Source organism: Geotalea uraniireducens, from assembly GCF_027943965.1.
GTDB classification, from domain to species: Bacteria; Desulfobacterota; Desulfuromonadia; order Geobacterales; family Geobacteraceae; genus Geobacter; species Geobacter uraniireducens.
Genome location: NZ_AP027151.1, coordinates 2,954,462 through 3,067,827 on the forward strand (window position 1 = coordinate 2,954,462; position 113,366 = coordinate 3,067,827).

103 protein-coding genes and 1 riboswitch (2 of these 104 running past the window's edge) are annotated in these 113,366 nt (G+C 62.8%); of the genes, 20 read left to right on the top strand and 83 right to left on the bottom strand.

What is annotated here, in order from left to right; genetic code table 11:
- Nucleotides 1-967, top strand: partial view of a malto-oligosyltrehalose synthase gene (locus QMN23_RS13780; protein ID WP_281999905.1) — the 3' end only. It extends 2,042 nt beyond the left edge of the window; only the last 967 of its 3,009 coding nucleotides appear in the window; its start codon lies off the left edge, out of view; its stop codon occupies nt 965-967.
- Between the two features lie 9 nt (nt 968-976).
- Here QMN23_RS13780 and QMN23_RS13785 read toward each other — a convergent pair whose 3' ends face one another.
- Complete coding sequence (locus QMN23_RS13785; protein ID WP_281999906.1) at nt 977-2,167, bottom strand: amylo-alpha-1,6-glucosidase; 1,191 nt, start codon at nt 2,165-2,167, stop codon at nt 977-979.
- A gap of 110 nt (nt 2,168-2,277) precedes the next feature.
- Between QMN23_RS13785 and QMN23_RS13790 the strand changes: the two genes are divergently transcribed.
- Both QMN23_RS13790 and treS read left to right on the top strand, forming a co-directional pair.
- Nucleotides 2,278-4,293 (top strand): alpha-1,4-glucan--maltose-1-phosphate maltosyltransferase, encoded by a 2,016-nt coding sequence (locus QMN23_RS13790; protein WP_281999907.1) that lies wholly within the window; start codon nt 2,278-2,280, stop codon nt 4,291-4,293.
- A gap of 34 nt (nt 4,294-4,327) precedes the next feature.
- A complete protein-coding gene (treS, locus tag QMN23_RS13795; RefSeq protein ID WP_281999908.1) occupies nt 4,328-7,672 on the top strand; it encodes a maltose alpha-D-glucosyltransferase in 3,345 nt (1,114 codons plus the stop codon).
- 99 nt (nt 7,673-7,771) lie between these two features.
- Here treS and QMN23_RS13800 read toward each other — a convergent pair whose 3' ends face one another.
- The 8 genes from QMN23_RS13800 to QMN23_RS13835 all read right to left on the bottom strand — a co-directional run bounded on the left by QMN23_RS13800 (nt 7,772) and on the right by QMN23_RS13835 (nt 15,083).
- Complete coding sequence (locus QMN23_RS13800) at nt 7,772-8,821, bottom strand: tetratricopeptide repeat protein (protein WP_281999909.1); 1,050 nt, start codon at nt 8,819-8,821, stop codon at nt 7,772-7,774.
- A 316-nt stretch (nt 8,822-9,137) separates the two neighbouring features.
- Nucleotides 9,138-9,707 (bottom strand): peptidoglycan-associated lipoprotein Pal, encoded by a 570-nt coding sequence (gene pal, locus QMN23_RS13805; RefSeq protein ID WP_281999910.1) that lies wholly within the window; start codon nt 9,705-9,707, stop codon nt 9,138-9,140.
- 12 nt (nt 9,708-9,719) lie between these two features.
- Nucleotides 9,720-10,154, bottom strand: coding sequence for a hypothetical protein (locus tag QMN23_RS13810; protein ID WP_281999911.1), 435 nt, complete (start codon nt 10,152-10,154; stop codon nt 9,720-9,722).
- Nucleotides 10,155-10,173: 19 nt separating this feature from the next.
- Nucleotides 10,174-10,695 carry a MarR family winged helix-turn-helix transcriptional regulator gene (locus tag QMN23_RS13815; RefSeq protein WP_281999912.1) on the bottom strand — a complete coding sequence of 174 codons (522 nt, stop codon included), beginning with the start codon at nt 10,693-10,695 and terminating at the stop codon, nt 10,174-10,176.
- A gap of 229 nt (nt 10,696-10,924) precedes the next feature.
- Complete coding sequence (locus tag QMN23_RS13820) at nt 10,925-12,163, bottom strand: glycosyltransferase (RefSeq protein WP_281999913.1); 1,239 nt, start codon at nt 12,161-12,163, stop codon at nt 10,925-10,927.
- Nucleotides 12,160-12,813 (bottom strand): DUF5752 family protein, encoded by a 654-nt coding sequence (locus QMN23_RS13825; RefSeq protein WP_281999914.1) that lies wholly within the window; start codon nt 12,811-12,813, stop codon nt 12,160-12,162. The genes QMN23_RS13820 and QMN23_RS13825 overlap by 4 nt, the downstream gene beginning before the upstream one ends.
- A gap of 36 nt (nt 12,814-12,849) precedes the next feature.
- Nucleotides 12,850-13,596: a trehalose-phosphatase gene (gene otsB / locus QMN23_RS13830; RefSeq protein ID WP_281999915.1), complete on the bottom strand. Its 747-nt coding sequence runs from the start codon at nt 13,594-13,596 to the stop codon at nt 12,850-12,852.
- Nucleotides 13,596-15,083 carry an alpha,alpha-trehalose-phosphate synthase (UDP-forming) gene (locus QMN23_RS13835; RefSeq protein ID WP_281999916.1) on the bottom strand — a complete coding sequence of 496 codons (1,488 nt, stop codon included), beginning with the start codon at nt 15,081-15,083 and terminating at the stop codon, nt 13,596-13,598. The genes otsB and QMN23_RS13835 overlap by 1 nt, the downstream gene beginning before the upstream one ends.
- Before the next feature lie 259 nt (nt 15,084-15,342).
- Between QMN23_RS13835 and QMN23_RS13840 the strand changes: the two genes are divergently transcribed.
- Nucleotides 15,343-17,199: a chloride channel protein gene (locus tag QMN23_RS13840; protein ID WP_281999917.1), complete on the top strand. Its 1,857-nt coding sequence runs from the start codon at nt 15,343-15,345 to the stop codon at nt 17,197-17,199.
- A gap of 136 nt (nt 17,200-17,335) precedes the next feature.
- Here QMN23_RS13840 and QMN23_RS13845 read toward each other — a convergent pair whose 3' ends face one another.
- From QMN23_RS13845 to trpE, 17 genes are all read right to left on the bottom strand, one after another.
- Nucleotides 17,336-17,749 (bottom strand): cupin domain-containing protein, encoded by a 414-nt coding sequence (locus QMN23_RS13845; protein ID WP_281999918.1) that lies wholly within the window; start codon nt 17,747-17,749, stop codon nt 17,336-17,338.
- Nucleotides 17,742-18,587 carry a dTDP-4-dehydrorhamnose reductase gene (gene rfbD / locus QMN23_RS13850; protein ID WP_281999919.1) on the bottom strand — a complete coding sequence of 282 codons (846 nt, stop codon included), beginning with the start codon at nt 18,585-18,587 and terminating at the stop codon, nt 17,742-17,744. Before rfbD ends, QMN23_RS13845 begins: the two co-directional genes overlap by 8 nt.
- 89 nt (nt 18,588-18,676) lie before the next feature.
- Nucleotides 18,677-19,750: a dTDP-glucose 4,6-dehydratase gene (rfbB, locus tag QMN23_RS13855; protein ID WP_281999920.1), complete on the bottom strand. Its 1,074-nt coding sequence runs from the start codon at nt 19,748-19,750 to the stop codon at nt 18,677-18,679.
- A 73-nt stretch (nt 19,751-19,823) separates the two neighbouring features.
- On the bottom strand, nt 19,824-21,893 hold the full coding sequence (locus tag QMN23_RS13860) for an LPS-assembly protein LptD (RefSeq protein ID WP_281999921.1): 2,070 nt from the start codon (nt 21,891-21,893) through the stop codon (nt 19,824-19,826).
- Nucleotides 21,894-21,902: 9 nt separating this feature from the next.
- Nucleotides 21,903-23,180 carry a bifunctional folylpolyglutamate synthase/dihydrofolate synthase gene (locus tag QMN23_RS13865; protein ID WP_281999922.1) on the bottom strand — a complete coding sequence of 426 codons (1,278 nt, stop codon included), beginning with the start codon at nt 23,178-23,180 and terminating at the stop codon, nt 21,903-21,905.
- Nucleotides 23,181-23,267: 87 nt separating this feature from the next.
- Nucleotides 23,268-24,113 carry an acetyl-CoA carboxylase, carboxyltransferase subunit beta gene (accD, locus tag QMN23_RS13870; protein ID WP_281999923.1) on the bottom strand — a complete coding sequence of 282 codons (846 nt, stop codon included), beginning with the start codon at nt 24,111-24,113 and terminating at the stop codon, nt 23,268-23,270.
- An 82-nt stretch (nt 24,114-24,195) separates the two neighbouring features.
- Nucleotides 24,196-24,990, bottom strand: coding sequence for a tryptophan synthase subunit alpha (gene trpA, locus QMN23_RS13875; protein WP_281999924.1), 795 nt, complete (start codon nt 24,988-24,990; stop codon nt 24,196-24,198).
- A gap of 53 nt (nt 24,991-25,043) precedes the next feature.
- Entirely contained in the window at nt 25,044-27,227 is a 2,184-nt protein-coding gene (locus QMN23_RS13880; RefSeq protein ID WP_281999925.1) for a methyl-accepting chemotaxis protein, read from the bottom strand.
- 179 nt (nt 27,228-27,406) lie between these two features.
- Complete coding sequence (locus QMN23_RS13885) at nt 27,407-27,904, bottom strand: LEA type 2 family protein (RefSeq protein ID WP_281999926.1); 498 nt, start codon at nt 27,902-27,904, stop codon at nt 27,407-27,409.
- 164 nt (nt 27,905-28,068) lie between these two features.
- Nucleotides 28,069-28,716 carry a transglycosylase SLT domain-containing protein gene (locus QMN23_RS13890; protein ID WP_281999927.1) on the bottom strand — a complete coding sequence of 216 codons (648 nt, stop codon included), beginning with the start codon at nt 28,714-28,716 and terminating at the stop codon, nt 28,069-28,071.
- A gap of 374 nt (nt 28,717-29,090) precedes the next feature.
- Nucleotides 29,091-30,281, bottom strand: a complete 1,191-nt coding sequence (gene trpB / locus QMN23_RS13895; protein WP_281999928.1) for a tryptophan synthase subunit beta — start codon at nt 30,279-30,281, stop codon at nt 29,091-29,093.
- A gap of 212 nt (nt 30,282-30,493) precedes the next feature.
- Complete coding sequence (locus QMN23_RS13900) at nt 30,494-31,105, bottom strand: phosphoribosylanthranilate isomerase (protein ID WP_281999929.1); 612 nt, start codon at nt 31,103-31,105, stop codon at nt 30,494-30,496.
- A 45-nt stretch (nt 31,106-31,150) separates the two neighbouring features.
- Nucleotides 31,151-32,506: a TrpB-like pyridoxal phosphate-dependent enzyme gene (locus tag QMN23_RS13905; RefSeq protein WP_281999930.1), complete on the bottom strand. Its 1,356-nt coding sequence runs from the start codon at nt 32,504-32,506 to the stop codon at nt 31,151-31,153.
- A 47-nt stretch (nt 32,507-32,553) separates the two neighbouring features.
- Nucleotides 32,554-33,354 carry an indole-3-glycerol phosphate synthase TrpC gene (trpC, locus tag QMN23_RS13910; RefSeq protein ID WP_281999931.1) on the bottom strand — a complete coding sequence of 267 codons (801 nt, stop codon included), beginning with the start codon at nt 33,352-33,354 and terminating at the stop codon, nt 32,554-32,556.
- A gap of 59 nt (nt 33,355-33,413) precedes the next feature.
- Nucleotides 33,414-34,466, bottom strand: a complete 1,053-nt coding sequence (gene trpD / locus QMN23_RS13915) for an anthranilate phosphoribosyltransferase (RefSeq protein WP_281999932.1) — start codon at nt 34,464-34,466, stop codon at nt 33,414-33,416.
- 67 nt (nt 34,467-34,533) lie between these two features.
- A complete protein-coding gene (locus QMN23_RS13920; RefSeq protein ID WP_281999933.1) occupies nt 34,534-35,103 on the bottom strand; it encodes an aminodeoxychorismate/anthranilate synthase component II in 570 nt (189 codons plus the stop codon).
- Nucleotide 35,104: 1 nt separating this feature from the next.
- Nucleotides 35,105-36,583, bottom strand: coding sequence for an anthranilate synthase component I (gene trpE / locus QMN23_RS13925; RefSeq protein ID WP_281999934.1), 1,479 nt, complete (start codon nt 36,581-36,583; stop codon nt 35,105-35,107).
- 217 nt (nt 36,584-36,800) lie between these two features.
- Here trpE and htpG point away from each other — a divergent pair, with 217 nt between their 5' ends.
- The 3 genes from htpG to QMN23_RS13940 all read left to right on the top strand — a co-directional run bounded on the left by htpG (nt 36,801) and on the right by QMN23_RS13940 (nt 40,605).
- The gene (gene htpG / locus QMN23_RS13930; RefSeq protein ID WP_281999935.1) at nt 36,801-38,753 is read left to right on the top strand and encodes a molecular chaperone HtpG; all 1,953 of its coding nucleotides are present in this window, start codon (nt 36,801-36,803) and stop codon (nt 38,751-38,753) included.
- A gap of 166 nt (nt 38,754-38,919) precedes the next feature.
- Nucleotides 38,920-39,183, top strand: a complete 264-nt coding sequence (locus tag QMN23_RS13935) for a hypothetical protein (protein WP_281999936.1) — start codon at nt 38,920-38,922, stop codon at nt 39,181-39,183.
- A 138-nt stretch (nt 39,184-39,321) separates the two neighbouring features.
- Nucleotides 39,322-40,605 carry an O-acetylhomoserine aminocarboxypropyltransferase/cysteine synthase family protein gene (locus QMN23_RS13940; RefSeq protein ID WP_281999937.1) on the top strand — a complete coding sequence of 428 codons (1,284 nt, stop codon included), beginning with the start codon at nt 39,322-39,324 and terminating at the stop codon, nt 40,603-40,605.
- Nucleotides 40,606-40,684: 79 nt separating this feature from the next.
- Here QMN23_RS13940 and QMN23_RS13945 read toward each other — a convergent pair whose 3' ends face one another.
- The 3 genes from QMN23_RS13945 to QMN23_RS13955 all read right to left on the bottom strand — a co-directional run bounded on the left by QMN23_RS13945 (nt 40,685) and on the right by QMN23_RS13955 (nt 42,973).
- Nucleotides 40,685-41,638: a homocysteine S-methyltransferase family protein gene (locus QMN23_RS13945; protein ID WP_281999938.1), complete on the bottom strand. Its 954-nt coding sequence runs from the start codon at nt 41,636-41,638 to the stop codon at nt 40,685-40,687.
- Nucleotides 41,639-41,668: 30 nt separating this feature from the next.
- A complete protein-coding gene (locus QMN23_RS13950; protein WP_281999939.1) occupies nt 41,669-42,451 on the bottom strand; it encodes a SagB/ThcOx family dehydrogenase in 783 nt (260 codons plus the stop codon).
- Between the two features lie 135 nt (nt 42,452-42,586).
- A complete protein-coding gene (locus QMN23_RS13955) occupies nt 42,587-42,973 on the bottom strand; it encodes a hypothetical protein (protein WP_281999940.1) in 387 nt (128 codons plus the stop codon).
- A 302-nt stretch (nt 42,974-43,275) separates the two neighbouring features.
- Here QMN23_RS13955 and QMN23_RS13960 point away from each other — a divergent pair, with 302 nt between their 5' ends.
- Both QMN23_RS13960 and QMN23_RS13965 read left to right on the top strand, forming a co-directional pair.
- Nucleotides 43,276-44,106: a substrate-binding domain-containing protein gene (locus QMN23_RS13960; RefSeq protein ID WP_281999941.1), complete on the top strand. Its 831-nt coding sequence runs from the start codon at nt 43,276-43,278 to the stop codon at nt 44,104-44,106.
- Nucleotides 44,107-44,121: 15 nt separating this feature from the next.
- Entirely contained in the window at nt 44,122-46,221 is a 2,100-nt protein-coding gene (locus QMN23_RS13965; RefSeq protein WP_281999942.1) for a diguanylate cyclase, read from the top strand.
- A 76-nt stretch (nt 46,222-46,297) separates the two neighbouring features.
- On the opposite strand, the gene QMN23_RS13970 is transcribed toward QMN23_RS13965, so the two are convergent.
- The gene (locus QMN23_RS13970; protein ID WP_281999943.1) at nt 46,298-49,744 is read right to left on the bottom strand and encodes a pyruvate carboxylase; all 3,447 of its coding nucleotides are present in this window, start codon (nt 49,742-49,744) and stop codon (nt 46,298-46,300) included.
- A gap of 271 nt (nt 49,745-50,015) precedes the next feature.
- Between QMN23_RS13970 and QMN23_RS13975 the strand changes: the two genes are divergently transcribed.
- Nucleotides 50,016-51,026: a peptidylprolyl isomerase gene (locus QMN23_RS13975; protein WP_281999944.1), complete on the top strand. Its 1,011-nt coding sequence runs from the start codon at nt 50,016-50,018 to the stop codon at nt 51,024-51,026.
- Between the two features lie 107 nt (nt 51,027-51,133).
- On the opposite strand, the gene QMN23_RS13980 is transcribed toward QMN23_RS13975, so the two are convergent.
- The 6 genes from QMN23_RS13980 to QMN23_RS14005 form a co-directional block, all read right to left on the bottom strand.
- Nucleotides 51,134-51,904 (bottom strand): slipin family protein, encoded by a 771-nt coding sequence (locus QMN23_RS13980; RefSeq protein ID WP_281999945.1) that lies wholly within the window; start codon nt 51,902-51,904, stop codon nt 51,134-51,136.
- 72 nt (nt 51,905-51,976) lie between these two features.
- On the bottom strand, nt 51,977-53,278 hold the full coding sequence (locus QMN23_RS13985; RefSeq protein WP_281999946.1) for an NfeD family protein: 1,302 nt from the start codon (nt 53,276-53,278) through the stop codon (nt 51,977-51,979).
- A 69-nt stretch (nt 53,279-53,347) separates the two neighbouring features.
- On the bottom strand, nt 53,348-54,370 hold the full coding sequence (locus tag QMN23_RS13990) for an ADP-ribosylglycohydrolase family protein (RefSeq protein WP_281999947.1): 1,023 nt from the start codon (nt 54,368-54,370) through the stop codon (nt 53,348-53,350).
- A 40-nt stretch (nt 54,371-54,410) separates the two neighbouring features.
- Nucleotides 54,411-55,178: an SDR family NAD(P)-dependent oxidoreductase gene (locus QMN23_RS13995; RefSeq protein WP_281999948.1), complete on the bottom strand. Its 768-nt coding sequence runs from the start codon at nt 55,176-55,178 to the stop codon at nt 54,411-54,413.
- A gap of 99 nt (nt 55,179-55,277) precedes the next feature.
- Nucleotides 55,278-56,021 carry an endonuclease/exonuclease/phosphatase family protein gene (locus QMN23_RS14000; protein WP_281999949.1) on the bottom strand — a complete coding sequence of 248 codons (744 nt, stop codon included), beginning with the start codon at nt 56,019-56,021 and terminating at the stop codon, nt 55,278-55,280.
- Entirely contained in the window at nt 56,018-56,437 is a 420-nt protein-coding gene (locus QMN23_RS14005) for a hypothetical protein (RefSeq protein ID WP_281999950.1), read from the bottom strand. The genes QMN23_RS14000 and QMN23_RS14005 overlap by 4 nt, the downstream gene beginning before the upstream one ends.
- 212 nt (nt 56,438-56,649) lie before the next feature.
- Here QMN23_RS14005 and QMN23_RS14010 point away from each other — a divergent pair, with 212 nt between their 5' ends.
- Nucleotides 56,650-57,105 carry a ferritin family protein gene (locus tag QMN23_RS14010; protein WP_281999951.1) on the top strand — a complete coding sequence of 152 codons (456 nt, stop codon included), beginning with the start codon at nt 56,650-56,652 and terminating at the stop codon, nt 57,103-57,105.
- A gap of 42 nt (nt 57,106-57,147) precedes the next feature.
- Here the strand turns inward: QMN23_RS14010 and QMN23_RS14015 are convergent, their stop codons facing one another.
- From QMN23_RS14015 to QMN23_RS14120, 22 genes are all read right to left on the bottom strand, one after another.
- A complete protein-coding gene (locus QMN23_RS14015; RefSeq protein ID WP_281999952.1) occupies nt 57,148-57,972 on the bottom strand; it encodes a metal-dependent hydrolase in 825 nt (274 codons plus the stop codon).
- 115 nt (nt 57,973-58,087) lie between these two features.
- Entirely contained in the window at nt 58,088-58,405 is a 318-nt protein-coding gene (locus tag QMN23_RS14020) for a c-type cytochrome (RefSeq protein ID WP_281999953.1), read from the bottom strand.
- Nucleotides 58,406-58,424: 19 nt separating this feature from the next.
- Complete coding sequence (locus tag QMN23_RS14025) at nt 58,425-60,878, bottom strand: Lon protease family protein (protein ID WP_281999954.1); 2,454 nt, start codon at nt 60,876-60,878, stop codon at nt 58,425-58,427.
- A gap of 56 nt (nt 60,879-60,934) precedes the next feature.
- On the bottom strand, nt 60,935-61,606 hold the full coding sequence (lipB, locus tag QMN23_RS14030) for a lipoyl(octanoyl) transferase LipB (RefSeq protein WP_281999955.1): 672 nt from the start codon (nt 61,604-61,606) through the stop codon (nt 60,935-60,937).
- A gap of 34 nt (nt 61,607-61,640) precedes the next feature.
- A complete protein-coding gene (locus QMN23_RS14035; protein ID WP_281999956.1) occupies nt 61,641-62,891 on the bottom strand; it encodes a dihydrolipoamide acetyltransferase family protein in 1,251 nt (416 codons plus the stop codon).
- A gap of 27 nt (nt 62,892-62,918) precedes the next feature.
- Nucleotides 62,919-63,905: an alpha-ketoacid dehydrogenase subunit beta gene (locus QMN23_RS14040; RefSeq protein WP_281999957.1), complete on the bottom strand. Its 987-nt coding sequence runs from the start codon at nt 63,903-63,905 to the stop codon at nt 62,919-62,921.
- An 85-nt stretch (nt 63,906-63,990) separates the two neighbouring features.
- Complete coding sequence (gene pdhA / locus QMN23_RS14045) at nt 63,991-64,968, bottom strand: pyruvate dehydrogenase (acetyl-transferring) E1 component subunit alpha (RefSeq protein ID WP_281999958.1); 978 nt, start codon at nt 64,966-64,968, stop codon at nt 63,991-63,993.
- A 4-nt stretch (nt 64,969-64,972) separates the two neighbouring features.
- Complete coding sequence (locus QMN23_RS14050; protein ID WP_281999959.1) at nt 64,973-66,904, bottom strand: aconitate hydratase; 1,932 nt, start codon at nt 66,902-66,904, stop codon at nt 64,973-64,975.
- Between the two features lie 339 nt (nt 66,905-67,243).
- Nucleotides 67,244-68,653, bottom strand: coding sequence for a dihydrolipoyl dehydrogenase (gene lpdA / locus QMN23_RS14055; protein ID WP_281999960.1), 1,410 nt, complete (start codon nt 68,651-68,653; stop codon nt 67,244-67,246).
- A 42-nt stretch (nt 68,654-68,695) separates the two neighbouring features.
- Nucleotides 68,696-69,919 carry a tetratricopeptide repeat protein gene (locus QMN23_RS14060; protein WP_281999961.1) on the bottom strand — a complete coding sequence of 408 codons (1,224 nt, stop codon included), beginning with the start codon at nt 69,917-69,919 and terminating at the stop codon, nt 68,696-68,698.
- Between the two features lie 7 nt (nt 69,920-69,926).
- Complete coding sequence (gene odhB / locus QMN23_RS14065; protein WP_281999962.1) at nt 69,927-71,141, bottom strand: 2-oxoglutarate dehydrogenase complex dihydrolipoyllysine-residue succinyltransferase; 1,215 nt, start codon at nt 71,139-71,141, stop codon at nt 69,927-69,929.
- 39 nt (nt 71,142-71,180) lie between these two features.
- Nucleotides 71,181-73,859, bottom strand: a complete 2,679-nt coding sequence (locus QMN23_RS14070; RefSeq protein WP_281999963.1) for a 2-oxoglutarate dehydrogenase E1 component — start codon at nt 73,857-73,859, stop codon at nt 71,181-71,183.
- A gap of 84 nt (nt 73,860-73,943) precedes the next feature.
- Nucleotides 73,944-74,708, bottom strand: a complete 765-nt coding sequence (locus QMN23_RS14075; RefSeq protein WP_281999964.1) for an alpha/beta hydrolase — start codon at nt 74,706-74,708, stop codon at nt 73,944-73,946.
- Nucleotides 74,705-75,118: a peptide-methionine (R)-S-oxide reductase MsrB gene (gene msrB, locus QMN23_RS14080; RefSeq protein WP_281999965.1), complete on the bottom strand. Its 414-nt coding sequence runs from the start codon at nt 75,116-75,118 to the stop codon at nt 74,705-74,707. Before msrB ends, QMN23_RS14075 begins: the two co-directional genes overlap by 4 nt.
- Before the next feature lie 181 nt (nt 75,119-75,299).
- Nucleotides 75,300-75,866, bottom strand: coding sequence for a flavodoxin family protein (locus tag QMN23_RS14085; protein ID WP_281999966.1), 567 nt, complete (start codon nt 75,864-75,866; stop codon nt 75,300-75,302).
- Nucleotides 75,867-75,882: 16 nt separating this feature from the next.
- The gene (locus QMN23_RS14090) at nt 75,883-76,482 is read right to left on the bottom strand and encodes a YceI family protein (RefSeq protein ID WP_281999967.1); all 600 of its coding nucleotides are present in this window, start codon (nt 76,480-76,482) and stop codon (nt 75,883-75,885) included.
- Nucleotides 76,483-76,675: 193 nt separating this feature from the next.
- Nucleotides 76,676-77,545, bottom strand: coding sequence for a helix-turn-helix domain-containing protein (locus tag QMN23_RS14095; RefSeq protein ID WP_281999968.1), 870 nt, complete (start codon nt 77,543-77,545; stop codon nt 76,676-76,678).
- Between the two features lie 31 nt (nt 77,546-77,576).
- The gene (locus tag QMN23_RS14100; protein WP_281999969.1) at nt 77,577-78,416 is read right to left on the bottom strand and encodes a substrate-binding domain-containing protein; all 840 of its coding nucleotides are present in this window, start codon (nt 78,414-78,416) and stop codon (nt 77,577-77,579) included.
- Complete coding sequence (locus QMN23_RS14105; protein WP_281999970.1) at nt 78,413-79,723, bottom strand: sensor histidine kinase; 1,311 nt, start codon at nt 79,721-79,723, stop codon at nt 78,413-78,415. Before QMN23_RS14105 ends, QMN23_RS14100 begins: the two co-directional genes overlap by 4 nt.
- A gap of 124 nt (nt 79,724-79,847) precedes the next feature.
- Nucleotides 79,848-80,891, bottom strand: a complete 1,044-nt coding sequence (locus tag QMN23_RS14110; protein ID WP_281999971.1) for an AI-2E family transporter — start codon at nt 80,889-80,891, stop codon at nt 79,848-79,850.
- A gap of 4 nt (nt 80,892-80,895) precedes the next feature.
- Nucleotides 80,896-81,939: an AI-2E family transporter gene (locus QMN23_RS14115; protein ID WP_281999972.1), complete on the bottom strand. Its 1,044-nt coding sequence runs from the start codon at nt 81,937-81,939 to the stop codon at nt 80,896-80,898.
- A 118-nt stretch (nt 81,940-82,057) separates the two neighbouring features.
- The gene (locus QMN23_RS14120) at nt 82,058-82,495 is read right to left on the bottom strand and encodes a UPF0158 family protein (protein WP_281999973.1); all 438 of its coding nucleotides are present in this window, start codon (nt 82,493-82,495) and stop codon (nt 82,058-82,060) included.
- A gap of 94 nt (nt 82,496-82,589) precedes the next feature.
- Between QMN23_RS14120 and QMN23_RS14125 the strand changes: the two genes are divergently transcribed.
- On the top strand, nt 82,590-83,342 hold the full coding sequence (locus QMN23_RS14125; protein ID WP_281999974.1) for a UDP-2,3-diacylglucosamine diphosphatase: 753 nt from the start codon (nt 82,590-82,592) through the stop codon (nt 83,340-83,342).
- On the opposite strand, the gene QMN23_RS14130 is transcribed toward QMN23_RS14125, so the two are convergent.
- The 5 genes from QMN23_RS14130 to QMN23_RS14150 all read right to left on the bottom strand — a co-directional run bounded on the left by QMN23_RS14130 (nt 83,294) and on the right by QMN23_RS14150 (nt 87,201).
- The gene (locus QMN23_RS14130; RefSeq protein ID WP_281999975.1) at nt 83,294-83,551 is read right to left on the bottom strand and encodes a YkgJ family cysteine cluster protein; all 258 of its coding nucleotides are present in this window, start codon (nt 83,549-83,551) and stop codon (nt 83,294-83,296) included. The two genes, QMN23_RS14125 and QMN23_RS14130, sit on opposite strands and share 49 nt — an antisense overlap.
- Before the next feature lie 31 nt (nt 83,552-83,582).
- Nucleotides 83,583-84,926, bottom strand: coding sequence for a penicillin-binding transpeptidase domain-containing protein (locus tag QMN23_RS14135; protein WP_281999976.1), 1,344 nt, complete (start codon nt 84,924-84,926; stop codon nt 83,583-83,585).
- A gap of 130 nt (nt 84,927-85,056) precedes the next feature.
- On the bottom strand, nt 85,057-86,418 hold the full coding sequence (locus tag QMN23_RS14140; protein ID WP_281999977.1) for a YhjD/YihY/BrkB family envelope integrity protein: 1,362 nt from the start codon (nt 86,416-86,418) through the stop codon (nt 85,057-85,059).
- 73 nt (nt 86,419-86,491) lie between these two features.
- Nucleotides 86,492-86,806 carry a YtxH domain-containing protein gene (locus tag QMN23_RS14145; RefSeq protein ID WP_281999978.1) on the bottom strand — a complete coding sequence of 105 codons (315 nt, stop codon included), beginning with the start codon at nt 86,804-86,806 and terminating at the stop codon, nt 86,492-86,494.
- Nucleotides 86,807-86,811: 5 nt separating this feature from the next.
- Nucleotides 86,812-87,201: a DUF948 domain-containing protein gene (locus QMN23_RS14150; protein WP_281999979.1), complete on the bottom strand. Its 390-nt coding sequence runs from the start codon at nt 87,199-87,201 to the stop codon at nt 86,812-86,814.
- Between the two features lie 281 nt (nt 87,202-87,482).
- A riboswitch (SAM riboswitch) is annotated at nt 87,483-87,584 on the top strand.
- Nucleotides 87,585-87,684: 100 nt separating this feature from the next.
- Here QMN23_RS14150 and metX point away from each other — a divergent pair.
- From metX to QMN23_RS14170, 4 genes are all read left to right on the top strand, one after another.
- The gene (gene metX / locus QMN23_RS14155; RefSeq protein WP_281999980.1) at nt 87,685-88,788 is read left to right on the top strand and encodes a homoserine O-acetyltransferase MetX; all 1,104 of its coding nucleotides are present in this window, start codon (nt 87,685-87,687) and stop codon (nt 88,786-88,788) included.
- Between the two features lie 61 nt (nt 88,789-88,849).
- The gene (locus QMN23_RS14160) at nt 88,850-89,605 is read left to right on the top strand and encodes a GPMC system MBL fold metallohydrolase (RefSeq protein WP_281999981.1); all 756 of its coding nucleotides are present in this window, start codon (nt 88,850-88,852) and stop codon (nt 89,603-89,605) included.
- A 61-nt stretch (nt 89,606-89,666) separates the two neighbouring features.
- Nucleotides 89,667-91,511 carry a TIGR04442 family protein gene (locus tag QMN23_RS14165; protein ID WP_281999982.1) on the top strand — a complete coding sequence of 615 codons (1,845 nt, stop codon included), beginning with the start codon at nt 89,667-89,669 and terminating at the stop codon, nt 91,509-91,511.
- Between the two features lie 85 nt (nt 91,512-91,596).
- The gene (locus QMN23_RS14170; RefSeq protein WP_281999983.1) at nt 91,597-94,407 is read left to right on the top strand and encodes a GPMC system transcriptional regulator; all 2,811 of its coding nucleotides are present in this window, start codon (nt 91,597-91,599) and stop codon (nt 94,405-94,407) included.
- A gap of 67 nt (nt 94,408-94,474) precedes the next feature.
- On the opposite strand, the gene QMN23_RS14175 is transcribed toward QMN23_RS14170, so the two are convergent.
- Nucleotides 94,475-94,627 carry a hypothetical protein gene (locus QMN23_RS14175; RefSeq protein WP_281999984.1) on the bottom strand — a complete coding sequence of 51 codons (153 nt, stop codon included), beginning with the start codon at nt 94,625-94,627 and terminating at the stop codon, nt 94,475-94,477.
- Nucleotides 94,628-94,845: 218 nt separating this feature from the next.
- Complete coding sequence (locus QMN23_RS14180) at nt 94,846-95,046, bottom strand: cold-shock protein (protein ID WP_281999985.1); 201 nt, start codon at nt 95,044-95,046, stop codon at nt 94,846-94,848.
- Between the two features lie 405 nt (nt 95,047-95,451).
- On the opposite strand from QMN23_RS14180, the gene QMN23_RS14185 reads away from it, so the two are divergent.
- Nucleotides 95,452-95,691: a DUF3553 domain-containing protein gene (locus QMN23_RS14185; RefSeq protein ID WP_281999986.1), complete on the top strand. Its 240-nt coding sequence runs from the start codon at nt 95,452-95,454 to the stop codon at nt 95,689-95,691.
- A 157-nt stretch (nt 95,692-95,848) separates the two neighbouring features.
- Here the strand turns inward: QMN23_RS14185 and QMN23_RS14190 are convergent, their stop codons facing one another.
- Both QMN23_RS14190 and QMN23_RS14195 read right to left on the bottom strand, forming a co-directional pair.
- A complete protein-coding gene (locus QMN23_RS14190) occupies nt 95,849-96,541 on the bottom strand; it encodes a PEP-CTERM sorting domain-containing protein (protein WP_281999987.1) in 693 nt (230 codons plus the stop codon).
- Between the two features lie 241 nt (nt 96,542-96,782).
- Nucleotides 96,783-97,571 carry an acetoacetate decarboxylase family protein gene (locus QMN23_RS14195; protein WP_281999988.1) on the bottom strand — a complete coding sequence of 263 codons (789 nt, stop codon included), beginning with the start codon at nt 97,569-97,571 and terminating at the stop codon, nt 96,783-96,785.
- Nucleotides 97,572-97,710: 139 nt separating this feature from the next.
- Here QMN23_RS14195 and QMN23_RS14200 point away from each other — a divergent pair, with 139 nt between their 5' ends.
- On the top strand, nt 97,711-98,469 hold the full coding sequence (locus QMN23_RS14200; RefSeq protein ID WP_281999989.1) for a COG4705 family protein: 759 nt from the start codon (nt 97,711-97,713) through the stop codon (nt 98,467-98,469).
- A 154-nt stretch (nt 98,470-98,623) separates the two neighbouring features.
- Here QMN23_RS14200 and QMN23_RS14205 read toward each other — a convergent pair whose 3' ends face one another.
- The 11 genes from QMN23_RS14205 to QMN23_RS14255 all read right to left on the bottom strand — a co-directional run bounded on the left by QMN23_RS14205 (nt 98,624) and on the right by QMN23_RS14255 (nt 106,429).
- Nucleotides 98,624-99,490 carry a hypothetical protein gene (locus QMN23_RS14205; RefSeq protein WP_281999990.1) on the bottom strand — a complete coding sequence of 289 codons (867 nt, stop codon included), beginning with the start codon at nt 99,488-99,490 and terminating at the stop codon, nt 98,624-98,626.
- 82 nt (nt 99,491-99,572) lie between these two features.
- Complete coding sequence (locus QMN23_RS14210; protein ID WP_281999991.1) at nt 99,573-100,580, bottom strand: zinc-dependent alcohol dehydrogenase family protein; 1,008 nt, start codon at nt 100,578-100,580, stop codon at nt 99,573-99,575.
- A gap of 73 nt (nt 100,581-100,653) precedes the next feature.
- The gene (locus QMN23_RS14215) at nt 100,654-100,968 is read right to left on the bottom strand and encodes a CcdB family protein (protein WP_281999992.1); all 315 of its coding nucleotides are present in this window, start codon (nt 100,966-100,968) and stop codon (nt 100,654-100,656) included.
- Nucleotides 100,968-101,216, bottom strand: coding sequence for a type II toxin-antitoxin system CcdA family antitoxin (locus QMN23_RS14220; RefSeq protein WP_281999993.1), 249 nt, complete (start codon nt 101,214-101,216; stop codon nt 100,968-100,970). The genes QMN23_RS14215 and QMN23_RS14220 overlap by 1 nt, the downstream gene beginning before the upstream one ends.
- A 345-nt stretch (nt 101,217-101,561) precedes the next feature.
- The gene (locus QMN23_RS14225) at nt 101,562-101,870 is read right to left on the bottom strand and encodes a hypothetical protein (RefSeq protein ID WP_281999994.1); all 309 of its coding nucleotides are present in this window, start codon (nt 101,868-101,870) and stop codon (nt 101,562-101,564) included.
- Between the two features lie 17 nt (nt 101,871-101,887).
- The gene (locus tag QMN23_RS14230) at nt 101,888-102,730 is read right to left on the bottom strand and encodes an HNH endonuclease signature motif containing protein (RefSeq protein ID WP_281999995.1); all 843 of its coding nucleotides are present in this window, start codon (nt 102,728-102,730) and stop codon (nt 101,888-101,890) included.
- Between the two features lie 74 nt (nt 102,731-102,804).
- Nucleotides 102,805-103,740 carry an REP-associated tyrosine transposase gene (locus tag QMN23_RS14235; RefSeq protein ID WP_281999996.1) on the bottom strand — a complete coding sequence of 312 codons (936 nt, stop codon included), beginning with the start codon at nt 103,738-103,740 and terminating at the stop codon, nt 102,805-102,807.
- An 85-nt stretch (nt 103,741-103,825) separates the two neighbouring features.
- The gene (locus tag QMN23_RS14240) at nt 103,826-104,236 is read right to left on the bottom strand and encodes an FRG domain-containing protein (RefSeq protein ID WP_281999997.1); all 411 of its coding nucleotides are present in this window, start codon (nt 104,234-104,236) and stop codon (nt 103,826-103,828) included.
- Nucleotides 104,237-104,308: 72 nt separating this feature from the next.
- Nucleotides 104,309-104,878 (bottom strand): hypothetical protein, encoded by a 570-nt coding sequence (locus QMN23_RS14245; protein WP_281999998.1) that lies wholly within the window; start codon nt 104,876-104,878, stop codon nt 104,309-104,311.
- A gap of 113 nt (nt 104,879-104,991) precedes the next feature.
- A complete protein-coding gene (locus tag QMN23_RS14250; RefSeq protein WP_281999999.1) occupies nt 104,992-106,092 on the bottom strand; it encodes a hypothetical protein in 1,101 nt (366 codons plus the stop codon).
- A 205-nt stretch (nt 106,093-106,297) separates the two neighbouring features.
- A complete protein-coding gene (locus tag QMN23_RS14255) occupies nt 106,298-106,429 on the bottom strand; it encodes a hypothetical protein (protein ID WP_282000000.1) in 132 nt (43 codons plus the stop codon).
- 717 nt (nt 106,430-107,146) lie between these two features.
- On the opposite strand from QMN23_RS14255, the gene QMN23_RS14260 reads away from it, so the two are divergent.
- Nucleotides 107,147-107,500 (top strand): hypothetical protein, encoded by a 354-nt coding sequence (locus QMN23_RS14260; protein ID WP_282000001.1) that lies wholly within the window; start codon nt 107,147-107,149, stop codon nt 107,498-107,500.
- Nucleotides 107,501-107,551: 51 nt separating this feature from the next.
- On the opposite strand, the gene QMN23_RS14265 is transcribed toward QMN23_RS14260, so the two are convergent.
- From QMN23_RS14265 to QMN23_RS14280, 4 genes are all read right to left on the bottom strand, one after another.
- Complete coding sequence (locus QMN23_RS14265; RefSeq protein ID WP_282000002.1) at nt 107,552-109,585, bottom strand: PAS domain-containing hybrid sensor histidine kinase/response regulator; 2,034 nt, start codon at nt 109,583-109,585, stop codon at nt 107,552-107,554.
- Nucleotides 109,575-110,147 (bottom strand): methanogen output domain 1-containing protein, encoded by a 573-nt coding sequence (locus QMN23_RS14270; protein ID WP_282000003.1) that lies wholly within the window; start codon nt 110,145-110,147, stop codon nt 109,575-109,577. Before QMN23_RS14270 ends, QMN23_RS14265 begins: the two co-directional genes overlap by 11 nt.
- A 105-nt stretch (nt 110,148-110,252) precedes the next feature.
- Nucleotides 110,253-110,993 carry a response regulator gene (locus tag QMN23_RS14275; protein WP_282000004.1) on the bottom strand — a complete coding sequence of 247 codons (741 nt, stop codon included), beginning with the start codon at nt 110,991-110,993 and terminating at the stop codon, nt 110,253-110,255.
- The gene (locus QMN23_RS14280) at nt 110,957-111,151 is read right to left on the bottom strand and encodes a hypothetical protein (RefSeq protein ID WP_282000005.1); all 195 of its coding nucleotides are present in this window, start codon (nt 111,149-111,151) and stop codon (nt 110,957-110,959) included. The genes QMN23_RS14275 and QMN23_RS14280 overlap by 37 nt, the downstream gene beginning before the upstream one ends.
- Between QMN23_RS14280 and QMN23_RS14285 the strand changes: the two genes are divergently transcribed.
- Nucleotides 111,150-112,256, top strand: coding sequence for a DUF362 domain-containing protein (locus QMN23_RS14285; protein WP_282000006.1), 1,107 nt, complete (start codon nt 111,150-111,152; stop codon nt 112,254-112,256). The two genes, QMN23_RS14280 and QMN23_RS14285, sit on opposite strands and share 2 nt — an antisense overlap.
- 58 nt (nt 112,257-112,314) lie before the next feature.
- On the opposite strand, the gene QMN23_RS14290 is transcribed toward QMN23_RS14285, so the two are convergent.
- On the bottom strand, nt 112,315-113,366 hold the final stretch of the coding sequence (locus tag QMN23_RS14290) for a CxxxxCH/CxxCH domain c-type cytochrome (RefSeq protein WP_282000007.1). 3,997 nt of this gene lie beyond the right edge of the window; only the last 1,052 of its 5,049 coding nucleotides appear in the window; its start codon lies beyond the right edge, outside the window; it ends in the stop codon at nt 112,315-112,317.

The window sequence follows — 113,366 nt, forward strand, 5'->3', positions numbered from 1 at the left end:
CTGGCTCTCCCGCTGGGGACGGCTGAACCGCCACCGCAAGATCGTCGTCGACGGCAAGCCGGTACCCGACCGCAACGAGGAGTACCTCCTTTACCAGACCCTGCTCGGCGCCTGGCCGCCGGGGCCGCTCTCCGCCGCCGGGCAGCGGGAGTTCGCCGGCCGGATCAAGGAATACATGCTCAAGGCGATGCGCGAGGCCAAGGTCAACACCAGCTGGATCAACCCGGAACCGGTCTACGAGGACGCCGTCTGCCACTTCATCGACCGCATCCTCGAAGAACGGCCGGACAACCAGTTCCGCGCCGACCTGCTACAGCGGCTGCCGCCGCTCGTCCGCTGCGGCATGCTCAACGCCCTCTCCCAGACGCTGCTCAAGATCGCCTCGCCGGGGATTCCCGACTTCTACCAGGGGACTGAACTGTGGGACTTCAGCCTGGTCGATCCGGATAACCGGCGGCCGGTCGATTATGAAAAACGGCGGGCCGCCCTGGCCGCCCTCCGCCGGCAGCTGGCCGAAACCGGGCCACTGGCGGTGGCCAGGCGACTGGCGGACGCGCCGGAAGACGGGCGGATCAAGCTCTACCTGACCTGGCAGGCGTTGCAGTTCCGCCAGCGCCAGCACCGGCTGTTCGAGGAGGGGAAATATATCCCCCTCGAGGTGGAGGGCGAACGGGCGGCCCACCTCTGCGCCTTCGAGCGCTACCTGAACGAAGCGACGGTCCTGGTGGTAGCGCCCTGTTCCTGGATGGAGCTGGCAGGAGAGACGGCCGTCACGCCGCTCGGCGCGGCGGCATGGCGGGAAACGCGGCTGGTGGTCCCGTTCGAGACGGCGGGACGACCGTTCCGCAGCATTTTTACCGGCGAGCGGTTCGCCACCGAGCTGCGGGACGGCCGGTCGACCCTCCCCCTGGCCAGGGTGCTGGGGAATTTTCCGGTGGCGCTTTTGGAGGGGGTGGAACGGGAGTGAACGGCGGGGCTAGCCGAAGAGCCGGAGGCGGTTTTCCAGGGCATGGCGGGCAAGGAGGAAGGTGGCGGCGTTCCACGACTGGCCGGGCATCCCCCGTGGCTCGCCGCTCCGGCCGTGCAGCCATTCATTGAACTCCCAGCCGTTGCAGCGGTTGGCCTCGGCGAGCCGGACCAGCTCCTGGCGGGCCGGCTGCACGAGGCCGAGCTGGGCCAGCAGCAGCACCCAGAAACCGCCGATGAACGGCCAGCTGCCGCCGTTATGGTACTGCCAGGGATGATTCTGCCGATGACGGGCCATATAGAGCCGCCAGAGGGGGCTCTCCTCGGCGATCGGCTCGACGACCGCCCGGACCGGATGGGGATGGTCGACCCCGGCCCGGCGCAGTGTCCGGACGATAGCGAGGCTCCGGGAGGTGTCGGCCAGGCCGCTGAGGCAGGCGAGGATGTTGCCGAAGACGTCCCCCTCCTCCCCCCAGAGTGCGAAATTGACAAAACTGAGGTAGAGGTCGCGGCGCTGGACCCGGTTGCGGACGTAATGCATCAGCAGCCGCGCACGCCGGCGTTCCGGCACCGGGCCGGCAAAGGGGAAGAAGAGCAGGTTGGCGTAGTCACGGGTCACCGCCGCGCCGGGGAGATCATAGAGCCGCTTCACGCCGTACCAGAGGGCGTTGCTGTAGAGAACATAGCCGGAGCGGGGCATGATGTCGGCCCAGTCGCTCGCCTCGTTTTGCTGCACCAGCCCCCAGTCGGGATGTTCCTGACAGGCAAGCCAGGCGAGGGCCCGTTCGGCCTGGGTGGCCAGTTCGGCGGCGCTGCCGATTCCCCGCTCGACGCAGCTGTGGAAAGCGATCAGCCACCAGAGGGTGGCATCGATGCACCCCGAGTACCAGAAGTCGGCCTCGCCGGAGGCAGGCCGGACGTAATTGGGGAGCTGGCCGTTGGCCGCCTGGCGCGATGCGAGGGTGCGGAGACCGGCCCAGGCCGCTTCCCGAAGCTCGGCTGCACCCGAAACCGCCATACCGAGGGCGCAGATCGCCGCGTCGCGGCCAAAGACGGTGGTGTAATCGCGCCGCGCCGCCCGTTCGCCGGGGGTGGCGGCCAGGATGCCGGCCGGGGTAGCGTTGCGGCGCAACAATTCCACGGCGCGGCGGCAACAGTCATCGACAAGGGGGACGGCGGTGCCGTCAGCGGGAGGCGCCATCGCAGCTTCGTTCTCCTCTGGGAATGAGTGATTGATTTTACACCGGTCGCCGGCGGACGGCAAGCTCGGGCCGGCGGTGGCCGGACATTACCGTATCACGGGAGGTAGCCATGACAGCTGAACACGAAGCCGGCGGCACCTTTTCCCTGCCGGACGATGGCCGGTGCCGGGTGGTGATCGAGCAGGTCACCCCGGAGATCGACGGCGGCCGGTTCCCGGCCAAGCGGGTCATCGGCCAGACAGTGACCGTGGCCGCCGACATCTTTGCCGACGGCCACGACGAGCTGGCGGCCGAGCTCCTCTTCCGCCACGATACCGAGGAGAGCTGGCGACGGCTGCCGATGCGTCCGCTCGGCAACGACCGCTGGGAGGCGACCTTCACCGTCGAGCGGCTCGGCAGCTGGTTCTTCACCGTCGAAGGGATCGTCGATCATTTCGCCACCTGGGTCCACGACCTGGAAAAAAGCTACTTGGCCGGCGAAGAGCTGGCGGTGGAATGGCAGATCGGTGCCACACTGGTAAGCGAGGCAATACCCCGGGCGCTGGCTGGCGACCGCCCCCGCCTCGAAAGCCTGGCCGGCCAGTTGCGGCAGGGGGACGACGAGCAGGGACTGGCGATCGCCGGCAGCGCCGAGTTGGCGCGGCTGATGGCCTGCTACCGCGACTGGGGGCTGGCCAGCCGCTACGAGCGGGAGCCGGAGATCCTCGTGGAACGGCGGCCGGCCCTTTTCAGCACCTGGTACGAGCTCTTCCCCCGTTCCGCCCGCGGCGACGGCGATCACGGCACCTTCGCCGACTGCGAGCGGCTGCTGCCGGCGATCGCCCGCATGGGATTCGACGTGGTCTACTTCCCGCCGATCCACCCGATCGGCCTCACCAACCGCAAGGGGAAAAACAACAGTACGATCGCCGAGGCCGAGGATCCCGGCTCGCCGTGGGCCATCGGCGCCGCGGTCGGGGGACACACGGCGGTCCATCGCCAGCTCGGCACTCTCGACGATTTCCGGCATTTCGTCGCCCGGGCACGGGAACTCGGCATCGAAGTCGCCCTCGACATCGCCTTCCAGTGCTCGCCGGACCACCCCTATGTCCGGAGCAACCCCGAATGGTTCCGCTGGCGCCCCGACGGCACGGTCCAGTACGCCGAAAACCCGCCGAAAAAGTACCAGGACGTGATCCCCTTCGACTTCGAGACCGCCGCCTGGCAGCCGCTCTGGGACGAGCTGCTGGCAGTCTTCCGTTTCTGGATCGCCCAGGGGATATCCCTGTTCCGGGTCGACAACCCCCACACCAAGCCGTTCGCCTTCTGGGAGCGGACCATCCGCCACCTGAAGCGCGAGCATCCGGAAGCGATCTTCCTCTCCGAAGCGTTCACCCGTCCCAAGGTGATGTACCGGCTCGCCAAGCTCGGTTTCAGCCAGTCCTACACCTATTTCTCCTGGCGCAACACCCGCCCGGAACTGGAGGAGTACCTGACCGAGCTGACTCGGACCGACCTGCGGGAATACTTCCGCCCCAACTTCTGGCCCAACACCCCCGACATCCTCCCCGAATTCCTCCAGTACGGCGGCCGGCCCGCCTTCGCCATCCGTTATCTCCTGGCGGCCACCCTCTCGGCCAGCTGCGGCATCTACGGCCCCCCCTACGAGCTGTTCGTCAACGACGCCATCCCCGGCCGGGAAGAGTATCTCGATTCGGAAAAGTACGAACTCAAACGCTGGAACTGGGAGGCGGCGGACACCCTGCGCGAGCTGATCGGCCGGATCAACCGGGTGCGCCACGACAACCCGGCCCTGCAGGAGAACGGTCCGATCGCCTTCTGCCGCAGCGATAACGACAACGTCATCGGCTATCTGAAGATGACCGACGACCGGAGCAATATCCTGCTGATGGTGGTGAGCCTCGACCCGTTCACCCCCCAACAGGCGGAAATCGGCATCCCCCTCGATCGACTCGGGGTGGAGGAGGGGCACCCCTTCCTGGTCGAGGGGCTGCTGACCGGGGAGCGGCATATCTGGCACCGACAGCGCAACCAGGTCCGGCTCGACCCGGCCACCGTCCCCGGCAGGATCTTCCGCCTCCGGCCACGGCTGCGCCGGGAACACGATTTCGACTATTTCATGTAGCGCCGCCTGCCCTTACAGGATCAGGGAGGAGACCATGGCTCCGAAAGAACAGTTCCTCGACGACAATCCGCTCTGGTATCGCGACGCCGTCATCTACCAACTCCACATCAAGGCCTTTGCCGATTCGGACGGCGACGGCATCGGCGACTTCCACGGCCTGATGGGGAAACTCGACTATCTCCAGTCCCTCGGCATCACCGCCATCTGGCTCCTTCCCTTCTACCCCTCGCCGCTGCGCGACGATGGCTACGACATCGCCGACTATTTCAACGTCAACCCGAGCTACAACACCCTCCGGGAGTTCCGGGAGTTCCTCCGGGCCGCCCACCGGCGAGGCATCAGGGTGATCACCGAACTGGTGCTCAACCATACTTCCGACCAGCACCCCTGGTTTCAGCGGGCCCGGCGAGCCCGGCCCGGCTCGGCGCACCGCGACTTCTACGTCTGGAGCGACACCCCGGAGAAGTACCGGGAGGCGCGGATCATCTTCCAGGATTTCGAGGCCTCCAACTGGACCTGGGACCCGGTGGCCAAATCCTATTACTGGCACCGCTTCTACTCCCACCAGCCCGACCTGAACTACGACAATCCCCGCGTCCGGGCGGAAATGTTCCGGGTCGTCGATTTCTGGCTCCGCCTGGGGGTCGACGGCGTCCGGCTCGACGCCGTCCCCTACCTCTACGAGCGGGAGGGGACCAACTGCGAGAACCTCAACGAAACCCACGCCTATCTTAAGGAGCTGCGGGCGCATATCGACGCCACCTTCAGCAACCGGATGCTCCTCGGTGAGGCGAACCAGTGGCCGGAAGACGCCGTCGCCTATTTCGGTCGGGGGGACGAGTGCCAGATGCTCTTCCATTTCCCGCTGATGCCGCGGATGTTCATGGCGATCGAAATGGAAGACCGTTTCCCGATCGTCGACATCCTCGACCAGACGCCGGCCGCCCCGGCCGGCTGCCAGTGGGCGATCTTCCTCCGCAACCACGACGAACTGACCCTGGAGATGGTCACCGACGAAGAACGGGACTACATGTACCGGGTCTACGCCACCGATCCGCGGGCCCGGATCAACCTCGGCATCCGTCGGCGGCTGGTGCCGCTGATGGGACGGGACCGGCGGCGGGTTGAGCTGATGAACATCCTCCTCTTCTCCCTTCCCGGCACGCCGATTATCTATTACGGTGACGAGATTGGCATGGGGGACAACTATTACCTCGGCGACCGGGACGGGGTGCGAACGCCGATGCAGTGGAGCCCCGACCGCAACGGCGGCTTTTCCCGGGCGAACCCGCAAAAGCTCTACCTGCCGGTAATCATCGACCCGGAATATCACTACGAGGCGGTCAACGTCGAGACCCAGGAGCGCAACCCCACCTCCCTCCTCTGGTGGATGCGGCGGATCATCGCCCTGCGCAAGCGGTTCCGCGCCTTCAGCTCCGGCACCATGGAAACCCTCTACCCGACCAACCCGCGGATCTTCGCCTTCATCCGCCGGGCCGGCGACGAGATCGTCCTGGCAGTGGTCAACCTGTCGCGCTTCTCCCAGGCGGTGGAACTCGATCTGGCCCCCTTTACCGGCATGATCCCCGAGGAAATCTTCAGCCGCAATCATTTCCCGGCGATCCGCGATACCCCTTACTTTCTCACCCTCGGCGGCCACGACTATTTCTGGTTTCTGCTGCGCCAGCCCGAAGAACCGACCGCGCCGCAGCTCGGCCTCCCCCGCCTCAAGCTCCGCAGTAACCAGTTGTGGTGGGAAGTCCTGGGCGGCAAGAGCGGCACCAGCTTCTTCGAAGAGATTGCCCCGGCCTACCTGCGCCGCTGCCGCTGGTTCCGGGGAAAGGCCCGGGTCCTCGCCCAGCTCGCCCCGGCCGACCAGCTGCAGCTGAAACAGGAGGGACGGGTCTTTGTCCTGCTGCTGATCGAAGCGCGCTACCTGGAAGGCGATCCGGAAACCTACCTGTTGCCCCTCGCCTTCATCGGCGGGGAAAGCGCCCGGGGGATCGCCGACGAATTCCCCCAGGCACCGCTGGCCGTCCTGACCGTTGGCGACGAGGAGGGACTGCTCTGCGATGCCATTTACGACGCCGATTTCCGGGAAGCTCTGCTCCAGCTGTTCGGCGGCCGCCGCCAGGTCAAAAGCGATCACCGGAGCCAGATTGCCCCGCAGCGGGGGACGGGCGGCCGGGGGCGGCCGGTGCCCGCCGAACGCCTCCTTTCCCGGGTGGTGCGGGTGGAACAGAGCAACAGCGCCATCAGCTACGGCAGCCGCTTCTTCCTCAAACTGTACCGGCGGATCGAGGCGGGGATCAATCCGGAAGCGGAGATTTCCCGTTTCCTGAGCGGCGAGGCCGCCTTCGCCCATGTTCCCCGCTTTCTCGGCGCCCTCGAATACCGCCGAGCCGGCACGCCGGCCGGCGCCGTCGGTATTCTCCAGGAGTTCGTCAAACATCACGGCGATGCCTGGCAACTGACTCTCGGCCGGTTGGGCCACTACTTCGAACGGCTGCTGACCCACCGGAGCGAACTGCCGCCGCTGCCGGAGCCGTTGCCGAGCATTCTGGACGGGGCCGCCTGCGCAACCCCGTCAGCGGTTACCGAACTGATCGGCGGCTTTTACCTGGAGATGGCCGCCCTCCTCGGGCGCCGCACCGCCGAACTCCACCTGACGCTGGCCGGCGGCGGCGACGACCCGGCCTGGAGGCTCGAAGAGTTTTCCACCCTCTACCAACGCTCGGTCTACCAATCGATGCGCAACCTGGTGCGGCGCAACTTCGAACTACTCGCCCAGCAGCGGCCGCAACTCGACGCGCCGGATCGGGCACTGGCCGATCGGGTGCTCGGCGCGGAGCGGGAAATCCTTGCCCGGCTCGCCCAATTGGTCGGCAAACGGATTTCGGCAATGAAGTGCCGTATTCACGGGGATTTTCATCTGGGGCAGGTGCTTTTCACCGGCAAGGATTTCGTGATCATCGATTTCGAGGGGGAACCGGCACGCACGGCCAGCGAACGGCGGCTGAAGCGGACACCGTTACGGGATGTGGCGGGAATGATCCGCTCGTTCCACTACGCCGCCATGACCGCCCTCGCCCACCACGTCGCCAGCCACCCGAACGACGCGCCGTTCCTCGAACCGTGGGCGGAGGCGTGGTACGTCTACATCAGCTGCCGTTTTCTCGGCAGCTACCTCGATCGGCTGGCGGCGGCGCCGCTCGTCCCGGCGGACCGGCGCGACCTGGAGATTCTCCTCCGCTGCTTCCTGCTCGACAAGGCGGTGTACGAACTCGGCTACGAGCTGAACAACCGCCCGGCGTGGGTGGCACTGCCGCTTCGCGGCATCGAGATGGCACTCCAGGAGTATCATCACCAACGGGCTTAAATGAAAACAGCGAGAGATACGTGAAACGCCCCGTAGCAAGATGACGGGCCAGCCTGCACGCCCGGGACACGGCAAACCCCGGCCGGCAATGCTGCTGAACTAGCGCTTCGCCTTCTTGGAATTAGCCTTCCGGCCTGTGCAAGTAGTCTTCTTGCGGTGTTTGGGTTTGGCTACTGCTTTCTTGTGGTGTTTGGCCACTGCCTTCTTGTGGTGTTTGGCGGTGGCCTTCTTGCGATGCTTGACCGCTTTATGCCGAATGCCCGTCCCCGCCTTACCCGAAGCGGAGACACTCTGTACCTTCCGATAGACCAGGGGACCGTTGTCGATGGCGGTCAACAGCTTGTGCGGCTCCGGATAGGACGGGTCGGCAATCTGCGCCGCATGGAGCGCTTCCCGGGCCCGGTCATACTCGCCGGTCTTCAGGTAAAGCTTGCCGAGCGCGGTATAGGCCTTGGCATAATCCCCCTTCAGTTCAATCGCTTTCTGGTATGAAGCGATCGCCAGCGGGTACTCCTTGCGAAAATCCTGCACCAAGCCAAGTTTGTAATAGCCGGTCGGATCGTCGGGGTGGCGACAGACATTGTCCGCCAGGAGGCTGGTCAAGTCATCGTATTTCTTGCGTTTGACGTAAATGGCGATCAGGGCGTCCCGGGCCAGGGTATCGTCCTGGTGACTGCCGAGCAGCGACCGGTATTCCGTTTCCGCGTCGTCGAGCCGGCCACGGCGCACCAGCAGGCGGGCCAGCTCGCGATGCGGTTCGGGGTTGCCAGGATCGGCGGCAATGGCGGCCCGATACTCGGCAATCGCCTCCTGATACTTGCGGGTCGCCACCAGGAGCCTGGCCAGCTTGTAATGGTAGAGGGGGTTGGTCGGCCACTGCCGGATCAATTGCCGGTACTGCCTGGCGGCACGCGGATATTTCCCCTGCAGGGCATAAATATCCGCCAGGCGCCGCCGGGCGTCGCTATGATATGGATCGGTCTTCAACGTATCCCGATAGGCGGTTACCGCCTGATCGAGATCGCCCTGCTGTTCCAGCTGCACCCCCTGGTCGTAGTGATCACCCACGTCGCCGGCGGCAGCCATGACGCCCGCCGGCTGGACGAGTAGCAGCAGGAGCAGGATTGCCAGACAGATAGATCGTTGCATAATCCTCCTTTGACAGCGTGCCGGACGCGGCGGGAAGGCCCGACCGGACCGGGGCGACGACTTGTTGGATTAGAGGGGATAATGGCACGCCCCCTCTTTCCCGGCCGCCTGCACAACGGGGCGGCGGGGAAGAACGGCAGGAGTCGGCACGACCGGGGTTACTTCCGGACACGACGAGCCATCGCCAGTTTCAGAGAAGCGGCAGAGACAAGGGAGCGGGGATCAAACGGACGACGGACAGGGAATCGGCACAGTGGGGACGACAACTGCCGGGCGGGAGCGGAGTCGCCTGACTCCGCCGCCCGCCGGAAGGTTTTTACTTGATTACGACAAAATCGTCACGCCGGTTTTTCGCCCAGGCCGCCTCATCATGACCCGGATCGACCGGTTTTTCCTTGCCATAGCTGATTGTCGACAGCCGATCGCCGGTAATCCCCATCGTCTCCAGATACTTTTTCGCCGACTGGGCACGGCGCTCGCCGAGGGCCAGGTTGTATTCGTCGGAGCCCCGCTCGTCGCAATTGCCGGCGATCTGGATTTTCGCCATCGGGTTTGCCTTCAGATAGTCGACGTTTTTCACCAGGGTATTCCGTGCCTGGTCGGAGAGGAGTGACGAATCGAAAGCAAAATAAATCGTCTCAAGGGACTCCTTCAGATCGGCAACCGTTGCCGGCGGCGTGGCGGGAGCCGCCTTGACCGCCTCTTCCTTCACTGGCTGGGCAGAGGGAACTTCACTTTTTTGCGGTGCGGGCGCCGGGGCCGCCTGGGGAGCGGTGGTCGCCGGGATCGGCGTTTCCTGCTTGACCAGATCCTTTTTCGCACAACCGGCCGTCAGGGCCGCCAGACAGAGGGATACCGTTAAATACCGGCAAATACGCTGAATCATTGTCTTATCTCCTTAACTTAACCATAGAATGCCGTGCGACTGAGCGCGACGGGCCATCAAATACGTGATACTGCTTGGGGTGAACATAACCGTTTGCTGCCGGAAGCCGGTTCCGTCACCGGCCGGCGGCCCCCGGGAATTGGTCAGCAGCGGAAATACCGCTTCAACGCCGCGGCTCACCCCGGCGCACGGCAGGCAGCGGCACCACGGGGCAAAGTCGGGCATCTCGAGGCAGACCGGACAAGCCCGCATCTCCGGAGCCTGCGGCAGCATCGGTGAGGGTTTCGCCCGGCTCTCAGTCACCGCCCTGGGACGTGGCGAGGCTTTGGCAGCGATGGAGAGATCGGGAACCCTGGTGCCGAAGAGCACAAAAAAGAACGGCACCAGAAAGACCAGCACCCTCAAGAGCAATCCGCAACCGGAGCTGCGCATTCCTGCAATTGTCATGGGTGGCATGCCTCCCGCACTACTCGCCGGTCTTGCGGCTTCTCCGGGTTACTGCCTTCCCCGTGCGGTTCACTTCCGAAGAGAGAAGCAGCTGGGGAGGGAGATGCTGGGCATCGAGGATCTCCACCATCAACCGCAACCCTTCCGTGATGGTTTCAAGACGGTCGCGGGGAATATTTTCCAATCCTGCCACCAGCAGCCCTTGGGCAACTTCCGGCGCTCTGGTCACCAGCTCTTTCCCCTGGGCCGTCAGCGAAACCATCACCACCCGGCGGTCCTCCTGGGAGCGGACCCGCTGCACCAGCTCCTGGGCCTCCAGGCGGTCAAGGATGCCGACCACTGTGGCATTGTGCAGATAGAGCCGTTGCGCCAGATCGGAAACCCGCAACGGGCCGTGGCCGGCAATGACCTTGATCGCCCACAGCTGGGGACCCGTCAGCCCGGTTTCCCGCATCGCCCGCTTGGAATGACCGTTTACCACTTGGAATATCCGGCGGAGATCATCGGTAATCGTAGCGATGATGTCGGCAGTTGACGTCATGATCCATCCCTTCGGCCCAGGGGTCTGCATCGGGGAGAACGGGCCGGTGACACCGATTCCGGGGATGATCCCCGGCCAGCACAGGCGACACTCCGCTCCGGGCAGATGCCGGAATATGGTTCCAACAAGTTAATAAGTTTAGCGGCGGTCTGAGACAAACACAAGAGGATAAATAATTAAGCATTTATAATTGTCATTCCGCGCGCCTTCCTCCACCTCCCTTTTGTTTTCAGACAAAGATCGTATGCTGTGCCGCCTCGAGCCTGAGCGCCAGGAACAGGGTCAGATACTCCCGCAGATGCCGGGTCAGTAGGTAATGCTCCAGGACGAATTTGCGCCCGGTGTCCCCCATCTCGCCGAGCCGCTGGCGATGATGCAGCAGAAACCTGACCCGGTGCGCCGCCCCCTCGGGGGTATTGACCAGGAAACCGGTCTGGTGGTTGATCACCTGGAGCCGGATACCGCCGACATCGCCGCCGATCACCGGTTTCCCCTTCCAGAGCCCCTCGGTAACCGTCAGGCCGAATCCTTCCCGGGTCGACTTCTGGATGACGATATCGGCAAGCCGCTGCAGGGCATTGATGGTCCGGTGGGCGTCGGACGGCAGACAGAGCACGTGGATGTCCGGGTCGGCGTTGGCCGCTTCCAGCACCTCGTCGAGTACCGCCTGTCCTTCCGGATCGTCGGCGGCGCCGCCGCCGGCCAGCACCAGCTGCACCGGCAGCACCTTGCGCACCATCCGGTAAGCCTGGATCACCCCGACCGGGTCCTTGAAGCGGTCAAAACGGGAAATCTGCACCAGAAGCGGCCGCTGGGAATCGAGGCCGAATTCCGCCCGGACACTCGCCAATTCCGCTGCCGGAAGATCGCAATTCTTCTCGCTGAGCGGATCAATGCTCGGCGGCACCAGGTACTGAGGATGGGGGAGCGCCTGGGCGAACTGGGGCATGTGGAAGATACTCGCATCATATTGCTCGACGGCGGCGCGGAGCATTTTCCAGACCGGCCGGTAGGGATGGCTGACGTCGATGTGAGCCCGCCAGATCCATTTCCCCTTCCGTTGCGGGCAGAGACCGAGCAAGGCCGCCGGCTGGGGATCGTGGATCACGACGATGTCGGCTTCGGAGAGCTGGTCCCGCAGCCGCTCGGCATTGGCGGCGTTGGTCTCCTGATAGACCTGCCAGTCGGCGGGGCCGAGGTGCAGGGGGTTTCCCTGCAGGCCGTTATGGATCGACTTGGTCACCGAGAAGAAGCGGCTGTTCCCTTCGAGCACCTCCCAGGAAGCATCGATGCCGAGATCCCGCATCAGCGGGACCATCCAGTCGAGAATCTCCGCCACCCCACCCCCGGCGCGGGTGGAATTGACGTGGATAACCCGGCAGCCGGCCAGCTTTTCCCCCAGGTGACGCAGCTGGTGGATGACCGCTGCCCCGACGATCCCTTCGTAGGCAGCCAGCGTCCGTTTCATGGCTCCCCCCCCTCGCCGCGGAGAATCCGCACCAGCATGCCGCGCAGGTCCGCCAACGAATAGAAGTAGAAGTCGACGGCCTGCAGCGCCTCGATCATCCACTGCCATTCGGCGCCCCCCTCGGCGAGCCAGGCACTGAAATCGTCGAGGCCGAGCGGAGGCCGGCGTCTCGCTTCCAGGAAATGGAAGTAAATGCTGCTGCTGGTCATCCGTTCCACCGCGGCCGCCAGTTGCGCCGGCTCTGCCACCTGCAGCCCGGTATCGAAGACCACGGTGGTGGCCTGCTTGAGGTAAAACTCGTCTCCCGGCGCCACCGACGGCACCGTCTGCAGCTCGCTCAACCGCTCGTCGAGCAGGTCGAGCAGCATGCCGCGAAGCGCCTCCATGGATGTGCACTCGTAAGGATCGATGATGCCGAGCCGTTCCGCCAAGACCCGGTCGCCCAGTTGCAGCTTCGACCAGACAGCGAAATCGTTACGGTAATCCGGATTGTCGAACAGCGGCACCAAGGGCGTTTCACAGAAATGATGGTAGAGGACGTCCTCGCTGCAGACAACAACCCGCTCTCGCAACTCCCGCAGGTTGATTGCCGGCGGCAGGCCGCTCATCCGGGTGAGCAGGGTACAATCGTTGATCGTAAAAGGGTTCATCGGTCACCTCTCCGGTTGCGCCGCAAAGAAATGTCCTCAGCGGACCGGCACCGCGCCGCCGACGGTCTGGGCAAGGGCAAGCGGTCCGTCCAGCAGATAGGCTCCCGCCACCGGCGATGCAGTGCCGATGGCGAAGACCGTCCCCCCTTCGCCGACGACCCAGGCCATCGCCCGGGCATCATTTTCGTCATCCCCGGCGTAGAAAAGCCGGTCAGTGCCCCGCCGGTAGCCGACATAATCGCACAGCCGCCTGACGCCGTATTCCTTGTTCAACCGCTCCAGAAACTGCACTTCCAGGACCTCGGGCCCGCGGAACAGCTGGAGATCGTTCATCCGGCACCACTTGTCGAGGCAGAGGGCAAGCATCTCCTTGACGGCTGGCGAGAGTCGCCGGGTATGGACCGCCACCGACCAGTACTTGTCTTCCACCTCGCCGCCGGATAGGACGACGAGCTCGGTGAGCCGGCGCAGATGATTGTGCCGCAGCGTTTCGATCTGCCGCGCCTCCTCCGGCGGGGCACCGAGCCGCTCCCCCCCCGGCACCCGCCATTCGATGCCGCTCCCCCCGCCGAGAAACACCCCGGAGACCGGCACCCGGGCAATCAGGTCGTCAAGCGACCGGCTCGACAGGATGGCGACGATGTTTTCCGGCTTGATCACCAGGTCCCGTAACAGTTGCCGGCAGGCCGGATGGAGGCGGGCCGCCTGGCGATCAGCAACGATGGTGGCTAGGGTGCCGTCGAAGTCGAAGCAAAAAATAGTGCGTGCCCGGCCGTCATTCATCACCCGTTCTCCTCCTGGCCGAGCAGACGTTCCAGCTCGGCGAAGACGTTCAACCCCCAATCGTAGACCGTATTGCGCTCGACCTGGCTACGCAGCCGCTCCATCCGCTCCCGGCGTTCCGCTTCCGGCATCACACAGGCGCGGTACATGGCATCGGCAAGGCCATCGCCATCGAAGGGGTTGATCAGCAGCGCATCGCCCAATTCGCGGGCCGCGCCGGTGTAGCGCGACAGCAGTAGCACGCCGTCGCCGTCATTGCGGGCGGCAACAAACTCTTTGGCCACCAGATTCATGCCGTCATGCAGCGACGAAACCACCACCGCTTGGGCCATCCGGTAAGCAGCCAGGACGGCGTAATAATCGTGGTGCGCCCGGAGGAAGAAGACCGGCGTCCAGTCATCGGTCTGGTGCCGCCAGTTGATCTCGTCCACCAGGGCGTCGATCTGCTCGTTGAGGTGACGGTAGGCCTCGACATGGGTCCGGCTTGGTGCCGCCAGCTGCACGAAGCACACTTTACCCACCAGCTCGGGATGGCGTTGCAACATCAGATCGAAACCGCGGAGTCGCTCGGGAATCCCCTTGGTATAGTCGATCCGGTCGGCACCGACGAAGAGCGACAGTTTGCCGTGCTCTTCGCCCAGCTCCTTGAGGAATCCGGCCAGGCGGCGGCCCACCGTTTCCCCTTCCGCGTCGCGGCTGATTTGGCTGGCGTCGACGCTGATCGGAAAAGGACGGACCCAGGTCGGCCGGCCGCCGCGGAAGACCCGGAAATGCTCCAGGTCGACCCGCGCCTCGATGAACCGGTCAACGGTATCGAGAAAATTGTTGCAGTGGTACTGGATGTGGAAGCCGAGCAGATCGTTGCCGAGCAGGCCGTCGATGAGCTCTTCGCCCCAGGGGAAGATGCGAAACGCCTCGGGATTGGGCCAGGGGATATGCCAGAAATGGAGGATCTTCAGGTCGGGCCGGACATCCTTGAGCAGCCGCGGTAACAGCGCCAGGTGGTAATCCTGGATAAAGACGATGGCTGCCCCCCCCTCTGCCTCTTCCAGCACCGCATCGCGGAATTTTTCGTTAACTGACCGGTAGGTTTCCCACTCGGCCCGGGAAAAGTACGGCCGGGTGTAGACGGTATGGCAGAGTGGCCAGAGTGCCCGGTTCGCCAGGCCGTAGTAGTAGCCCTCTTCCTCTTTGCGACTCAGCCAGACCCGGCGCAGCGTATAGCGCGGCGCTTCGGGAGGGAGGCCGAGCCGCCCCCGGCGGTCCACCACCAGCCGGTCGGCGGTGCCGGAGCCATGGGCAACCCAGGTTCCCCCTACCGCCTTGATTATCGGCTCGATGGCAGTCACCATGCCGCTGGCGGGACGGACCATCCGGATGCCGTCGGCCACATGTTCGTGCAGGCACGGTTCGCGATTCGAAACGACTATCAGCTTCGCCCCGGCGGTAACCCCGGCGACAAAGGCGGCCAGTTCACTATCCTTCACCCTTGCTCCTTTCTTCCGTTCTTCTCCCGGGCCGAAACCGCCCCTGGCGACCAAAAAAAGGATTGCCCGGTGAGCAAACAGTAGATATAATTTGAATACAAATTATTTTAGCAAAAATCAACCCTCAATTTTTCTTTGACATTGGCAAAGCAGGTGTGGGAAAAGGGAAAGTTAAGACTGCGCCGGCGGCAACAGCCTGAATTAAGGCAGCTTTATCTTCCTGCGGTGATTTAAGACAAGTATACAGGATAACGTACCAATGACACCTACCCCAGCACGGAATCCGGACCGGCGCTCTAAAGCGGCGGTACTGGTCCGCGACCTGCAGCTGCTCCGCCGGTTCGTCTCCATTCGCAGGATCATCTTCAGCCTCCTCTCCCGGCTGAGAATCAGCGAAAATACCCTGATGGTGATCCTCGCCGTCTGCATCGGCCTGCTGGCAGGTCTCTGCAACTTTGCCTTCCGTCGGTGCATCGAGTTTTTCAACTGGCTGATCATCGGCAACGGCGCGGCCATTACCGGCTATGACCCGACCATCTGGAGCTGGCACCGGCTCTGGGCGCTCGCCTTCCCGCTGCTGGGGGCGCTACTGATGATCCCCCTCTTCATTACCTTCCCGGAAGACATGAACTTCGGCTTTCCCCGCTTTCTGGAAGCAGTCAACCTGCGTGGGGGGCGGCTACCGCTCCGGCTGATGTTCACCCGGGGCGTCTCTTCCGCCCTGACCATCGGCTCGGGAGGATCGGCGGGACAGGAAGGACCGATCGCCCAGATCGGCGGCACCGCCGGTTCGGTAATCGGCCACCTGCTCGGCATGTCCGAGGACCGGCTCAAGGTACTGATCGGCTGCGGCGTCTCCGGTGGCGTGGCGGCCACCTTCAACGCGCCGCTGGCCGGGGTTTTTTTCGCCCATGAGATTGTCTTGCTCTCGTCGTTCGACATCTCGTCATTCACCAGCATCGTTATCTCGTCGGGAATGGCGACCGTCGTCTCCCGGGCAATGTTCGGCGACATGCCGGCGTTCGACGTTCCCGCCTATCAGTTGGTCAGCCCGGTCGAGCTGTTCTTCTACGTACTGCTCGGCATCGTCAGCGGCGCCCTAGCCACGATGTTCATCGACTGGTACAGCCGGACCCGCGATTCTTTCAAGAAGCTCAACCTCCATCCGCTGCTCAAGCCATGCCTCGGCGGACTGCTCGTCGGCTGCATCGGCGTTTTCCTCCCCCAGGTCCAGGGAAACGGCTACGAATTCATCGAGCGGGTTGTCACCAACAACACCGGCTGGCTGCTGGTCACCCTACTTATCTTCGGCAAGATCCTCGCCACTTGCGTCACCCTCGGCTCGGGGCTCCCCGGCGGGACTTTTGCTCCTTCGCTTTTCATCGGCTCGGTCACCGGCATGAGTTTCGGCTTTCTGATGAACCAGCTGTTCCCTCTCTACACTTCGACCCCGGGGGCCTACGCCATGGTCGGCATGGGAACGTTCCTGGCCGCCGTAACCCACGCACCGATGACCGGCATCTTCCTTCTCTTCGAAATGACCGGTTCCTACCAGGTCATTGTCCCGATTATGATCTCCTGCGTCATCGGCACCTCCATTGCCCGTCATTTCCGCAAAGACGGCATCGATACCGCCGACCTGGCCGCCCGGGGGATCGACCTGCGGGCCGGGCGGGAGCAAAACGTCCTGGAGACAATCCGGGTAAAGAACGTCATGGTCCGCGATCCGGAGGTGTTGCCCGACAATCTGCTGATCCGCGAATTCCTCAAGCGGGCCCATGCCTCCCGTCACAGCACCTTCCCATTGATGAATCCGGGCGGGGAACTGACCGGCATCGTCACCACCCACGACTTCCTCGGCGTCGCCTTCGACCGGCAACTGCTCGAAACGGTCCAGTTGAGCGAAGTGGCCACCAACGACGTCATCACCGTCAACAGCAGCGACAACCTGGCCGAAGCACTGCGCAAGATCGACTATAGCACCCTCGAAGAGCTGCCGGTCGTCGAGGTGGAGAACCCGCGCAAGGTCATCGGTATCCTCTCCCGGCGAGACATCACCGCCGCCTATAACAAGGCGATGATGAAGCGCTCGTTCAGGGCCAAACAATTTCACTAACGTGGCGTAGGGTGCCCGAAAGGGCTCAGCAGGAAACTGCAGTGGATGCAGTGGAGGACCGCCGGGATAAGCCGCCGGGTGCCAGGCGGAGATTGCCTTGGCAGCCCACCCGGCGGCGAGATGCGGGGGGGCGCCGTTACCGTTGGTCCGGCGGAACGTCCGGCTCGTCGCACCGGTGGTAGTCGTCGTCAAAGCGGACAATGTCGTCTTCACCGAGATACTCGCCGCTCTGCACCTCGATGATCACCAGGGGGATTTTGCCGGGGTTTTCGAGCCTGTGGCAGCGACCGATCGGAATGAACGTCGACTCGTTGACGTTGACCACGTACTCCTCTTCGCCGCAGGTTACCCGGGCGGTACCGGAAACGACGATCCAGTGTTCGCTCCGGTGATGGTGCATCTGCAGCGAGAGCCGCTGCCCTGCGCCCACTTCAATCCGCTTGATCTTGTAATTCCGGCTTTCATCGAGGACCGTATAGGTGCCCCACGGCCGTTCGCCACGTTCCAAGCCTGCCATCTCGGTCGAAATCGTCTCCCCGCCGTCACCCATTGCGTCCCCCCTCCCGTCGCTTTTCCAAGTATGTCCGGAGCGCCTCGTCCCAGCGTTCCAGTTCCAGCCCCGTATCGTGGACCAGCCGACAATTGTCGAGGGCAGAAAAGGCGGGCCGTGGCGCAGGCCGGCCCAGCTCCGCGGTCGTTTGCGGCCGGAGCTGCACTGACACCCCTGCCGCCGTAAAGATCGCCTCGGCAAATGAAAGCCACGAACAGCTGCCGGCGTTGGTCGCATGATAGGTACCGCGACAGCCGCAATCGAGCAGGGTGCTGATTGCCAGGGCCAGATCCACCGTCCAGGTAGGTGAGCCGATCTGGTCGTTCACCACCCGCAGTTCCCGCTTCTCGACCGCCAGGGCGAGCATCGTCTCGACGAAGTTGCGGCCGCCGAGCCCATAAAGCCACTGGGTCCTGACGATCAAATGCTCGGGATTCTCCCGGGCCAGCTCCTCACCGAGAAGTTTCGACCGGCCGTAAACACTCAAAGGGTTTACCGGATCATCTTCCTGATAGGCCCCCCCCTTACGCCCGTCGAAAACGTAATCGGTGCTCAGCTGGACGAGGGTGGCGCCGATCTCGCGGCTGGCGGCAGCCAGGTGCCCCACCCCTTCGCCATTCACCCGCATTGCCAGCGCCTCGTTCGTTTCGCAGCCGTCGACATCGGTATAGGCGGCACAGTTGATAATCACCCGCGGCCTAACGGTGAACAGCACCCGCCGGACCGACGCAGGGAGGGTAATATCGATCTCGTCGACATCCACCCCCCGCACCTCGCCGGGAAGGACCCGCAGCAGATCCTGCCCCAGCATCCCTTTGGCGCCAACAACGAGAATCATCGCTCACCCTCCGGAACATGCATGAGATAAAATAACATGAAAAATCGGCAACTGCTCGCAGTCAGCTCGAATAGCGTCCCGGCTTCCTATCAACGGTCGGCATACTGCCGGACGTAATACTCGCGATAGGCCCCCGAGGTAACCGCGGCGACCCACTCCTGGTTGGCCAGATACCAGTCGATGGTTTCGGCAATCCCCCGTTCGAAGGTGTAGGCCGGCGCCCATCCCAACTCGCGGTGGATCTTGCCGGCGTCGATGGCATAGCGGCGGTCGTGGCCGGGACGATCCGCGACGAAGGTCACCAGTTTCCGACTCTCCCCGACCGGCCGGCCGAGGCGCTCGTCGAGCAGATCGCAGACCAACTGGACGATGGCGATATTCTGCCATTCGTTGTTGCCGCCGATGTTGTAGACCTGGCCGGGGCGCCCCCCTTTCAGCACGGTCTCGATCGCCTGAGAATGGTCCTTGACATGCAGCCAGTCGCGGACATTTTTGCCATCGCCGTAGACCGGCAGCGGCCGGCCAGTCAGCACGTTATGAATCATCAGCGGAATCAGCTTTTCCGGAAACTGGTACGGACCGTAATTATTGGAACAGCGGGTGATCAGCGCAGGAAAACCGTAGGTTTCGTGGTAGGCCCGCACCAGCAGATCGGCCCCCGCCTTGCTTGCCGAGTAGGGAGAATTGGCAGCCAACGGCGTCTCCTCGGTAAAGAAGCCATTGGCCCCAAGGGAACCGTATACCTCGTCGGTGGAGACCTGCAGATAGCGGAACTGTTCTATCGTGCCGGTCGACCAATGCCGGCGACTCTCCTCGAGAAGTACCTGGGTCCCGAGAACGTTGGTCCGGACAAAGAGCTCCGGACCGCTGATCGAACGGTCCACGTGGGATTCGGCGGCAAAATTGACTACTGCCTCGATCCGCTCCTCGACCAGCAACCGGCCGACCAGTGAGGCATCGCCGATATCGCCGTGAACGAACCGGTAGGCGGGATGGTTTTCCACCGCCGTCAGGTTTTTCAGGTTACCGGCATAGGTGAGCAGATCGAGATTGATCACCCGACAGCCCGGATTGGCCGGGAGAAAATAATTAATGAAATTGGCACCGATGAAACCCGCGCCGCCGGTGACGAGGACGGTCCGGGGAATAAATTGGTCGCGCATGGTTCCTCCAAAACTGGTTGCCGGGCGCCGGCGGTCCGGCCGCCGGGTTCCCCATCACATCGGGCGGATTGTCTCAGAACGCCCGGATCGACCCGAGAGAGCCGATCCCTGCCAGGGCGAAGTTGACAAAAAACTCGCGGTTGTCGAGCCGGTCCCGGTAGGAAAAGGTGACACTCCAGCATTGATGCCGGTACTCGAGGGCATAGGAAGATTCCAGGAAGTCTCCCAGATCGGCGGAATAGCGGCCGGTATACGTAAAGGTGAACGGCTTGACGAGGGCGACGACCGCCTTTCCTTCCAGGTAGTTGACCTCCCCCCGGGCAAATCGGTAGCCGAACCCCAGCGCATTGCCGTCGTCGTCGTGGAAGTCGGCGGAAACCCCCGCCGTGGAAAAATGGCTCTGGTACGGATTGTAACGGGCGTCAAGGCCGAGCGAAAGCTGCTTGAGCGGTTGGGCGGCCGCATCGAGCATCACGTCGGTGAAGGGGTGCCGATCATCCACCAGGGTCAGCAGGTCACGGCGGGTGCCGCTGAATTCATATCCCTGGGAGAGGCGGAGATAGAGCAGGTCCCGGTACTCGCTGCTGCCGTCGCTGCCGACAAACTTGCCGGTCAGGTAGTTGGTGAGCGAATAGACGATCCGATTCTCATGGACCACCCGATCGTAGTAATCGAAAAAGGGTACCGTCTCCTGGTTCTTGTCCTGGACGAAATTGTAACGGATCTCCGGAATCAGCACATGGCGCAGCCGGGGCATGGCGGCATTGCCGGTTTCGTAAACCCGGGCCAGGGTCGAGGAAACTGTGCCACCGGCGGTAAAGAGCCCCACCCCGTGGTATCCTTTGCCGATATCGCCGCCATAGGCGTTATACAGCCGTTCCTGGTACCCGGCCCAGGCGCTCAGTTCCAGAGCGTCGACCTTGCCATAGGCCGTCAGCGTCGGCTGCAGAGCGAGGCGTTCCCCTCGAATCCCGTCCTCCCGGTAAAAGTTCGTAAAACTGGAATCATAGGAAAGAAAAAGCGGCAGCGAACCAAGCTGCTGCCGGATGCCGGTAAGAGTGATCGTTGGCAGTTTCTGGAGGGTTTTGCTGTTGTCGGCAATATTGTCCCGCAGGTCTTCCATGTAGCGGAACTCGCCGGAGAGCACCTGGCGATGGAACCGTTTAGTCAGGGAGAGAGTCGACTCCAGGCTGTTCTGGTTATAGACCCCGGTCTGCTCGGCAAAATCGCGGTAAAAATTCCGGTCACTGACCAGATTGATGTCCGACTTGAGATCGAGGGTATCGGAGAAGTTTTGGACGTGCTTCTGGCTCACTTCACCCCGAAAACGCTGTTGGGTGGTATCGTAGATGACGTAGCCGCGGAACGAGCCTTCGCTCCCCCGGGTCAGGAGATAGCGGTAGTCCAGGCCAAGCCCTTCGCCTCGCTTGGTCTGGATGTCGAGAGTGATAGTGGCGTCCTGGCTGGGGGAGATGGCCCAGTAATACCCGAGGTTGAAGGTGAACCCCTTCTTGCTCGAATTGCCGCCGCGGGGGGTGAGAAAGCCCGACTGCCGCTCCCGCTTGACCGGAAAGACCAGGTACGGGAAATAGAACACCGGGACATCGGCAAGATAGAACAGGGCATTGCGGCCGGTCGCATAATCGCCCAGTGTTACGTCCACGTCGGAAGCGGAAAACTTCCAGCTCGGCGTGTCGCCATCACAGGTGGTGAAACTGCCGTGTTCCACATGGTACGATTCCGGACCGGCCTTGATCATCCGGGCGGCCCGGAGATGAAAGTTCCCCTTGCGGATAAAGGCATCGCCACTATCGACCTCTCCCGTTTCATCCTGATAATTGAGCTTGAGCCGTTGCGCCCGGAGCAGGTCGCCGTCGCGCATCAGGATAACGTTCCCGGACGCTTCCGCCTCCTCGCTACCGGTATTCAACCGGGCCTGATCGGAAAGGAGCGTGATCCCGCGGCCGTTGATCCGGACATTACCCGACGCCTCGACCAGATCCCGGGCCGCCTCATGGGTGAGGGTATCGGCTTCGATCCGGATCGGCCCCGTCTCGTCCCCCTGGCCGAAGGCGGCCGAAGCGGCCGAGGTCACCAGAAGGAGCGTTGCCAGCAGGCGTTGAGCTGAGAGAGCGAAATTCATGGTTGTCGTCTATCCGCGGAAAGGTTCGTAACGTTTTGTCAGGAGCACCGCCCGGGCCTCGCCGACCGTGAACAGGGAGCCACAAACCAGGATCAGGTCGTCGTCGGTCGCCCGCTGCCGGGCGAGAGCCAGGCCGGCGGCGACCGATCCACCATCAACCGCCGGACACCCACGGCTGGCGCACTCAGCGGCCAGAAGAGCGGAGGGAAGCGCCCGCTCGACCGTCGGCGTTACCGCCACTACTTCGCCGGCAAGCGGCAACAACGGAGAAAGGATGCCGGCAAGGTCCTTGTCGCCCATCACCCCGAGCACCATGAACAGCCGGCTGCGGGACAGCCCGCCGAGCGAGGCGGCCAGGGCAGCGGCACCGGCGGGGTTGTGGGCGCCATCGAGCAGGATGCGGGGCGGCCCGGGAAACAGTTCCATCCGTCCTGGCCAGCGGGCCGCCGCCAGCCCGTCGCCGAATGCCGTCTCCGGCAGGGGAAAACCGCAGTGGCCGAGCGATTCCGCCGCCGCCAGCGCAGTGGCGGCATTGTCCGCCTGGTAGCGACCGCCGATCCCCGGCCGCAAACCGGACAACGTCCGCGCCAGCCCATGATAAGCGAGAGTACCGTCCTCGTGCCAGGCGGCGGAAAAATCGTTGTCGAGTCGCACCAGGGAATTCCCTCCGCGCCGGCACTGTTCGGCAAGGACCGCGCTGACCGCTTCCGGCTGGCGCGACAGCACCACCGGCGTTCCCGGCTTGATGATCGCCCCTTTTTCCCGGGCAATCGCGGGCAGGCTGGCGCCGAGCCACTCGCAATGATCGAGGGCGATGGGCGTGATCACCGTCATGAGGCCGTTCGCCGCGCTGGTGGCATCGTGACCGCCCCCCATGCCGGCTTCGACGACGGCCACCGCCACCCCGGCTTCGGCAAACCAGAGCAGCGCCAGAGCGGTAACCACTTCGAAAAAGGTGGTGCCCGGTGGGGCAGCGGCGAGTACTCGCTCGGCCAACCGACCGGCCCGCTCTTCAGCGATCTCGGTACCGTCGAGACGGAACCGTTCGGTAAAACTGATCAGATGGGGCGAGGTAAACAGCCCGGTACGATAACCGCCCGCAGTCAGCAGGGAGGCGAGAAAAGCCGCCGTCGACCCTTTGCCGTTGGTCCCGACCACGTGAATGACCGCAAACGATTCCTGGGGATTGCCGAGTTGTTGTAACAGTGCAGAGATCCGTGCCAGACCCGGCCTGATGCCGAAACGCCTCAGGCCGTATATGTGTGCCAGAATCTCTTCATAGGTCATGACAGGCGGGAATTATAGGGGAAGAAGGGGGGAAAGTCCACCGATTTGAGGGAGGGGGCGGCAACCGGCGCCGCCCCGCTATCGCCGTTATTGGGGACGATAGAGCATTCCCAGCACCCGGGCCAGGGTGGCGCGCATATCCTTCCGTTCGACGATCAGGTCGACCATGCCGTGATCGAGGAGGTATTCGGCACGCTGGAACCCCTCGGGAAGTTTCTGGCGGATCGTCTGCTCGATGACCCGGGGGCCGGCGAAGCCAATCAGCGCCTTCGGCTCGGCGATATTAATGTCGCCGAGCATGGCGAAACTGGCGGTAACGCCGCCGGTCGTCGGGTCGGTCAACACCGAAATAAAGGGAAGCCCCTGCTCCCTCAGCTTGGCCAGCGCCGCCGAGGTCTTGGCCATCTGCATCAGCGACAGGATGCTCTCCTGCATCCGGGCGCCGCCGGAAGCGGAAACGACAATTACCGGGGTGTGGGCGGCAACGCCCCGCTCGATCGCCCGGGTGATCTTCTCGCCAACCACGCTCCCCATGCTCCCCCCCATGAAGGAGAAGTCGAAGACCGCCAGTTGTACCGGGATGGCCTCAATAGCCCCGGCGCCACAGATGACCGCATCCTTTGCCCCCCCTTTGGCGAGGGCGGCCTGGATCCGCTCCTGATAACTCTTGGAATCCTTGAACTCAAGGACATCCACCGAAACCATCGTAGCGTCGTATTCCACAAAGCTCCCCGCATCGAGCAGCAAGTCGATCCGCTGCCGGGCCGAGATCCGGTAATGGTGGTTGCACTTGGGACAGACATTGAGATTGCGCTCCAAATCTTTCGTGACGAGCGCTTCCTTGCAGCTCAGGCATTTGGTCCAGAGCCCTTCCGGTACCTTAACCTTTTTGTCTGTCGCCAACGGGGCCTTATCCCTTTTGAACCACGCCATCTGATAGCTCCCTCGGGGCCGCCATCGCCCCGGACTTTTTAGCAAAAATAAAGAAACCTGTTAACAGAAAACCACCGGAAAGTCAATTTGCAATTGCCCGTTTCAGACCGGCGGTGAACTCTCCCACGGCCGACTGAAGGGCCGTATCGCGGTGCTGCTCGAACAGCTTGACAATTGCGCTGCCGACCACTACCCCGTCACCGGCGGCGGCGACTTCCGCCGCCTGTTCGGGAGTGGAGACGCCGAAGCCGACGACCACCGGCACCGCCGTCTGGGCCTTAATGGCCGCCACATTGGCCCCGATCGACCGTTCGACGTCACGCCGCGCCCCGGTAACCCCGGTAACCGAAACGTAATAGATGAAGCCGCGGGCCCGGCGGGTCACCTTCCGGAGGCGGGCAGCATCCGAGGTGGGGGTCAGGAGGAAGATCAGATCGAGACCGTGCCGGTCGGTACAGGACTGCAGCTCGTCTGCTTCCTCGGGCGGCAGGTCGACCACCAGCACGCCGTCGACCCCGGCAGCGGCCGCATCGCTGGTAAAGCGCTCCAGACCGTAGTTGAGCAGCGGATTGTAGTAGCCCATCAGAATAATCGGCACCTGGGTGCGCCGCCGTACCGCTTTTACTGTCGCTAAAATTTTATCGAGTGTTGTGCCGGCCGCCAGCGCCCGCTCCGAGGCGAGCTGGATGGTCGGGCCATCGGCCATCGGATCGGAAAACGGCACCCCCAGTTCGATAATGTCGGCCCCGTTTCGCTCCAGGAGCGGAATCAACTCTTCGGTCGCCGCCAGGTTCGGATCACCGGCGGTAATGAACGTTACCAGGGCCTTGCTTCCCTGGGCCCGACAGCGGGCAAAGGTATCAGAAATCCTGCTCATGAACTCGCTACTCGCTTCCGCCGGTCCCGGTTGATCTGGAACCGGCTAGGGTCTCATTCCTCTTCCGTTTTGAAACTGCTCATCTCGCGCTGCAGGACGTCGAGCTGCCGGGAGAGCCGCGACACCGAATCGTCGAGCATCTTGGCGGCACCGAGGTTGGTCGACGTCGAATCCTGGATGTTTTCCACCGCCCGGATGATCTGCTCGCTCCCCCGGGTCTGTTCGTCGCAGGCCCGCTTGATCTGCAGGATCATGTCGGTGATGTTCTCGGTGGAGCGGGCAATGAAATTACCGACCTTGCTCTGCTCCTTGGTCGAGGTCCGGACCTGGGAGGTAAGCCCTTTCATCCGCTCGGCGGCGGTCATGATCATGTCGCTCCCCTTGCTCTGCTCCCGGGTCGCGCCGGCAATCTGGCCGATCATGTCGGAGACCCGCTCCATGGCATCGCGAATCATGTGGCTCCCCTTCGCCTGCTCCGTAGTCGCCCGGGCGATGCTCTCGACCTGGGCGGTCGCCTGCTGCACCCCGATGACGATCTTGTTGAGCGCTTCGCCGGACTCGTGGGACAGGGTCTCGCCGTCGGCAATGCTCTTCTCTGCCAGATCGATCGCCTCCACCGCCCGGGCCGTTTCATCCTGGACCCCCTTGATCAGCTGGGCGATCTCTCGGGTCGAGCTGGAGGTCCGCTCTGCCAGTTCCTTGATCTCGTCGGCCACCACGGCAAAGCCTTTGCCGTGTTCACCCGCCTGGGCGGCAATAATGGCGGCATTCAGGGCCAGCAGGTTGGTCTGTTCCGCCACCTCGTCGATAACCGAAAGGATGGCGCCGATATCGTTGGCCCGGCCGGAAAGAGTCTCGATCACTTCCGAGGTGATCCGGGAGGAGCGCTTGATTTCGTTGATCCCGGCAATGGTCGCCTCGACCGACGCCTTGCCGAGCTCGGCATCCTTGCGGACCTCTTCCGAAATGCTGGCGGTTTCCAAGGCGTTCTTCTCGACCTGCTTGATCGAACTGTCCATCTCCGCCACCGACGATGCCGTGGTGGTCGAAACTTCCATCAGGCTGACCACGCTGCTGCTGATCTGCTTGATCGACGCCGCCATTTCCATCACCGACGAACTGACCTCTTCCACTGCCTGGGAGAGCGAATCGACGTTCATCGCCACTTCCTCGATGCTGGCGGCCATTTCGAGGATCGAGGAGGAGGTTTCCGACGCCGAGAGGGAGAGGCTGTCGACGCCGTGGGAAACCTCTTTGACGGAGGTATTGATCTCGGTAACCGCCGAGGAGGTCAGGGACACGCCGCCGGCCTGGACTTCCGCGGCCGACATCACCCGGCGCGAAGCTTCGAAGATGTTGGCAGAAATCTGCCCCACTTCGATCAGCGAACGGTTCACCTTGCGGGCCAGTTCGCCGAGCATTTCGAGCATGGTGTTGAAGTCGCTGCTGAGATTGCCCAGCTCGTCGGCGGAATCGATCGCTACCCGGACCGTCAGGTCGCCCTTGGCCCCCAGGTTGGTCGCCCTGATCATCCGGTCCACCCGGCCGATGATGTTGCGGGTGGCGATCCCGCCGAAGAGCATCGCCAGCACGGCAGCACCGATAATGACGACAATGAAAGTAATGCTGACCGAGGCACGGATCTGTCCCGCCTCCTTGCCGACCTCCTGCATCATCACCTTGACGGTTTCCATCAAGTCGTCGATATCACGGGCAACGAAATCGCTGGCCCCCGACAACTCTTCCACCAGCCGCTCTTCCTCAAGGTTCGACGGGGTAGCCTGGCCGCTGACCACCGCCGTCTTGTAAGCGATGATCCGTTGCGCCACCTTCTCGTACTCGCCCCAGGTTTCCATCAACGCCTTGGCATGCTCCGCCATGACGCTGTCCTTTTCGGCCGGCTGGATGCCGAGTGCCTGATCGCCGGTCAACAGTGCCCGGCTGTATCGGCGGAAGATGTCCTGGTTCTTGTAATAGGCGGCAGCATGTTCCTTGACCCCCGCCGCATCGAGATGGGACATCAGGGTTTCAAGGATCGCCACCCGGCTGGTCCGCTCGGCAGCCTGCAGTTGCAGGGCAAGCTTCTGCTGATTGGCTCTGTTTTGCATCATCGTGGTAACACGACTGGTTACCATGCTGATGCTCTTGATACCGATGAAGCCGGTTACCGCGACAATTATCGCCATAATGGCAAACGAGCCGATCAACTTGTAGCCGAGTTTAAAATCATTGAGCATAACAACCTCGGAAGGCATAAATGAGCAACCTGCAATCCGTACTGATATACCAGACAGGTGCCGAACTTATCAAGCGAAAAGAGCCTTTTCACGCCGCTTTCCGCCGGGAAGGCCACCATAGGCCGGGCCTGTTTCACCACCCCGGGGAGAGGCGCCATCCCCCTCCCGGCAACCGGGGCTCAATGCTGCCAGCCGTTTATCAGACCGGCGAGCCCACCCAGCAGGGCGGACGGTCGATAGCGCGCCGGCACGCGAAAATCGCCCTGCGCCCCGACCGGGACCCGGGACGTGCTGAATGGCGTCTCGACCTGCAGGCTGCCGGTCAGGTGATAGGGGATTTTGTCAGGGTCGGGATGCCGTTCCAGGATGGCCAGCAGGTCCCGGTAGCGTACCAGAACCGGCAGGCGGATTTCGGTGGTGACCGCGGCCGGGAATTCCAGCCGCCGCCGCTGCCCCCCGCTGGCCAGCGGCAGGGTCATGACCCGCAGGTCATAAGTGTAGCCATCGAGGGTAAGGCTGAACGAATTGGGATTGGTGACGGCGAGCAGCACATCGAGCTCGACCCCTTCGCTCCCCAGGCCGACAACGGCCAGGTTTTTCACGGCGACCTGCGGCTCGGCAACCAGGAGCGAGCAGGCGGACAAGAGCGCTCCGACCAGCAACAGCATCTTTTTCATCGTTCGACCAATCCTTGCCTCGAAATCCGGATTATCCGGCGACCCACCTTAGCACAAGATCGGCGGCGAGTAAAACCCGACGCCCGGCAAGAACAAAAAAGAGGCGGACCTTGGGAAAAAGTCCGCCTCTCCGGTAGGGGAAGGTGTCATGCGACACCAAAACGTTACGACGCCTGCTCCAGGATGATCCGGGGCTCCTCAGCCTGAACGGGAGCAGGGGCACCCAATTCCCTGAGAATCTCACGCCGGTAGCGGCGCCGCTTGATCTCGTAGGCATCGGCCTCGGGGCCGACGCCGCAATAGAGCTTCTTTGCTCTCACCAGGTTGCCGTTCGCCATGTCGAGCTTGCTGTACAGCTCCCGCACGGCCGCTTCGGCGCACTTGGCATCGTTGCGCATCTCTTCTGGCCGATAACCGTGGCTCTCCGCCCGGGAGGGCATCAACTGCCAGACGCCGATGGCCCCCTTCGGGGAGACGGCGGCGGAGCTGAAGCCGACGGAACCGGTTTCCGCCAGGGCAATTTCCGCCAGGTCAAGGGGCATCAGCCTCGTCCCGAGGGTTTTCTGGTAACAGAGGTAAGCAAGACGGTGAGCCCGTTCAGAGTCGGTCCGGCGGGCAAATACCGCCGCAATGGCCCGAGCCTGCCGTTGCCGCTCGTCCAGTTCAACTCCTTGCTCCATGAGGCGGAGGACTTCCGGGTCGGGGGCAACTGCCGTCTGTGCTGTCGGTTCCGCCTCCTTGCGCAGTCCTGCCGGACTGCAGGAAACTCCGATGAGCATCATGCCTGCCAATAGATAAGTCAATTTTTTCATAAGATTTTTGGGTCGGGTTACGCAGCTTTGCCGGCCGGTCCGCGATGGGGATTGACGATGCGGAGCCTGTTCCGGCTGAAACCTCCTTTCGTGAAATCTCGGGTCCTTGACGAACCCGGGAGCGGAACGGCCTCCTGCCGCTCCGGCAAATATTAACAGCACCGTCGTCTTTAATGAGCCCCTTCTCTTCAAAAACGGCAAAAGGACCCGATGGGGCCCTTTTGCCTGATCCTGTTCTATTAAACAGGTAGTTGAGTTTATACAGTAAAACGTTGAGAAATGTCAAGCAATTATTTAAGTTTCACCTCTACTTTCAACTACTTACACAAGAAAAACCAACTGTCAGCCGCATACCGGTACGAGCCCCCCGCCGCTTACAAACTGACCCCCATCAGTTCGGCCACCGTATGGATATCCTTGTCGCCGCGGCCAGACAGGCAGGCAACGAGCGTCGTCTCTTTGCCGAGAGTGGGGGCCATTTTCAACACCTGGGCGATGGCATGGGAGGATTCGAGAGCCGGCATAATCCCCTCTTCACGGGTCAGGACCGTGAACGCTGCCAGGGCTTCCTCGTCGGTCACCGAGACATATTCGGCCCGGCCGCTTTCCTTGAGCCAGGCATGCTCGGGGCCGACCCCGGGATAGTCGAGGCCGGCGGAGATCGAATGGGCATTGGCAATCTGCCCGGCCTCATCCTGGAGGAGAAAGGTCTTGTTGCCGTGGAGCACCCCGACCCGGCCGGCGCAGAGCGGCGCCGCATGTTCGCCGGTGGCGATCCCCCGCCCCGCCGCCTCGACCCCCACCATCCGCACCGAGCGGTCGTTGAGGAACGGGTAAAAGAGCCCGAGGGCGTTACTGCCGCCGCCAACAGCCGCCACCAGGCAATCGGGCAGCCGCCCTTCGGCCTTCAGGTGCTGGGCGCGGGCCTCGCGGCCGATCACCGACTGGAAGTCGCGCACCATCATCGGATAGGGGTGCGGGCCAGCCACCGTGCCGATGACGTAAAAGGTATTGTCCACATAGGTGACCCAGTTGCGCAACGCTTCGTTCATCGCGTCCTTGAGGGTGGCAGTGCCTGCGGTGACCGGGGTTACCGTCGCGCCGAGCAGCTTCATCCGGAAGACGTTGAGCGACTGGCGGTGGATGTCCTCCTCACCCATGAAGACCTCGCACTCCATGCCGAGGAGCGCCGCAATGGTCGCGGTGGCGACGCCGTGCTGGCCAGCGCCGGTTTCGGCAATGACCCGTTTCTTCCCCATCCGTTTGGCGAGCAGCCCCTGGCCGATAGTATTGTTGACCTTGTGGGCGCCGGTATGGTTCAGGTCTTCACGCTTGAGATAGATTTTCGCCCCGCCGAGCTTTTCCGTCAGTTTCGCGGCGAAGTAGAGCGGATTGGGCCGCCCCACGTACTGACGGAGATAGTAGGTGAATTCTTCCTTGAATTCCCGGTCGTGCCGGTAATGGGCATAGGCTTTCTCCAGTTCCAGCAGCGCCGGCATGAGGGTTTCCGGCACGTAGCGGCCGCCGAACTGGCCGAAGTGGCCTTGTCTGTCGGGTAACTTCATAGGTCCTCCGTTTCTGATTGGTACGATAGCGGGCCGCGGCAACGCCGGGGATTCCCCTGCGCCGGGACCGCCATTGGCGGTTGTAGCAGAGAAAAGCCGGCAAAACAAGGGGGTTTTCGTCGCGCCGGCGCGTGCGCAGAATCGAGAAAAGGGGATGGAATCACTTCCGTCCCCTTTTGCTCACCTCGTCCCGAGTTACGGGTATCGACGCTTCAAAGCCCCTTCGCCCGGCGGATGAACTCCCGCACCTTGGCCGGGTCTTTTTTCCCCGGCCCGCTCTCGACGCCGCTGGAGACATCGACGGCGTAGGGGATAACCGTCTTCACCGCCTCGCGGACATTGTCCGGCGTCAGCCCGCCGGCAAGGATGATCGGCCCGTACGCCTTGGCGACCTTGGCGGCCTCCCAATTGAAGGTCAGGCCGGTGCCGCCGTATGCCTTGGGCGAATAGGCATCGAGAAGAAAGGCGGCGGCCCGGTAATGGCGGATCGGGTCGAGGCTGGAGATATCCTTGACCCGGAACGCCTTGATCACCCGCCGGGCAACCTTGTCGCAAAAAGCAGGGGGTTCGTCGCCATGGAGCTGCACCAGGTCGAGCCGGCAGAAGTCGGCCGTCCGGTTGACGAAGTCGGTGGGACGGTTGACGAACAGGCCGACGGTCTGGACGAAGGGGGGGAGCTGGCCGATGATTCCCGCCGCCCCCTCCGGATCGATACAGCGGGGGGACTCCGGATGGAATACAAAACCGAGGGCATCGGCCCCGGCGTCAATCGCTACCCGGGCATCCTCGATGGTGGTAATGCCGCAGATTTTGACCCGAACCATGGTTCCCCCCGGCGGGACGGCGTGTTACCCGTCCCCAGCCCGTTCCTACACGTTCACCTGCGGCAACCGCTCCAGCGAAGCCCGGATCAGCGCCTCGGGATATTCGTAATCCTCGAGCCCCCCCGACAGGTAGGCGTCATAGGCTCCCATATCGAGCTGACCATGGCCGGAAAGGCCGAAGAGGATGGTCTTCTCCTTTCCCTCCTCCTTGGCCAGCACCGCCTCGTCGATGGCCGCCCGCACCGCGTGGGACGACTCGGGCGCCGGAACGATCCCCTCGCTCCGGGCGAAGAGCAGCGCCCCCTCGAAGCAGGCGGTCTGTTTGTAAGCCTTCGCCTCGATGGCGCCGGCATGGTACAGTTGGGAAACGAGCGGCGACTCGCCATGGTAACGGAGCCCGCCGGCGTGGATTCCCGGCGGCACGAAGTCGTGACCGAGGGTATACATCATGGCGATCGGCGCCATCTGGGCGGTGTCGCCGTAATCGAAGGCGTAGACTCCCTTAGTCAGGGTCGGGCAGGAAGCGGGTTCCACCGCCAGACAGCGGACCTGCTTGCCGGTCGCCCGGTCGGCAATGAAGGGGAACGCCAGGCCGGCGAAGTTGGAACCGCCGCCGCAGCAGGCAATGACCACGTCCGGATAGGTGCCGGCGATCGCCATTTGTTCCTTCGCCTCCAGGCCGATGACCGTCTGGTGGAGACAGACATGGTTGAGGACGCTCCCCAGGGCGTAGTTGGTATCCGGATGGCTGGCGGCATCCTCCACCGCCTCGGAGATGGCGATGCCGAGGCTCCCCGGGCTCTCCGGATCGTGGGCGAGGATCGTCCGGCCGGCGTTGGTGAACTCCGACGGCGACGGGATCACCTCCGCCCCCCAGAGCTGCATCATGCTCCGCCGGTACGGTTTCTGGGTACAGGAAACCTTGACCATGTAGACCGTGCACTCCAGGCCGAACAGCGAGCAGGCCAGTGCCAGCGAACTCCCCCACTGCCCGGCACCGGTCTCGGTGGCCAGCCGGCGGATCCCCGCCTGTTTGTTGTACCAGGCCTGGGGGATGGCCGAGTTCGGCTTGTGGGAGCCGGCGGGGGAAACACCTTCGTACTTGTAGTAAATCTTCGCCGGCGTGCCGAGGGCCTGCTCCAGCCGGTACGCCCGGAACAACGGCGACGGCCGCCAGGAGCGGTAAATGTCGCGGACCTCGTCGGGAATCGGAATCCACCGCTGGGTCGATACCTCCTGTTCGATCAGCGCCATCGGGAAGATCGGCAAGAGATCGTCGGGAGTCACCGGCTGCAGGGTCCGGGGATTGATGACCGGCGCCAATGGGCCCGGCAGATCGGGGATGATGTTGTACCAGGCCTTCGGGATATGGCTCTCGTCGAGCAGGATTTTGGTCTGCACGGTCGGACTCCTTTCGGGATGAATTCAACACTGCCCGGCAGGCCGGGTCAGCCTAGCAATTCCTGCAACTTGGCGCCGATATCACCCTCGCGCATCAGCGACTCGCCGATCAAAAAGCCGCGCGCCCCGGCCCGTTGCAGACGGAGAATGTCGGCCCGGCCGGTCAGGCCGCTCTCGGCCACCACGAAGCGGTCGGCGGGGATCTGCGGCAGGAGCCGCTCGGTAACCGCCAGATCGGTGACGAAGGTCCGCAGGTCGCGGTTGTTGATCCCGAGCAGCCGGCAGTCGGTTTGCAGCGCCGTCGCCAGTTCCCGTTCGTCATGGACCTCCAGGAGCACGTCGAGGGAGAGTTCCCGCGCCAGACCGGCCAGTTCTTCGATCTGGGGGAGTTCCAGCATGGCGGCGATCAGCAGGATCGCGTCGGCGCCCGCCGCCCGGGCTTCGTAAACCTGGTAGGGATCGAAGAGGAAATCCTTGCGCAGGAGCGGTAGCCGCACCTGTTCGCGGATCAGCGCCAGGTAGCGCAGGTGGCCGAGGAAGAAGCGCTCCTCGGTCAGCACCGACAGGCAGGCGGCCCCGTTGGCTTCGTAGATTTCGGCGATGGTCAGCGGATCGAAATCGGGGCGGATCACCCCCTTGCTCGGCGACCCCTTCTTTACCTCGGCGATCAGCGCCGTCCAGCCCGAATCGGCACAGTCGGTCAGCGCCCGGAGAAAGCCGCGGGGCTGGTCCTCCAGGTCGGCGATCCGATTGCGGAGCTCGGCCAGCGGCACCGCGGCAACGGCGGCGGCCAGTTCGTCCCGTTTGTGGGCGACAATTTTTTTCAGAATGTCGGGAGTATCGGTCATTGGGTCTTCCGCGCGGCGCCACTGAAGGGTGCCGAAATGGTGGCGGGGCGGCCGCCGGGTTATTCGTTGGTCAGGGCGATCAGCTTCTCCAGCTGCGCCAGGGCACGGCCCGAATCGATCGCCGCGGCGGCCATGGCAAGGCCAGCAGCCGGCTCCGGCGCCTTGCCGGCGGCCACCAGGGCAAAAGCGGCATTGAGCAGCACCACATCACGTTTCGGCCCGGGTTTGCCGGAGAGCACCTCCCGAACGATCAGCGCATTCCCCGCCGCATCGCCGCCGAGCAGATCCGCCGCCTGGCAGCGGGCAAGGCCCAACTCTTCGGGAGCGACGAGGCGCAGCGTTACCCCTGCCGGAGTCACCTCCGCCACCCGCGTTTCGCTGGTGAGGGTCATCTCGTCCATCCCGTCGAGGCCGTGGACCACGAAACCGCGCCGACAGCCGAGCCGATGGAGGACATGGGCCAGGGTTTCCACCAGATCCTCGCGATAGACGCCGAGGACCTGACAGTCGGCGCCGGCCGGATTGGTCAGCGGACCGAGGATATTGAAGATGGTCCGGATACCGATCTCCTTGCGCGGACCGATGGCATACTTCATCGCCCCGTGCAGGGCGGGGGCGAAGAGAAAACCGACGCCGATCTCCCGGATGCACCGTTCGACGGTCTCCGGGGTCACATCGAGGTTGACGCCGAGGGATTCGAGGACATCGGCGCTACCGCAGGCCGAGGAGACGGAGCGATTGCCGTGCTTGGCGACCATCACCCCACACGCCGAGACGACGAAGGTGACGGTAGTCGAAATATTGAAGGTATTGGTGCCGTCGCCGCCGGTGCCGACGACATCGAGAATCGTCTCCCGGTCGATATTGATATCGTCCCGGTCGAGATCGAGGATGTTCCGCCCGACCCGGATCGGGGTGGCCCGGTCGCGCATCACCCGGGCTGCGCCGGTGATCTCGGTGACCGTCTCCCCTTTCATCCGCAGGGCGGTGATGAACGCCGCGATCTGGGCGGGGGTCGCCCCGCCGGACATGATCTGGTCCATGACCTCGATCATCTCCGCTTCGGTCAGGTCGTGCCGCTCGACGACTTTCGCAATGGCTTTCTTGATCATGAATTTGTCCTGTAGAGACCCCGTGGGTGTCCGTCATCAGGCAGACACAGGGGCCTGCCCTGCACGATCACCGTGTCATGGTGAGGAAATTGCGCAGTAACTCCATCCCCCCCTCGGTAAGGATCGATTCGGGATGGAACTGAACCCCCCAGACCGGCAGTTCCCGGTGGGCGAGCCCCATGATTTCTCCTTCCTCGACCCAGGCGGTGATTTCCAGGCAGGGAGGGAGAGTGGCCCGCTCCACGACCAGCGAATGGTAGCGGGTGGCGTTGAAGGGGTTAGGCAGCCCGCGGAACAGCCCCTGGCCGTTGTGGTGGATTGGCGAGGTCTTGCCGTGCATCAGGGTGCTGCTCCGGGCGACCCGGCCGCCGAAAGCGGTGCCGATCGACTGGTGGCCGAGGCAGACGCCGAGGATCGGCAGTTTGCCGGCGAAGTGGCGGATGGCGGCCACCGAAATTCCCGCCTCCTCGGGGGAGCAGGGCCCGGGGGAGATGACGAGCCGCGCCGGCTGCAGCGCCGCGATCTCCTCCAGGGTGATCCGGTCGTTGCGGTAGACCCGCACCTCCTCGCCGAGTTCGCCGAAATACTGGACGATGTTGAAGGTAAAGGAATCGTAGTTGTCGATCATCAGCAGCATGTCAGTCCAGGCCCCTCTCCGCCGCCTCGATGGCTTTGACGACGGCCATCGCCTTATTGACCGTCTCCTGGTATTCGGCGGCGGGCACCGAATCGGCGACGATCCCCGCCCCCGCCTGGAGATGGACCAGGCCGTCGCGGATCACCAGGGTGCGGATGGCGATCGCCAGGTCCATATTGCCGGAAAAGGAGAAGTAGCCGACCGCCCCACCGTAAATCTCCCGGCGCACCGGCTCCAACTCGTCGATGATCTCCATCGCCCGGACCTTCGGCGCCCCCGAGAGGGTACCGGCGGGGAAGGTGGCCCGGACCACGTCGAAGACGTCCCGCCCCTCTTCCAGTTCTCCCTGGACGTTGGAGACGATGTGCATGACGTGGGAATAGCGCTCCACCACCATCAGTTCGGAAACCCGCACCGTCCCGGTCCGGCAGACCCGGCCCAGGTCGTTTCGCCCCAGGTCGACCAGCATCACGTGCTCGGCCCGCTCCTTGGGATCAGCCAACAGCTCCTCCTCCAGCCGCCGGTCCTCCGCCGCCGAGGCGCTCCGCGGCCGGGTGCCGGCGATGGGACGGAGTTCGACCTTCGTCCCCTCCTTGCGCACCATCACCTCCGGCGAAGCGCCGACCACCAGGGTATCGTCCAGACGGAGGAAAAACATGTAGGGAGAAGGATTGAGGGTCCGGAGCACCCGGTAGATATCGAGGGGGTCCACGGTCAACTGCCCGGAGAAGCGCTGCGACAGCACCACCTGAATGATGTCGCCGGCCCGGACGTACTCCTTGCACTTCTCCACCGCCGTTTCGAAGTCGGCCCGGCTGACGTTGGAAGCGAACGAAACGCTGCCGGTCGCCGGCCGGGGAGCGGCCGGAGCGAGGGGGGTGCGCAGCCGGGCGATGATCGCCTCGATAGTGGCGGTCGCCGCGGCGTAGGCCGCCTCGGGGGTGACGCTGCCGTCCAGGTGGGCGTTGGAGACGACCTTGATCTTCTGCCGGACGTTGTCGAAGATCAGGATGGTATCGGTGATCAGAAAGTAGGAATCCCAGGCGCCGATGGTAGCCGGCTTGTCGCTCGGCAGCCGCTCGAAGTGGCGGACCATGTCGTAGCCGAGATAGCCGACGGCGCCGCCGAAAAAGCGCGGCAGCCCGGGGATCTCCACCGGCTGGTAGCGGGCCAGCTGGTCGCGGACGAAGGCCAGCGGATCGGCCACCGTCTCGCGGTGCACCGTTTCGCCGGCGCTGACGATCTCCACCTCATTCCCCCGGGAGCGGATGACCACCGTCGGGCTGGCGCCGAGGAAGGTATAGCGCCCCCACTTCTCCCCCCCCTCGATACTTTCGAGCAGGAAGGAGAACCGGCCGTCGTCGATCTTGCGGAAGGCGCTGACCGGCGTATCCAGATCGGCCATAATCTCCCGGTAGACGGGGATCAGGTTTCCCCGGGCGGCCAGGGAACAGAACGTTGGGTAATCAGGGAAATACACGGCAGGCTCCACAAAACCGGCTCGGGGTAAAGGAAACGACCGGGTTGGAAATGGTTTAAACTAACACAGCGCCCGGGGGGTGTCAAGCCGCGGAAACAGCCGGTCCGACGCCCCCCGGAATGGTCGCGGAGAAGATTGGCCCTTGAAATTGCCCGCCGGGATGTTTAGGTTGTAGGGGTCTTTCGAATCAACCCACGCAAAGGAGAAGCCCAGTCCCATGAGCAAGACCGTGAAAAAGTTCGAAACGGAGGTCCAGCAGCTGCTCGACCTCGTGATCCACTCCCTCTACTCAAACCGCGATATCTTCCTCCGCGAACTGATCTCCAACAGCTCCGACGCCATCGACAAGGTCCGCTTCGAGTCCCATTCGAACATGGCGGTCCTGGAGGGTGACCCGGAATTCAAGATCAAGCTGATCCCCGACAAGGAGGCCGGCACCCTCACCATCCGCGACAACGGCGTCGGCATGACCGCCGAGGAGGTCGAACGGAACATCGGCACCATTGCCCACTCCGGGACCAAGGCGTTCCTCACCAATCTCAAGGAGCAGAACGTCGCCGAGCATCCGGAGCTGATCGGCCAGTTCGGGGTCGGCTTCTACGCCTCGTTCATGGTCGCCGACCGGGTCATCCTCGTCACCCGCCGGGCCGGTCACGACCGCGATGCCGGGGTCCGCTGGGAGTCGACCGGCGACGGCTCCTATACCATCGAAGCGTGCGACAAGGCCGGACGCGGCACCGAGATCACCCTCCACCTGAAGGAAGACCTCAAAGAGTACCTGGACGAATGGCGAATCCGCTCCATCGTCAAGAAGTATTCGGACTACGTCCAGTACCCGGTGGTGATGGACGTTACCCGGACCGAGGTGCCGAAGGGGGTCAACGGCGAGGAGATCGAGGGGGCCGGCACCATCGAGAAGACCGAGGAGGAGACCCTCAACTCGATGCAGGCGATCTGGACCCGGGCAAAGAGCGAGATCAGCGAAGAGGAATATGTCGAATTCTACAAGCACATCTCCCACGACTTCGACAAGCCGCTCAAGACGATCCACTACGCCGCCGAGGGGACCAGCGAATTCAAGGCGCTCCTCTACATCCCGGCCCACAAGCCGTTCGACCTTTTCTACCCCGACCGGAAGCGGGGGGTGCAGCTCTATGTCCGGCGGGTCTTCATCACCGACAACTGCGAGCATCTCGTCCCCGAATACCTCCGCTTCATGAAGGGGGTGGTCGACTCCAGCGACCTGCCGCTCAACGTTTCCCGGGAGATCCTCCAGGAAGACGTCCAGATCAAGCGGATCCAGAAGAACCTGGTTGGCAAGGTTCTTTCGACCCTTGGCGAAATGAAGGAGAAAGAGCCGGAGGAGTACTGCTCCTTCTACCAGGAATTCGGCCCGGTGCTCAAGGAAGGGGTCCACTTCGATTACGCCAACCGGGACAAGCTTCAGGAGCTGCTCCTTTTCGAAAGCACCACGACCGAGGCCGGCGCCTTCGTCTCGCTCGAGGAGTACACCGAGCGGATGGCCGAAGGACAGCAGGAGATCTATTACATTACCGGGACGAGCCGGGCGGCCCTGGAGCAGTCCCCCCACCTGGAGATCTTCCGCAAGAAAGGGTACGAAGTGCTTTTCCTGACCGATCCGGTGGACGAATGGGTGGTCCAGGGGCTCACCGAGTACGCCGGCAAAAAGCTGAAGGCGGCGGACCGGGGCGACGTCTCGCTGGCAAGCGACGAGGAGAAGAAGGAACAGGAAGCGAAGCAGGAAGAAGCGGCCAAGCAGTATGGCGCGCTGCTCCAGTTCATCAACGGCAAGTTGGCCGACCGGATCAAGGAGGTTCGCCTGTCGAACCGCCTCACCGACAGCGCCTGCTGCCTGGTAGCCGATGAATACGGCATGAACGCCAATATGGAGCGGATTCTCCGGGCGATGAACCAGGAGGTGCCGGACTCGAAACGGATCCTGGAACTGAACCCCGATCATCCGCTGCTGCAGGTGCTCACCGCCATCTACGAGAAAGACCAGGCGAACCCGCGCCTCGCCGACTACTGCGATCTCCTCTACGATCAGGCACTGTTGACCGAGGGTTCGCCGATCAAGGACCCGCTCCGCTTCACCCGGCTCGTCTCCGAACTGATGGTCAGCGACGGCAAGACCCTGACCGGCCGGTAACGGCGAGCACATCACCCGACGCAGGAAAGGGGGCAGCCGCCCCCTTTCCTCTTTCTCCCCCCCGATAACGAGCTAGTATTACTGAAACATTTCGCCACAGTTTAAACTTAAGACATATTCTGTCGTACCCATCCGGTTAACTGGTAAAAAACCGGGGAGGTGCAACATGATCTATCTCACGACCGACAGCATGGACCAGGCAGTCTACTTCGACCTGCGCAAGACCGAACAGCGCCGCCGCCACGGCGACACCGGCCGGACCCTCTACGGGCTGGTCGGCAACGGGATCACCGAAGTACCGGTAACGGTCGAAAACTGGCGCGACTGGACCGGGATCGTTTTCGGCAGCGGCGAACTGTTCTCCTTTGTCGACGAACGCAACATCCGGCGGATGCTCGGCGAAGTGGCCCGGGAGCTGGAGCTCCACTGAGCAGGCCGCTCTCTCCTCGCCCCTACTTTGCTGTTTGCCGGCGGCACGTTATCTGTTATGATGACGTCCCCCGGTGGCCCGCGGCGCCGCCAGCGGGAGCCGCGAGCGCGGCACCTTCAGCACCGAAAGGAGACGGAGATGAGCAGTTCATGGAAAATCGAGACCCAGGCCATCCAGGGGGGGTACGACCCCAAGCCCGGTGACCCGCGGGTCGTCACCATCTGCCAGAGTACTACCTTCAAATACGACAGCGCCGATTACGTTGCCAAGCTTTTCGACCTGGAAGTACCGGGCTTTTTCTACACCCGGCTCGGCAATCCGACCACCGACGCCTTCGAACAGCGGCTGGCGATGATGGAGGGTGGGGTCGGCGCCCTCGGCACCTCGGCGGGCCAGGCGGCGACGACCCTGGCGATCTTCAACATCTGCAAGGCCGGCGAGCATTTCGTCACCGCCAGTACCCTCTACGGCGGCACTTACAACCTCTTTGCCAGCACCCTCCCCAAGATGGGGATCGAGGTAACCTTCGTCGATCCGGAAGCCGACGCCGCCGAGATCCTGGCCGCTTTCCGCCCCAACACCCGGGCGCTGTTCGCCGAAACAATCGGCAACCCGGGACTGAACGTGCTCGACTTCGCCAAGTTCAGCGCCATCGCCCAAGAGAAGCAGGTGCCGCTGATCATCGACAGCACCTTCGCCACCCCGTACCTCTGCCGCCCCTTCGAGCACGGCGCCAACATCGTCGTCCATTCGGCCACCAAGTACATCGACGGGCTGGCCACCAGCGTCGGCGGGGTAATCGTCGACGGCGGCAATTTCAACTGGGACAACGGCCGCTACCCGGAACTGACCGAGCCGGACCCCTCCTACCACGGCCTGCAGTACGCCAAGACCTTCGGCCCGCTGGCCTACATCGTCAAGGCCCGGGTCCAGCTGATGCGCGATCTCGGTGCCGTCCCCAGCCCCTTCAACTCGTTCCTCTTCGCCCAGGGGCTACAGACCCTGCCGCTCCGGATGCAGCGGCACAGCGACAACGCCCTGGCGCTGGCCACCTACCTGGAACGGCACCCCGCCGTCAGCTGGGTCAACTACCCCGGCCTCCCCAGTCATGCCAGTTACGAACTGGCCAGAAAGTACCTGCCGCGAGGGGCCAGCGGGGTTCTGACCTTCGGCATCAAGGGGGGCGCCGCCGCCGGCAAGAAATTCATGGAGGCGTGCAACCTGATCGCCCTGGTGGTCCATGTGGGTGACGCCCGGAGCTGTGTGCTCCATCCGGCCAGTACCACCCACCGGCAGCTGAGCGAGGAGCAGCAGATCGCCTCCGGGGTCACCCCCGACCTGATCCGGCTGTCGGTCGGCATCGAGCATATCGACGACATCACCGCCGACGTGGAACAGGCCCTCGCGGCCAGCCAGCGCTGAACGCGCCGGCATCGTCAGGAAACGAAAAAAGCCCACCGGCAGCGGTGGGCTTTTTTAATGCGGCGCAGAACGCGGGGGATCAGCGGCGGATCAAGGTGGCGAGCCGGTCGGCCAAGGCGGCAATGTGCCGGCCGTCGGTGCCACAGCAGCCGCCGAGGAGCCGCATACCGAATTCCGCATGGAGCGCAGCGACAGCGGCGGCGAAGTCGTCCGGCGGCTCGGTCACCAGCTCCGGATGCTCGTCGAGTTCCTCGGGACTAAGGGCGGCGGTGTTGGCCAACAGCCCGAGCAGCCGGGCCCGGACGGCAGGGAGGTCATTCCCCGGCTGGCAGATCGCCCGGCGGAAAATCGAGGCATGGCTGCAGTTGACCAGATAGCCGAGCGGCCGCGGCCGTACCGCATCGTCGATGATGGCGAGCGCCCGGTGGAGTGGCGTGCCGTCGAGCAGGGTGCCGGTGGGACGGATAACGAAGCTGACGATGTACGGCAACCCGGTGGCCGCCATTGCCTGAGCCAGCCCCGCCGCTTCGGCGCAGCCGGGCAGGGTCGAAGCGAGGAGCAGATCGACACCGGCGGCAGCCAGGGCTTCGGCCTGGAAGCGGTGAAACTCCCGAGCCGCTTCGGTGGACTGCCCTTCCCGAGGGTTGTAGGCGTCGCCCCGGCAGCTCAGCAAGCCGCAGATGAAAATCTGCCCGGCATAGGGCCCATAGCTTCGGCGCAGGGCGTCGAGGAAACGGAAGTTGTCGCCGTTGACATCGCGGTCGGCCAGGCCGGCCCGCGCCAGCCGTTCACGGTTGGCGCGCCAGGTCGGGGTGGAGAGGAGCATCGGCAGCCTGTAGTGCTCCCCGGCAGCCAGATACTGGCGGTAGATCGTCTCCAGCGCCGCCCGCCCCGCCGGTTCATACACGAACGCGGCGTTGACCAGCTCGGGGTGGAGCTCGACGGCAAACTCCCGCCGCAACCGCTCGATGACCGCCCCCTCGCCGAGGATCACCGGCGCCGTTTGCAGTAGCTCGGCAAATGATGCCCCCATGCGGTTACCTCCCTGCCGGTAGTCGTCCGCTCAGTAATCGACCGCCGGAGCGATGGTGAACTTCGGTTTCCCCTCGTTGCCGCCCGACTCCGCAGGAGCTTCCGCAGCCGGCTTCGGCGCCGGTTTCCGAACCGGCGTTGCCACCGGCTTCACCGCCTCGCCACGCGGATAGCCGACCGACTGGGCAAGCACCACCCGCTGCTCGGGCCGCAGTCCCATCGCCTTGGCCAGGGCCTGGCCGTCCAGCGAAGCCCGGGCGACCGTCGCCAGCCCTTCCGCGGCACAGAACAGATAGACATTCTGGCTGATATAACCGGTATCGATGGCGGCATAGAACGGTTTCTCCTCGGCCCGGGCCTCGCCCATCCGGCCGTAATCGGCCACGAAGACGAGATTAAGCGGCGCCTCGGCCACGAACGGCTGCTGGCCGGTCAGCGCCCGGATGTCCCGGTCGGCTACCTGCTCCAGTTGCTGCTCGGCCGGCCGGTAGAGGAACAGACCGTCGGCGGTGGCCAGGTAGATGTCGATCTCCTGCCAGTTCATCGCCGACGGGACGGTCCGGCCGCCGCTTTCCGGCCGGTTGATCCCGGCGGCAGCCCAGAGCAGATTAGAAACGAGCTGCGGCGACAGCTTGGTCGGAGCAAACTCCCGGCTGCTGTGACGCTGGGCCAGTGCCTCCATGAGCGGCGCCCCGCCGCCCCGCAGCGGCGCCGGCAGTTGAATCGGCGCCCCGGCCCAGGCGGCGGCCGGCGGCAACGTCAGCAGCAACGCCAGCGCAACACGGGACAGCCGTCCCGTTAACCTCTTCTTCATCGCAGTTCCTCCTCTCGCCGTTCTCCGCCCCCGCACTGGGAACCAGCCAACGGAATGAAAAAAAGTACCAAGCCGGCGGATCGCTACCGCGATGACCGCCGGCCTGGAAAGGACCGTTTCCGGGCGGGAAACAGCCTAATGGGAAGTCCCCTGCCCTTCGCCCTGGGCTGCCGCCGTGCGCATCGCCATCTTGGCCTGCTCGATCGCCTCCAGCTCCTTGAGCTTTTCCCCGAGCCAATTGTGAAAATCGCGGGCGGTCTGGTAGTTGAGCACCACCCCGGCCGGGACGAACCGGACGAGGCTCTGGCCGAGATCGTCGGGCTCGACGGCGGTTTCGGGACCGATCGTGCCGTTGGGGTTGATCTGGTGGGTAATCTCGTTGGGGAGCGGCGGCCGTTCGAGATAGAAGTTGACGACCAGTTCGCCGCGGGGCGAAACGCCGCCATGGGCGCCATTGACATAGATGGGATTGTAATCGTAGGTAAAGATGTACTTGAAAGTCACTTCCGGTTTGTTCGCCACGTGCAGATCTCCTTTGTGCAAATTGCCCGGCACCGCCCGCCGTCCGGCAGCATGGCCGGTGCGCCCGCCGGGGACGGCAGGGTGTCGGTTTCCCCCTCTTTTACCACGTTCCGGCGCCGGATTCGAGATTTTTTCGGCACCGGACCGGCGGAGTTTCCTCCGCGGCGTCCGTTGCCGACGCCGGCAAGGCCGCCGGCCGCCATTCCTCTCCCCACCGTGCGGGAAATACCTTGAAATAAAAGATTAAATAATGCAAATTAAAGTAACCACAGAAAGCAAATCCCGTGGGGAGCGATTAGCCTATGAAACGATTACCGGACGGAATACTCGCCCGGACGGTGTTGCTGGCCGTGGCACTCGGACTGCTGCTGGCGATGGAGAGCCGGGCGGAAACTCTGGTTGTGGCCGGTTCGGGCTCCAATCTCTCGGCGACGCGGATCCTGATCAGGGAATTTCTCCGGCAGCACCCGGAAATCGATCTTGCCGAACCGACCAACGTCGGCTCCAGTGGCGCGGTCAGGGCGGTAGCCGAAGGGGCGATCTCCCTCGGCCTCATCTCGCGGCCGTTGCGCGACGCCGAACGACAGTTGCCGCTAACCGTCGTCCCTTTCGCCCGGACGGCGCTGGTGATCGGCGCCCACCCCGGCGTAGCGGACCGGGGGCTGACATCCGCCGAGCTGCTCGCCATCTACCGGGGGACAAAGTCGACCTGGGGAAATGGCCGGCAGATCATCGTCCTGACGCGGGAACCGGGTGACAGTACGATCGAGGTCCTCGAAGAAAAGATCCCCGGTTTTCGGGAAGTCTACCAGCAGAGTATCCGCGCCAACCGCTGGACCATCATCATGAAGGACGAAATCATGAACCGCCGGCTCCGGCAGCTACCGGACGCCCTCGGTTTTTCCGATGTCGGCGCCATCACCTCGCAACGGCTGGCCATCAAGGTTCTCCGCTTCAACGGTGTGGCCCCCACGCCGGAGAACGCGGCCAGCGGCGCCTATCCTCTCGTCAAGACCTTGTCGTTTGCCTATCGCCGGGGGAAAGTAACCCCGGCGGCCAAGGCGTTCATAGCCTTCGCCCGCTCAGCCACGGCCCAAAGCATCCTCCGCCGGCACGGCTATCTCGGTTACTAGGGGGGACTGGCGGCAATGAAGCAGCCGGTGACGATCAACCTGGAACATTTTTTCGCCAAGCGCCTCTATCCGCTGGCCCTGGGGATCAGCCTGCTCATCAGCCTGCTCTTCCCCGTGACGTTTTACCTCGTCGAATACCAGGGGCTTAAACGTTCCGCCACCCTTTACGCACAGAATACCGCCGAACAGTTGAAGGGGGTGATCATCGAAACGCGGGCGCTCTGGAAATACCAAATCTACCGGTTTGCCGAGCTGACCCGCGACCTGTCGAACGACAAGGAGGTAATCCTGATCCGCGTCTTCGACGAACGGGGCGCGCCAATCTCCAACTACCATTTTGCCAGCGAAGCGGCCAGCTCGTGGTGGAATCGCCACCCTCCGGAAGGAACGGCGCCGATCATCTTCAACAACCGGCACCTCGGCCGGGTCAGCATCGGTGTTTCCCAACAGCGACTACTGCTCGAAACCGCCGCTCTGTTCGCCGTCTCGGTGGCGACCGGCCTGCTGCTCGGCTCTCTCACCTATTTTTTCCCGTTGAACGTCGTCAGGAAACTGGAAGCGGAGTTGCAGGACCTCTTCGACCGGCTCCGGAAAGCGGGGCGCGACAGCGACCAGCTGCGCCAGGCGGCCCAAGCCTCGGAGCGCCGGCTGCGGGAACTGATCGAAGGACTCGACGCCATCGTCTGGGAAGCAGACCCGGGCGAGGGCCGCTTCACCTTTGTCAGCCACCAGGGAGAGGAGCTCTTTCGGATCGGTGTCGAACAATGGCTGGCCGGCGATGATTTTTTCGCCGGCCAGATCGCCCCCGCCGACCGGGAGCGGGTCGTCGCCGCCTATCGGCAAACGTGCCGGACCGGCGCCAGCCGGCAGCTCGAATATCGGCGGCTGGCCGCCGATGGCAGTCCGGTCTGGATCCAGGACAACCTGCGCCTGGTGACGGACGATCAGCAAAAATGCCAACTGCGCGGGGTGATGGTCGATATCTCCACCAAGAGAACCGCCGATGAGGCGCTCCGCCAGGCGAACACCGAACTGACCCACTCTATCGACGCCCTGGAACGGCGGAACCGGGAAATCTCGCACCTGCATGAATTGGGAGAGATGCTTCAGTTGTGCCGCAACCTCGACGAGGCCTACCACATTGTCTCCATCGCGGTCAGAAACCTCTTCCGGACTGAAGCCGGCGCCATCTATATGCTGAACGACGCCGGCCGCCGCTACGAGCTCGCCATCGACTGGGGAAAACAACCGTCTCATCCCACCGCCTTCCCGGTCGAAACCTGCCGGGCACGGCGCCGGGACGAGCCATTCGCCGCCGAGCCCGCCCAGCCACGCTGCAGCAATACCAACTGCAGCTTTTCCCGCGACTACGTCTGCATTCCAATGGTCGCCCAGGGGGACACCATGGGGTTGCTCAACCTGAAAAGTCCCGACCTGCATGGGCACTCCGAGTTGAACAGCGGGGCCGGGCACTCGCCGGACCTGCAGCTGGCAGTCACCGTCGCCGAGCATGTGGCGTTGGCAATCGCCAATCTCAAGCTGCGCGAAACCCTGCGCGACCAATCGATCCACGACGCGCTGACCGGGCTCTTCAACCGCCGCTTCATGGAAGAGGCGCTGGCTCGGGAAATCTCCGTCGCCCAGCGGCGGGGAAGCGCCTTCAGCCTGATCATGATCGACCTGGACCATTTCAAGCGGGTCAACGACACCTTCGGCCACGACGCCGGCGACACCCTCCTCCGCGAGTTCGGCATATTCCTCCTGAGCAACGTTCGCGAGTACGACATCGCCTGCCGTTACGGCGGCGAGGAATTCATCTGCATTCTCCCCGAAACACTGCCGGAACATGCGGAAGAGCGGGCCGAAGAACTCCGGGACCGGATCGCCGCCCGCCGGTTCGAACATCTCGGGCGGGCCCTCGGCCGGGTTACCATGTCCATCGGCGTCGCCGCCTATCCCCACCACGGCAGCACCAAGGACCGGCTGTTCAAGGCCGTCGACGAGGCACTCTACCGGGCCAAGGAGGATGGTCGCGACAGGGTCTGCCTGGCGAAGACGCCGCCGGCCTCCGCTGCCGGCTCGGAAGGAGCGACGTCGGCAATGCCCGGGACGTAGCCGCGCTGCCGGCAAAAACAAAGGGCCGCCCACCGGGGCAGCCCTTTGTCGTATTCGCGGCAGGCGAAGGAGAAAGTTATGCCATAACCACCACCAGGTCTTCCTTCTCCACCTTGTCCCCTTCCTTGAACTTCACCTCGGCGATGACGCCATCCTCCTTCGCCTTGATGTTCGTTTCCATCTTCATCGCCTCGGTCACCAGAAGCACGTCGCCGGCCTTGACCGCGTCGCCCGCCTTGACGTTGAGCTTCAACACCTTGCCGGGCATCGGCGCGCCGAGATGCTTGGCATTTCCCTTGTCGGCCTTCTCCCGGACCACCTCGTCGGTCTGCACCGACTGGTCGCGGACGACCACCTGCCGCTGCTGGCCGTTCAGCTCGAAGAAGATGTGGCGGGTCCCGTCGGGGTGGACCTTGCCAATGGCGTTGAGCTTGATGATCAGGGTTTTTCCCGCCTCGATCTCGATGGAGGTCTCCTGCCCCGGTTCCAGGCCGTAGAAGAAGATCGGCGTCGGGATCACCGAGGTATCCGAGTACTCCTGGCGATGTTTGTCGAATTCGGGGTACACGTGGGGATAGAGGATGTACGACATCAGCGCCTTGTCGTCCACCGAATGGCCGACCTTCGCCTCCAGCTTCTCCCGCTCCTCGTCAAAGTCGACCGGTTCCAGCAGTTCGCCGGGGCGACAGCTGATCGGCTCTTCGCCGCGGAGGATGATCTTCTGCAACTCGCCGGGCCAGCCACCGTACGGCTGGCCGAGCATCCCCTTGAACATCCCGACCACCGACTCGGGGAAGGTGAGCTCGTCACCCTTGGTGAAGACGTCCTCCGGCTGCAGGTTGTTTTTAACCAGGAACATCGCCATGTCGCCGACCACCTTGGACGACGGGGTCACCTTGACGATGTCGCCGAAGAGCAGGTTCACCTTGTGGTACATCTCCTTGCACTCTTCCCAACGGTCGAGGAGGCCGAGCCCGGCCACCTGCGGCTTGTAGTTGGAGTACTGGCCACCGGGGATCTCGTGATGATACACCTCGGCGGTGCCGCTTTTGAGCCCCGACTCGAAGGGGGCGTAGTAATCGCGGACCGTCTCCCAGTAGTTGGCCAGCTTCTGCAGGCCGTCCTCGTTGACCCGTGGGTCCCACTCGGTGCCGTGGAGCGCCGCCACCAGGGCGTTCAGGTTCGGCTGGGCGGTCAACCCGGAGAGCGACGACAGCGCGGCATCGACGATGTCGACTCCGGCCTGGCAGGCCATCAGCAGGGTGGCGCTGCCGTTCGAGGAGGTATCGTGGGTATGGAGATGCACCGGAATGCCGATGTTCTCCTTGAGCGCCTTCACCAGCTGGAAGGCGGCGAACGGCTTGAGAAGCCCCGCCATGTCCTTGATGGCCAGGATGTGGGCGCCCATTTTCTCCAGCTCCTTGGCCAGGGAGACGTAGTAATCGAGCGGATACTTGTTTCGCGCCGGATCGGTGATGTCGCCGGTATAGCAGATGGAGGCCTCGCAAATCTTGCCCGACTTGCGCACCGCCTCCATGGCCACCTTCATCCCGGTGGTCCAGTTCAGCGAGTCGAAAACCCGGAAGATGTCGACGCCGGAGGAAGCCGCCTCCTCGACAAAGCGCTGCACCACGTTGTCCGGATAGTTGGTGTAGCCGACGGCGTTGGAGCCGCGCAAAAGCATCTGGAAGAGGATGTTCGGGATCAGTTCGGAGAGCTTGTGCAGTCGCTGCCAGGGGCACTCCTTGAGGAAGCGCATCGACACGTCGAAGGTCGCCCCGCCCCACATCTCCAGCGAAAAGAGGTCGGCGCCGAGGTAGGAGGTCGGCTCGGCGATCTTCAGCAGGTCGGAGGTCCGAACCCGAGTGGCCAGGTTCGACTGGTGGGCGTCGCGCATGGTGGTATCGGTCAGGAGCAGCTTCTTCTGCTCCAGGATCCACTTGGAGAGTCCTTCCGGCCCGAGTTTCATCAACAGATCGCGGCTGCCCGTCGGCCGGGGCTTGGCGAAATCGACCTCCGGCACCTGGGCTTCCATGAGCTCGGCAGACTTGAGCGGCTTGACGATCCCCGGCGAGCCGTTGACGACGACCTCGCCGAGGAAGCTGAGAATCTTGGTGGCCCGATCGCGCTTCTCGTGGATCTGCAAAAGCTCGGGATGTTTGTCGATGAACGAGGTGTCGCAGCCGCCGGCCAGGAAGACCGGATGGGTCACCACGTTCTCCAGGAACGGAATATTGGTCTTCACCCCGCGGACCCGGAATTCCTGGAGCGAGCGGTTCATGATCCGCGCCGCTTCGACGAACGACAGCCCCCAGGCGCTGACCTTGACCAGCAGCGAATCGTAGTGGGGGGTAATGTGGGAACCGGTAAAGGCATTACCGGCGTCGAGCCGTACCCCGCACCCCGCCGAAGAACGATAGGTGGTGATCGTCCCGAAGTCCGGGGCGAAGTTGTTGGTCGGATCCTCGGTGGTGATCCTGCACTGGATGGCGTAGCCGCGTTTGCTGACGTCCATCTGGGTGGTAATGCCAATCTCCGGGTCGGAAAGGCGGTGCCCCTCGGCGACCAGGATCTGCGCCTGCACCAGGTTGCGGCCGGTGATCATCTCGGTGACGGTATGTTCCACCTGGATCCGCGGGTTCATCTCGATAAAGTAGTGGCTCCCCTCCTTGTCGATGAGGAACTCGACCGTCCCGGCGTTGCGGTAACTGACCTGACTGGCGATCTTCAGCGCGTCGGCGCAGATCGCGCTCCGCTGCTGCTCGGTGAGACAGAGGGAAGGAGCGAACTCGACCACCTTCTGGTGGCGGCGCTGGATCGAACAGTCGCGCTCAAAGAAATGGACCAGGTTGCCGTGACCGTCGCCGAGGACCTGAACCTCGATATGTTTCGGGTTCTCGATGTAGCGTTCGAGGAAGACCGCCGGGTTGCCGAAGGCCGCTTTCGCCTCGCTCCGGGCGCTGGTCAACCCTTCCAGAAGCTCCTTCTTGTTGCGGGCGACCCGCATGCCGCGGCCGCCGCCGCCGGCCGCCGCCTTGATGATGATCGGGTAACCGTGCTGCTTGGCGAAAATCAGCGCCTCTTCCTCATGCTCGGTCGGCTCCTCGGTTCCCGGGACCACCGCCACCCCGGCCGCCACCGCCACCTTGCGGGCCGCCACCTTGTCTCCCAGCGCCCGCTGCATCTCCGCCGTCGGGCCGATGAAGGCGATCCCCGCCGCTTCGCAGCGCTCGGCAAATTCCGGATTCTCGGAGAGAAAGCCGTAGCCGGGGTGAATGGCGTCGACGTCGGCCTTGAGCGCGAGGGTGATGATCTCTTCGATCCCGAGATAGGCGTCGATCGGCGCCTTCCCCTTGCCGACCAGATAGGCCTCGTCAGCCTTGTAACGGTGGAGCGACAGCTTGTCCTCCTCCGAGTAGATGGCTACCGTGCTGATTCCCAATTCGGTACAGGCGCGAAAGATGCGGATTGCGATCTCGCCGCGGTTCGCCGCCATGACTTTTCTGAACTTCCGTTTATCCATCCGGACCCCCTTGCGGTTTTTAAGCAAAATAAAACAAATCTATTACGGCTAAAACTTTACCGACACTAAAATTATTCCGTTATTTTAAATAGTTACATCAAGAATACCCATGGAGCATAAAACCAGATTGCGTTTTCATTGTCAACGATAAACTTACGTTCTAAAAGCTGCCAAAAGCGAATGCCCACCGCCAATTTTTTTCGTTACAATCCAGGCGCGAGATGGTACCATTTAACAGATTTGTCCAACCTACCAAAGGAGAACAGACGGCATGAACTGTAAGAAATCGTTTTTTTCACGTCTGACAACCATGGCGGCACTTTTCACGCTGACCGGCGTTGTCTCGGCGTTCGGCGCCGAAGCCCCGGCGGCAAAGCCGGCCGAAGCAGTTTCCCCGACGACGGTTGTTGCCAAGGTCGACGGCATCGACATCACCCGGGGAGACGTTGACCGGGCGACCAAGATTCTCCTCCAGCAGAACCGGATGACCCAGCCGCTCGACGCCGAAACCAGCAAGAAAGTTGAAGAAGCCGCCCTCAATCAGCTGATCGCCAAAGAACTCCTCTATCAGGCCGGCAAGAAGCTGGAAATCAAAGATATCGACAAGAAGGTCGCGGAACGGGTCGCCCAGGGCAAGGCGCGCTTCCCTTCCACCGCCGAATACGAAAAGATGCTGAAGGAAGTATCGATGAACGACAAGGATGTCGAGACCTTTACCCGCGAGGAACTGGTCATCGACAACCTGCTCGACAAAGAGGTTTCCAGCAAGATCACGGTCACCGACGCCGAAGCGAAGAAGTTCTACGACGATAACCTCGATAAATTCAAGCGCGGCGAGATGGTCCGGGCCAGCCACATTCTGATCGGAGTCGACAAGGACGCGACGCCGGAAGCGAAGAAACAGGCCAAGGAAAAAGCCGAAGCGATCCTCAAGAAGCTGAAGGGGGGCGCCGACTTTGCCGCGCTGGCCAAGGATGATTCCACCTGCCCGAGCAAGGCGCGGGGCGGCGACCTTGGCTTCTTCGGCCGTGGCCAGATGGTGCCGGAGTTCGAAAAGGCCGCCTTTGCCCTGAAGCCGGGCGAAATCAGCGACGTGGTCGAAACCCAGTTCGGCTACCACATCATCAAGGTGACCGACAAGAAAGCGCCGGAAACCGTCAAGTTCGACGAAGTGAAAGAGCGGATCGACCAGTACCTCAAGCAGCAGAAGGTCCAGCAGGCGATCCAGCAGTACATCCAAGAGCTGCGGGGCAAAGCGAAGGTGGAAATCCTCACCCCCTAGCCGCCGCTACGCCGGGCGTTTCTCCCGGCTCGGCAACAACAGAGACAAAAAAGCCGCTCCGGATTCCCGGAGCGGCTTTTTTACTGTCCTGCCCGGCGCCCCGGCGGCTACTCTTTCCCGCCGCTTTTCTCCAGGAACATCTTGATCAGGTCGATCGGCACCGGAAAAATGGTCGTCGAATTCTTTTCCGCGGCGATCTCCGTCAGCGTCTGGAGATAGCGCAGCTGCAGGGAGGTCGGTTCGGTGGCCAGCACCCGTGCCGCCTGAGCCAGCTTTTCCGAAGCCTGGAATTCGCCGTCGGCATGGATGACCTTGGCCCGCCGCTCCCGCTCCGCTTCCGCCTGACGGGCAATGGCCCGCAGCATCTCCTGGGGAAGGTCGATGTTCTTCACCTCCACGGCAGTAACCTTCACCCCCCAGGGGCCGGTATGGCGGTCGAGGATCTGCTGCAGTTCCTGGTTGATCTTTTCCCGGTTGGCGAGCAGTTCGTCCAGTTCCACCTGGCCGAGCACGCTCCGCAAGGTCGTCTGGGAGAGCTGGCTGGTGGCATAGAGATAATTCTCCACCTCGACGATCGCCTTTTCCGGCGCCATCACCCGGAAGTAGATGACCGCCGACACCTTGACGGTCACGTTGTCGTGGGTGATGACATCCTGGGGCGGGACGTCGAGGGCGACAGTCCGCAACGACACCTTGACCAGCCGGTCGACGACCGGAATGATGAAAAAGAGTCCGGGCCCGCGGACCCCCGCCAGGCGGCCGAGCCGGAACAAGACCCCCCGTTCGTACTCGGCCAGGATCCGGACGGCGCTGGCGAGAAACATTACCAGCAGGACCAGCAGAAAGAGCAACGGCACATAATTCAATACGTCGAACATGAACGACCTCCGTAAGATCGGGACCCATCCCGCCACCGGCCGTGACTCCGTGCGGCGATAGTCACAGGGCGGTTACCGGACCGGCTCCGCCGATTTCTTCACCTTGAGCCGCATCCCCTCCACCGCCACGACCGTCACCGGCTCGTCACAGGCAACCGGCTCGTCGCTCCGGGCATCCCAGTATTCGCCATGGATGAAGACGTGGCCTTCGGGGGCAATGGCGGAAACCGCCTGCCCCGTCTCGCCGACCAGTCCCTCGCGGCCGGTGGTCGGCCGGCGGCGATGCGCCTGCACCGCCTTCGCCACCACCAGCAGAAAAAAGGCCGACACCGCCAGGACCGTCACGCCGATCACCGGCCACGACACCCGAAATGCCGCTGACGACGAATCGAAGAGGAACAGCGACCCGAGAACCATGGCAATCACCCCACCGCCGGCCAAAATCCCGTGGGAGACGATCTTAATCTCCGCGACGAAGAGGACCAGGGCCAGCAGGATCAGCAACACGCCGGCATAATTGACCGGCAGAGTCTGAAAGGCGAAAAAGGCGAGAATCAGCGAGATGCCGCCAACCACCCCCGGCAGGATGACCCCGGGGTTGGCAAACTCGAAGAAGAGGCCGAGAAAGCCGAGCATCATCAGTACATAGGCTACGTCGGGGTTGCCGATGGCATCCAGGATTCGTTCCCGCACGCCCATCGGCTCGGCACGGAAAGCGGCACCGGCGAGACGGAGCGTGATTTCCCTACCGCCATGGCTGACCTGACGACCGTCAAGCTTTTGCAGCAGCTCCGCCCGGTCGGTCGCCAGCAGATCGGCCACCCGCTCGGTCACCGCCTGCTCGGCCGGAATGGCCAGGCTTTCCCGGACCATCCGCTCCGCCACCTCCGGATTCCGCCCCCGCTGTTCGGCAAGGCCTCTGACGTAGGCCGCTGCATCGTTCAGCACCTTCTTCGCCATCACCGCGTCGGGCTTTTCGCCGATCGTCACCGGATGGGCAGCGCCGATGGTGGTCCCCGGTGCCATGGCGCAGATGTCGGCGGCCAGACAGATTACCGCCCCGGCGGAAGCGGCCCGGGCACCGGCCGGTGCCACATAGACCGCCACCGGCACCGGACTTGCCAGGATCGCCTTGACAATTTCCCGCATCGCCGTATCGAGACCGCCGGGAGTATCCAGTTCCACCAGAAGCAGCCGGTCACCGTCGTGGGAGGCCGCGGTGACGTTCCGCTGGAGATAGGCCGCGGTAACGGGATTGATCGTGCCATGCACCGTCAGGAGCCGCACCGTGTTGCCCGCCATGGCGGGTGACGGCAAGGGCGCAAGACAGAGCCAGACGAGCAGCAGCACGATGAGATGAATTGTGCGGTCCATACCGGCAAGTATACCCGTCCCCCCTCGCCAGTCAACGCGCCGCGGCAGCACTCCGGTTACAACCTCGATTCAGGACAGCGCCCGGGCCACCAGCCGGTCGGTCAGCGCGGCGATTTCTTCCCGGGCGGCAAGCCGCTCCCGCCAAGCGGCCGGAACCCCCGCCAGACCATGACGAGCGCCGAGCCAGGCGCCGATCAGCGCCGCCCGGCCGGCACTGTCCCCGCCGGCGGCTGCGGTGGCCAGGATCGCCGCGGCAAAATCGCCATCATGCCTGATGGCACAGTGGATCGCCGCCGGAAAACTGCTGGCCAGGGGGCACGATTGGCCGAAACGCCGGGTAACCTCCCCTACTTCCAGCGGGAGCGAGTCGCAGGCGGTCTCGATCTTGTCGCGCAACTCGGCGCCGTAGGCCGGATCGTGCTCCATGGCCCGGCCAGCGGCCAGCACCGCCCCTTCCAGTTTTTCACCCTGGAACAACCGGCGCAGGATCAGGGCATGGCACTTCATGTAAGCAACCGCCCGGCCGTTGTTCTGGCAGACCCGGGTCGCCGCTGTCACCGCCTCGTTGAGTGCCCCATCAGCCAAATGGGCGATCACTACCGGGACCAGCCGGGTCGCCGTCGCCGGCTGGTCGTCGTCGGCACCGTCCTGGAAGGCGTAGGGGGCGTCGGGCTGGGCCGCCCGGAACGCCCGGTAGTGCACCAGCGTCTCCCGGGTGGCATGGTCGAGGTAGCCGCCATAAGCGCCGCCGAACAGCTCGACGAAGCGGCGGCCGAAATCGGCCGGGTCGAAGCGCCCCAGTTCGGCCACCGACCTAAGCATCACCAGTGCGCCATCGCCGTAATGGGTGAACTCGCCCGGCATTTTGCCGGCATGGTAATACCCCGCGGCCGGCGCCTCGAACCCCTGAAGCCCGCCGGGAAAGCGGCGGGCCAATTCCGCCAGATCGTAGATCCAGTGGCTCCCCAGACAGGCCGCATCGCCGACAAATTGCCCCCAGACCGCGCCCTGGCACCGGTCGGCCAATGCCGGCTCGCCGACCTCGGCCACTTGTCGCCCTCCCACCTCAGGGCCATCGCTTCCGTGCGTCATCGTTTGCCTCCTTGCCGGCCGAGCGGCCGCTTCGCCTGAATCACTGGTTGCGACCGGCCATCACCCCACCGTCCACGTCCCAGATCGCCCCGGTCACCCAGCCGGCAGCCTCCGAGAGGAGGAAGGCGATGACCGCCGCCACATCCCGCGGCTGGCCGATCCGGCCGAGCGGGTGAAAGGCGTTGAAGGACTGCAGCGCATTATGGATTTCTTCCGGCCGGATGAAGGAACCGTAAATCGGTGTTTCCACCACCGCCGGAGCTACCGCGTTGACCCGGACGCCGTAATCGGCCAATTCCATCGCCAGTTGGCGGGTCAGGGCATGGAGCCCGGCCTTGGCCATCGAATAAGCGGAAGAGGGGGTCGCCTTGACCGCCTGGTGCGCCCACATCGACCCGATAAAGACAATAGCCCCGCCGCCGTTCGCCACCATGTTCTTCGCCACCTGCTGGGTAACGAAGAACAACCCGCGGTTAAGCGCATGGTAGGCGTCGTAGTCGGCACCGGTATGGTCGAGGAACGACTTGGGGGAAAAGACCCCGGCCGCGTTGACCAGACAGTTGACGCCGGGAAGCTTGTCGTTGATCTGGGCCAGCAAGGCCGTCAGATCATCCTCTTTCGTCAGGTCGCAACAACAGGTCCGCACCCGATCCGGTTCGACACAGCGCTGCCGCGCCTCTGCCAGCTTTTCCGGCCGTCGCCCGACCAGGGTCACCGTGGCGCCCGTCGCCACCAGCAACCGGGCGACTTCCAGCCCCATCCCGCTGCTTCCACCGACAATCAATGCATTCTTCCCCGAAAAATCCATTGTTCCACCTCCCGTATCAGCTGTCACGCGCCACGGCAGCCGGCCGGCCATAGTCCCTCGCCACCAGCCGGCCGCCCCGCGGGCGAAGAATTGTTAGGATCACGCCGGCAAAGATTCCGGCAACATCAGAACCGCCAGCAGCGGCAGATGGTCGGAAGCGACCCGAGCCATTCCCGCGGCTGGCACCTCGATCGCCTCAACCACCACACCGGGAGAAACGAACAGATGATCGATCCGGAGCAGCGGCCGCCGGCTCGGCCAGGTCCGTTCGACCCGACAGCCGGGGCAGAGCGACTCGGCATTGACGAACCGGGTGTCGAGCAGCCGGTGAACCGGCGAACCGGGCTGGGCATTGAAATCACCGCAGAGGATCACCGGCGGCCGACAGGCCGGGTTCCCCAGCCACTCCGGGCCGGTCAGCACTTTTGCCTGGGCAAGCCGATCCCGCGGCGTCAACCCCAGATGCGTGTTGATGACCTGGATGTTCTGTCCCGCCGCTTCGATTTCGACCCAGAGCGCCCCCCGGCGGGCTGGCGTCCGCCAGCGTCGGGAGCGGCGCAGGCCGCCGGCCTGAACCAGGGTCATTGGGAAGCGGCTGAGGATCACGTTGCCGCACCGTTCCCGCTCGATCCGGAAGGGGGCGCCGGCCAACGCCAGCCGTTCGGCGACCAGTGCCGCCTGGTCGCGGAGCGCCGGCCGGAGCTGCCCGCAGTCGACCTCCTGCAGGGCGACAATATCGGGCCGCAGCCCGGCAACAACCTCGGCAACCCGCTCCGGCGCGTGCCGGCGATCCTCGCCGGTACCGCGATGGATATTGTAGGTCATGACCCGGATGGCGTTCATGACGATGGGGAGCGCTCAAGCAACCGCAGGAAAAACGCCGTGCCGCCCCCCCAGGCGCCGTTGAGCAACAGGCCGGCCAGGAGCAGCAGCGGCTGGCCGCCGGCGGCAACCGGCTGGCCCTTCAGCGGAAAGACCACGAACCAGGCGACCAGGCTCGGCGCCAGGGCGCCAAAGAGGATGGCGACCTGCCAGTAGCCCATCCCGGCACGGGAGCGGATCACCAGCCGGAGCGGAATTCCCCACACCCCGCCCCAGAAGGCCAGCGAGAGAACTTGCGGAATATGTAAGGGAACCGTCGGCGCCAGCGAATAGGGCGCTGCCGACACCATACCGAGGCCGTGGAGGATGCCAAGCATCCCCTGGTGAAAGACGAGCGTCGACGCAAATCCCGCCCAGAACGCCTTGAGCACTTTCATTCCCCACCTCCGTAACGGACCGTCGTTACGGATAGCTTATCCTGCCCGGCACCGTTGTCCAGAGGCGTACGGAATTCGCTGCCGGCCCGGCTGTCGACACGCAACCTTTACAAATATTGACTATGTCCGGCGGCCCGACAGTGCTAGACTGGCTCCCGGCCCTTGGCGGGCACGGCAGGACAATCGGCTGGCGGATGCGGAGGGATGGTACGATGGAAAGTTTTGCAGAGGAGGCGCTGCGGCTGGCGATTCACACGGAAAAGAGCAGCCACGACTTTTACCGGTATGCCGCCGGGAGGGCCAAAAACGAAGCGGTCAGGGAAATATTCGCCCAACTGGCCAGCGAGGAGGCGGAGCACATGGCGGCATTCCTCGCCCGCTACGAAGGAGACGACATACTCCAGCTGCAGGATACGGGGGAGGCGCCCGGCTGTCCCGATCCCCGCCGCTATGGGGAACTGGTCGGGGCGATCGACAGCATCTTCGACGAGGCGCAGGCGCTCAGACTGGCCCTCGGCGAAGAGCAAGCCTGCATCGACAGCTACACCGTCCTGGTGGAAACCTTGCGCGAACCCGAGTTACGGGCGATCTTCGAGCAGGCGCTCGACGACACCCGCCGGCACTATGAGCAGCTCCGCCAGCAGTATCTCCGCTTCGCCGAACCGTGACGGTACCGCCCGCAGCGCCCCTGCAGGCCGGGCGGGACGCCGTCAGCGCCCCCAGATGATCGTTTCGCCGACCGCCATCTTTTTCAGCCGCCCTTCCAGGCCGAGATCCTTGAGGCCGGCCGCAAACTCCGCCGGCGTCCCGGTCAGGAAGGGAAACGTCCCGTAATGCATCGGCACGACCAGCTTCGGCTGCACGAGCTTCACCGCTTCCGCCGCCCGGCGGGGTCCCATGGTAAAGTGGTCGCCGATACAGACGAGCATCAGATCGACCGGATGGAACCGGCCGACGAGCGCCATATCGGAGAAAAGGTCGGTATCGCCGGTATGGTAGATGACCGGGCCGTCCTTGATACTGATCAGAAAGCCGGCCGGATTGCCGCCGGGGACCTGCCGGACAGGCGGCCCCGGCACCGTTACGTCGGAGTCGTGGATGGCCGGCACGAAGGCCACCTTCACTTCGCCGTCCAGTAACTGCAACTCCCCGCCGTAATTTCCCATCGTATCGTAGCCGGCCAGTTCTTTGGGAATGAGCCCCTCCGCCACCAGGGTCCGGCCGAGGCCAAAGGGGGCGACCAGATGGGCCTTGGTCCGGGCGGCGATCTCCGGCGCATTGCCGATATGGTCGCCATGCCCGTGGGTGATGAGGATCAGATCGACCCGGCCGAGTTCCGCCAGTTCCTTCTTGCCGTTCTTGTTGGCGGGGTTATCGATCCAGGGGTCGATCAGCAACACTTTGCCCGACGGGGTCTTCACCTTGAACGCCGCCTGGCCGTACCAGGTTATCTCCGTCTTCCCCGCCGACCACCCCTCGGCCGGGACAACGAGCAGCATCGCCAACAGCCAGATTGTCCGATAAATCGTCTTCATCTCAGATCCCTTCGCCAGGTATCGTGCCGCCGGCCCCGGCCGCGGCACCGCAACGACATCCGCAGCCCGGCAGCCCAGCAGCCCGGCGGGCCAGCCGGGCACCAGCCGGGCACTCTCACCGGAACGTTTCCACCACGTAGCGACCGATTTTCTTCGCCTCGCAAGGAGGAATCATCCCAGCGGTGAAGCTCGGCATCCCCACCCCCGGATTGCGGATGAAGGCGGCGACATCGGCCGCCGTCCGGATGCCGTAGGCTGCCCGGTCGGCGGCCTTGAGGGTCCGCCGCAGATTGACGGTATTGCCGCCGTCGGGATGACAGCCGGCGCAATGGAGTTTGAAGAGCGCCGCCCCCGACGGGCCCGCCTCACCGCGACATGCGGCCATCCCCAGGCAGACGACGAGCACGATCATCCCCCCCAGCCACGGTTTCATAGTCACCTCCCGGCCAGAATCAGGAGGCGGGCTGCAAGTCCGCGCCCTTCTCCCGCTCCTTCTCTTTGTCCTTGTCGGTTGCGGAAAACTTTTTCATGCTTTCGAGCATCTCGCGCAGCCGCTTGTCCACCAGGTAATTGACAGTCCCTTCGGGATAACCGCCGTCATCCTGCGGTTGGCCGGCCGGCACCCCGGTCAGGATCTCGATCCCCTCGTCGATACTTTCGACGCTCCAGATATGGAACCGGCCGTCCTGAACCGCCTGCACCACCTCATCCTTGAGCATCAGGTGCCGTTCGTTCGATTTGGGGATGATTACCCCCTGCTCGCCGGTCAACCCCTTCGCTTTGCAGACTTCGTAGAACCCTTCGATCTTGAAATTGACGCCGCCGATCGGTTGGATCTTGCCATGCTGGTTGACGCTGCCGGTAACGGCAATCCCCTGCTTGACCGGCAGCCCGGAGAAGGCGGAGAGGAGGCAGTAGAGTTCCGTCGACGAGGCGCTGTCCCCCTCGACCCCCTCGTAGGACTGCTCGAAGCAGATCGAGGCCGAGAACGACAGCGGTTTGTCGTGGGCGAATTTGCCTCCCAGGTAGCCGGTCAGGATCAAGACCCCCTTGTCGTGGATCGGCCCGGAAAGCTTCACCTCCCGCTCGATGTTGACCATCCCGCCGCGCCCCAGGTAGACCCGGGCAGTTACCCGCGACGGCCGGCCGAAGGTATGGTCGGCCAGGCTGATCACCGACAGGCCGTTGATCTGGCCGACTGCGGCGCCGTCGGTATCGACGAGGATCGTCCCCTCGTCGAACAGCTCCTGCATCCGCTCCTCGATCCGGTTGCTGCGGTAGACTTTCTGCTCGATGGCCTTGGCAACGGCCGCATGGTTGACAACGCTCTCGCCCGCCTTGCCGCTCCAGTAGCTGGCCTCCCGGATCAGGTCGGCGATCTCCATGAACTGGGAGGAGAGTTTTTCCTGATCCTCGACCAGCCGTGCCGAGTATTCGATCAGCCCGGCCACCCCGCTCGGGTCGAAGGGGAGGAGCTTCTCGTTCTTGCAATGGGTGGCGACAAACAGCGCATAATCCTTGAGGACATCCGGAGTGCGGGCGATCCGGCTGTCGAAGTCGGCCCGGACCTTGAAAAATTTCCGGTAGTCGGGCTCCAGGTGGAAGAGCAGGTAATAGATCCACGGCGAGCCGATCATGATAATCTTGGCCTGCAGGGGAATCGGCTCCGGCTTCAGCGAAGCGACGGTCATGAAGCGATACTGCTCAAGGACATCCTCGATCTTGATCTCGGCGTTGCGGATGCAGCGTTTGAGCGCCTCCCAGGCGAAGGGGTTGACCAGCACCTCCCGGGCGTCGATGATCAGGTAGCCGCCGTTGGCCTTGTGTATCGCCCCCGGCTTGATCAGGGTGAAGTTGGTCGTGGCACCCCCCCCCATCTGCATGACATGTTCGAGGCGGCCGAACAGGTTGTTGTAGGTCGGGTTCGCCTCGAAGATCACCGGTGCCCCCTCGACACCATGGTTGTCGACGAAGACGTTGACCTGGTACCGCTCGAAAGACGGCTCCTGGCGGGGAAGCTTCAGCCCGGGGATCGGCGACTGCGGCGGCTGCTGCGGCTTGAAATCCTCCAGATTGAGCAGGATGTCCTCCTGCACCGCATTGAGGTAGTCGATCACCTTGGCAAGCGCGCGGTACTTTTCCTTGAGCGGCTCGATATGATGGCCGACCGCCGCCAGCCCCAGGTCGCGGTCGAGCTGGGCAAGGGCTTCCTTGGTGGTTTTCTCGTTCTCCCGGACCTGGCGGAGCACGTCGTTGAGCCGTTCGGTCAGTTCCTGTCCCACCTTCTCCAGCTTTTCCTTCTCAGCGGCATCGAGGGCGTCGTACTCCTCCTGGGTATAGTTCCGCTCTTCCCGCTGCGGTACCATCACCAGCCCCGACACGGTCCGCTGCAGGGCAAAGCCCCGCTCCTGGGCCTCCGCCTCCAGCTTGCCGAACAGCTCGTTGTTCTTTTCCTGGTACTCCTCGACGATCGTCGATTTGTTGACCTCATACTCCTTGCTGTCGAGGGCCTTGGGAATGATGGTCCGGACGGCGACGATCAGCTCCTGCATGTCCTTGTCGAGCTCGGCCCCCTTCCCCGCCGGCAGCGCCAGGGCAATGGGAAGATCGGGATTCTTGAAGTTGTTGACGTAACACCAGTCGCTCGGCGGCGGCTCGTTCTTCGCCCGTTTTTTCAGGAGGTTCTTGATGGTCGAGGTCCGACCGGTACCGGTTTCGCCGGAGAGATAGAGATTGAAGCCGCTTTCGCGGATGCCGAGACCGAAATCGATGGACGCCAGCGCCCGGGCCTGGCCAAGAGTCCCTTCGAGCTCGGGAAGATCGTCGGTGGTGGCAAAGTCAAACTGGCCGGTATCGCAAACCCAGCGCAGCTTTTCGGGGGAGAGTTTCAGATGGTCGACGGACACGGGAACCTCCTTTTCATTTCATGGGAATAACAGAACAGCCGCGCCACCGACTGCAGCTACTGGTCCGGCGGCGCGGCAGCAGGCTGTTGTTTATCGTTTGCGGCGTCCGCCGACGACGGCAGCCAGTCGTCGACCAGCTGTTCGAAAATCCCTGCGACGGAACGTTTGACATCTTCCAGCCCGACCGGGCGGCGGCAGAGCTGCGCCAGGGTCGTCACCGGGCAGTCGACGATACCGCAAGGACTGATCCGGCTGAACGGGGCGAGGTCGTTCGCCACATTCAGGGCGAAGCCGTGCATGGTCACCCAGCGCCGGACACCGACGCCGATCGAGGCAAGCTTTCCCCGGGTCGTCCAGACGCCGGTCCGACCCGGCACCCGCCAGGCCGCCACCCCGTAGTCAGCGGCGACGGCAATGACCACTTCCTCCAGGAAACGGAGATAGTGGTGCAGATCGCGCCCCCGCCGGCCCAGATCGACCACCGGGTAGCCGACCAACTGGCCGGGGCCGTGCCAGGTAACGTCGCCCCCCCGGTTGACCGCCACCGTCCGGACTGCCGGGTCAAGAATGCTGGCCGCCGCACCGCGCCGGCCGACCGTATAGACCGGCGGATGCTCCAGAAGCAGCAGCGCCTCTTCCGCCCGGCCGGCAGCCACTTCCGCCGCCAGTTTCCCCTGCAGCTCGGCGCATTCGTCGTAGTCGATCCGGCCAAGATCGAAGATATTCATGGGCAACCCCGTTTCGGCACCAGCGTACGGGCAATCATACCAGCATCAGCACGGGATTTTCGAGAATTCGCTTCAGCTCGCCGAGAAAACGGGCAGCGTCGACACCGTCGACCACCCGGTGATCGCAGGAAACGGTCGCTTTCATGGTCCGGGCGACCACCAGCTGCCCCTGTCTGGCCACCGGCCGCTCGGCAATCGCCCCGACGGCGAGGATCGCCGCCTGGGGCGGCATGATCACCGCCGCGAACTCTTCGACCCCGTACATGCCGAGGTTCGAGGTACTGAAGGTACCACCCGAAATCTCCTCCTGGCTGATCGTCCCGCGCTGGGCCCGCTCGATGAGCCGCAACGTCTGGCCGGCAATCTCCTTGAGCGTCAGCCCCTGACACCCTTTCACCACCGGCACCCGCAGCCCGTCCTCTACCGCCACGGCAAAGCCGATGTTGATTTCCGGATGGAGAACGATCCGCTCGGCAATAAAGGAAGCGTTGAGCCGGGGGAATTTGCCGAGGGCCATGGCCGCCGCCTTGATCACCAGGTCGTTGGCGCTGACCGCACTGCCGCTCCCCTTCAGCTCGCGGATGATCTCCCTCGCCTCGGTCATCTCGACCTCGATGGTGACGTAGAAATGGGGAATATTCCGCCACGATTCGCTGACCGTCTTGACGATGGCGCTCCGCATCCGGGTCAGCGGCTCGCCCCCCTCTTCGCCCGGTGCGGCGGAAGCCGCCGGCGCCCCGGCTGACGGTTCCGGCTCACCGCCACCGCGCTCTTCGTGGAGATAGCGCTCCAGGTCCTCCTGCAGTACCCGGCCGTCTGGACCGCTGCCATGCACGAGCTGCAGGTCGACCCCCTGTTCCCTGGCCAACCGACGCACCAGCGGTGCCGCCCGGGTTCCCTCCTCGCCCCCGGCGCCCGACGGCAGCGGGGCCGCGGGGGGCTCGGCCACCGCCATCACCCGTTCCGGAACCGGTTCGGCCTCCGTTGTGGACGGTTGCCAGACGGGCTGCGCAACCGGCGGCTCGCCGGACGGCACCGCAGCCTCCCCCGGTTCGCCAATCAGCCCGAGCACGGTGCCGACCGCCACGGTCTCCCCCGCCTTGGCCCGCGCCTCGATCAGGGTTCCGGCGGTAAAAGCCTCCAGCTCCATGGTCGCCTTGTCCGTCTCCACTTCGGCAATGATATCGCCCCGCGCCACCCGCTCGCCAACGCTCTTCTTCCAGGAAAGGAAGCGCCCTTCGGTCATGGTGTCGGACAGCTTCGGCATGGTGATTTCGGTAGCCATGGCACGTAACCCCTTTTCGATGACTCGTCAGTATTTTTTGCTCAACAGCTCCCGCACCGCGGCGGCAATGGTCTCCACCTGGGGGATGCAGAGCCGTTCCAGCTTCCGGGAGTAGGGCATCGGTACGTCGAGTCCCGAAACCCGCTGCACCGGCGCCCGCAGGGTATCGAAGCAGCCGGCATGGATTCGGAAGGCGATCTCGGCGCCGAGGCCGGCGGTCCGCCAGCACTCCTCCACCACCACCGCCCGGCCGGTCTTCTGCACCGAGGCAATGAAGGTGGCATCGTCGAGAGGGCTCAGGGTCCGCAGGTCGACCACCTCGCAGGAAATCTGCTCTTTCTCCAGTTCGGCCGCCGCCTGCAGTGCCAGCACCGTCATCCGCGAATAGGCAACAATCGTCACGTCGCTCCCCGGCCGTTTCACCTCCGCCCGGCCGAGCGGGACGAGAAATTCCGGATCTTCCGGCACTTCCCCCTTGCTGTTGTAAAGCAGCTCGTGCTCCAGGAACACTACCGGGTTGTTGTCGCGGATGGCGCTCTTCAGGAGCCCCTTGGCGTCAGCCGGGGTGGCCGGCACCGCTACCCGGATGCCGGGGCAGTGCATGAAATAGGTTTCCAGAGACTGGGAATGCTGGGCCGCCAGCTGGCTCCCACCGCCGCCGGGCGTCCGGACCACCATCGGCAGATGAACCTGGCCGCCGAACATCGAGCTGATCTTGGCCATGTGGTTGACGAGCTGGTCCATCGCCAGCAGGGCGAAATTGACGGTCATCAGCTCGGCGACCGGCCGCAGCCCCCCCATTGCCGCACCGATGGCGACGCCGACAATGGTATTCTCGGAGATGGGAGTATCCTTGACCCGCTCCTCGCCGAACTCGGCCAGGAGGCCCCGGGTCACCTTGAAGGAACCTTCGTAGAGCGCCACGTCCTCCCCCCAGGTAACGACGGAGGGATCGCGGCGCATCTCCTCCTTCAGGGCCAGGTTGAGGGCATCGCGGTAGGTCATTTCAGGCATTTACGAACCTCCTGTAGGGGCAGGCCCCCGTGCCTGCCCAAAACCGGGTCATTTCATGAATCAGGGCACCCACAGGAGGGTGCCCCTACACGTAGATGTCTTTCCATACTTCGTCATCCTCCGGCCAGGGCGACTCCTCGGCGTACTTCACCGCTTCGGCCACCGTCGCCCGCGCCTTTTCCAGGATGGCGGCGAGCTCCGCTTCGCTGGCGATCCCCTCGGCCAGGAGCCGCCGGGCAAAGTTCGGGATCGGGTCCCGCGCCTTCCAGAGTTCCACTTCGGCAGCACTCCGGTATTTGCCCGGGTCGGCCATCGAATGTCCCCGGAAGCGGTAGGTCATCGCCTCGACCAGGTAGGGTCGGCTCTGTTCCCGGACCCATTCGGCCGCCCACTTCACCTGCTCGAAGACGGCAAGGACATCCATGCCGTCGACCCGGGCCGAAGGGATGTCGTAACCGCAGGTCCGTTTGTGGATGTCGGCCAGAGCCGACGCCCGGTGCACCTCGGTGCCGATACCGTAGAAATTGTTTTCGCAGACGTAGAGGACCGGCAGCTCCCAGAGCCGGGCCCAGTTGAGCGCTTCATGGAAGGTCCCCTGGTTCACTGCGCCGTCGCCGAAGAAGCAGGCGGCAATCCGTTCCTCCCTGCGGAACTTGGCGGCAAAGGCAACGCCGGCGGCGATCGGCAACTGACCGCCGACAATGGCGTACCCACCCATGAACGAGAGGGCAGGGTCGAAGAGGTGCATCGAGCCCCCCTTCCCCTTGCAGATGCCGGTGGCCTTGCCGAACAGCTCGGCCATCACCCGCCGCGGCTCGGCGCCGCGGATGATCGCCTGGGCATGCTCCCGGTAGGCGGAGAGGATGTAGTCGTCCCGGTGCAGGGCGGTCGTGGCACCGACCGCTACCGCTTCCTGGCCGCTGTACAGATGGAGAAAGCCGGTGATGTGCCCCTTGGTGTACTGCTCGGCGCACGCCTCCTCGAACTCCCGGGAGAGGACCATCTGCTCGTACATCTTCAGCAATGCGGCATCGGGCAGGATCGCCCGCAGTGTGCTCTCCATCGGCTCAGCTCCCCTTTTTCACGTAGTTCAGCGTCCCGCCGGCGAGCAGGTCCTGCCGTTCGCGCGCCGAAACCTGCAGCAGGGTAACGATTTCCCGGCCGTCCACCCGGACCGGGATCTCCGTCGCCCCCGCCGCCACCAGGCTACGCAGGCGGGAGAAGGTCACCGTCTCACCCTGATTGAGCAGGTCGTAATCGGCCGGGTCCTTGAAGACCAGCGGCAGAATGCCGAAGTTGATCAGGTTCGCCTTGTGGATGCGGGCGAAACTCTTGGCCAGCTTGGCGCGGATGCCGAGATAGCGCGGCGCCAGCGCCGCATGTTCACGCGATGAACCTTGTCCGTAGTTTTCGCCGGCGACCACCACCCCGTCCCCCCGCGCCTTGGCCCGGGCAGGGAAATCGGCATCGAGCTGTTCGAAGACGAACTGGCTGATCGCCGGAATGTTGCTCCGGAAGGGGAGTACCCGGTTCCCCGCCGGCATGATGGTGTCGGTGGAGATATTGTCCCCCACCTTGATGATGACGCCGGCCTGCAGCTCTTCCGGCAACTCTTCGAATTCGGGGAACGGCACGATGTTCGGCCCGGTGATGATTTCCACATCGCGGGTGTCGGCCAGCGGCGGGATAATGCTCGAATCGTCCAGCACATAGTGTTCCGGATTCTGAACGTTGGGCCACGGCATCAGCTCGCCGAGCCGGCGCGGGTCGGTGATTACCCCGAAAATGCCGGCCGCCGCTGCCGTCTCCGGGGAACAGAGATAGACCTTGTCGTTCTTGGTGCCGCTCCGGCCGGGGAAATTCCGCGGGAAGGTGCGGAGACTCACCTGGTTGGTCCCCGGCGCCTGGCCCATGCCAATGCAGCCGAGACAGCCGGGTTGGTGGATCTGGGCGCCGGCTAACAGGAGCATCATCACTCCCCCTTGCGTGGCAACGTTTTCCAGCACCTGGCGGCTCCCCGGATTGATATTGAAGGAGAGCTGGGGTGCCACCCGGCGGCCGTCGAGGATGCGACAGACAGTCATCAGGTCGCGGAACGACGAATTGACCGAGCTGCCGACGATCACCTGGTCGACCTTCACCCCCTCGATATCCTTGACCCGCACTACGTTGTCGGGAGACGACGGGCAGGCGATCAGCGGCTCCAGCGACGAGAGGTCGATCTCATCATACTCGTCGTAACTCGCATCGGCATCGGCGGCGAGTGGCTGCCAGCGGTCGCCCCGCCCCTGGGATTCGAGGAATTCCCGGGTCCGCCGATCGGCCGGGAACACGGAGGTGGTAGCCCCCAGTTCTGCCCCCATATTGCCGATGGTGGCCCGGTCGGTGACCGACAGGGTCTCGACGCCGGGGCCGTAATATTCGATGATCTTGCCGACCCCCCCTTTTACCGAATGGCGGCGGAGCATCTCCAGGATCACGTCCTTGCCGGAGACCCACGGCGGCAAGGCGCCGGTCAGCTTGACTCCCATGATCTTCGGGCAGGGAAGGTGAAAGGGGTGGCCGGCCATCGCCAGTGCCACGTCCAGTCCCCCGGCGCCGATGGCGAGCATCGCCAGGCCGGCGGCGGTCGGGGTATGGGAATCGGCGCCGAGCATCACCCGCCCCGGCACGCCGAACCGCTCCAGGTGCACCTGATGGGAGACGCCGTTGCCCGGTTTCGAGACGTTGATGCCGAACTTCTGGGCGGCGGTCATCAGGAAGATGTGGTCGTCGGCATTGCGGTTGTCGGTTTGCAGCAGGTTATGGTCGATATACTGGGCGGCCAGTTCCACCTTCACCCGCGGCACCCCCATGGCGATGAACTCCAGCATCGCCATGGTGCCGGTGGCATCCTGGAGCAGGGTATGGTCGACCTTGATGGCGATCTCGGTGCCGGGAACCAGCTCTCCCTGCGCGAGGTGCGCTTCGAGGATCTTCGTCGCGAGATTCTTGCCCATGGGTTACTCCTTTTTTCTGTCACAGAGGTCACAGAAGACACAGAGTCATGCCTGGCCTACGGAATACTGAAGGTAAAGATGGTATTTGCGCCACTCAGGGGGCCGTCAATGGCGAGCCGCTTGATACCGCACAATTCTTCGAAAACCAGAAAGCCTAACGCGGAGCAGACCAAGGGATGCATATTTCGATACGTTAGAGCCTTGTGCACATCACCGGCTCTGATCGATATCGTCTTTCCCCCCCGCAGAACGAGCTGGCTCGACAAAATGACTTTTGCAGTACTCCCTCACGTCGTCAGAGCATTTCATATATCTCTGGCCCCGGTGGGATAAAGCCCCTTACGCGTGAATGGCCCGTTTCTCCACTGCCAGCGCCGCCTCCTTGACCGCTTCCGCCAGCGTCGGGTGGGCATGGAAAGTCATGGCGATATCCTCGACACTGCCGCCGTAGGTCATCACCGTTACCGCCTCAGCGATCATTTCCGACGCCCGCGGGCCGAGGATATGGATGCCGAGCACCCGGCCGGTTTCCGGCCGGGCGAGGATCTTGACGAACCCTTCGGTTTCGTCCATGCACTTGGCCCGGCCGTTGGCCATGAAGGGGAAGCTGCCGGCAACGTAGGGAATCCCCGCGTCCTTGAGCTGCTCTTCGGTTTTGCCGACCGACGCCCCTTCGGGCCACGTATAAACGATACCAGGAATATACTCGTAGTCCACCACCGACGCTTGGCCAACCAGCCGTTCGGCAAAGACCGTCCCCTCTTCCATTGCCTTGTGGGCCAGCATCGGCCCTTTGATCAGATCGCCGATGGCATAGATGCCCGGGACCGACGTCTGGTAGTTGTCGTCCACCGCCAGCCGCCCCCCTTCCAGGCGGATGCCGAGCTCTTCCAGGCCGAGGCCGGCGGTAAGCGGCCGCCGCCCCGCCGCCACCAGAATCCTGTCGCAGACGAGTTGCTCGGTCGCCCCCGCCGATTCGATCGTGACCCGGGCCTGGGCCCCGTCCCGCTCGCAGCCGGTCACCCGGGTCGCCAGCCGGAAGGTGAGTCCCTGTTTCTTCAGCGAGCGCATCAGCGCCTCGGCCAGCTGGCCGTCACTGTTCGGCAGCATCCGCGGCAGCATTTCCACCACCGTCACCCGGCTGCCGAGCCGCCGCCAGACCGAGCCGAGCTCCAGGCCGATGTAACCGGCCCCAACCACCAGCAGATGCTCCGGCAACCGGTCGAAAGAGAGCGCCTCCCGGGCGCTGACCACCAGTTCGCCGTCGAACGGCAGGTTCGGGATCGGCATCGCCTCGCTACCGGTGGCCAGGAGGACCCGCCGGCCGTGCAGCGTCTGCCCGCCGTCCGGCGTCGTCACCTCGACGAGCCGGCCGTCATCCCTGCTGCCGGCCAGCCGCGCCGTCCCTTTTACCCAAGCGATGCCGTTCTTCTTGAAGAGGAAGGCGATGCCATCGGTGAGTTTCTTCACCACGTCGTTCTTGCGGGCGAGCATCCGGGCCAGGTTGAGCTGCGGCGGAGCGATCTCGATGCCGTGGCCGGCAAAACGGTCCCGGGCCAGCGCGAACAGCTCCGACGAATCGAGCAGCGCCTTGCTCGGGATGCACCCCTCGTTGAGACAGACGCCGCCCAAAGTCGGCCGCTGCTCGACCACCGCCACCGTCATCCCGAGCTGGGCGGCCCGGATGGCTGCCACGTACCCCCCCGGTCCGCCGCCGATGATGATCAGGTCGAACATCGCTTCGCTCATGAATCCCCCCTCCCCGGCCGATGACCGGGACGTTGCCGGCGTCTATTTGCCCGGCCGGTAGATGATTTCGAATTTTCCCCCCTGGAATCGGTTCCAGAAGTTGTCGGTGCCCGGCGTCGTCGACGGCGCCGCATAGGCGTCGGTCAGATCGGGGAGGGAAAACTTCAGGCTGAACTCACCGCTGTCCAGCACCACCCCTTTCCCTTCGAGACGGGGGCCGGTCTCTCCGCTGCCGTTGCCGTTGCGGACGGCAGGCGGGGTTAAGGGGGCGTTGAGCGGGAGCGCGCCGCTCCCTCCCCCGCCGCCGCGCAGGGCGACCAGTTCCTGCAGCGCGTCCCGGGCCCCCTCTTCCCCCTGGCGGGCCGCCCGGCCCAGCCACTCCATCGCCTTGACCTTGTCGACCGGCACGCCGTCGCCGGAAAGCAGCAGCAGACCGTAGGCGTACTGCGCCTCCGCGTAGCCGCGGGCGGCCGCCTTGCCGATCCAGGCTGCCGCCTGGCGCCGGTCCTGCTTCACCCCCTGGCCGTGATAGTAGAAGGTGCCGAGGAAAAATTGCGCCCGGACATGCCCCGCCGTCGCGGCGATTTTCATCAGCCGGGCGGCCTCGGCGGAATCGCGGGGCATTCCCTCGCCGTAATAGTGCATCAGCGCCAGGATGAAAGCAGCCGCACCGTCGCCGTCCCGCGCCGCCGCCCGGTACCAGCTCACCTCGCGGCTGAAATCCTTGGGGACCCCGTCGCCGATCAGGTACATGAACGCCAGGGTCTGCTCGGCCACGGCGTTATGCCGGGCGGCCGCCCGCTTCACCGCCGCCAGCATCGCCGCCCGGTCCCGTCGCTCGCCCCGGCTCCCCTGTTTCAGCAGGGCGAGATAGGCGACGGCGCGATAATCGCCACCAGCCGCCGCCGACGCCAAAAGCTTCGCCGCCCGGGCCCGATCGCGGTTCACGCCGTGACCGTAAAGATAGGAGAGGCCGAGGAGATACTGCGCCGCGGCATACCCCGCGGCGGCCGAATCGTGCAAAAGCGCCAGGCCTTGCCGCTCGTCCCGCGGCACCCCTTCGCCCCGCAGCTGCATCAGGGCGAGAAAGAACCGGGCCACCGGCCCCTGCTCGGTATCGGCGGAAAACTCGGCCCGGGCGGTGGCATAGTCGCCGGAACGGTAGGCCATCCGCCCTTCGAAGACCCGTGCGGAAAGCCGGGAGGCACCGCCCGCCAAAAGCGTCAGTGTGATTACCGCGATCGACAGTCGGCGTGCCCGGGCCATGGTGTCCCTACCCTTCCAGAAACAGCTCTTCCGGCTCTTCGACGTACTCCTTGACCTTTTTCAGGAACTGCACCGCCTCGCGGCCGTCGATCACCCGATGGTCGTAGGAGAGGGCCAGATACATCATCGGCCGGATGACGATCTGCCCGTCCCGGGCCACCGGCCGGTCCTGGATGGCGTGCATGCCGAGGACGCCGCTCTGGGGGGGATTGAGGATCGGTGTGGAGAGAAGCGAGCCGTACACCCCGCCGTTGGAGATGGTGAAGGTTCCCCCCTCCAGGTCGGAGAGTTCCAGCCGGTTGCCCTTGATCTTCTCGGCAAAATCGGCGATCCCCTTCTCGATCTCCCAGAAGTGGAGCCGGTCGGCATCCCGCAATACCGGCACCACCAGCCCCTTTTCGGCACCGATGGCGATACCGATGTCGTAATAGTGGGGCACGACGAGGTCGTCGCCGTCGATCCGGGCATTGACCGCCGGATACTCCTTGAGCGCCTCGACGCACGCCTTGACAAAGAACGACATGAAGCCAAGAGAGACGCCGTGCTTCTCCCGGAAGTGCTCGCGGTATTTCTGCCGCAGGGCGACGACCCGGCTCAGGTCCGCCTCGTTGAAGGTGGTGAGCATGGCGGTCTGCTGGCGGGCCGCCAGCAGACGGGCGGCGATCCGCTTGCGGATTGGCGTCAGCGGGGTACGGGTGACCCGCTCCGCTGTGGCCGGCGCGGACACTGCCGGTTCGCCCGGCGGCAGTACCGGTTGCGCCGCCGGGGCCGTCACGGCCGACGGCGGCGGGGCGGCCGGTTCGGCCGGCGGTACCGGCCGCTGTCCGAGCAGGTCGTCGACGGTGACCCGCCCCCCCCGGCCGGTACCGGTCACCGTCTCGGGCTGGATGCCCCGTTCCTGGGCCAGCTTGCGCACCGCCGGGGAGAGCGGCGGCAGCTCGCTCGGCGGCGAAGGGGCGGTGGCCGGCGCGGCCGGCGGTGCTTCGGCCACCGCCCCTTCGGCGATGGTGCCGATCACCGTGCCGATCTTGACAGTGGTCCCCTCGGCGACAACGATGGTCAGAATGCCGGCGGCATCCGCATTGAGTTCCATGGTGATCTTGTCGGTCTCGATCTCGCAGAGCGGCTCGTCCTTGCGGACCGCCTCGCCGCTCTTTTTGTGCCACTTGGCGACCAGTGCCTCGAAGACCGATTCCCCGACTGCCGGTACGGTGATGTCCATATGCTGCCTTTCTCCCTGAAGATTCCGTTGTGGCGCCCGTCAGCGGGCGAACGCCTCGGCGACGAGCCGCTCCTGTTCTTCCTGGTGCTGCCGGTGCGACCCCACCGCCGGCACGTCGTTCTCCGGCCGCCCGACGTAGCGCGGCTCATGGCCGAGCAGCGCGGCGAGCTGCGGCCGGAGGAAGTTCCACCCGCCCATGTTGCACGGCTCCTCCTGCACCCAGGCGACCGCCGCCTGCCGGTAAGGGGCCAACGCCTCCCGCAATAGATCGACCCGCAGCGGGTAGAGCTGCTCGATCCTGACCAGCGCCGTATCGTCACGGCCAGCCTCCTGCCGATGGGCCTCCAGATCGTAATAGACTTTGCCGCTGCACAAAAGCAGCGTCCGCACCGCCGCCGGATCGGCGACCGCGGGGATTACCTCCCGGAAGTGGCCGGCGGCGAAATCGTCGAGCCGAGAGACGCAGCGCGGATGGCGCAACAGGCTCTTGGGGGTAAAGACCACCAGCGGCTTGCGGAACGGCTGCCTGACCTGGCGCCGCAGCAGATGAAAGAGCTGGGCGGGGGTGGAAGGATAGACCACCTGCATGTTGTCGTCGGCGCAGAGCTGCAGGTACCGTTCGATCCGGGCGCTGGAGTGTTCGGCCCCCTGTCCCTCGAAACCGTGGGGGAGCAGCAGCGTCAGCCCGCTCGCCCGCTCCCATTTCGATTCGCCGCCGGCGATGAACTGGTCGATGATCACCTGACCGCCGTTGGCAAAATCGCCGAACTGGGCCTCCCAGACGGTCAGCACCTCCGGCGCCTCCACCGAATAGCCGTACTCGAAACCGAGTACCGCGAACTCGGAAAGCATGCTGTCCCAGGCATTGAACACGGCATCGGACGCAGCGACCGTGGCCAGCGGCACATGGTGGGCCTCGGTGGCCATATCGTAGAGGACCGCGTGGCGATGGTTGAAGGTGCCGCGGCGGGTGTCCTCGCCGGAAAGCCGGATCGACGCCCCCTCTGCCAGCAGGGTGGCATAGGCGAGGGTTTCGCCGTTCCCCCAGTCGAGCCCCTCGCCCCGTTCGATTGCCTCCCGGCGCCGCTCCAGCAGTGCGGCGATCTTCGGGTGGGGGGTGAAGCCGGCCGGCACCGTCGCCAGGCGGGCAGCGAGGGAGCGAAGGGTTTCCGCCGGCACGCCGGTCTCCACCGGCTCGGAGGTATACTCGCGCCGGTAACGCTGCCACTTGCCGGCATAGCCATCCCCCTCCGGGGGCGGTGCCGCGCCAAGCGCGGCGTCCAGGCGGTCGGCCACCTGCCGGGCACGACGCTCGATCTCCTCCCGCGCCACGCCGGCCTCGACGAGTTGGGCGGCATAGAGTTCGTGGACCGGGGGCCGGTCCTTGATCCGGCTGTACATCACCGGCTGGGTGAAATAGGGTTCATCCCCCTCGTTGTGGCCGTAGCGGCGGTAGCAGATGATCTCCACCACCACGTCCTTGCCGAAGGTCTGGCGGTAGTCGAGGGCGAGGCGGACGGCGTGGAGCGCCCGCTCCGGATCTTCACCGTGGACGTGGAAGATCGGGATCGCCACCATCTTGGCCACATCGGTGGCATAGTGGGAGGAACGGGCATCGGCCGGCAGGGTGGTAAAGCCGATCTGGTTGTTGATCACCAGGTGCAGGGTGCCGCCGGTCCGGTACCCTTCCAGCTGGGAGAGGTTGAAGGTTTCGGCGACGATCCCCTGGCCGGCGAAGGCCGCGTCGCCATGGATCAGCACCGGCAGCACCCGCTGTTCGGCCCCGGCGCCGGCAGCATCCTGGCGAGCCCGGCATTTCCCCTCCACCACCGGATCGACCGCCTCCAGGTGGGAGGGGTTGAAGGCCAGGGTCAGGTGGATCTGCCGGCCGTCGGCGGTCTTCCGGTCGGCCGAGTATCCCTTGTGGTACTTGACGTCGCCGTCGCCGACCACCGCATGCTCGACGTTGTCGGCAAACTCGGCGAAGATGCCCGCCAGTGGTTTGCCGACCACGTTGGCCAGCACGTTGAGCCGGCCGCGGTGGGCCATGCCGATGATCAGGTCGGTAACCCCGAGAGCGGCGGCACGTTCCACCGTCGCATCGAGCACCGGGATCAGGGTTTCGCCCCCTTCGAGGGAAAAGCGCTTCTGGCCGATGAACTTGCGATGGAGAAAAGCCTCGAAGAGTGCCGCCTCCTGCAGCCGGTCGAGAATCCAGAGCTGTTCGGCGCGCTCGACCGGCGGCCGGTTGCGCACCGGTTCCATCCGCTCGATCAGCCAGGTCCGCTCGCGGGGGTCCTGGATATGCATGAATTCAACGCCGAGGGAACCGCAGTAGGTCTCCCGCAGGGTGGCGAGGATCTCCCGCAGGGTGGCTTCCCGCTTGAGGAAACGACGGGCATGGAACGGCCGGTCCAGGTCCGATTCGTCCAGGTCGTAGCGCTCCAGCGCCAGCTGCGGATGTTCCAGCGGGCAGGGGGAGAGGGGATCGGTGCAGGCCACAAGGTGCCCCATGTCCCGGTAGCGGTAGATCAGCGAGTCGACACTCGACTGCTTGGCGGCCAGTTCGACCGGGACGCCAGGCGCCGGCTCCTCCCGGCCCAGCTCGTAGCCGCGGAAAAAAGCGCGCCATTCGGCGGAGACGCTCTCCGGCGCCGCCAGCCACTGGCGGTAGAGGGAGTCGATAAATTCGGGGGAAGCGTTGCTCAAGGGATCCATGGGCCCATCCTGCGTCTGGAGTTCGCGAACAGTATAACAGAGGGGGGGGCGCTTTCAAACCGCCAGCAGGCGCCCCGCCGGCCGTCAGCGCAGATAGCGCGACGCCCAGGCGGCGATGACCGTCCCGGCATAACGGGCATCATCGTCGTCAAGGAGGAGATGGTCGGCCGTATCGAGGGAGACGAAGCTCTTCGGATGGCGGGCGGCGGTGAAGATCCGGGCCGCGTGGTCGACGTTCACCACCGTGTCCCCCGGCGCATGGAGCACCAGGAGCGCCTTGCCGAGTTGGCCGATCACCGTGGCGAAATCGGTGATCGCCAGGTCGGCGAGGAAACTCCGCCCGACCGTGAAGGGGCGTCCCGCCACCAGCACCTCTGCCGTCCCCGCCGTCTCGATCGTCCGGATTGCTTCCCTGCCGAGCAGCGTCGCCAGCGAAGCCGGCGTCGACGGCGAGCCGATCGTCACCACCGCCCGGACCGACAGGAGCCGTGCCGCCGCGCCGAGGCAGACGGTCCCGCCGAGCGAATGGCCGATCAACAGCTGCGGCGCCGCGGCGGTCCGGCGAAGGAACTCGGCCGCCGCCAGCAGATCGTCGACATTAACGGCAAAACCGGTCTCGGCAAAGGAGCCGGCGCTCTCGCCGAGGCCGGTGAAATCGAAGCGGAGGACGCCGAGGCCGTGCTCGGTCAGCACCCGGGCGATGGCGACCTGGGATTTCAACTCCTTGGTGCAGGTGAAACAGTGGGCGAGAATGGCGAAGGCGGACGGCGCCGCGGTTTCGGGGAGATCGAGGATGCCGGCCAGCTCGGCTTGACGGCCGCCCCGAAAGCGGAGATGGCGGGAGGTCATGCCGGCTCCTCCTCCCCGTCCCGCACCAGCTCCAGGGCAGCGGAGTTGATGCAGTAGCGGAGGCCGGTCGGCGCCGGGCCGTCGGGAAAGAGGTGGCCGAGGTGGGCGCCACAGGCGGCGCAGTGGACCTCGGTGCGGTCCATGAACAGGCTGGTGTCGCGTTCGGTTTCGACCTGGCCGGCGGCGACCGGCGCGGTGAAGCTCGGCCAGCCGGTGCCGGAATCGAATTTGGCCGTCGAGGCAAACAGCGGTGCCCCGCAGCAGCCGCAACGGTAGACGCCGGGTTCGTGGCTGTCCCAGTAGCTGCCGCTGAAGGGGGGCTCGGTCCCCCGTTCCCGGCAGACGTGATACCGTTCGGGGCCCAACCGCGCCCGCCACTCCGCCGCCGACCGCTCGATCTTCTTCACCACCACGCACCTCCCCGGCCGGAATCGCCTCCGTCGGCCGCAGAGCCAAGTGTAGCACAGTTTTCGCCCGCCCGGTAGCTCGGTTCTGCCGGCTGGCGGGAGGGTACCGGCGCCAGGACAGCAGCGAACCGGCAAAAACGCCGGGAGAAGCAATGCTCCCCCCGGCGTCGGACGATCTAACTCCCTAGCGTTTGAAGCGGAGGGCCAGTTCGGCGACCCGCTGGCCGAGCAGCGCGGCGGTTTCATGATCGTTGGCCGGCGGCACCGCCTCCGGCCCCTGGTCGTTGTTGGACTGGGCCATTGCCCCCATGAAAGAGCCGAGCCGGTTCAGGTCGGCGATACTGGCGGTGCTGGCGTTGTTCCCCGGCAGGAGTCCGAGGCTGACCCAGAGCATCCCGTGCTGCGCGGCAAAGATCGCCAGCTGGACGAGGGTGTTGAGCTTGTCGCCGCTCTGGCTTGCCGAGTTGGTGAATCCGGCGGCCAGCTTGTCCTTCCAGCGCTGTTCAAGCCAGAAATGGGCCGTGGCCTCCATGAATTTCTTGAAATCGGCCGAGCCGCTCCCCATGTAGGTCGGGCAGCCGAAAATCATCGCGTCGGCGCCGTGCAGCACTTCCCAGCGGTTCTCGATCTCGGCCACCGGCACCAGCTCGACCCTGACCCCGCCAACCCGGGCCGCGCCGGCGGCCACCGATTGCGCCAGCCCCGCCGTATGGCCGTAAGTACTGTGATAGACGATCGCTATCGTTGCCATGACATCCTCCCTCCCGTTATCTGGCCGGAGCCTTGACCATCTCGACTTCGAGGGTGATCGCGATATCTTCGCCGACCAGCACGCCGCCGGTCTCCAGCGCCTTGTTCCAGACCAGGCCGAAATCCTTCCGGTTGATCGAGGTGGTGGCCGTCGCGCCGCGCCGGAAGTTGCCCCACGGGTCCTTGCTCTCCGCTGTCGGTCCTTCCACGTCAAGCACTACCTGCCGGGTCACCCCGTGCAGCGTCAGGTCGCCGGTGACTTTGAGCCGGTCCTTGCCGACCCGGGCCACTTTGCGCGAAACGAAGGTCATCACCGGGTAACGGGCCACATCGAAGAAATCGGCGCTCCGCAGATGGGCATCGCGCTTTGCCACGTTGGTATTGATGGAATTGGTGTCGATGGTCACTTCCACCTTCGACTTGCTGAGGTCCTGCTCGTTGATCTCCACGGTCCCGGAGTACTTCTCAAACATCCCCTTGACGTTGGAAACCATCATGTGACGGACCTTGAAGCCGACGTTGGAGTGCTCCGGATCGATGTTCCAGGTAGTCGCCGAGGAGAGCACCGGGAACGACAGAATAAGGACTGCCGAGAGAATGCCGATTACGTGCCGCATGTTCGTTGTTCCTTTCTTCCTGAATAATACTGGCCCTGCCGGCCGGGCCAACGGGGACGATGGACCGGACGCCGTAAACAGGACCAATCTTGACTTGTTTTCGTTATAGCGCATTTTTCGGCAGGGATGGTAACAACTACATGACAAAGGCTGGTAATTTTAGGTAGGGCCCGGCCGGTGGCTCGACTGGCAACTAGGCAAGCGAAGCGCTTGCCTTGAAGTCGGAGGGGGTCTTGCCGGTGAACTTCTTGAAAACCTTGGTGAAATAGGCATGCTCTTCGAAACCGAGCTCGAAGGCGATCTCCTTGATCGTCAGCTCCGAGAAGAGGATCAGCCGTTTCGCCTCGGTGACCAGCCGCTCGTCGATCACCCGGGAAACGAACGTGCCGGTGTAAAGCTTGACGATCTCCCCCAGCTTGCGCGACGAGAGTCCCAGCTCGGCGGCGTAGTAGCTGACGGCGTGTTCAGTCTTGAACTTTTGTTCGATGAGGGTGTTGAACCGGTTCCAGATGCAGAGGGTGCGGGAAAAATCCTGCGGCCGCATCCGGGAGTGCACCAGCCGCAGCTCTTCCAGCTTGGCGACAAAGGCGGCAAGGAGGTGGCGGAGCGCCTGCAGATGATACGGGTCGGCATGGCGAAACTCACAGCGGAGCAACGAAAAATAGGCTTCGACGGCAACGGCCTGTTCCGCGGAGAGCTGCAGGGCGGTATGTCCGGTAAACTGGGAAAAGAGCAGGTGTGACGGGTTGAGGAGGAACTCTTCCCTGAACCGGATGACGCTCCCCCGGCAGTCGGGGGAAGGGACAAAGCGGTGGATGCGCCCCTTGGGAATGATCAGCAGTGTCTGGGCAGGGAATTCGAGGACATCACCGTCCAGCAGGTGTTCCGCCGTCCCCTGCCGCACCCAGATGATCTCCTGGTACGAATGGCGGTGGGCCGGCTTGGCGGCGGCCCGCACCAGCTCGACCGTCTCGCGCTCCATTTCGAAAAACAGAAACTGTTCGGGGATCACGTCGAAATCGCCCTGTCCGGGCGGGAGCGGAGCGGCATGCGGACGGCTCATAATAACCTTTCGGACAACCGGTACCGTCGGTTCAGCGCGGCAGGTACCGGTACTGCTGGAGAATCCGGGCGCCCTCTTTCCCCTTGGTGAAGTCGATAAATTGCTGCGCCTCGGGGGGAAGCCGGTCGCTGCGGTAGACGAAGGCCAGCTCTTTCACCAGCGGGTAGCTGCCGTTCAGGGCATTTTCCAGGGTCGGCGCCACACCGTTCAACAGCAACGGCTTCACCGTGTATCCCTCGGCGGCGATCTGGCCGATATCGGAAATGCCGAGAGAATCGCGGATGGTGGCGACGGCCTTCAGCATCTCCTGGTCGGAGTAGAGCACGTACCAGTAATGCCCGGCCATGCTTTCCCGGTACGCTTCGCCGAAGCCGGGAAGCCTGGCGGCAAGGAGCAGGATCGCCGTTTCCTGCTGCTCACGGGTCAGAACAACGATCTTCCGGCCGTTCCGCCAGGTGGTCTTCTTCCCCCGGTAAATCGCGTTCAGTTCCGCCGTCGTCAACCCGTCGTCCGGCACTGAGGCGTCGGTAACTATCGCCTGGGCGGTAAGGGCAAAGGGGACGTAACAGAGGCCGCCGGCCTGTTCCGCCGGGGTCAGCCGCCGGGCCACCATGCCGAGCGAGATCGCGCCGGCGCTGGCAGCGGCAATCCCACCCCGGGAGCCAATGCTGGCAGGAATCTCCACGTGGATTGCCGGATGCAGCGTCTCGAAGCGTTTCACCAGCTGCCGGGCAATCGCCACCCCGCTCCCCGAACCGGCAACAACGATCGTCGTCGGTTGCGCCGCGCCGGCACCCGCCGCCAGCAGGCCGACCAGCAGCAAGGTCGCGACGGTGATAATCCCGGCAGCTGTCGGGCCGCTTCTCCTCATGCAATCTCCCCGGGGTCGGGCGGGGAGCCGAGCGTAAACCAGAAGGTCGCCCCCGCGTCGGGACGGCTCTCCGCCCAAATCCGCCCCCCGTGGCGGTGGACGATCCGCTGCACCGTCGCCAGACCAATCCCGGTGCCTTCGAACTGTTCCTGGCGGTGAAAACGCTGGAACGGCGCAAAGAGCCGGCCGGCAGTCTCCGTATCGAAGCCGACGCCGTTATCCCGGACGAAGAAGTGCTTCCCTCCCGTAGCCGGGACGGCACCGACGGCGATCACCGGCGCCTCGGCATCGCGGGTGAATTTCCAGGCATTGCCGAGCAGGTTTTCCAGCAGGTTGCGCAACAGGTGGGGATCGCCGGTAACCCCGAGGCCGCGGGAAATCCGGAACGCAACCTGCCGCTCCGGGGTGCTGCGGGCAAGCTCGGCGGCAATCTCCCGGGCAATGGCCGACAGGTCGACCGGCTCGGAACGGAGCGCCCCGCCGGTGAGCCGAGACAGGCCGAGCATGGCTTCGACCAGTTCGGTCATCCGCTGGCCCGCGGCGCCGATCCGCGACAGGTAATGCCGGGCCTCCGGTTCGAGCCGGCAGCCGAAATCCTCGTCGAAGGCAGCGACGTAGCTGACGATATGCCGGAGCGGCGCCCGGAGATCGTGGGAGATCGAATGGCTGAACGCTTCGAGCTCGCCGTTGGCGGCCTGCAGCTGAGCGGTCCGTTCCGCCACCCGCTGCTCCAGCCTGCCGTGCAGGCCGCGGACGTTTTCTTCGAGCCGCCCGACGACCCGGAGCGGGTATTTGTAGATGACGAGGGTGAACAGCGTGGCAACGACCGACGAGAAGAGGAACGAAAAAAAGGCCAGCCGCATCGCCGTATCGGCCGCGACGGCAATCTGGACCCGGCCGGCCGGTTCGCGGTTGAAGATAATCGGCGCTTCGCCGGCGACCGTCAACCGGGACGACACCGGGGAGTCCCCGTCGTCAACCGTCTGGGAGAGAACCGGCTGCCCCTCTTCATCGAAAACCCGGACGGCGACGATCCCCCGGTACGGGACGAAATCGTAGATGATCTGGTCGTACTTATGTACCTGGTACTTCCAGAGGGTCCGGTTCTCCAGCACCACCCGGCGGAGCCGCTCGGCCAGCTCTTGGGCGTAGATATTGGCCTGCCGCTGCAGCGAATGGTGCTCCAGCAGGCCGTACAGCGCCGGGAAGCCGACGCTGATCAGCACCCCGAGGACGAGAGCAACCGGGAAGAGGCGCCGGGCAAGGCTCCTGGTGATGGTGAGTTTTGGGCCGTCGTCCCGCTTCATCGAGCAGGCAATCCCGACCACGCCGGGGCGCCGGTCAGTTTCGGCCCCCTTGAAAACATGCTCAGCATCGACACTCCTTATCGCAAAATCCCCGCCCGCATGCCGGGCGGGAGAAACAGGCGCGCTACTTGCCCGCAAAAAGGCTCTTGTGCAGCTCTCCGGCACCGATCTTGACGATGGCGGCCACCGGGATGGCCAGCACCACCCCCCAGAATCCCATCAGCTCCGCCAGCGCCATCAGGGCGAAGATCACTGCCAGCGGATTCAGTTTCAGGGTCCCGCGCATCAACAGCGGCTTGATCAGGTTCCCCTCGATGATCACATTGATCACGAAATAGGCGACGCAGACCTTCGGGATCACCATCAGGTCGCCGGTCTGCGCATAGCCGAGCAGGGCCGGAGGGATCATCGCCACCAGCACCCCGATGAAGGGGACCAGCGAGGCGAAACCGGCAACGAAGCCGTTCAGCAGCGGGAACTCGATACCGAGCAAGAGCAGCGCTCCCGATGTCAGCAGGCCGACCAGCAGACAGTCGAACAACTGGGCGAGGACGAACCGTTCGAGCGATTGCTTGATCCGGCCGCCGATCTCCCGGAAGGCCGGCCGCTCCCGGTGGGGGAGACAGCGGAGGAGCAGATCCTTGAACAGGTCCTTGTAGTAGAGCATGAAAAAGACCAGGATCGGCGCCAGGATCAGGTTGAACAGGCCGAAAAAGGCCCGGGTCAGTTGCTGGTACCCCTTGCCGGACAGCTCGCCGGCAACCTTCTGCAGCGACTCCTGGGCCCGGGCCACCAACCAGGCCCCTTCGTTCCCCCCGTAATAGGGGGCCAGCCGTTCCTTCATCCCGTCCAGGACCAGCTGCAGGTTCCGGACGTAGCGGGGAACCGCCTGAGGAAAGGCCTCCAGCTGGTGGCGCAGGTAGGGGACCAGCACGAACAGCGAATAGAAGATCGCCACGCCGATGGCGAGATAGATGACGGCAATGGCCGGCAGCCGGCCGAGCCCCTTCCGTTCCAGGTACTTCAACAGTGGATTCAGCAGATAGGCAATGACCAGGGCGGTCAGAAACGCCGAGAGGCTATGCCGGGCGAAATGGCTGGCCAACAGCACCGCAGCGAAGACCCCGGTGATGAACCAGGCGATATGGGCGGCGTCGCGGGAACGCATCGGCCTAGTGCCGGTGCAGCTCGCCGCGCCGGATGTAGTCGGAGACGATCCGGGCAGCGGCAGCGATCGGGATGGCGAGGAGAATCCCCCAGAACCCCATCAGCTCGCCGAACGCCATGACCACGATAATGGTCACCAGCGGATTGAGGTTCATCGACTCCTTGAAGACCAGGGGTTTCACCAGGTACCCCTCGAGGAAGTAGATGACCGCGAAGGCACCCAGCACCTTGAGCAGGACCACGCCGCTCTGGTATTGCACGTAGGCGAAAAAGAGCGGCGGCAGGGTCGCCAGGATCACGCCGATGAACGGCAGTACTGAAGCCAGGCCGGCAAAGATGCCGTTGAAGATCGGATAGTCGATACCGAGGAGAATGAGCGCCAAGGTGGCAAAGAGCGCGACAATCGCCGAAACCACCAGCTGGCCGCGGATGTAGCCGCCGATGCTCGAATTGATCTCCCGCCCCAGGGCAATGAGGGCGTCGCGGCGGGAATGGGGCAGCCAGCGGATAATCCCCTCCTTGATCGACTCCTTGTAGTAGAGCATGAAGAAGACCAGGATCGGCGCCAGGACCAGGTTGAAGAGATTGAACACGAACCCCGCCGCCGCTTCGTAGACGCTACTCCCCAACGTCGCCAGGAGCTTGTCCATCTGGCCGCCCGCCGTATCGAACAGCCAGCGCCATTCCTCCATCGCATAACGGGGAACGAGCTGGCTTTTCCAGGTCAGGACGATCGCCTTCCCTTTCTGCAGGTAGACCGGCAACCCGGTGATGAACGCCTCCCAGCGGAGGCTGATGAACGGGACGAAAATGACGAAGAAGAAGATCGAAAAGAGAGTCAACAGGAGATAGAGACAGATGATCCCCCAGACCCGCCGCACCTTGCGCCGTTCCAGCAGGACGACGACCGGATCGAGGAGGTAGGCGATCACGAAAGAGAGAAGAAAGCAGGAGACGGTATGCTGCATCGCATAACCGGCGGCAATGACCGCGCCGACGATCAGGGCCGTCACCACGACCCTGTTCACTACCGGCGTCTCTTCTCCCATCGGCTTCTCCCTCGCCGTTCCCCATGGCGCGCCGACCTCGGCCGACGGGGGAAACGACACATCACGGAACGTTCGCCCGCCGTATCGGCGGACAACCTGCAAGGCTTTGCCGCGGCAGCTAGAAATCGTCCGCGGCGGCAAAGAGATCGTGTTCTTCCAGCCAGCGCTGAATCCGGTCGGAAATCAGCGTCTCCTTGAGCGTCAGGTAGCGGTCGAACTCTTCGGGATAAAACGACAGGATCTCGTCGAGGCGGCCGAACGGTTTCTTCCCTTCATAGGCCCGCTCCAGCACCTCTTTCAGCCCGTCGTTCTCCAGGTTCTTGATGAATTCGTAGATCAGGAGCCGCTCCTGCTCGTAATCGAAGCCGGGAATCCGAAGGAATCGCTCGTTCTGGGCCTCGATCTCCTCCCAGAATTCATCGTCGTCGTAATCGGTGGGGATGGCGAAAATTTCGCCCGTCTCCCGGTCGAGAAAAAAGAATTCCTCGATATCCGGATTGTCAAACGCCTCCAGGAGATCGTCCCAGAGAATCTCCACATCCCGCATAAATCCCATAGTCGCTGCGTCTCCGGCGGACGAGCCATCCGGCCTGCGGATGCCCGGTCGCCATCGCCTTTACCTTTCGCTGCATTTTCGCTATAGTGCCGCCATGCATGCAATATTCATCGCCGACGCCCACCTTCGCCGGAAGGATGACGAAAACTACCGGCTGCTGCTGGAATTTCTCGCCGGGCTGCGCGGCTCGATCGACATCCTGTACATCCTCGGCGATCTGTTCGAGTTCTGGATCGGTTACGAGCGGACCCCCTACCCCCACTACCTGCCGGTGCTGGAAAAGCTGCAGGAACTGCGGGAGAGCGGGATCGAAATCGTCTACTTCGAAGGGAACCACGACTTCCACCTGGGGCCGGACTTCACCGGGCGACTCGGGGTCCGGGTCTATCCCGAGCCGGCAACCGTCGTGCTCGACGGGCGGCGGGTCCACCTCTGCCACGGCGACGAAGTGAACCGCCGCGATTACCCCTACCGTCTGCTGCGGTCGGTCCTGCACGGCAGGCTGATCCGGGCGCTCACCCGGGTGGTTCCCCCGGCCGTCGCGGCGGAGATCGCCGAACGGATGGGGCGCAAGAGCAAGCAGAACCATCAGCGGCGGCAGCACAAGTGGGATTACGCCGCCCTGCTCCGCGCCTACGCCGCCGAGCGGTTTGCCGAGGGGTGCGACGTGGTGATCTCCGGCCACTTCCACCTGCCGCTCATCGAGGGGGACGGCGGCCACACCCTGCTCTGCCTCGGCGACTGGCTTACCCACTATACCTACGGCGAATGGCGCGACGGCGTCCTTACCCTCCGCAGCTACCGGGAGGAGTGCCGAGCCGGCGACAGGTCGAACAGCGCCAGGTAGTTCGCCACCCGCTCTTCCAGAGTCGGTGCGGCAATCTGCCGGCAGAGTTCGTCGGGCCGGTAGCTCCGGCAGACCGCTGGCCGGTCGGGATAGATCGCACAGCGCAACTGCTCATCGAGATGACGGCAGCGTTGTCCGAGCGGTTTACCGAGGGCGGCGATATCCGGCGCCGTGCAGCAGGTCCCGCACTGCCGGCAGGCCGTCACCATCGGGACGCCCCTTCCCCGCCGCCAGCCCATCTCACTTGAAGAACGCCTCCAGCGCCTGCTCACCAACGTAGGACGCCTTGATCTTCCATTTGTCCTGGTTGATCACCAGTGCCACCAGGGCGATCTGCGGTTCGTCGACCGGCGCGAAGGCCGCGAACCAGTTGTAATGCCCCTGGGGGTCGGTACCGTTGATCGAGCCGGTCTTGGCGGCAACGGTAATGTCGGCGAGTTTCGGCCGGCCGCGCCGGTCATGGAAGGCCCGCCGGGAAGTCCCCTTGCTGACGGTGGCCGACATCATCTTGGTCAGTTGGGCGGCAACCTCCGGAGAGACGATGTTCCGCAACACCTTCGGCCGGGAGCTGAAGGTCACCCCCCCCTTGCTGTCCCGAATCTCGTCCACCAAGGCCGGCGCCAGCATGGTGCCGCCATTGGCGATGGCGGCCATCATCACCGCCGCATGCACCGGCGAAATCTTTACCTCGCGGCCAAGTCCGGCCCCCATCAGCCGCAAGTCGTCGTCGGTCCGCGGATACTCGGCCTTGCTCGGCTCAACCGGCGTGCCGGGCAGGAGCAGGTGGTTGAAGCCGAACCGCTCGGCACAACGCAGAACCGACTCGCGGCCCGCGATATCGCAGGCCAGCCGGCCGAACACCGGGTTGACCGACTTGCTCATCGCCGTAGTCAGGTCCATCTCCTGGGCACCGCGGCGCGGCAGGGAGCTCCAGTAGCGGGAGCTCTCGGAATAGAGGCCGCCGCGGAACGGGATGACCGTTTCGGGGGTCACCTTCTTCTGTTCGAGGGCCGCCGTAGCGGTAATGATCTTGAACAGCGAGGCCATCGGGTAGACCGAATAGAAGGCCCGCTGTTCCCATTCGGGAGCGACCGCCGAGTGGGCGGCCATCGCCAGCACCTTGCCGGTCTTCGGCTCGATGGCGACAAAAACCCCGTACGGCACGCGGAACTGGGAAAAGACATCCTGGACCCGCTGCTGGACCGCCTCATCGATGGCATAGACCACCGTCCCGCCGTCGGGGAGCGGCGCTTCGAGATGGCCGTCAGTGAACCGGGCGCTCCCCATGACGCTGGAAGCCAGCTGGAACGAACTGAAGGGATCGAGGCTCCCCGGTGCAAGCATGCCGGGGCGCGGTTCCTCGCGAACGCTGGAGACCGCCGGTCGACTCGAAAAAAGCAGTGAAAAGACCGGATAGGCGACCAGCAGCGAGGCGATAAGCGGCAGCAGCAGCCGTAACCGCTTCTTTTTCTGCGGCGGTTCGATCAGGCTTTTGTAGGTATTGCGGGGAGAGGGATTCCGGGAGGCGAAGAGCGACGACAGGGGAGAACGTTTTTTTTGGCTTAACCGTTTGAAATCTTGCATTTATGTCATTTCGTGCGAAACAGCCGGCCGGGGACTGCCGGGACGATGCGCAACTGCGGAAATCGATTGACGAACCTGTTCGCCACTATATGTTAAAGCCCTCCCTTTGTCAACGCCGCTCCCCGCGAACTTAGCCGTTACGCCCGTCCACCCCGCCGTCCTCCGGCGCATCGCTCCGTCTTTGCACCAGGTCCCGGAACGAAAGCTCGCCGAGGGCATCGGCAACCGTCCCGTCGATCCTTGCGCAGAGTCCGGCCACCAGCGGGTCCTCGGCCCACTCCACAAGCGATGACACCCCATGCGCCTTCACCGAGTCGACCACCTCCCGCACCCGGATGTGCCCCAGCTCCCGGGCCGGCAGATATGTCGGCTCGCCGTCACCGCCGGCCGCCACCCAGCCAGCGCCGATCAGTTGGTCGAGCAACTCCCGCACCATCCGCTCCGGCACCTTGAGCCGTTCGGCCAGCAGCTCGGCGTTCCAGGGGGGGCGATCGGTCCAGAACGCCCAGGCAATCTCCAGCAGCAGCGCCAGCGCCAACTGCTCCCGGACGGCATAGCTCACCGTCGGCGTATGGACCTCCCGGAGCAGGGTGCGCTGATGCTGATGGGCATAGACCACCTCCACGCCGAACAGCACGATCATCCAGCTGGTGTAGAGCCAGACCATGAAGACCGGCAGCACCGCCAGCGTCCCGTAGATGGCGTTGTAACGGGAGACGCCGACCTGGAAATGGATGTAGCCCCACTGGGCCACCTGCCAGACAGTACCGGCGATCAGCCCGCCGATCAGCGCCGAGCGGAAATGCACCTTGGTATTCGGGATAAACACGTAGAGGAAGACCAACGCCAGCCAGATGCTGAGATAGGGGACGAGATGAAAAAGGGAGAGCAACAGCCCGCCGAAATAGCTGGACCCGACCAGCCACTGCACCACCTTCTGGCTCTGCAGGGTGGTGGTGACGCTGACCGCGGCGAACAACAGCACCGGCGCACTGATAATTACGCTGAGATAGTCGCTGAACTTGCGATAGACGGAGCGGGTTTCCCGGACCCCCCAGACGGCGTTGAACGCCTCCTCAATGTTGCCGAGCAGGGTAACGACCGAGACAAGCAGGGTGACCAGGCCGATGGCGCCGAGTGAACCGACCTTGGTGTTGTTGATGTAGGTAACGATCTTGTCGACGATTTCCTGGGAGCCGGCAGCCATCTGGTCGAGGATGAACGGCTCCAGGGTGTTCTGGACGCCAAACCCCTTCAGGACGGCGAAAGCGAGGGCGAACAGGGGGACGATAGAGAGGAGGGTCGAGAAGGTGAGCGCCGACGCCCGCAGCAAGCATTGGTCGTCATAAAAGGCCCGCACCAGCATGACGGCGATTCGAAGATACTTGACTGCCCCCCCCCTGAGCGGGCCGAACGACGACAGCTCCACCTCCCAGAGGGTGTGGGTAAAAAAGCCGGCGATGCCGCCCTTGGTCGTGCGTTCCGGTGCCATGGCCGTTCCCCGCCGCCCGCCAGCATGAAAAAGCCCACGCGGGGGTGGGCTTTTTCACACTAACGGGGAGGATTTACATCTGCCGGTACTTTTCGCGCTCCCGATCCATCGCTTCCTTGCCGGCCTCGATGGCACTGGTGACAATACTCTTCTTCTCCGAGATCAGGTCCTTGGTTTCGTCGTAGGTATCCTTGATCTTGGCCTGGGCTTCCTTGGTGAACCCCTTGATCTTGTCCACCGCCTCGTCGGTCAGGTCCATGATCGACTCGCGCATCTCCCGCCCCGTCTTGGGCGCCAGCAGCAGTCCGAGCCCGGCGCCAACCGCGGCACCGGCGATGAAGGAGAGGAATACGGTCCCGACGCTTACACTTTTGTCTTCATCCGCCATAACGATTACCCCCTTTTTTTGGCAATGCGTTCCGCCAGGAACTTGCCGGCCACCCGGGCGCCGGTCATCCAGACCGACGAAGTGGCGGCCAGGCTGGCCACACTGCTGATCACTGAATTGATGGTCCGGATATTCCGGCCGGTATCGCCGACCGCCTCCATGAACGTCTGCACGTCGTCGACCCGCGCCGCCACCCCCTGGGTGACGATCTTGAGGTCGGCCACCGTCCGCTCCAGTTCGCTGATGACCGGTTTCAGTTCAAGGCGGGTCTGCTCCGCGAAATGCTGTACGCCGAGGGCGGCCTTCCTGATCTCGATCAGGGTGGGGATCATGAAGGCAACCAGAACTACCAGAGCCACGGCCATTATCACAACGGCTATTCCGGCAATTGTCATTCGTACGCACCCTCCGCAGCATGAAAGTCGTCAAAAGTATAAAGCAGGATCATGAAAAAGCAAGGTTTACACCGCTCCATCCGCTGTCGGCACCGGACGACTATACTTCATCGCCCGCCGGTTTGGCAAACGAATAACTCAACACTGGCGCGGTTTTCCACCCGGACGCCCGGGGAGAACATTTCAATTGACAAACGCAGCACCCTCCCGTATTCTTTCATGAAAATCAAATAGATTCGTCCGTTGCGCAGACCGGCCGGTAACCGGCTGCAGACGGAGCTTTCTTATCAAGAGTGGTGGAGGGAAAGGCCCTGCGAAGCCACAGCAACCGGTCCGGCAACGGGCGTCAGGTGCTAAATCCTGCCGAGAGGCGAAGATGAGAAGGTGCTTGAAGATCGGCCAGCCGTCCCTCAGCCCCTTCCCGTCACCGCGGGAAGGGGCTTTTCGTTTCCCGCGCCGCCCGGCCGAGAGCCAAGAGGTCCCATGTCCGTCGGCATCGTCCAAGAACAATCCGTTACCTTCGACCGCGAACTCCGCCTGGAGAGCGGCCGGATCCTCGGGCCGATCACCCTCGTCTACGAGACCTACGGTACCCTCAACGCCGACCGGTCCAACGCGATCATGGTCGCCCATGCCTGGACCGGCAACGCCCACCTGGCGGGGAAGTACAGCGACGACGATCCGAAGCCCGGCTGGTGGGATGCCATCGTCGGCCCCGGCCGGCTGCTCGACACCGACCGCTACTTCGTCATCTGTTCCAACGTCATCGGCTCCTGTTACGGCTCCACCGGCCCGGCATCGCTCAACCCGAAGACCGGCAAGCGCTACAACCTCTCTTTCCCGGTGATCACCGTCCGCGACATGGTCCGGGCCCAGGCGCTCTTGCTCGACCACCTCGGCGTCGACCGCCTCCTCACCGTCCTCGGTGGCAGCATGGGGGGGATGCAGGCCCTCGAATGGGCCACCCAGTTCCCCGAGCGAATCCGCTCGGCGGTGGCGCTGGCCACCACCAGCAAGCCGTCGCCCCAGGCGATCGCCCTCAACGCCATTGCCCGCTGGGCAATCTTCAACGACCCGACCTGGCGCAAGGGAGATTACCGGAAGAACCCGAAGGACGGCCTGGCGCTCGCCCGGGGGATCGGCCACATCGCCTTTCTCTCCGACGAGTCGATGTGGCAGAAGTTCGGTCGGCGTTTCTCCGCCCGGGACGGCCAGTTCGACTTCTTCGGCCAGTTCGAGATCGAGCGCTACCTAAGTTACAACGGCTACAACTTCGTCGACCGTTTCGACGCCAACGCGTTCCTCTATCTGGCCAAGGCCCTCGACCTCTACGACGTCGCCTGGGGATGCGAGTCGCTGGAGGAGGCCTTCGCCCCGGTCCGGGTGCCGCTCCAATTCTTCGCCTTCAGCTCCGACTGGCTCTACCCCCCCTACCAGACCGAAGAGATGGTCGGGGTCCTGCAACGACTCGGCAAGCCGGTCGAGTATCACCTGATCGACTCGGCCTACGGCCACGACGCCTTCCTGCTGGAGCACGAGACCTTCACGCCGCTGGTGCGGGAATTCCTCGAGCGGGTCGCCGGATAATCCCTTGCCGCCCCGCCGGCGGCCGTGCTACCCTTGAGCGATGTCACCGGAAGGCAACGCTATGAAAATCACTATCCTCGGCAGCGGCACCTCGACCGGCGTGCCGATGGTCGGCTGCTCCTGCCCGGTCTGCCTGTCGCCGGACCCGCACGACAAGCGGACCCGGGCCTCCATTCTCATCGAAGCGGCCGGACGGTACATCCTGGTCGACACTTCGCCGGACCTGCGCCGCCAGGCGCTCCGCCACCAGGTTCCCCGGATCGACGCCGTCCTCCTCACCCATCCTCACGCCGACCATATCAACGGCATCGACGATCTGCGCGGCTTTCACTTTATCCACCGCCGGCTGGTCCCCTGTTACGGCAGCAAGGAGACCATGGAAGCGGTCCAGCGGAATTTTTCCTATATCTTCAGCGGCATGGAGGTGGCCGGCTACGCGCCGCTGCTCGACCCCCACGTCGTTACCGAGCCGTTTGGCCTGTTCGGCCACGTGATCACCCCGATCCACCTCTACCACGGCGCCATGCCGGCGACCGGCTACCGGATCGGCGGCGCCGCCTACCTCACCGACTGCAGCCGGATTCCCGAGTCATCGCTGGCGCTGCTCGCCCGGCTCGACCTCCTGATCATCGACGCCCTCCGCTACACCCCCCACGAGAACCATTTCAATATCGACGGGGCGCTGGCGATGGTCGAGCTGCTCAAACCGCAACGGGCCGTGTTGACCCACCTGACCCACGAAGTCCCGTACGGCGACGGCAGCAAGCTGCCGGCCGGGGTCGAATTTGCCTACGACGGGATGGTCCTGACGTTGTAGGGCTTGAATTGTCGCCAGTTTCCCGCTATAAGAGGACATCTCGTTCTGACGGCAGGTGCCCATGCACAAGGACATACGGCTTCACGGACATCTCGGCGGACGGGTCGAATACTACGCCATCGTTGCCGGCGCCGATGCCCACCAGCGTTATTTCTTCAATGCCGCCGAGGGTGAGAACGCCGAACTCCGCTTCTTCTCCCCGGGCAGCGATTTCGTCATCGGCCCCAACGGCATCCGCCACGAGGGGAACGGCGGTTCCTTCTGCGAGTACATGTTCGGCGTCGACCAGCCGGTGGCCGACCTGGCCAAGGGAGACGTCATCAACCGGCTGATCATGTACGGCGCCCACACCGACGAAGAAACCGGGGCGATCCAGTTCAGCGACCGGACCGGCGGCCAGCTCGGCTACGACAAGATCTTTTTCGAAGGCAATGCCGTCGTCAACTACTTCTTCTTCATCTCCTCCGCCCGAGTGACCGGCGCCGCCAGCCGCCAGCAGGAGGACATCGTCAAGCTGATCGGCAAGGCGCTCAAGCGCTCGCCGGCGGTTGGCATCCAAGACGAAAACGCCATCATCGCCGAGGTGATGGAGCAGCTCAACGATCCGAAGGCGCTCTTTTTCCTCTTCAAGCTGATCAACATTCACCACCGCCAGTACCACGACACCTTCCGCCGCCTCTACTTCAGGAGCAAGAAGATCGCCGACGACGATTTCGCCATGCTGACCGAGATCGCCCTCCGTTACGACATCGACCGCTACCAGCAGGAGCGGATCAGGATCGACGTCATGTACAAGCACCCGGCCAACCGGCGGATTGTCGACGAATACAAGAACATCCTGATTTCCTGCCACCGCAAGGGGGAGATCACCATGCTCGAGAACGCCCGGCTCACCCGGCTCAAGACCCTGTCGGTGCGGAACAAGATTCCCGGCGCCCTCTTTTACACCCTCGACGAGATGCTGAAGAACGACAAGGCGGTAATCGCCGCCGAAGAACACAACTATATCACCGAAACCCGCGAAATCCTGGAAGGGCTCTTCCTTCGCGAGCGGAACATCGACGACACCATCGACCGGGACGACGTGGTCAAGCTGCTCTTCGCCAAGAAGCATGCCGCCGAGAACCGCGATCACGCCTTCGAGGAGCTGCTGCTCGACGCCAGCAAGGCCTGCGACGAGAAGATCCGCGACGGCGCCGACATCGCCCTCCTCGAAGGGTTCTCCTACATCATCACCTTCTTCGACCGCTACGATGCCACCTCCCAGGCGATCAACCAGCTGGCCTTCATGGAGAACGTCCGGGTGGGCGAGGAGATGCTGCGCAGCCTGCTCGGCAATAAGGTCGCCTTCGACGCCCTGCGCGCCGGGCTGTTCGAGGAGCTGTTCATCAGCTGCCTGTTCAGCAACAAGTACCTCGGCAGCTACGGCCGGAAGAAGGTCGCCACCCTCGCTGTCGGGCTGAAGGAGATCGAGGGGAACCGGCTGACCATCGCCGCCCTGCTCGACCGGCTGCAGGTAATCGACGGCGAAGAGCGGGTCGCCAACACGGTGCTCGCCTACATCCGGGAACGGATCAGGAATTTCTACTCGAAGTATGCCTCAAAGACCGACAAGGAGGCACTCAAGCGCGAAGTGGTCGAGGAGTTGCGCAGCAAGCGGCTGCTCCGCGAGGAGATCCCGGAACGGCTGTTCGACGAGGCGATCCTGACCATCCAGAAGGAAGCGATCTACCTGCACAACCTCTTCCCCCAGGTAATCGCCGACAGCGACAGCGGCCTGCGGGAGGATTTCCTGGAAAACTCGGGGCTCGACCGCTTCTACGTCGAAGAACTGGAGCGGGAATACTTCGAGCAGAACGACCTCGACATGGAGGAGCTCTACCTGCTCCGCAAGGGGCTTGCCTGACCCCGCACCGCCTCCCCTCTTGACATTTCCGCCCCCGCCCCCGTACACTACCCTCTGAGTGTAAAAAAACTACTCAGAGGTAACCATGACTCCCATCAGCAGCCAGCTGGCCGCGCTTCGCGAGCGAATCGCCGGCTACGGCAAGGAAAACCTCGAAGAGATGCTGCACGCCGTCGCCGAAGGGGTCCGCCTGGTCTCCGGCGAGGAGCGGCTGCGGATTTACCTGGAGGACCTGACCAGGGGGGTGCTCTCCTGTGTCTACGCCTCCGAACCGCTCGCCGAGGCGATCCGGGAGGTCTCCTTCCCAATCATTTCCAGTGACGCCGTGGTATCGAGCGTCTTCGTCTCCCAGTACGCCGCCGAATACCGCACCACGAGGGACAATCCCCACCGGCTCGACCGGGAGTTCGCCCAGCGCTTCGCCATCCAGTCGTCCTACCTGCTGCCGATCGTCAGCCTCGGCAAATCGATCGGCGTGATCTGCATCGACCGAGACCGACCGGGCGAGCTGATCGACGCCCGGAGCAAAACGGTGCTCGGCGAATTCGCCACCGCCGTCGCCGACCGGCTCGACTTTGCCCGGAAATACCACCAGCAGCTGCTGCTGGCCCGGCGGGTCGAGATGTACAAGAAGCGGGAAGCGGCCACCTTCATGGTCCAGTCCGCCGTCCGGCTGATCGACAAGCTGGTGCTCGCCTCGGTGCTGGTGCCGATCACCGGCGCCGACGGCACAACCCATATGGCCATCCTCGCCAGCCATTCGGAGGATCCCCAGCTCAAGGCCATCTACGATGCCCAGGGGGAGATCGCCCTCCGGCGTGGCGCCTCGCTGATCGCCCGCTACCTCGACGACAGCGCGGTGATCACCGACGAGCGGCTGCTCCGGCCGCTGTTCATCACCGACCTGACCGAGCAGGCGTTACAGAAGCGGGCACTGACCGAGGAGATGTCGCTCCGTTCCCTCTACATGGTCCCCCGCTACGAATCGTCGAGCCGCAAGGTGATCTGCCTGGTCAACTACTTCACCCGCGAACTCTACCGCTTCTCCGACTTCGAGATGGGGCTGTTGCAGACCCACGCCGAGATGGCGGAGCGGGTGGTCAACGAGATCGGCGGCGAGCACCTGGAAATCCGGGTGCTCGCCGAGATCACCGAACTTCTCCAGGAGCGGAACGAAGAGCTGCAGCCGTTTCTCACCAAGGTGCTCTCCAAGGCCACCGAGTTGATCGGCGCCGACACCGGCAGCATCGCCATCGTCGAGGAGCGGGACGGGGAAAAGTGGCTGGTGGTGGAAGACGAGGAAGGGACCATCGTCGGCGCCAAGAACAAGGCCTGGCTGAAGAAATATATCCCCCCCTTCCGGATCGGCGGCCCCGAGCTGCCGCCGGAAGAGCGGAGCCTGACCGGCTACGTCGCCTGGTGCCAGCAGCCGAAGATCATCGCCCGGGTCGAGGAAGAGCAGCAGGCCGGCGGCTTCCACCGCTCGATGCACGAGCAGATCAAGAGCGAGATCGCCGTGCCGATCGTCTGCGACGACGAAGTGATCGCCGTCGTCTGCCTCAACTCGCTGAAGCCGGCCTACTTCACCGAAGAGCACAAGCGGATCCTGCAGATCATCGACCGGCTGACCGGCCGGCATATCTCCGACCTGCAACGGATCGAGCGGCTGCAGAGCGAGGTGACCCGGCTGAAATCGGACGTCGCCTACAAGGACCCGCAGATCTCCTCCTACCGGCTCGGCAACATCATCGGCAACAGCCGCAAGGCCCTGGAGATCGTCGAGTTCATCAACACCGTCTCCATCCCGCTCTTCAACCGGATCACCCTCTGGAGCAAGAACGTCCTCCAGGAGGCGACCATCGGCCTGCCGTCGATCCTGGTCCTCGGCCAGACCGGCGCCGGCAAGGAATTCTTTTTCAACAACCTCTACAACAAGCTGAACGAGATGTACCGGGAGAAGATCAACCCGAGCGGTCAGCTGCCGATCAAGAAGACCAACATCGCCGCCTACAGCGGCGAGCTGACCTATTCGGAGCTGTTCGGCCACAAGAAGGGAGCCTTCACCGGCGCCTACAGCGACCGGCGGGGGATTATCGAAGAAGCGCAGGGGGGAATCGTCTTCCTCGACGAGATCGGCGACGCCGACCCGAAGACGCAGGTGCAGTTGCTCCGCTTCCTCGACAACGGCGGCTTTGTCCGGCTCGGCGAGAATCTGGAGCGCTACAGCCGGGTGCTGCTGGTGGCCGCCACCAACAAGGACCTGACCGAAGAGATCCGCCGCGGCAATTTCCGCGAAGACCTCTACCACCGGCTGTCGGAGCTGTCGGTGCGGGTGCCGTCCCTGAACGAGCGGCGGGAGGACATCCCGGATCTGGCGACCCACTTCCTCGGCAAGCTCTACCGCACTTACCGGGGCGAAGAGCCGAAGGAAGACGCGCCGACCCTCACCGAAGAGGCCAAGCAACTACTGATGAACCACCATTACCACGGCAACATCCGCGAGCTGCGGAGCATCCTGCTCCGGGCGCTCTTCTTCCGCCAGGGGAAAGTGCTCACTGCCAGCGACATCCGCAAGGCGCTGGCCGCCGGTATGCGGGAAACCCCGACCGCCAACGCCGCCCAGGAGCTGAACGAGCGGATCGTCGGCGAAATCATGCAGAAGATCGCCAACGGGGCCACCTTCTGGGAAGAGGTCTACGAGCCGTACTCGGCCAATGCCATTTCGCGCGACGTGGTCCGGCTGGTGATCGATCGGAGCCGGGAGGTGGCGGGACGAAGTATGCCGCAGATCGCCCGTTCCCTCCGGGCGGTCGACGGCGATATCGAGGAGAACGACGACGAACGGAAACGCTTCTTCAAATTCAAGAATTTCTTGTACAAGACAGTGAAGATCTAGGCGGGGCAGTTACAGCAGTGATGAAGGGCTGGGGGCGGCATGGCCGTTGCCGCGCCGGCAGCGGCCCTCAGGGAGATTCTTCGTCGGCAGGGGGCTGATCGGGATTTTCCTCGGCAGCCGAACTATTCTTGGCCAGCTTGCGTTGCAGTTTTTCCTCGTTCTTTTTCTTCCGTTCCAATTCCTTTTGCCGCTTTTGCAACTTGAAGTTGGGTTTTGCCATCGCTTCACTCCTTTTGGCCGCAATCCGGTGATCCAGTTCCGGCGCTGCGACATCCAGTCAGCATTACCCGTGCCGCCTTCGGCTTGGCGATGAATCCGTTACCGGTCGACACTTCCAGAAGGAACGACAAGAAAACCGGGCGGCAAACGACTCCGTTTTTCGCGCCAAAAAAAGCCCCGGGTTGCTCCGGGGCTTTTAGGGACGCATGGAGACGAAAATCAGATCTTTCTGACGTTTGCCGCCTGAAGGCCTTTCGGTCCCTTCGTTACTTCAAACGTTACCCTATCGCCTTCAGTAAGGGATTTAAATCCGTCGCCGGTAATGGCGGAGAAATGGCAAAATACATCTTCGCCGTCTTCCTGCTCGAGAAAACCAAACCCTTTGCTGTCGTTGAACCATTTTACCGTACCGTTTACCATGTGCTTACTTTCTCCTAAAACTTCTCGTTGTTTTTACCCAGGAAAAGCCCTGGATTTGAACTACCGTAACAGCTTTGATCGAACAAAGTCAAACTATTAAATTCAGCGCCATTCCGAAAAAACCGCCCCACCTCCAAATAATCACCGAATTAATGCCAGAATCATTGCCAGCGGCAGATTTCACAATAACTTGTGCGGCATATGGCATTTGATTGACATAATGATTTATCGTGGCATCCTATAATATATTTATTATTGATTATTCCATTGCTATTTAACTGGACTATGCGTCATTATAACTAAGCACGGCAATGGACGAGTAATCAATCCTCCCTGGAACGGCACCGTCAGAATCAGCTCACCGAACAGCACACGCTACCCTTCCAAACAATCGAGGGACCAACAATGACAATCAAGACAGGCAGCATTGTGAGCCACACAGGCGCGCTAGAATGGGGCGCAGGCAAGGTACTGGAAGTTACGGCAGCCATGGCAACGATCCAGTTCAGCGACGGCAAAAGCCGGAAAATTGCCGCCTCCCACTTCGCGACCCTGCAACCGGCGGAAGCGGCAGCCTATTTGCCGCCCGAGGTTACGCCGGCAGCCAAGGCCCGCCCGGCCAGAACAGCCAAAAAGAAGCCGTAACCCCTCTGAACGCGCCACCGATCGCTTGGCCGAATGATCGACGGCAACACCGCAGAGCACGACAAGCGGCAGCATTTCCGCAAATCCGGGAACCTCTCGTACGAAGCAGCGACGATTTAAGGCGGGATCGCCGGAACCGAAGGACCCGGCGCGTGCGTCAGTCGCGACGATCCCTGTTCATGCGCCACCGATAGCCGATCAGGGCCGCTACGCCAATGACGAGCAACGCCAGCGATCCCGGCTCGGGGACCGGTTCCGGGTCTTTGGAACAGACGACCCAGGCGCTCAGCGAAACGCCCTCGCCGGGGAGGAAGCTGCTATCGTCGCTAAGATTGGAATGGCCGCAAGATATCAAATCCGACAAGGATGGCTGCGCCATGAAGGTATAGAACTGGCGTACAGCCAGGCCTTCCGGAGACACCGACTGCAAATTGTCGACCCGCCCCGTCCACAGGTACTCGGTCTGCTCGGCCGGTGAGTGGGTGATGATCGAGGTCGGATCGAAAGATGCCAGATCCGCGGTGGTGGTTACCGCCGCCAGCAGCGAGGTAATTTCCTGCAGGCCGGCCATATGAAAACCGGAGTAGCCGGCAACCGACAACGAGGCGATAATGGCCTGCTGTTGTTGGTAATTCTTGTTGTTCAGAAGCGACAGGTCGGTAAACCAGTAGAGATTGGTTACCGGATCATAGGCCATCGGCGAATCGCCAACCTTGACCAGGGTCGCCGACGATACGCCCGGCAACCCGAACAGTACCGCCGTAAGCGCCACCAGCAACACCGCCCGCACCCGCTTTGCCACCCCGCCCCGCCAACGTCCCTGCTCGACACGACATAGTGCTCTGCGCATCGCCCTCTCCCCTTCCCTTTCCGGTCGATCCGGAAAATTTTATGGAGTCCGGGTTCTTCGATGTCCCTCTCAGACCAGGCGGTAAGGAATAACACCGCAACGGGTATGCCAAAGACCCGCGTCTGCCAACAGGCTGTAAAATAACGACATTTACCATTCAACCTGCCGCACGGATCGAGAAAAAGTGTTGCTAATCACGACATTCTGTCGGCGATGCTTACACTTCGCTCCTCCCGGGACTTCAGGGGGTGAACGGCTGGGCCCCGACCACGGTAATGCCGACCCAACCGACGCTGGCCCGCTCGGCCTGCAGCTCGCCAAGCAGCGACAACTCTTCGACCGGATGGGGCAGCACCGTGATCGCCGCTTCCGCATCGTGCCACGCCGAGGCGACCTTGTCGCGGATATCGGGCAGCACCCAGCTCAGCTCGGGGCCGGCGGCGGGGCGGGTCAGGTCGGGCCAGCCGACGGTGCCGATGGTTTTGTTGGCCAGGAAGCCATACGGCCGCCCCGGCTCCCCGGTAAGCATCACCGCAGCCTCGATCAGCCGCCGTTCCTTGACGGTCAGGGTCGCCCCAAGCCGGCTGCCGGCCCGGAGGGGAGCCGCTGCCTGATGCTCGATCGGCAGCGAACGGGTCAGGTAGGTCGCGCCCAGCTTTTTCGGCCACCCCTGGAGCAGACCGCGCAGCAGGGAGATATCCTGATCGACCCAGATGAATGGGCAGAAATTGTACAGCGCGCCATCCGGCCGCTCGATCTCGACGATGACGATCGTTTCCCGGTACTGGGCATAGACCGGATCGAGCAGTTCGTCGCCGGTGGTGGTTGCCTGCCAGTCGGCAAAATGGACGCAGCCGTTGCCCGTCAGCCGGCCGAGGGCCGGCGGCACCACCGCCGGGCTCATTGCCCGGTCGCAGCGCACGGCAACGTTGATCAGCCACCCCGCATAATGCCAGGGTGGCGACGGCACCAGCGCCGCCCGGCCACTGGCGGTAAACGGCGCGGTAAAACTGGTGAATTCCCGGGTCATGCTCCCTCCCTTTCCTCGTCGCATCATTATCGGCGCTTTCCGGCGTACCATCCACCGCCTTAATCTTCCGTTAAGCTGCCGGTGCTACCGTGCACGTCATGCAGGATTGCAACGACATGCACCACGGGAGGATACCGGCATGAACGACACCATTGCCGCCCAGGCAAGCAAGGTCCCGGCAGTAACGCTCATTTTCTGGCTGATCAAGATCGCCGCCACCACGCTCGGCGAAACCGGCGGCGACGCCGTCTCCATGTCGATGAACCTCGGCTATCTCGTCGGCACGGCGATCTTCGCCGCCGTCTTCGCCGTCGCCGTCTCTGCCCAGGTTTCGGCCCGGCACTACCAGCCGCTGTTATACTGGACGACCATCATCGCCACCACCACGGTCGGCACCACCCTGGCCGACTTCGCCGACCGGTCGCTCGGGATCGGCTATGCCGGCGGCTCAACGCTGCTGCTCGCCCTCCTCGTCGGCTCCCTGGCGGTCTGGTATCGCACCATGGGGTCGGTGGCGGTCGACACGATACGGACAAAGAAGGCGGAGGTCTTTTACTGGGTGACGATCATGTTTTCCCAGACGCTCGGCACGGCGCTCGGCGACTGGACCGCCGACACCGCCGGCCTTGGCTACCTGAACGGCGCAGTCATCTTCGGCACCCTGCTGGCGGTCATCGCTGCCGCCTACTACTTGACACGGATCTCCCGGACAACCCTCTTCTGGGCGGCATTCATCCTGACCCGGCCGCTCGGGGCGGTGGTCGGCGACCTGCTCGACAAACCGGTCAGCGCCGGCGGCATGGCGCTCAGCCGTTACTCTGCCTCGGCGGTGCTCCTCGGGTTGATCCTGCTCAGCCTGTACCTCTTCCCGCAGCGGGCGGCGGAGAAAAGTCACTGACCGATTCATGCCGGCACCGGACACCCGTGGAGATACCGATTAAATTGATTGTGGTAATCCGCGAGATGAAGCCGAAACCCTGCCCCCAAAGAGGTACCCCGGCAATTCTGATCGCCACCTGATGCGGGTCATTCTTCCGAACGCCCGGATCGCCTCATTCCGCCGGATAGACGCGGAAAAGCGTCAGGTCGGCAATCCCGTGCCATTGCGGCAACCGGGGGAGCGGCCCGGCAATCCTGGCCAGAGGGGGGTGGCGTTCCGCCAGGGCGTTGATCGCGGCCCAAAGGGTCGTGTCGCCCCAGAACTGGGGGGGAGCGTCGTTGGCGGCGACGGCGGCATAAATCTCCGCCGGGGAGGTGCAACCGGTCTGCATGGCCGCCAGGGCGAGGCGCTGCAGCAGGCTCAAGCCGGTCGGCGGGTCCGGCTGTTCCTTGAGCCAGCGGGCCACCGCGGCGGGAATCCACGGCAGGGGCGGATCGGCACAGGTCGCCAGCGCGGCGAACTCCCGCCGGTCCTGGCCGGCAAAAGCCCGCTCGACCCGCTCGGCGAAGAGAAACTGGTCGGCCGTCACCATCGTTCGCCGGTCGTACACCGAGGCGAGCTGCGCCGGGGAGAGCTGGCCGAGACCGTTGAACGGCACGACGCCGGGAAACGAATCGAGACAGATCAACTCGGCGGCGATCCCCCGCGCTTTCATGCAGGCCAGGATATGGCACAGCATCGCCTGGTCGAACAGGCAGGCATCGAACCAGAGGACGATGTGCGCGTTGCCCTGCGCCGCCGCCAGCCGGGCATATTGGCCATCCAGCGTCTCGCGCACGAAGTCCCGGTCGAGCCCGCCCCCGGTCACCGCCTCCAGGAAACGTGCCCGGGCAGACAAGGTATCGTCAGCCGGCCAGCCCGGGTTCCGCGGCCCATCGTAGAGGATATCGTGCCAGACAAAGACCTCGCCGGCCAGCCCGCTGTTCGCCAGCCGCTCGCCGGCAATATCGCCGCTGGTGATGTGCAGGATCGGTTTCATGGCTGGTTTTCCTTTCGGGAGAGGGCACCCATGGTGGGCGTCCCTGTTGCTTTTCGGTGGTTCAGGAGGTGTCGGTAGCACTTCACATTTCGACGCAGATTTTGCCGAAATGCGCCCCCCGCCCCTCGTAACGAAACGCCTCGATCAGCTCTGGCAAAGGAAAGGTCTTGTCGATGACCGGCTTCATGTCATTGGCATCCAAGGCGCGGATCATCTCAAGCTGCTGCTGGCGGTTGCCCACTTGCACCCCCTGAAGCCGCACTTGCCGGGTCAACAGCGCCACGGTCGGAATCGGACCGGCGAAACCGGTCAAGACACCGATGAAGGCGATATGCCCGCCGATGCGGCAGGAGTTGATCGATTGCGGCAGAGTATCCGGCCCGCCCACCTCGATGACATGATCGACACCGCGCCCGTCGGTCAGCGCCAAAACCTGCTCCGACCAGTTTGGATACTGTTTGTAGTTGATCGTATGGTCGGCACCCAGAGCGCGTGCGCGCGCCAGTTTTTCATCCGATGACGACGTGACGATCGTCACGGCGCCCATCATTTTGGCAAATTGCAGGGCAAAGATCGACACCCCGCCCGTACCCAAAGTCAATACCGTTTCGCCCGCCTTCAAGTGACCATCATTGACCAGAGTGCGCCACGCCGTGAGACCGGCGGTGGTCAGCGTGGCCGCTTCGCAATGGCTGAAATTTCTGGGCGCGTGGGTGAACCAATGTGCCGGTCGCACCACCCGCTCCCGGGCATAACCGTCCAAGCTATCGCCGGGTACCGTAGCGATCACCGATGATACGGCTTCGCCGTTTTGCCAGTCGGGGAAAAAACAGGAGACGACGCGATCGCCCACGGCAAACTCACTGACGCCTTCCCCAACCATTTCGACGATTCCCGCGCCATCGGCCAACGGAACGAGGCCGTCTGCGGTGGGAATCGTGCCAAGCGCCACCAGGTAATCGTGATAATTCAGCGAGCCAGCGTGCAGCCGCACCAGAATTTCGCCCGCCCGCGGCGCCCCCGGCTCGTCCATCTCGACCAGCGTCAGCCGCTCGAGCCCACCGGACCCTCTCAGTCTCATCGCTTTCATATGGTGCCCTCCTTTGGCAATGGTCAGGAGTCTGTCGGCGAACGGCGCGGTGAATCGCCGGTCAGCACTGGCATTAGAAACCGGCGCAGAGGAAGTCCAAGGCCGCAAGGATTTCGGCCCGGTGCTCTTTGAGGGAGCAGACTTTGTCTCCGAGGACATGCAGATTAATGCCAGCCAGTTCAGCAGTCGACATGATGACCGTGATTCGTCGTATCGTGAATTGCGGGTTGAGATGTTTGGCTGCTTTGCCCATGGCGGCAGCCGTAATGAGCGGAACAACTACCCGCGTTGAGAGGTTGTCAAGGAGGTCAGCCTGTACGTCGAGTAAATAAGGGATAGTGGTTTTTGTTTCCTGGTTTTGATTTTCATACACATCGAACTGTGCCATCAGAAGCGCCTCAAACCATCGCTGAAAGTACCCTGACCTTCAATCCGTCGGTTATAATCTTCTATGGCCTCTCGGTTTTCTTCTTTCCATCTGCGGCTATTTTCCTCCCGGAGCAACTCGGCAAGCCTCAGTTCCAGCGCCTGTGAAATATTGATTCGGAGTTCTTTGGCTTGGCGGAGCAAGTCGCTGTTAATGCTCAGGTTAGTCGATTTTTTGGGGGCATTCGGATCAAATAAATTGGTTTGCATGCAAGCCTCTGGTGCGCATTATTTATGCGCATAATGTACCGCCATTCAAGCTCGATTGCAAAATCTATTTGGTTTTGGTTCAGCCAACGGCTCGGGAGATCACCTGACGGGTTCTTGGTCAGGCGCATCTTCCTTGTCCTCGTCATCCGTGTAGATATCGCGGCGCTCGATGCCTCTGGCAATGACATATAAAGCACTCCCAGGCATGTCGATTCGCGCTGTTAGTGGCATGGTTTTTCAGATAGTTATCCTATGTAAGTTAGCACAAGTGACCAACGTCCCCGAAGGGTGCCGCAGTCGTTTTTCCGGGCGTGCAACCGGCTGGTTAGGAATCATATGGCCTGACTAAGAAAGGGCGTTTATGTTGAGATTGATGGTCAGCTCACTTCCCTTTAATGTCACTCTCTCGTCGTCGAATCTATTTGTTTTCCAGTTTTCCGCCTGTAAGTCTGTCAATTCAGCAATGAAATGCCTTCCAACTAGTTGAAACGTGCCACTTACAATGGCGGAGGTCTGTTCCCTTTCAGTCCAGAGCAGGTACATTTTGCCTGCCGCATCGGCACAAAGGGCTTCCTTCCGGTAGTGCCTTCCGGCTTCAACTTCTTTTTCGGCTATGACTGTATACTTCTGTCTGTCGATATCGATGCTATACATTTGAATCTCCTTTCTGACTATGCGACCTGTTGCCATATTCTTAGTACCGTTTCATCAGATGCTTCCAGCTTCTTAGGCCCAAGAACTAACATGTTATTGTTTCCACTCTTAATTTGTCTTAGAAGTTCAAAATCAACCAGATGTTTGATTACCTTCTTCCCCACTTCACGGATATTTGGATCCAACAGTTCATAAACAGACGCTCTCTTCACTGGTCTTCCTTGGATAAATAGTTTTCCAATTTGCTCGATAACGTTGCGAATAAAGGATTTTTCGTTTATCTCATACTCTCTGATTTTTTCAGGCTCGCCTCCGCACTCAATTTTAGACCAGAAAACTTTATGGGCTTCGAGGGTGACGGAAGATGCGTATTGCTGAGAAGGTACAGACTTCCTTTCCCAATCTATGACAGCCCACTCAGCTTTTGATAGCATGAATCTATCTAACAATCGGTGATGAGTAGGGCACAAGACGAGAATGTTGTTTGCTTCTGCTGTTCCTCCGAGCTTCGAGGGTACAATGTGGCAACGGTCTGTAGACCTATTTTCTCCACATATTTCACAAGGTATGTTTCTATTCTTTATCTCGCCGTGCCAAGCTATTTCTGCCAATAGTCTTGCAATTGTCTCCGAGTCGCACGAGTTAAAGGGGCGATTCTCACAGTCAATGTAAAACGCTTTCGTAATCAGTTTGTCTATCTTCTGAAGGTCAGAAAACGCACCTGCCTTCACAGCCTGTCGAGAAAGAGCTTCAATTTCCGTCGACAATTCAGCAATCTTCTCTTTGTAGATAGGTACTTTTTGCAGTAGCCTTTCGATCTGTTTTAGTTCTTCAAGGTCGTACGGATACTCAGGTTCCATTGTTTACCATTCTGATTTCGCCAAGGGTCGGCCCATAGGGGTCGGTCGGCCCATAGGGGTCGGGTCTCCATTATTCATATTTTGAGTGTCTTTCGCACATAATCCATCATTTTCCACAACTTTTTGTCCTCGTTCATCTTCAAAGAAAACCGGCGGCTCGATTCGGCAATAGCTGTTTCTTTTACATTGAACAGGTCCCCTATCTCCCGCAGCTTCGCACCACTGTATTTGTGGCAAATATGAATACTCATTTGTCTTGCAAGCTTTTCATTTTCAATTTCATGCTTTACTGCGTCAATGATCTCTTCAGGCGAAGGGCGGCGAGCAAGTTGCCGCAACGCGGGTATGTTTCTGTCAGCTTGCTTTGCCTGTACATGAACAGCTGTGATTTCTTCTACAAATCCAGCATTCCCCAGTATTGACGAACCTACCGTGTCTTTTAATGGACTCTCATATTCGCTTCCTATCAGGTCTTCTGCAAATTGCCGGTATTTCTCCCCGGCTTTTGTTGTTCTTTTGCCGAAATAACCAAGGATGAAGCTCGTATTAAGCCATTCAGGCGTTTTGCTTGCACCAATATAGTAGCGATAGCTGGACCATTGGTAGTCTTCCGGTCGAGTAACAATATCCGCCCGAACCGGATTCAGGTGGATGTAACGAGAGAGTTCCGTTGCGTATTCATCCGCTTCAACCAGGATAGCCTTGAATCTTCCCTGAAACAGGTGCCCAGCCCGTTTTCTTTTTACGTTGAAGTAAGTCGTATAAGCACCATTTATGTGCCTCATGATTTGAGACAGGTTGCCTGCCGGCGTCTCTAAAATCAGGTGATAGTGGTTACTCATCAAACAGTAGGCATGGATAACTGCACTGTAACGATGCGTTGCAGATTCAAGATATGACAGAAACTTCTCCCGGTCCGCTCGGCTCTTGAATACGTCCTTCTGTTCGTTTCCTCTTGATGTGACATGATAGAATGCGCCTGGATATTCAATTCGTAACGGTCGTGCCATGGTTTTCTCCTTTGAATGACAAAATAACTTTTATCATCAAAGAATGCAGGTTTTGTGAATAATGGAGACTTGACCCCTAATGTTCCTAATGTTCAGTTTGAATAATGGAGACTTGACCCCTAATGTTCAGTTCTCCAAGTAGGTTCTTTGTAAAATCAACAAGGCGCGTTGCTGCTCCGTGATGTTGAAGCCTCGCTAGGAGTTCCAAGTCCGACAGTAGCTTGCCATCTACAAAACGATACCCCTTATGTGAAGCCTCTTGGAGAAGTCTTTTTTCATACGCTTGTATGGCTTTTTCGGTTACTTGCTTTTCACGTATGGCTAGTCGCCTGTATGCCGAGCTATGAACTGGCCACTCAATGTTACTCTGCCCGCGCCAAAACCTAACATTGAAATTTAAAGTGTCAGGAGCTGTGGTTTGAGCGATCTCAATAATTTCCTCAAATGAATTTGGAACAGCTATTTTGCCAAATAGTTGATCCTGTAAAACGTTCATATAATTCTCCTGCATAACGTCGTGGGCGCTGACCTGACGGTTTTATCGGTCAGGTCTTGCGGCATAGTTAGATCATGTTATTTCAAAATACCATCCAACTATAAATGCGAGTACAAGGCCGGTGTATGTGAGGCCGTTTGCGTACCAACTCAGTTTCATTAAATCGATTTTTGACTCAATTTCGCGTTTTACAAGTCGCACAGTCAGTAGTCTTTTTTCGTAGTAAACTGTTAGAACAAAAGTCACTACAAGCCAGAAAATTGTCATAGCTATAGTCAATTTGGGGTACTTTATATTCTCAAAAATCCATGTTCCGACTGCCAGAGAAATATTTCCCGCATTACCTGGGAGAAATCCACCGATTACCGAAATAACTCCCAACAGGAATGGAAACCCAAACCCGACAACAAGAGTCGAACCGATGTTGACGTGTAATGAAGCCCAGAATGCCTCTTTACGTGGGATTCCTGCAAACTTGCAGTATACCCACCACTCAACAAGAATGATCAGCACGCTGCCATAGAGAAAAGCGAGGAAATTGAAGATCAATAAGAGTGGTCCACCGCCGTCTGCAAGTGCCACAGAGGGAGTCAACAGCATCAACGCCACGAAACTGGAAATTGTCTTTCTCTGGTTCGTCATCAATCGTCTTTCTTCATCATCTAACGGCGTGGCGCTTGACCTGACGGGCGGACTTATCGCCCGTTCATGGTCTAAGCGTCTGGTTGGGCTGTTTATACTGGTGCTCTTATATATCATTTCAATGCTTTAGCAATTATTGCTCCTATAATAACACCAAGCAGTGAAGCAATAATGGTGGAATACGTAGTGTAGCCTGTCGAAATTAGTGATTGGATGAATTTGATAGTTTGGTGCCTGTCCTCAATATTGATTACATTTTTTAACCAATGATTTTTTGCATATCTAATAGATTTGTCATCAATTTCGAACATCCTACCTGTTTCAACTATTTCGTTTTTTGCCTCTTTCAAGAATGCCACTTCTTTGCTATGTTCATTTGATAATTTTTGAAACTTACACATTAACTTCTGTGCAGACTTCATACAATTTAGCTTTTCGGTCAAATCGTAAGATTCCAAATTAATCATTTTATCCACATGTTCGGTCAATTCATCGATATTGTTTTCAATGTCTGAACAGGTCCTGATATTTTTTTGATTCATACTAGTATTGGTAATAAACCGTTCCCAGAATAGACTGATATTGAATAGAAAATACTGCAGAAATGTATCAATATTCCTAAATTCTTCTTCCGTTATTGTCACACATGAAACGAAGTCATTATTTTTGATGTCATCTAAGTATTCTCCAGATGTTCCTACAGCATAGCTAATATGAACTGGACAAGGAGCCATGGTGATTGGTTCCCATGCATCACATGCTAGTGCCTGCTTGAGGATTTCCCTCACCTGGAAACCGAGGAAGTGATTACTGCGTGCCCCACCATTCGCTCGTATAAGAAATATACATCCATTATAGTAAACTCTTACACTGTCGACTTCTGGGAGGTTCTTTTGCAACTTATCGTAAATTGTGGAAACATTTTTCACTTTAAGGTCAAAGGCGAAATATGACGGAGATTTAGGAAGATAATTGTCCTCCTCACGTAAATAGTTATATACGCCTCCCATGTGCATAAATGGGATATTATCATCAATGCATTTCAAATTTGAAATGTATTGACATTTTTGAAGTACACTAAACATTTTCTTGTAGAGAGTACGGCAACTCGATTCAAAAATGTCTGCATTATTAATGTCGAATTCGAGTTTACACCCATCTCTCAAATTTAGTGGCATAAACCCTAATGAACATTCGTAATAATTAGCTTCCACTTTGTGCTCCTGCCTAGGTTTGATTGATTTCCTTTTGCTCAACTAGTGATTGACCGGTCAGGACCGGCATCTAATATTATATGCAAGCATCTAATAATATATCCCGGCATCTAACTTTAGATACCGGGATGCATATAATAATAGATGCTTTTGGCAACCTCTCGGGCATCTAATATTATATACTGGCATCCAATATTAGATGCCCTCAACTGCCACTGTTCTTCATCTCGGCATCCAATATTAGATGCTTCTCCAGTTCTGTCCCCTTGATCTTGTCATGCTGGATGTACCAGAGCTTGACGTCAGGGTCCCATGTCCCGCCCATAGTTTTGGCCATTCTCCCCAATTCACGCTGACCATATGAAATCCGCACCGGCACAAGCGGATCATCGACAGAGGTGCCCCCCCGGGGTCTGCCCTACACATTTGACAGATTCAAACTTTCCTCAACTTTTCCCAATTACTTCTTCTGAGCCCGCCATCCGTGGCAACAGCTTGACCGAATCGCGTGCCGGCTGGGGTTAGTCAATCACCGAAGCGGCACGACCGCCGGGACGGCCGCTTTTCGACCATCGACTCGACGGTTTCACCCGCACCCCGTCTTGCGCATAGCAGTAAACACCCTACCACATAAGCCCACGCTCACAAAGCCCAATTCACCCCGCAACTACCCGGAATTCCGTAAAGTTCCTACATATAGTAACCTCACCGAAAAAAAATTGCCCGGCCAGCGGCAGCCACCCCACCCGGACCCGGGAGCGGGCACTCATGACAAATCGAGGGCAAAAAAAGAGGCCGTTCCCGGCGGAACGGCCTCTGTGCTGGGAAGTCCCTGCAGGGTCGGACTACACATTTGACAAATTCAAAACTTCTCCCAGTTCGCTTCGCCAGCTAATAATTTGCCCTATCCCCACCCTTCATACCACAGCCCCCGCCCGGAAAAGCGGACCTTTACCGGCCGAACTCCTGCCGGCATTCGACCGCGGTGAGCCGCCGGATCAGCCAGCCGAACAGGGGGGCCATGGCCAGCGAAAGCAGCACGGGAAAGGCGGTCATGACCCGCCGGATGGTGGCGAAGGTGGCGGCGAACTCGGGCGGGGCGCCGGCCGGCACGTTTCACGGCAAGGCGATATCCGTCAGGCGGAACGGAGTGGTCACCACCGAGTCGGCGGTCTTGACGAAGATCCGCAAGCGGGCATCGGCGGGCAACGGGCGGGCGAAGCCGAGCACTTTCAGGTCGTCGGCGGAGGTGGTGGAAGTGGTGGCGATCGCCGCCCACCGTCATACCATACAACCGCGGCGCGGCAAAGGCGTTTTTCCCGCGAATCGGCTTATTTTTCGAAAGGTTACCAGATATGGGTACCGGGCAGGCAATAACAGGGGAAAAGAGACGGGAAAAAACGGGTGATACGTCCACGCGGGAGGAATGTGGAGCCACTGACGATTCGGCAGGGCACGGTCAGAGGATTTTCCTGATCACCTCCCGGATCGACGACACCTTGTACGGCTTCTGGATGAAGCCGAAGAGCCCCTTGCCGACGAATTTCTGGGTGACCTCCTGCTCGTTGTAGCCGCTCGACATGATGACCTTGATGTCGGGATTCAGGCGGCGCAGCTCGCGGAAACACTCTTCGCCGTCCATGTGCGGCATCGTCAGGTCGAGGATGACGAAGGCGATGTCCGGATTCTCCCGGTAAATCAGGATCGCTTCCCGGCCGTCTTCGGCGGTGAGGGGGACAAAACCCAGCTCTTTCAACATCTCCGCCCCGATGCCCCGGACGGTTTCCTCATCGTCAACCAGGAGCACCTTCCCCTCGCCCCGCCAGTGGTCCTTGAGGCAGTCATGGTTGAACAATTCGGCCGGCTTGCTGGCGGCGGGGAGCAGGATCTTGAAGGTCGTCCCCTTGCCCGGTTCGCTGTACACCCTGATCGCCCCTTTGTGACCCCGCACGATACCGAGCACCGCCGCCATCCCCAGGCCGCGGCCGGTGAATTTGGTGGTGAAAAACGGATCGAAGATTTTCGCCATGGTCTCCCGGTTCATGCCGCAGCCGGTGTCGGCGACCTCCAGGTAGACGTATAGCCCTTCGCTGATGTTCTCGTCGAGCCAGATATCCTTCAGGTAGTTCCGGTCGCAGTCCATGCAGCCGGTGGTGATGGCGATGACGCCGCTCTTGTCGGCGATCGCCTCGGAGGCATTGATCACCAGGTTCATGACGATCTGGCGGATCTGGGTCGCGTCGGCCTTGACCGCCGGCAGGTGCGGGTGGAGGTTGAGCCGCAGGACCGCCTTTTTGGAGATCGACACCTGCAGCATGTTCAGCATCTCTTCGAGCAGGCTGTTCAGGTCGATGCTCTCGACCACAAACTTTCCTTTGCCCGAATAGGCCAGCATCTGCTTGGCGAGATCGGCGGCCCGCGACGCGGCCTCCTCGATCCGGCGGAGGTTTTCCGTGGCGGGCGACACCCGGTTTATCCGCATCAGCGCCAGATCGGCATTGCCGATGATCGCCGTGAGAATGTTGTTGAAATCGTGGGCGATCCCCCCCGCCAGCACCCCGAGGCTCTCCAGCTTCTGCACCTGCTGAAGGTGCTTTTCGATGGCGAGTTTCTCTTCCTCGGCCTGCTTCCGGTCGGTAATGTCTTCGGAGATGCCGAGCAGATACTCCGGCTCGCCACGGGCGTCGAGAATCGGCACTTTCGTGGTGTGCAGGGTCCGCTTCACCCCGGCGGAGGTCAATAGGGGCTCTTCCGGGATATCGAGAATCGTTTTCCGGCGCAACACCTCGCGGTCCTTTTCGGTGAAGAAATCGGCCTGGTCCCTGGGGAAAAGATCATGGTCGTTCTTGCCGAGCAGGTCTTCCCGCGTACAGCCCAACAGCTCTTCCGCCGCATGGTTGAAACGGACGAAGCGGAGATCCCGGGCATCCTTGAGGAAAATCATGTTCGGGATGTTCTCGATGATCATCGCCAGCAGGGCACTGGCTTTCCGCAACTCTTCCTCGGCCCGCTTCCGTTCGGCAATTTCCCTCTGGAGATGATCCCGCTCCTTGAGCAACTGGTCCTGGATCGCCTGTTGCTTTTCGAGCTGCTGGTTGAGGACGACGAATTTGCTCGTCACCGACTGCCGGAGCGAACAGCGCAGAAAGACGAGCGGCCTGCCGTCCGGCCGGGCGTCGATGCGGTAGCCGATGCTGCGATAGTGCACCTCCTGGCCGGCGCTATCCCGGCAGGAGAGGACGCCGGGGATCGGCTGCCGGTTCCGGACGCAGACCGCCAGATGCTGCAGCACCTTGTCGGCGGGGTTGACGACGAAGTCGGTGAGACGCTTGCCGGCCAGTTCCCGCACCGGCATTCCCAGCATCCGGGCGCCGGCCTGATTCGCCGCAACCAGTTCGCCGGCCGGCTCCGCCAGGAAACAGGCCTCCGGCCAGGGATCGCTCAATTCGGCGAACAGCGTGGCCAGTAAATCCATTGCCGCATCATTTCCCATAATATTCCCTGCCGACGGCAGCGACGGCCTCGTCGGTCCGCTGCAGGTAGACGATGACCGTGCACCGCTCGTCCCCCCCGGCAATCGTCTCTTTGAGGACCACCTTGGCGTAGCCGAGATTATTGGCCGCGATCGTGCCGAAGACGTTGGAGGTCATCATGCACATCGACGGCCGGTTGAGCACCTTCTCGGCAAAGGGGCAGCTGCTGTTCGTCAGGACGATGCTGGCATCGTCCTCCCGGACGACGGAGAAGCAGCCTTCGATCCGCCGCTTCAGGTCGACGAGCACCTGGGCCACCTGCTGGCGGGAAAGCGACGTTACCCCCAACGCCTCTTTGTAAAGCGCGTTGATCCATTCGCCGATATTCTGGCCAACCAGACTGATATAGCCGGCGGCTTCGTCGTAGCCGACGATATCCTCCAGGGTCCCCGCCAGTTCCCTGATGAGGCTCCGCAGGAAGATGTCCCGTTCCAGCTTTATATCAAGCCGCTGGACGGCCAAGGCCGGTTCGGTATCACCGGCCCGGGCGGCCGGGCATGAAGTGACTTTTGTCTCTGGCATGGCGATCTCCCGCCTTTCGTTTCAGGGCAGTGATTGTCGAGCTCCCGCGCGCGCAGGGGAAAGGGGTGCCGACAGGCGGCACCCGGACATGACGAAGCGCCGCCGTCAGCTCGCCGGGCGGCGCAGATAGGCGAGGAATTCGGCCCGCGACAGTTCTTTCTTCCGGACCAGGTGTTCGATCTGGCGGCTCATGGCGATCCGTTCGCCATCTTTCATCGCGTCCTTGACCAGGATGAAGAACGGTACGTTGCGGGTCTGGGGATAGAGCCGGAACCGGTCGAGCAGCTCGAAGGCCGACATGTCGGGAAGCATCGCCGAGCAGAAGGCCATGTAGGTGCGGCCGGTGGTCGCCAGGGCGACCGCTTCCTTGCCGGTGTAGGCGTTGACCACCTCGAAACCGAGCGCGGTGATCCCCTTGGCCACGTTCTCCTCACCCTTTTTGGAGGCAACCATCACCTGCAGGTCCCAGGTATCGACCTCATCGGTCAGCCCGAGCACCGCCAGCTTGGTCATCAGGTAGTCGCTCTCGATCGGCAGGGTGAAAAAACCGGCGGCCGGGAAGACGCCGCCGACCTTCCCCTCCTGGCTGAGGAAGACCGGCAGGATCGGCACATCCCGGGTAGCCGGGTCCCCCTTGAGCTTGAGCAGAATCCCCCAGCCGTCGGTGGCGAACGGCGACAGATCGAGAACGATCCCGAGCGGCTTCCGCTCGGCAAAGTCGCCCACCGCCCGACATTCGACCCGGTAGCCGGCCGACTGCAGATAATCGCGTACCGTCGCCGACCGTTCTTCCTCGCAACCGAGTCCCATCAACCAGATTTCAGGCTGTCGTTCTTTGGCGTCCATGAATTCTCCCCAAATGCAGTAGCAGAATCATTAATTAATAAAATAGCAAACTTTACCGCGACCGCAAGGGAAAGTTCGCTGCCGGGGCGCAAGCCGTTGAAAAATCCCCGTCCTTGTGGTAGCGTCTCGCCAAACAGACCCAGGAAGGAGATACCCATGCCGAGTACCGTTTACTTTGCCGACATGCGCGCCGGACACAAGGAAAACCTCTTCGCCAAGATCAGCAAGCTGATGCTGCTGGCCGGGATCAAGGAACGGATCGCCGGCGGCGACCTGGTGGCGGTAAAGCTCCACTTCGGCGAACGGGGCAACCATACGTTCATCCGGCCGATCTTCATCCGGCGGGTGGTGGAGGAGATCAAGGGGTGCGGCGGCCGGCCGTTTCTGACCGATTCGTCGACCCTCTACCCCGGCGAGCGGAAGGAGGCGGTGTCGGCGCTGGCCTGCGCCGTGGAGAACGGCTTCGCCTACGCGGTGGTCAACGCCCCGCTGATCATGTGCGACGGACTGCGGGGTAATTCGGGGCAGCGGGTGACGGTGAACGGCGAGCTGCTGCAGCAGGTGCCGATCGGCAGCGCCATCGTCGAGGCCGACGCCTTGGTGACGGTTTCCCATTTCAAGTGCCACGAGCTGACCGGTTTCGGCGGCGCGCTGAAAAACCTCGGCATGGGGTGCGCGACCCGCGAGGGGAAGCTGATCCAGCATTCGACGGTGGCGCCGCAGGTGGCGGAAAAGTACTGCACCGGCTGCGGCCTCTGCCTGAAGGCCTGCGCCCACGACGCCATCGCCATCATCGAGGGGAAGGCGAAGATCGACCCGACCGCCTGCGCCGGCTGCAGCCGCTGCATCACCATCTGCCCGCACAAGGCGATCGCCATCCAGTGGAACGAGGCGGCCGACCTGGTGATGAAAAAGATGGCCGAATTCGCCAAAGGAGCCATCGTCGGCAAGGAACGGAAGAGCCTCTACCTGAACTTCATCACCCAGGTTTCCCCGGCCTGCGACTGCTACGGCCACGCCGACGCGCCGATCGTCAACGACATCGGCATCTGCGCCGCCACCGACCCGGTGGCCCTCGACCAGGCCTGCGCCGACCTGGTCAACGACGCCCCGGGGAACCAGCATACCGCCCTCGCCACCGGCCACGAGCCGGGCGGCGACAAGTTCCGCGGCGTCCACCCGGAGATCGACTGGGAGGTGCAGTTGGAGCACGCCGAAAAGGTCGGCATCGGCTCCCGGGAGTACGAACTGGTCCGCATCTAACCCTCGCCGGCAATCCCGTCGGGATGCGCTTCGCACCGCGTCCCGGCGGGGCCGGCAATCAGCCGAACAGCCCCCCCAACCAGGCGAACAGCGCCACGATCCCCCCCCAGACTTTCAGCAATAACGACCAGAACAGATTCGCCGGCGGCTCGACCCGCGGCGAGCCGTCCAGGCCCCTGGCCTGCGGCGCAGCCGCCGGCGCCGGGATTGTCCGGGCAGTCTTTTCCAGCAGCTGCCGGACGACGGCTTTGCCCGCCGGCGGCGCATCCGCAACCACCTCCTCGCCGCTGCCGGCGGTCGGCGAGGCGTAGCGCCGGGTATTGTAGCCAGCCAGATAGGCCCGGTAGGCCGGGCCCCGCGCCGGCGCGCCGGCGGCCGGATAGGGATAGGCAGGCATCCCGTGATAGGGAAGCGGCTCGGCGGTCCTGGAGACGGTCAGCCCCTTGTAGTAGAGATCGGCCCTGAGGATCGCCGTCCGGGCCATCCCGGCGGCCGGCGGTGCCGGCGCGGCAAAGTCGAGGTCGAGCTCGTCGCCGTGGCGCATGACGACGAACCGGTCGTCGGCAGCCCCCACCAGTTCGCCGACGTCGCCGTAGCGGGTGAACCGGCCGTAGCCGTAACAGGACGGCACGTCGGGGAGACGATCGTCGCTGGCGACGATCCGCCGGGTAAGCGAGGCGCTGAGGTAGGAGAGCATCCCGCCATGCCGGAGTTCGGCGGAAACGGCCGGGACTTCGCGGACCGTCACCGGCACCGGCGCCGATTCGTCGAGCTCGATCCGGTCGATGACCCAGCGGGCGCCGATCCGCCGACCGAAGTGCACCCGGACCCGCTGGTCGGCGCTGCGGAATCGATTTCCCAGATCGACCACCATCGTTTTCTGATCGCCGGACGGCTCGCCGAACGAGGCGACCTTCACCCACCGTCCCGCCGCGTCCGGGACCTCGACATAGGGCTGAACGTCGTCCCGCGTCCCGCGGTACTTCGGCCCGTAGACCGACCAGCCGGTGATCACCAGCTTGGCGGCGGCCGGGTTGCGCAGCGTGCCGAAGTCGAAGGTGAAGAACGGCAGATCGTCGGCGCCGTTGCCGATCACCGCGCTGTCGACGG

What these genes read in the sequence shown, in the direction of transcription:
- QMN23_RS13785 (WP_281999906.1), bottom strand. Translation starts at nt 2,167, where the DNA reads ATGGCGCCTCCCGCTGACGGCACCGCCGTCCCCCTTGTCGATGACTGT.
- QMN23_RS13790 (WP_281999907.1), top strand. Translation starts at nt 2,278, where the DNA reads ATGACAGCTGAACACGAAGCCGGCGGCACCTTTTCCCTGCCGGACGAT.
- treS (WP_281999908.1), top strand. Translation starts at nt 4,328, where the DNA reads ATGGCTCCGAAAGAACAGTTCCTCGACGACAATCCGCTCTGGTATCGC.
- QMN23_RS13800 (WP_281999909.1), bottom strand. Translation starts at nt 8,821, where the DNA reads ATGCAACGATCTATCTGTCTGGCAATCCTGCTCCTGCTGCTACTCGTC.
- pal (WP_281999910.1), bottom strand. Translation starts at nt 9,707, where the DNA reads ATGATTCAGCGTATTTGCCGGTATTTAACGGTATCCCTCTGTCTGGCG.
- QMN23_RS13810 (WP_281999911.1), bottom strand. Translation starts at nt 10,154, where the DNA reads ATGACAATTGCAGGAATGCGCAGCTCCGGTTGCGGATTGCTCTTGAGG.
- QMN23_RS13815 (WP_281999912.1), bottom strand. Translation starts at nt 10,695, where the DNA reads ATGACGTCAACTGCCGACATCATCGCTACGATTACCGATGATCTCCGC.
- QMN23_RS13820 (WP_281999913.1), bottom strand. Translation starts at nt 12,163, where the DNA reads ATGAAACGGACGCTGGCTGCCTACGAAGGGATCGTCGGGGCAGCGGTC.
- QMN23_RS13825 (WP_281999914.1), bottom strand. Translation starts at nt 12,813, where the DNA reads ATGAACCCTTTTACGATCAACGATTGTACCCTGCTCACCCGGATGAGC.
- otsB (WP_281999915.1), bottom strand. Translation starts at nt 13,596, where the DNA reads ATGAATGACGGCCGGGCACGCACTATTTTTTGCTTCGACTTCGACGGC.
- QMN23_RS13840 (WP_281999917.1), top strand. Translation starts at nt 15,343, where the DNA reads ATGACACCTACCCCAGCACGGAATCCGGACCGGCGCTCTAAAGCGGCG.
- QMN23_RS13845 (WP_281999918.1), bottom strand. Translation starts at nt 17,749, where the DNA reads ATGGGTGACGGCGGGGAGACGATTTCGACCGAGATGGCAGGCTTGGAA.
- rfbD (WP_281999919.1), bottom strand. Translation starts at nt 18,587, where the DNA reads ATGATTCTCGTTGTTGGCGCCAAAGGGATGCTGGGGCAGGATCTGCTG.
- rfbB (WP_281999920.1), bottom strand. Translation starts at nt 19,750, where the DNA reads ATGCGCGACCAATTTATTCCCCGGACCGTCCTCGTCACCGGCGGCGCG.
- QMN23_RS13860 (WP_281999921.1), bottom strand. Translation starts at nt 21,893, where the DNA reads ATGAATTTCGCTCTCTCAGCTCAACGCCTGCTGGCAACGCTCCTTCTG.
- QMN23_RS13865 (WP_281999922.1), bottom strand. Translation starts at nt 23,180, where the DNA reads ATGACCTATGAAGAGATTCTGGCACACATATACGGCCTGAGGCGTTTC.
- accD (WP_281999923.1), bottom strand. Translation starts at nt 24,113, where the DNA reads ATGGCGTGGTTCAAAAGGGATAAGGCCCCGTTGGCGACAGACAAAAAG.
- trpA (WP_281999924.1), bottom strand. Translation starts at nt 24,990, where the DNA reads ATGAGCAGGATTTCTGATACCTTTGCCCGCTGTCGGGCCCAGGGAAGC.
- QMN23_RS13880 (WP_281999925.1), bottom strand. Translation starts at nt 27,227, where the DNA reads ATGCTCAATGATTTTAAACTCGGCTACAAGTTGATCGGCTCGTTTGCC.
- QMN23_RS13885 (WP_281999926.1), bottom strand. Translation starts at nt 27,904, where the DNA reads ATGAAAAAGATGCTGTTGCTGGTCGGAGCGCTCTTGTCCGCCTGCTCG.
- QMN23_RS13890 (WP_281999927.1), bottom strand. Translation starts at nt 28,716, where the DNA reads ATGAAAAAATTGACTTATCTATTGGCAGGCATGATGCTCATCGGAGTT.
- trpB (WP_281999928.1), bottom strand. Translation starts at nt 30,281, where the DNA reads ATGAAGTTACCCGACAGACAAGGCCACTTCGGCCAGTTCGGCGGCCGC.
- QMN23_RS13900 (WP_281999929.1), bottom strand. Translation starts at nt 31,105, where the DNA reads ATGGTTCGGGTCAAAATCTGCGGCATTACCACCATCGAGGATGCCCGG.
- trpC (WP_281999931.1), bottom strand. Translation starts at nt 33,354, where the DNA reads ATGACCGATACTCCCGACATTCTGAAAAAAATTGTCGCCCACAAACGG.
- trpD (WP_281999932.1), bottom strand. Translation starts at nt 34,466, where the DNA reads ATGATCAAGAAAGCCATTGCGAAAGTCGTCGAGCGGCACGACCTGACC.
- QMN23_RS13920 (WP_281999933.1), bottom strand. Translation starts at nt 35,103, where the DNA reads ATGCTGCTGATGATCGACAACTACGATTCCTTTACCTTCAACATCGTC.
- htpG (WP_281999935.1), top strand. Translation starts at nt 36,801, where the DNA reads ATGAGCAAGACCGTGAAAAAGTTCGAAACGGAGGTCCAGCAGCTGCTC.
- QMN23_RS13935 (WP_281999936.1), top strand. Translation starts at nt 38,920, where the DNA reads ATGATCTATCTCACGACCGACAGCATGGACCAGGCAGTCTACTTCGAC.
- QMN23_RS13940 (WP_281999937.1), top strand. Translation starts at nt 39,322, where the DNA reads ATGAGCAGTTCATGGAAAATCGAGACCCAGGCCATCCAGGGGGGGTAC.
- QMN23_RS13945 (WP_281999938.1), bottom strand. Translation starts at nt 41,638, where the DNA reads ATGGGGGCATCATTTGCCGAGCTACTGCAAACGGCGCCGGTGATCCTC.
- QMN23_RS13950 (WP_281999939.1), bottom strand. Translation starts at nt 42,451, where the DNA reads ATGAAGAAGAGGTTAACGGGACGGCTGTCCCGTGTTGCGCTGGCGTTG.
- QMN23_RS13960 (WP_281999941.1), top strand. Translation starts at nt 43,276, where the DNA reads ATGAAACGATTACCGGACGGAATACTCGCCCGGACGGTGTTGCTGGCC.
- QMN23_RS13965 (WP_281999942.1), top strand. Translation starts at nt 44,122, where the DNA reads ATGAAGCAGCCGGTGACGATCAACCTGGAACATTTTTTCGCCAAGCGC.
- QMN23_RS13970 (WP_281999943.1), bottom strand. Translation starts at nt 49,744, where the DNA reads ATGGATAAACGGAAGTTCAGAAAAGTCATGGCGGCGAACCGCGGCGAG.
- QMN23_RS13975 (WP_281999944.1), top strand. Translation starts at nt 50,016, where the DNA reads ATGAACTGTAAGAAATCGTTTTTTTCACGTCTGACAACCATGGCGGCA.
- QMN23_RS13980 (WP_281999945.1), bottom strand. Translation starts at nt 51,904, where the DNA reads ATGTTCGACGTATTGAATTATGTGCCGTTGCTCTTTCTGCTGGTCCTG.
- QMN23_RS13985 (WP_281999946.1), bottom strand. Translation starts at nt 53,278, where the DNA reads ATGGACCGCACAATTCATCTCATCGTGCTGCTGCTCGTCTGGCTCTGT.
- QMN23_RS13990 (WP_281999947.1), bottom strand. Translation starts at nt 54,370, where the DNA reads ATGACGCACGGAAGCGATGGCCCTGAGGTGGGAGGGCGACAAGTGGCC.
- QMN23_RS13995 (WP_281999948.1), bottom strand. Translation starts at nt 55,178, where the DNA reads ATGGATTTTTCGGGGAAGAATGCATTGATTGTCGGTGGAAGCAGCGGG.
- QMN23_RS14000 (WP_281999949.1), bottom strand. Translation starts at nt 56,021, where the DNA reads ATGAACGCCATCCGGGTCATGACCTACAATATCCATCGCGGTACCGGC.
- QMN23_RS14005 (WP_281999950.1), bottom strand. Translation starts at nt 56,437, where the DNA reads ATGAAAGTGCTCAAGGCGTTCTGGGCGGGATTTGCGTCGACGCTCGTC.
- QMN23_RS14010 (WP_281999951.1), top strand. Translation starts at nt 56,650, where the DNA reads ATGGAAAGTTTTGCAGAGGAGGCGCTGCGGCTGGCGATTCACACGGAA.
- QMN23_RS14015 (WP_281999952.1), bottom strand. Translation starts at nt 57,972, where the DNA reads ATGAAGACGATTTATCGGACAATCTGGCTGTTGGCGATGCTGCTCGTT.
- QMN23_RS14020 (WP_281999953.1), bottom strand. Translation starts at nt 58,405, where the DNA reads ATGAAACCGTGGCTGGGGGGGATGATCGTGCTCGTCGTCTGCCTGGGG.
- lipB (WP_281999955.1), bottom strand. Translation starts at nt 61,606, where the DNA reads ATGAATATCTTCGATCTTGGCCGGATCGACTACGACGAATGCGCCGAG.
- QMN23_RS14035 (WP_281999956.1), bottom strand. Translation starts at nt 62,891, where the DNA reads ATGGCTACCGAAATCACCATGCCGAAGCTGTCCGACACCATGACCGAA.
- QMN23_RS14040 (WP_281999957.1), bottom strand. Translation starts at nt 63,905, where the DNA reads ATGCCTGAAATGACCTACCGCGATGCCCTCAACCTGGCCCTGAAGGAG.
- pdhA (WP_281999958.1), bottom strand. Translation starts at nt 64,968, where the DNA reads ATGGAGAGCACACTGCGGGCGATCCTGCCCGATGCCGCATTGCTGAAG.
- QMN23_RS14050 (WP_281999959.1), bottom strand. Translation starts at nt 66,904, where the DNA reads ATGGGCAAGAATCTCGCGACGAAGATCCTCGAAGCGCACCTCGCGCAG.
- lpdA (WP_281999960.1), bottom strand. Translation starts at nt 68,653, where the DNA reads ATGAGCGAAGCGATGTTCGACCTGATCATCATCGGCGGCGGACCGGGG.
- QMN23_RS14060 (WP_281999961.1), bottom strand. Translation starts at nt 69,919, where the DNA reads ATGGCCCGGGCACGCCGACTGTCGATCGCGGTAATCACACTGACGCTT.
- odhB (WP_281999962.1), bottom strand. Translation starts at nt 71,141, where the DNA reads ATGGACATCACCGTACCGGCAGTCGGGGAATCGGTCTTCGAGGCACTG.
- QMN23_RS14070 (WP_281999963.1), bottom strand. Translation starts at nt 73,859, where the DNA reads ATGGATCCCTTGAGCAACGCTTCCCCCGAATTTATCGACTCCCTCTAC.
- QMN23_RS14075 (WP_281999964.1), bottom strand. Translation starts at nt 74,708, where the DNA reads ATGACCTCCCGCCATCTCCGCTTTCGGGGCGGCCGTCAAGCCGAGCTG.
- QMN23_RS14085 (WP_281999966.1), bottom strand. Translation starts at nt 75,866, where the DNA reads ATGGCAACGATAGCGATCGTCTATCACAGTACTTACGGCCATACGGCG.
- QMN23_RS14090 (WP_281999967.1), bottom strand. Translation starts at nt 76,482, where the DNA reads ATGCGGCACGTAATCGGCATTCTCTCGGCAGTCCTTATTCTGTCGTTC.
- QMN23_RS14095 (WP_281999968.1), bottom strand. Translation starts at nt 77,545, where the DNA reads ATGAGCCGTCCGCATGCCGCTCCGCTCCCGCCCGGACAGGGCGATTTC.
- QMN23_RS14100 (WP_281999969.1), bottom strand. Translation starts at nt 78,416, where the DNA reads ATGAGGAGAAGCGGCCCGACAGCTGCCGGGATTATCACCGTCGCGACC.
- QMN23_RS14105 (WP_281999970.1), bottom strand. Translation starts at nt 79,723, where the DNA reads ATGAAGCGGGACGACGGCCCAAAACTCACCATCACCAGGAGCCTTGCC.
- QMN23_RS14110 (WP_281999971.1), bottom strand. Translation starts at nt 80,891, where the DNA reads ATGCGTTCCCGCGACGCCGCCCATATCGCCTGGTTCATCACCGGGGTC.
- QMN23_RS14115 (WP_281999972.1), bottom strand. Translation starts at nt 81,939, where the DNA reads ATGGGAGAAGAGACGCCGGTAGTGAACAGGGTCGTGGTGACGGCCCTG.
- QMN23_RS14120 (WP_281999973.1), bottom strand. Translation starts at nt 82,495, where the DNA reads ATGGGATTTATGCGGGATGTGGAGATTCTCTGGGACGATCTCCTGGAG.
- QMN23_RS14125 (WP_281999974.1), top strand. Translation starts at nt 82,590, where the DNA reads ATGCATGCAATATTCATCGCCGACGCCCACCTTCGCCGGAAGGATGAC.
- QMN23_RS14130 (WP_281999975.1), bottom strand. Translation starts at nt 83,551, where the DNA reads ATGGTGACGGCCTGCCGGCAGTGCGGGACCTGCTGCACGGCGCCGGAT.
- QMN23_RS14135 (WP_281999976.1), bottom strand. Translation starts at nt 84,926, where the DNA reads ATGCAAGATTTCAAACGGTTAAGCCAAAAAAAACGTTCTCCCCTGTCG.
- QMN23_RS14140 (WP_281999977.1), bottom strand. Translation starts at nt 86,418, where the DNA reads ATGGCACCGGAACGCACGACCAAGGGCGGCATCGCCGGCTTTTTTACC.
- QMN23_RS14145 (WP_281999978.1), bottom strand. Translation starts at nt 86,806, where the DNA reads ATGGCGGATGAAGACAAAAGTGTAAGCGTCGGGACCGTATTCCTCTCC.
- QMN23_RS14150 (WP_281999979.1), bottom strand. Translation starts at nt 87,201, where the DNA reads ATGACAATTGCCGGAATAGCCGTTGTGATAATGGCCGTGGCTCTGGTA.
- metX (WP_281999980.1), top strand. Translation starts at nt 87,685, where the DNA reads ATGTCCGTCGGCATCGTCCAAGAACAATCCGTTACCTTCGACCGCGAA.
- QMN23_RS14160 (WP_281999981.1), top strand. Translation starts at nt 88,850, where the DNA reads ATGAAAATCACTATCCTCGGCAGCGGCACCTCGACCGGCGTGCCGATG.
- QMN23_RS14165 (WP_281999982.1), top strand. Translation starts at nt 89,667, where the DNA reads ATGCACAAGGACATACGGCTTCACGGACATCTCGGCGGACGGGTCGAA.
- QMN23_RS14170 (WP_281999983.1), top strand. Translation starts at nt 91,597, where the DNA reads ATGACTCCCATCAGCAGCCAGCTGGCCGCGCTTCGCGAGCGAATCGCC.
- QMN23_RS14175 (WP_281999984.1), bottom strand. Translation starts at nt 94,627, where the DNA reads ATGGCAAAACCCAACTTCAAGTTGCAAAAGCGGCAAAAGGAATTGGAA.
- QMN23_RS14180 (WP_281999985.1), bottom strand. Translation starts at nt 95,046, where the DNA reads ATGGTAAACGGTACGGTAAAATGGTTCAACGACAGCAAAGGGTTTGGT.
- QMN23_RS14185 (WP_281999986.1), top strand. Translation starts at nt 95,452, where the DNA reads ATGACAATCAAGACAGGCAGCATTGTGAGCCACACAGGCGCGCTAGAA.
- QMN23_RS14190 (WP_281999987.1), bottom strand. Translation starts at nt 96,541, where the DNA reads ATGCGCAGAGCACTATGTCGTGTCGAGCAGGGACGTTGGCGGGGCGGG.
- QMN23_RS14195 (WP_281999988.1), bottom strand. Translation starts at nt 97,571, where the DNA reads ATGACCCGGGAATTCACCAGTTTTACCGCGCCGTTTACCGCCAGTGGC.
- QMN23_RS14200 (WP_281999989.1), top strand. Translation starts at nt 97,711, where the DNA reads ATGAACGACACCATTGCCGCCCAGGCAAGCAAGGTCCCGGCAGTAACG.
- QMN23_RS14205 (WP_281999990.1), bottom strand. Translation starts at nt 99,490, where the DNA reads ATGAAACCGATCCTGCACATCACCAGCGGCGATATTGCCGGCGAGCGG.
- QMN23_RS14210 (WP_281999991.1), bottom strand. Translation starts at nt 100,580, where the DNA reads ATGAAAGCGATGAGACTGAGAGGGTCCGGTGGGCTCGAGCGGCTGACG.
- QMN23_RS14215 (WP_281999992.1), bottom strand. Translation starts at nt 100,968, where the DNA reads ATGGCACAGTTCGATGTGTATGAAAATCAAAACCAGGAAACAAAAACC.
- QMN23_RS14220 (WP_281999993.1), bottom strand. Translation starts at nt 101,216, where the DNA reads ATGCAAACCAATTTATTTGATCCGAATGCCCCCAAAAAATCGACTAAC.
- QMN23_RS14225 (WP_281999994.1), bottom strand. Translation starts at nt 101,870, where the DNA reads ATGTATAGCATCGATATCGACAGACAGAAGTATACAGTCATAGCCGAA.
- QMN23_RS14230 (WP_281999995.1), bottom strand. Translation starts at nt 102,730, where the DNA reads ATGGAACCTGAGTATCCGTACGACCTTGAAGAACTAAAACAGATCGAA.
- QMN23_RS14235 (WP_281999996.1), bottom strand. Translation starts at nt 103,740, where the DNA reads ATGGCACGACCGTTACGAATTGAATATCCAGGCGCATTCTATCATGTC.
- QMN23_RS14240 (WP_281999997.1), bottom strand. Translation starts at nt 104,236, where the DNA reads ATGAACGTTTTACAGGATCAACTATTTGGCAAAATAGCTGTTCCAAAT.
- QMN23_RS14245 (WP_281999998.1), bottom strand. Translation starts at nt 104,878, where the DNA reads ATGACGAACCAGAGAAAGACAATTTCCAGTTTCGTGGCGTTGATGCTG.
- QMN23_RS14255 (WP_282000000.1), bottom strand. Translation starts at nt 106,429, where the DNA reads ATGGCCAAAACTATGGGCGGGACATGGGACCCTGACGTCAAGCTCTGG.
- QMN23_RS14260 (WP_282000001.1), top strand. Translation starts at nt 107,147, where the DNA reads ATGACCCGCCGGATGGTGGCGAAGGTGGCGGCGAACTCGGGCGGGGCG.
- QMN23_RS14265 (WP_282000002.1), bottom strand. Translation starts at nt 109,585, where the DNA reads ATGGGAAATGATGCGGCAATGGATTTACTGGCCACGCTGTTCGCCGAA.
- QMN23_RS14270 (WP_282000003.1), bottom strand. Translation starts at nt 110,147, where the DNA reads ATGCCAGAGACAAAAGTCACTTCATGCCCGGCCGCCCGGGCCGGTGAT.
- QMN23_RS14275 (WP_282000004.1), bottom strand. Translation starts at nt 110,993, where the DNA reads ATGGACGCCAAAGAACGACAGCCTGAAATCTGGTTGATGGGACTCGGT.
- QMN23_RS14285 (WP_282000006.1), top strand. Translation starts at nt 111,150, where the DNA reads ATGCCGAGTACCGTTTACTTTGCCGACATGCGCGCCGGACACAAGGAA.
- QMN23_RS14280 (WP_282000005.1), bottom strand. Translation starts at nt 111,151, where the DNA reads ATGGGTATCTCCTTCCTGGGTCTGTTTGGCGAGACGCTACCACAAGGA.